The 110560-nt window shown below is 72.4% G+C and carries 117 protein-coding genes, 1 tRNA gene, 2 pseudogenes and 1 riboswitch (1 of these 121 only partly in view); of the genes and pseudogenes, 87 read left to right on the top strand and 33 right to left on the bottom strand.

Annotated features, from left to right (window positions below; all coding sequences use genetic code 11):
• Positions 1–104: 104 nt before the first annotated feature.
• The 3 genes from Q9250_RS13105 to Q9250_RS14210 form a co-directional block, all read right to left on the bottom strand.
• Complete coding sequence (locus Q9250_RS13105; RefSeq protein WP_306232309.1) at positions 105–1058, bottom strand: aldo/keto reductase; 954 nt, start codon at positions 1056–1058, stop codon at positions 105–107.
• Between the two features lie 93 nt (positions 1059–1151).
• Entirely contained in the window at positions 1152–1490 is a 339-nt protein-coding gene (locus Q9250_RS13110) for a TfoX/Sxy family protein (RefSeq protein ID WP_306232310.1), read from the bottom strand.
• Positions 1491–1567: 77 nt separating this feature from the next.
• A complete protein-coding gene (locus Q9250_RS14210; RefSeq protein WP_422665047.1) occupies positions 1568–1918 on the bottom strand; it encodes a hypothetical protein in 351 nt (116 codons plus the stop codon).
• A 128-nt stretch (positions 1919–2046) separates the two neighbouring features.
• On the opposite strand from Q9250_RS14210, the gene Q9250_RS13120 reads away from it, so the two are divergent.
• The 8 genes from Q9250_RS13120 (at position 2047) to Q9250_RS13155 (ending at position 8183) form a co-directional block, all read left to right on the top strand.
• On the top strand, positions 2047–2295 hold the full coding sequence (locus Q9250_RS13120; RefSeq protein WP_306232312.1) for a PLDc N-terminal domain-containing protein: 249 nt from the start codon (positions 2047–2049) through the stop codon (positions 2293–2295).
• 31 nt (positions 2296–2326) lie between these two features.
• A complete protein-coding gene (locus tag Q9250_RS13125; RefSeq protein WP_306232313.1) occupies positions 2327–2788 on the top strand; it encodes a P-loop nucleotide/nucleoside kinase family protein in 462 nt (153 codons plus the stop codon).
• Positions 2789–2897: 109 nt separating this feature from the next.
• Positions 2898–3248 carry a hypothetical protein gene (locus Q9250_RS13130; RefSeq protein ID WP_306232314.1) on the top strand — a complete coding sequence of 117 codons (351 nt, stop codon included), beginning with the start codon at positions 2898–2900 and terminating at the stop codon, positions 3246–3248.
• 159 nt (positions 3249–3407) lie between these two features.
• Positions 3408–4490 (top strand): extracellular solute-binding protein, encoded by a 1083-nt coding sequence (locus tag Q9250_RS13135; protein WP_306232315.1) that lies wholly within the window; start codon positions 3408–3410, stop codon positions 4488–4490.
• Positions 4491–4589: 99 nt separating this feature from the next.
• Positions 4590–5588, top strand: coding sequence for an ABC transporter ATP-binding protein (locus tag Q9250_RS13140; RefSeq protein WP_306232316.1), 999 nt, complete (start codon positions 4590–4592; stop codon positions 5586–5588).
• On the top strand, positions 5585–7309 hold the full coding sequence (locus Q9250_RS13145) for an ABC transporter permease (protein ID WP_306232317.1): 1725 nt from the start codon (positions 5585–5587) through the stop codon (positions 7307–7309). Before Q9250_RS13140 ends, Q9250_RS13145 begins: the two co-directional genes overlap by 4 nt.
• A gap of 85 nt (positions 7310–7394) precedes the next feature.
• Positions 7395–7458, top strand: a riboswitch (guanidine-III (ykkC-III) riboswitch).
• An 11-nt stretch (positions 7459–7469) separates the two neighbouring features.
• Positions 7470–7784: a DMT family transporter gene (locus Q9250_RS13150; RefSeq protein WP_306232318.1), complete on the top strand. Its 315-nt coding sequence runs from the start codon at positions 7470–7472 to the stop codon at positions 7782–7784.
• Positions 7785–8183, top strand: coding sequence for a DMT family transporter (locus Q9250_RS13155; protein WP_306232319.1), 399 nt, complete (start codon positions 7785–7787; stop codon positions 8181–8183).
• A gap of 131 nt (positions 8184–8314) precedes the next feature.
• Here the strand turns inward: Q9250_RS13155 and epsC are convergent, their stop codons facing one another.
• Both epsC and cysK read right to left on the bottom strand, forming a co-directional pair.
• Positions 8315–8869, bottom strand: a complete 555-nt coding sequence (gene epsC, locus Q9250_RS13160; RefSeq protein ID WP_306232320.1) for a serine O-acetyltransferase EpsC — start codon at positions 8867–8869, stop codon at positions 8315–8317.
• A gap of 10 nt (positions 8870–8879) precedes the next feature.
• Positions 8880–9809, bottom strand: coding sequence for a cysteine synthase A (cysK, locus tag Q9250_RS13165; RefSeq protein ID WP_306232322.1), 930 nt, complete (start codon positions 9807–9809; stop codon positions 8880–8882).
• Between the two features lie 113 nt (positions 9810–9922).
• On the opposite strand from cysK, the gene prmC reads away from it, so the two are divergent.
• The 14 genes from prmC (at position 9923) to Q9250_RS13235 (ending at position 22538) form a co-directional block, all read left to right on the top strand.
• Positions 9923–10783 (top strand): peptide chain release factor N(5)-glutamine methyltransferase, encoded by an 861-nt coding sequence (gene prmC, locus Q9250_RS13170; RefSeq protein ID WP_306232323.1) that lies wholly within the window; start codon positions 9923–9925, stop codon positions 10781–10783.
• An 89-nt stretch (positions 10784–10872) separates the two neighbouring features.
• On the top strand, positions 10873–11541 hold the full coding sequence (locus tag Q9250_RS13175; RefSeq protein WP_306232324.1) for an L-threonylcarbamoyladenylate synthase: 669 nt from the start codon (positions 10873–10875) through the stop codon (positions 11539–11541).
• A 4-nt stretch (positions 11542–11545) separates the two neighbouring features.
• Positions 11546–12739, top strand: coding sequence for an MraY family glycosyltransferase (locus Q9250_RS13180; RefSeq protein WP_306232326.1), 1194 nt, complete (start codon positions 11546–11548; stop codon positions 12737–12739).
• Complete coding sequence (locus Q9250_RS13185; protein WP_306232327.1) at positions 12736–13197, top strand: Cg1360 family ATP-synthase-associated protein; 462 nt, start codon at positions 12736–12738, stop codon at positions 13195–13197. Before Q9250_RS13180 ends, Q9250_RS13185 begins: the two co-directional genes overlap by 4 nt.
• Before the next feature lie 160 nt (positions 13198–13357).
• The gene (gene atpB, locus Q9250_RS13190) at positions 13358–14185 is read left to right on the top strand and encodes a F0F1 ATP synthase subunit A (RefSeq protein WP_422665107.1); all 828 of its coding nucleotides are present in this window, start codon (positions 13358–13360) and stop codon (positions 14183–14185) included.
• A gap of 37 nt (positions 14186–14222) precedes the next feature.
• Positions 14223–14462, top strand: a complete 240-nt coding sequence (atpE, locus tag Q9250_RS13195; RefSeq protein ID WP_123697449.1) for an ATP synthase F0 subunit C — start codon at positions 14223–14225, stop codon at positions 14460–14462.
• 7 nt (positions 14463–14469) lie between these two features.
• Entirely contained in the window at positions 14470–15021 is a 552-nt protein-coding gene (locus tag Q9250_RS13200) for a F0F1 ATP synthase subunit B (RefSeq protein ID WP_306232328.1), read from the top strand.
• Positions 15021–15806: a F0F1 ATP synthase subunit delta gene (locus tag Q9250_RS13205; protein WP_306232329.1), complete on the top strand. Its 786-nt coding sequence runs from the start codon at positions 15021–15023 to the stop codon at positions 15804–15806. Before Q9250_RS13200 ends, Q9250_RS13205 begins: the two co-directional genes overlap by 1 nt.
• 26 nt (positions 15807–15832) lie before the next feature.
• On the top strand, positions 15833–17467 hold the full coding sequence (gene atpA, locus Q9250_RS13210; RefSeq protein ID WP_306232330.1) for a F0F1 ATP synthase subunit alpha: 1635 nt from the start codon (positions 15833–15835) through the stop codon (positions 17465–17467).
• 23 nt (positions 17468–17490) lie between these two features.
• On the top strand, positions 17491–18375 hold the full coding sequence (locus Q9250_RS13215) for a F0F1 ATP synthase subunit gamma (protein WP_306232331.1): 885 nt from the start codon (positions 17491–17493) through the stop codon (positions 18373–18375).
• A 24-nt stretch (positions 18376–18399) separates the two neighbouring features.
• Positions 18400–19857, top strand: coding sequence for a F0F1 ATP synthase subunit beta (gene atpD / locus Q9250_RS13220; RefSeq protein WP_479688795.1), 1458 nt, complete (start codon positions 18400–18402; stop codon positions 19855–19857).
• Complete coding sequence (locus Q9250_RS13225) at positions 19857–20114, top strand: F0F1 ATP synthase subunit epsilon (protein ID WP_306232334.1); 258 nt, start codon at positions 19857–19859, stop codon at positions 20112–20114. The genes atpD and Q9250_RS13225 overlap by 1 nt, the downstream gene beginning before the upstream one ends.
• Complete coding sequence (locus Q9250_RS13230; protein ID WP_306232335.1) at positions 20111–20827, top strand: YaaA family protein; 717 nt, start codon at positions 20111–20113, stop codon at positions 20825–20827. Before Q9250_RS13225 ends, Q9250_RS13230 begins: the two co-directional genes overlap by 4 nt.
• 61 nt (positions 20828–20888) lie before the next feature.
• Positions 20889–22538 (top strand): RecQ family ATP-dependent DNA helicase, encoded by a 1650-nt coding sequence (locus tag Q9250_RS13235; RefSeq protein ID WP_306232336.1) that lies wholly within the window; start codon positions 20889–20891, stop codon positions 22536–22538.
• A 438-nt stretch (positions 22539–22976) separates the two neighbouring features.
• On the opposite strand, the gene pdxY is transcribed toward Q9250_RS13235, so the two are convergent.
• From pdxY to Q9250_RS13255, 4 genes are read right to left on the bottom strand one after another with little or no spacing between them, the layout of a single operon-like run.
• Positions 22977–23828: a pyridoxal kinase PdxY gene (gene pdxY / locus Q9250_RS13240; protein WP_306232337.1), complete on the bottom strand. Its 852-nt coding sequence runs from the start codon at positions 23826–23828 to the stop codon at positions 22977–22979.
• Complete coding sequence (locus Q9250_RS13245; protein ID WP_306232339.1) at positions 23825–24343, bottom strand: DUF2017 family protein; 519 nt, start codon at positions 24341–24343, stop codon at positions 23825–23827. Before Q9250_RS13245 ends, pdxY begins: the two co-directional genes overlap by 4 nt.
• A complete protein-coding gene (locus Q9250_RS13250; protein ID WP_306232341.1) occupies positions 24340–24582 on the bottom strand; it encodes an ATP-dependent Clp protease adaptor ClpS in 243 nt (80 codons plus the stop codon). Before Q9250_RS13250 ends, Q9250_RS13245 begins: the two co-directional genes overlap by 4 nt.
• The gene (locus tag Q9250_RS13255) at positions 24579–25841 is read right to left on the bottom strand and encodes an MFS transporter (RefSeq protein WP_306232342.1); all 1263 of its coding nucleotides are present in this window, start codon (positions 25839–25841) and stop codon (positions 24579–24581) included. Before Q9250_RS13255 ends, Q9250_RS13250 begins: the two co-directional genes overlap by 4 nt.
• A gap of 93 nt (positions 25842–25934) precedes the next feature.
• Here Q9250_RS13255 and Q9250_RS13260 point away from each other — a divergent pair, with 93 nt between their 5' ends.
• From Q9250_RS13260 to Q9250_RS13285, 6 genes are all read left to right on the top strand, one after another.
• Positions 25935–26732 (top strand): siderophore-interacting protein, encoded by a 798-nt coding sequence (locus Q9250_RS13260; RefSeq protein WP_306232343.1) that lies wholly within the window; start codon positions 25935–25937, stop codon positions 26730–26732.
• Between the two features lie 123 nt (positions 26733–26855).
• Positions 26856–28298 (top strand): glyceraldehyde-3-phosphate dehydrogenase, encoded by a 1443-nt coding sequence (locus Q9250_RS13265; protein ID WP_306232344.1) that lies wholly within the window; start codon positions 26856–26858, stop codon positions 28296–28298.
• A 93-nt stretch (positions 28299–28391) separates the two neighbouring features.
• Complete coding sequence (locus tag Q9250_RS13270) at positions 28392–28892, top strand: FBP domain-containing protein (protein WP_306232345.1); 501 nt, start codon at positions 28392–28394, stop codon at positions 28890–28892.
• Positions 28893–28965: 73 nt separating this feature from the next.
• A tRNA-Pro gene (locus tag Q9250_RS13275) sits at positions 28966–29039 on the top strand.
• A gap of 86 nt (positions 29040–29125) precedes the next feature.
• The gene (locus Q9250_RS13280; protein WP_306232347.1) at positions 29126–29593 is read left to right on the top strand and encodes a DoxX family protein; all 468 of its coding nucleotides are present in this window, start codon (positions 29126–29128) and stop codon (positions 29591–29593) included.
• Positions 29594–29674: 81 nt separating this feature from the next.
• Positions 29675–30382 (top strand): phosphatase PAP2 family protein, encoded by a 708-nt coding sequence (locus Q9250_RS13285; RefSeq protein ID WP_306232348.1) that lies wholly within the window; start codon positions 29675–29677, stop codon positions 30380–30382.
• Here Q9250_RS13285 and Q9250_RS13290 read toward each other — a convergent pair.
• On the bottom strand, positions 30366–31139 hold the full coding sequence (locus tag Q9250_RS13290) for a phosphatase PAP2 family protein (protein WP_422665048.1): 774 nt from the start codon (positions 31137–31139) through the stop codon (positions 30366–30368). The two genes, Q9250_RS13285 and Q9250_RS13290, sit on opposite strands and share 17 nt — an antisense overlap.
• A 155-nt stretch (positions 31140–31294) precedes the next feature.
• On the opposite strand from Q9250_RS13290, the gene Q9250_RS13295 reads away from it, so the two are divergent.
• Positions 31295–31624: a YciI family protein gene (locus tag Q9250_RS13295; protein ID WP_306232351.1), complete on the top strand. Its 330-nt coding sequence runs from the start codon at positions 31295–31297 to the stop codon at positions 31622–31624.
• A gap of 10 nt (positions 31625–31634) precedes the next feature.
• On the opposite strand, the gene Q9250_RS13300 is transcribed toward Q9250_RS13295, so the two are convergent.
• The 4 genes from Q9250_RS13300 to Q9250_RS13315 are packed head-to-tail and all read right to left on the bottom strand — an operon-like array spanning position 31635 to position 34821.
• A complete protein-coding gene (locus tag Q9250_RS13300; RefSeq protein ID WP_306232352.1) occupies positions 31635–32249 on the bottom strand; it encodes a TetR/AcrR family transcriptional regulator in 615 nt (204 codons plus the stop codon).
• A 9-nt stretch (positions 32250–32258) separates the two neighbouring features.
• Positions 32259–33443, bottom strand: coding sequence for an NAD(P)/FAD-dependent oxidoreductase (locus tag Q9250_RS13305; protein ID WP_306232353.1), 1185 nt, complete (start codon positions 33441–33443; stop codon positions 32259–32261).
• Positions 33440–33631 (bottom strand): ferredoxin, encoded by a 192-nt coding sequence (locus tag Q9250_RS13310; protein WP_306232354.1) that lies wholly within the window; start codon positions 33629–33631, stop codon positions 33440–33442. Before Q9250_RS13310 ends, Q9250_RS13305 begins: the two co-directional genes overlap by 4 nt.
• Positions 33632–33642: 11 nt before the next feature.
• Positions 33643–34821: a cytochrome P450 gene (locus Q9250_RS13315; protein WP_306232355.1), complete on the bottom strand. Its 1179-nt coding sequence runs from the start codon at positions 34819–34821 to the stop codon at positions 33643–33645.
• Between the two features lie 200 nt (positions 34822–35021).
• Here Q9250_RS13315 and Q9250_RS13320 point away from each other — a divergent pair, with 200 nt between their 5' ends.
• The 6 genes from Q9250_RS13320 (at position 35022) to Q9250_RS13345 (ending at position 41848) form a co-directional block, all read left to right on the top strand.
• A complete protein-coding gene (locus Q9250_RS13320; protein ID WP_306232357.1) occupies positions 35022–36008 on the top strand; it encodes a phosphotriesterase family protein in 987 nt (328 codons plus the stop codon).
• Between the two features lie 2 nt (positions 36009–36010).
• Positions 36011–36976, top strand: a complete 966-nt coding sequence (locus tag Q9250_RS13325; RefSeq protein ID WP_306232358.1) for a phosphotriesterase family protein — start codon at positions 36011–36013, stop codon at positions 36974–36976.
• Between the two features lie 80 nt (positions 36977–37056).
• Positions 37057–38184 carry an FAD-dependent oxidoreductase gene (locus Q9250_RS13330; protein WP_306232360.1) on the top strand — a complete coding sequence of 376 codons (1128 nt, stop codon included), beginning with the start codon at positions 37057–37059 and terminating at the stop codon, positions 38182–38184.
• Between the two features lie 21 nt (positions 38185–38205).
• The gene (locus Q9250_RS13335) at positions 38206–39162 is read left to right on the top strand and encodes an alpha/beta hydrolase (RefSeq protein WP_306232361.1); all 957 of its coding nucleotides are present in this window, start codon (positions 38206–38208) and stop codon (positions 39160–39162) included.
• Positions 39159–40103, top strand: coding sequence for an MBL fold metallo-hydrolase (locus Q9250_RS13340; RefSeq protein ID WP_306232362.1), 945 nt, complete (start codon positions 39159–39161; stop codon positions 40101–40103). The genes Q9250_RS13335 and Q9250_RS13340 overlap by 4 nt, the downstream gene beginning before the upstream one ends.
• A gap of 14 nt (positions 40104–40117) precedes the next feature.
• Complete coding sequence (locus tag Q9250_RS13345; protein ID WP_306232363.1) at positions 40118–41848, top strand: CocE/NonD family hydrolase; 1731 nt, start codon at positions 40118–40120, stop codon at positions 41846–41848.
• Between the two features lie 223 nt (positions 41849–42071).
• Here the strand turns inward: Q9250_RS13345 and Q9250_RS13350 are convergent, their stop codons facing one another.
• On the bottom strand, positions 42072–42710 hold the full coding sequence (locus Q9250_RS13350) for an HNH endonuclease signature motif containing protein (protein WP_306232365.1): 639 nt from the start codon (positions 42708–42710) through the stop codon (positions 42072–42074).
• Positions 42707–43924: a hypothetical protein gene (locus tag Q9250_RS13355; RefSeq protein WP_306232367.1), complete on the bottom strand. Its 1218-nt coding sequence runs from the start codon at positions 43922–43924 to the stop codon at positions 42707–42709. The genes Q9250_RS13350 and Q9250_RS13355 overlap by 4 nt, the downstream gene beginning before the upstream one ends.
• On the opposite strand from Q9250_RS13355, the gene Q9250_RS13360 reads away from it, so the two are divergent.
• Genes Q9250_RS13360 through Q9250_RS13370 form a run of 3 tightly spaced genes read left to right on the top strand, consistent with a single transcriptional unit; the run spans position 43883 to position 46688 of the window.
• Complete coding sequence (locus tag Q9250_RS13360) at positions 43883–44797, top strand: hypothetical protein (RefSeq protein ID WP_306232368.1); 915 nt, start codon at positions 43883–43885, stop codon at positions 44795–44797. The two genes, Q9250_RS13355 and Q9250_RS13360, sit on opposite strands and share 42 nt — an antisense overlap.
• Positions 44797–45831, top strand: a complete 1035-nt coding sequence (locus Q9250_RS13365; RefSeq protein ID WP_306232369.1) for an HAD-IIA family hydrolase — start codon at positions 44797–44799, stop codon at positions 45829–45831. Before Q9250_RS13360 ends, Q9250_RS13365 begins: the two co-directional genes overlap by 1 nt.
• 53 nt (positions 45832–45884) lie before the next feature.
• Complete coding sequence (locus Q9250_RS13370) at positions 45885–46688, top strand: MBL fold metallo-hydrolase (RefSeq protein ID WP_306232370.1); 804 nt, start codon at positions 45885–45887, stop codon at positions 46686–46688.
• On the opposite strand, the gene Q9250_RS13375 is transcribed toward Q9250_RS13370, so the two are convergent.
• The gene (locus tag Q9250_RS13375) at positions 46685–47398 is read right to left on the bottom strand and encodes an aminoglycoside 3'-phosphotransferase (RefSeq protein WP_306232371.1); all 714 of its coding nucleotides are present in this window, start codon (positions 47396–47398) and stop codon (positions 46685–46687) included. The two genes, Q9250_RS13370 and Q9250_RS13375, sit on opposite strands and share 4 nt — an antisense overlap.
• Before the next feature lie 22 nt (positions 47399–47420).
• On the opposite strand from Q9250_RS13375, the gene Q9250_RS13380 reads away from it, so the two are divergent.
• Genes Q9250_RS13380 through Q9250_RS13415 form a run of 8 tightly spaced genes read left to right on the top strand, consistent with a single transcriptional unit; the run spans position 47421 to position 55277 of the window.
• Positions 47421–48410 carry a Rossmann-fold NAD(P)-binding domain-containing protein gene (locus tag Q9250_RS13380; protein WP_306232372.1) on the top strand — a complete coding sequence of 330 codons (990 nt, stop codon included), beginning with the start codon at positions 47421–47423 and terminating at the stop codon, positions 48408–48410.
• On the top strand, positions 48407–48583 hold the full coding sequence (locus tag Q9250_RS13385; RefSeq protein ID WP_306232373.1) for a hypothetical protein: 177 nt from the start codon (positions 48407–48409) through the stop codon (positions 48581–48583). The genes Q9250_RS13380 and Q9250_RS13385 overlap by 4 nt, the downstream gene beginning before the upstream one ends.
• Before the next feature lie 5 nt (positions 48584–48588).
• On the top strand, positions 48589–49377 hold the full coding sequence (locus tag Q9250_RS13390) for a TlyA family RNA methyltransferase (protein WP_306232374.1): 789 nt from the start codon (positions 48589–48591) through the stop codon (positions 49375–49377).
• Positions 49374–50276 carry an NAD kinase gene (locus tag Q9250_RS13395; RefSeq protein ID WP_306232376.1) on the top strand — a complete coding sequence of 301 codons (903 nt, stop codon included), beginning with the start codon at positions 49374–49376 and terminating at the stop codon, positions 50274–50276. Before Q9250_RS13390 ends, Q9250_RS13395 begins: the two co-directional genes overlap by 4 nt.
• Positions 50273–51982: a DNA repair protein RecN gene (recN, locus tag Q9250_RS13400; RefSeq protein WP_306232378.1), complete on the top strand. Its 1710-nt coding sequence runs from the start codon at positions 50273–50275 to the stop codon at positions 51980–51982. The genes Q9250_RS13395 and recN overlap by 4 nt, the downstream gene beginning before the upstream one ends.
• A gap of 11 nt (positions 51983–51993) precedes the next feature.
• Complete coding sequence (locus tag Q9250_RS13405; protein WP_306232379.1) at positions 51994–53679, top strand: CTP synthase; 1686 nt, start codon at positions 51994–51996, stop codon at positions 53677–53679.
• Positions 53679–54320, top strand: a complete 642-nt coding sequence (locus tag Q9250_RS13410; RefSeq protein ID WP_306232381.1) for an NUDIX domain-containing protein — start codon at positions 53679–53681, stop codon at positions 54318–54320. Before Q9250_RS13405 ends, Q9250_RS13410 begins: the two co-directional genes overlap by 1 nt.
• 18 nt (positions 54321–54338) lie before the next feature.
• The gene (locus Q9250_RS13415) at positions 54339–55277 is read left to right on the top strand and encodes a site-specific tyrosine recombinase XerD (RefSeq protein ID WP_306232382.1); all 939 of its coding nucleotides are present in this window, start codon (positions 54339–54341) and stop codon (positions 55275–55277) included.
• 158 nt (positions 55278–55435) lie between these two features.
• Here Q9250_RS13415 and Q9250_RS13420 read toward each other — a convergent pair whose 3' ends face one another.
• Positions 55436–55906, bottom strand: coding sequence for a GNAT family N-acetyltransferase (locus Q9250_RS13420; protein ID WP_306232383.1), 471 nt, complete (start codon positions 55904–55906; stop codon positions 55436–55438).
• 126 nt (positions 55907–56032) lie between these two features.
• Between Q9250_RS13420 and Q9250_RS13425 the strand changes: the two genes are divergently transcribed.
• From Q9250_RS13425 to der, 7 genes are read left to right on the top strand one after another with little or no spacing between them, the layout of a single operon-like run.
• Positions 56033–56881, top strand: coding sequence for a ParA family protein (locus Q9250_RS13425; protein ID WP_306234001.1), 849 nt, complete (start codon positions 56033–56035; stop codon positions 56879–56881).
• Between the two features lie 23 nt (positions 56882–56904).
• The gene (locus Q9250_RS13430) at positions 56905–57720 is read left to right on the top strand and encodes a segregation and condensation protein A (RefSeq protein WP_306232385.1); all 816 of its coding nucleotides are present in this window, start codon (positions 56905–56907) and stop codon (positions 57718–57720) included.
• Complete coding sequence (gene scpB / locus Q9250_RS13435; RefSeq protein ID WP_422665049.1) at positions 57707–58357, top strand: SMC-Scp complex subunit ScpB; 651 nt, start codon at positions 57707–57709, stop codon at positions 58355–58357. The genes Q9250_RS13430 and scpB overlap by 14 nt, the downstream gene beginning before the upstream one ends.
• Positions 58354–59139 carry a pseudouridine synthase gene (locus Q9250_RS13440; protein ID WP_306232387.1) on the top strand — a complete coding sequence of 262 codons (786 nt, stop codon included), beginning with the start codon at positions 58354–58356 and terminating at the stop codon, positions 59137–59139. The genes scpB and Q9250_RS13440 overlap by 4 nt, the downstream gene beginning before the upstream one ends.
• A gap of 14 nt (positions 59140–59153) precedes the next feature.
• On the top strand, positions 59154–60233 hold the full coding sequence (locus Q9250_RS13445) for a prephenate dehydrogenase (RefSeq protein ID WP_306232388.1): 1080 nt from the start codon (positions 59154–59156) through the stop codon (positions 60231–60233).
• On the top strand, positions 60230–60907 hold the full coding sequence (gene cmk, locus Q9250_RS13450; RefSeq protein ID WP_306232389.1) for a (d)CMP kinase: 678 nt from the start codon (positions 60230–60232) through the stop codon (positions 60905–60907). The genes Q9250_RS13445 and cmk overlap by 4 nt, the downstream gene beginning before the upstream one ends.
• Entirely contained in the window at positions 60900–62426 is a 1527-nt protein-coding gene (gene der / locus Q9250_RS13455) for a ribosome biogenesis GTPase Der (RefSeq protein ID WP_306232390.1), read from the top strand. The genes cmk and der overlap by 8 nt, the downstream gene beginning before the upstream one ends.
• 843 nt (positions 62427–63269) lie before the next feature.
• Here the strand turns inward: der and Q9250_RS13460 are convergent.
• The 5 genes from Q9250_RS13460 to Q9250_RS13480 all read right to left on the bottom strand — a co-directional run bounded on the left by Q9250_RS13460 (position 63270) and on the right by Q9250_RS13480 (position 67313).
• Entirely contained in the window at positions 63270–63446 is a 177-nt protein-coding gene (locus Q9250_RS13460; protein WP_306232392.1) for a hypothetical protein, read from the bottom strand.
• 85 nt (positions 63447–63531) lie between these two features.
• The gene (locus Q9250_RS13465) at positions 63532–63912 is read right to left on the bottom strand and encodes a VOC family protein (protein WP_306232393.1); all 381 of its coding nucleotides are present in this window, start codon (positions 63910–63912) and stop codon (positions 63532–63534) included.
• Between the two features lie 163 nt (positions 63913–64075).
• Positions 64076–65731: a tripartite tricarboxylate transporter permease gene (locus tag Q9250_RS13470; protein ID WP_306232394.1), complete on the bottom strand. Its 1656-nt coding sequence runs from the start codon at positions 65729–65731 to the stop codon at positions 64076–64078.
• Positions 65731–66276, bottom strand: a complete 546-nt coding sequence (locus tag Q9250_RS13475; RefSeq protein ID WP_306232395.1) for a tripartite tricarboxylate transporter TctB family protein — start codon at positions 66274–66276, stop codon at positions 65731–65733. Before Q9250_RS13475 ends, Q9250_RS13470 begins: the two co-directional genes overlap by 1 nt.
• On the bottom strand, positions 66273–67313 hold the full coding sequence (locus Q9250_RS13480; protein ID WP_306234002.1) for a Bug family tripartite tricarboxylate transporter substrate binding protein: 1041 nt from the start codon (positions 67311–67313) through the stop codon (positions 66273–66275). The genes Q9250_RS13475 and Q9250_RS13480 overlap by 4 nt, the downstream gene beginning before the upstream one ends.
• Before the next feature lie 184 nt (positions 67314–67497).
• On the opposite strand from Q9250_RS13480, the gene Q9250_RS13485 reads away from it, so the two are divergent.
• From Q9250_RS13485 to Q9250_RS13500, 4 genes are read left to right on the top strand one after another with little or no spacing between them, the layout of a single operon-like run.
• A complete protein-coding gene (locus Q9250_RS13485) occupies positions 67498–69081 on the top strand; it encodes a sensor histidine kinase (RefSeq protein WP_306232397.1) in 1584 nt (527 codons plus the stop codon).
• Positions 69078–69752: a response regulator gene (locus tag Q9250_RS13490; protein ID WP_306232398.1), complete on the top strand. Its 675-nt coding sequence runs from the start codon at positions 69078–69080 to the stop codon at positions 69750–69752. The genes Q9250_RS13485 and Q9250_RS13490 overlap by 4 nt, the downstream gene beginning before the upstream one ends.
• Before the next feature lie 60 nt (positions 69753–69812).
• Positions 69813–70310 carry a transporter substrate-binding domain-containing protein gene (locus Q9250_RS13495; RefSeq protein ID WP_306232400.1) on the top strand — a complete coding sequence of 166 codons (498 nt, stop codon included), beginning with the start codon at positions 69813–69815 and terminating at the stop codon, positions 70308–70310.
• Complete coding sequence (locus Q9250_RS13500; RefSeq protein WP_306232401.1) at positions 70307–71290, top strand: cation diffusion facilitator family transporter; 984 nt, start codon at positions 70307–70309, stop codon at positions 71288–71290. The genes Q9250_RS13495 and Q9250_RS13500 overlap by 4 nt, the downstream gene beginning before the upstream one ends.
• 31 nt (positions 71291–71321) lie before the next feature.
• Here the strand turns inward: Q9250_RS13500 and Q9250_RS13505 are convergent, their stop codons facing one another.
• Positions 71322–72044: a VIT1/CCC1 transporter family protein gene (locus Q9250_RS13505; RefSeq protein ID WP_306232402.1), complete on the bottom strand. Its 723-nt coding sequence runs from the start codon at positions 72042–72044 to the stop codon at positions 71322–71324.
• A gap of 186 nt (positions 72045–72230) precedes the next feature.
• Here Q9250_RS13505 and sucC point away from each other — a divergent pair, with 186 nt between their 5' ends.
• The 5 genes from sucC (at position 72231) to Q9250_RS13530 (ending at position 76490) form a co-directional block, all read left to right on the top strand.
• Positions 72231–73397: an ADP-forming succinate--CoA ligase subunit beta gene (gene sucC / locus Q9250_RS13510; protein ID WP_306232403.1), complete on the top strand. Its 1167-nt coding sequence runs from the start codon at positions 72231–72233 to the stop codon at positions 73395–73397.
• Between the two features lie 11 nt (positions 73398–73408).
• Entirely contained in the window at positions 73409–74308 is a 900-nt protein-coding gene (sucD, locus tag Q9250_RS13515; protein WP_306232405.1) for a succinate--CoA ligase subunit alpha, read from the top strand.
• Between the two features lie 121 nt (positions 74309–74429).
• Positions 74430–74618 (top strand): hypothetical protein, encoded by a 189-nt coding sequence (locus tag Q9250_RS13520; protein WP_306232407.1) that lies wholly within the window; start codon positions 74430–74432, stop codon positions 74616–74618.
• A 57-nt stretch (positions 74619–74675) separates the two neighbouring features.
• Entirely contained in the window at positions 74676–75491 is an 816-nt protein-coding gene (locus Q9250_RS13525; RefSeq protein WP_306232409.1) for an MBL fold metallo-hydrolase, read from the top strand.
• Between the two features lie 159 nt (positions 75492–75650).
• Positions 75651–76490, top strand: a complete 840-nt coding sequence (locus Q9250_RS13530; RefSeq protein ID WP_306232410.1) for an endonuclease domain-containing protein — start codon at positions 75651–75653, stop codon at positions 76488–76490.
• 170 nt (positions 76491–76660) lie between these two features.
• On the opposite strand, the gene Q9250_RS13535 is transcribed toward Q9250_RS13530, so the two are convergent.
• Complete coding sequence (locus tag Q9250_RS13535; protein ID WP_306232411.1) at positions 76661–78883, bottom strand: NADP-dependent isocitrate dehydrogenase; 2223 nt, start codon at positions 78881–78883, stop codon at positions 76661–76663.
• 146 nt (positions 78884–79029) lie between these two features.
• Here Q9250_RS13535 and Q9250_RS13540 point away from each other — a divergent pair, with 146 nt between their 5' ends.
• The 19 genes and pseudogenes from Q9250_RS13540 to Q9250_RS14215 all read left to right on the top strand — a co-directional run bounded on the left by Q9250_RS13540 (position 79030) and on the right by Q9250_RS14215 (position 98200).
• Positions 79030–80673 (top strand): cell division protein PerM, encoded by a 1644-nt coding sequence (locus tag Q9250_RS13540; RefSeq protein ID WP_306232412.1) that lies wholly within the window; start codon positions 79030–79032, stop codon positions 80671–80673.
• 10 nt (positions 80674–80683) lie between these two features.
• A complete protein-coding gene (purN, locus tag Q9250_RS13545; protein ID WP_306232414.1) occupies positions 80684–81325 on the top strand; it encodes a phosphoribosylglycinamide formyltransferase in 642 nt (213 codons plus the stop codon).
• A gap of 9 nt (positions 81326–81334) precedes the next feature.
• Positions 81335–81949: pseudogene (purH, locus tag Q9250_RS13550) on the top strand (bifunctional phosphoribosylaminoimidazolecarboxamide formyltransferase/IMP cyclohydrolase); the annotation flags it as partial.
• An 18-nt stretch (positions 81950–81967) separates the two neighbouring features.
• Positions 81968–82564, top strand: a complete 597-nt coding sequence (locus Q9250_RS13555; RefSeq protein WP_422665108.1) for an HNH endonuclease signature motif containing protein — start codon at positions 81968–81970, stop codon at positions 82562–82564.
• 201 nt (positions 82565–82765) lie between these two features.
• Positions 82766–83368, top strand: a complete 603-nt coding sequence (pyrR, locus tag Q9250_RS13560; protein ID WP_306232415.1) for a bifunctional pyr operon transcriptional regulator/uracil phosphoribosyltransferase PyrR — start codon at positions 82766–82768, stop codon at positions 83366–83368.
• The gene (locus tag Q9250_RS13565) at positions 83365–84330 is read left to right on the top strand and encodes an aspartate carbamoyltransferase catalytic subunit (protein WP_306232417.1); all 966 of its coding nucleotides are present in this window, start codon (positions 83365–83367) and stop codon (positions 84328–84330) included. The genes pyrR and Q9250_RS13565 overlap by 4 nt, the downstream gene beginning before the upstream one ends.
• Positions 84327–85625, top strand: coding sequence for a dihydroorotase (locus Q9250_RS13570; RefSeq protein WP_306232419.1), 1299 nt, complete (start codon positions 84327–84329; stop codon positions 85623–85625). Before Q9250_RS13565 ends, Q9250_RS13570 begins: the two co-directional genes overlap by 4 nt.
• Positions 85622–86158, top strand: coding sequence for a PH-like domain-containing protein (locus Q9250_RS13575; protein WP_306232420.1), 537 nt, complete (start codon positions 85622–85624; stop codon positions 86156–86158). The genes Q9250_RS13570 and Q9250_RS13575 overlap by 4 nt, the downstream gene beginning before the upstream one ends.
• On the top strand, positions 86155–87330 hold the full coding sequence (carA, locus tag Q9250_RS13580) for a glutamine-hydrolyzing carbamoyl-phosphate synthase small subunit (protein WP_306232421.1): 1176 nt from the start codon (positions 86155–86157) through the stop codon (positions 87328–87330). The genes Q9250_RS13575 and carA overlap by 4 nt, the downstream gene beginning before the upstream one ends.
• Positions 87330–90602, top strand: coding sequence for a carbamoyl-phosphate synthase large subunit (carB, locus tag Q9250_RS13585; protein WP_306232423.1), 3273 nt, complete (start codon positions 87330–87332; stop codon positions 90600–90602). The genes carA and carB overlap by 1 nt, the downstream gene beginning before the upstream one ends.
• Positions 90599–91438 (top strand): orotidine-5'-phosphate decarboxylase, encoded by an 840-nt coding sequence (gene pyrF / locus Q9250_RS13590; RefSeq protein ID WP_306232424.1) that lies wholly within the window; start codon positions 90599–90601, stop codon positions 91436–91438. The genes carB and pyrF overlap by 4 nt, the downstream gene beginning before the upstream one ends.
• Before the next feature lie 79 nt (positions 91439–91517).
• Positions 91518–92459, top strand: a complete 942-nt coding sequence (gene gmk, locus Q9250_RS13595; RefSeq protein ID WP_306232425.1) for a guanylate kinase — start codon at positions 91518–91520, stop codon at positions 92457–92459.
• Positions 92460–92511: 52 nt separating this feature from the next.
• Complete coding sequence (locus tag Q9250_RS13600; protein WP_306232426.1) at positions 92512–93216, top strand: GAF and ANTAR domain-containing protein; 705 nt, start codon at positions 92512–92514, stop codon at positions 93214–93216.
• 28 nt (positions 93217–93244) lie between these two features.
• Positions 93245–93982: a GAF and ANTAR domain-containing protein gene (locus Q9250_RS13605; RefSeq protein WP_306232428.1), complete on the top strand. Its 738-nt coding sequence runs from the start codon at positions 93245–93247 to the stop codon at positions 93980–93982.
• 177 nt (positions 93983–94159) lie between these two features.
• Positions 94160–94333, top strand: coding sequence for a hypothetical protein (locus Q9250_RS13610; protein WP_306232429.1), 174 nt, complete (start codon positions 94160–94162; stop codon positions 94331–94333).
• Positions 94334–94453: 120 nt separating this feature from the next.
• Entirely contained in the window at positions 94454–94711 is a 258-nt protein-coding gene (gene rpoZ, locus Q9250_RS13615) for a DNA-directed RNA polymerase subunit omega (RefSeq protein WP_306232431.1), read from the top strand.
• A complete protein-coding gene (gene coaBC / locus Q9250_RS13620; protein WP_306232432.1) occupies positions 94711–95925 on the top strand; it encodes a bifunctional phosphopantothenoylcysteine decarboxylase/phosphopantothenate--cysteine ligase CoaBC in 1215 nt (404 codons plus the stop codon). Before rpoZ ends, coaBC begins: the two co-directional genes overlap by 1 nt.
• The gene (gene metK / locus Q9250_RS13625) at positions 95922–97109 is read left to right on the top strand and encodes a methionine adenosyltransferase (RefSeq protein WP_306232433.1); all 1188 of its coding nucleotides are present in this window, start codon (positions 95922–95924) and stop codon (positions 97107–97109) included. Before coaBC ends, metK begins: the two co-directional genes overlap by 4 nt.
• A gap of 92 nt (positions 97110–97201) precedes the next feature.
• Positions 97202–98200 carry a primosomal protein N' family DNA-binding protein gene (locus Q9250_RS14215; protein ID WP_422665109.1) on the top strand — a complete coding sequence of 333 codons (999 nt, stop codon included), beginning with the start codon at positions 97202–97204 and terminating at the stop codon, positions 98198–98200.
• Between the two features lie 275 nt (positions 98201–98475).
• Here Q9250_RS14215 and Q9250_RS14220 read toward each other — a convergent pair.
• Both Q9250_RS14220 and Q9250_RS13635 read right to left on the bottom strand, forming a co-directional pair.
• A pseudogene (locus Q9250_RS14220) lies at positions 98476–99396 on the bottom strand (DUF222 domain-containing protein); the annotation flags it as partial.
• Positions 99397–99492: 96 nt separating this feature from the next.
• Entirely contained in the window at positions 99493–100323 is an 831-nt protein-coding gene (locus Q9250_RS13635; RefSeq protein WP_306232436.1) for an isocitrate lyase/PEP mutase family protein, read from the bottom strand.
• Between the two features lie 74 nt (positions 100324–100397).
• Between Q9250_RS13635 and Q9250_RS13640 the strand changes: the two genes are divergently transcribed.
• Positions 100398–100832: a DUF3054 domain-containing protein gene (locus tag Q9250_RS13640; RefSeq protein WP_306232437.1), complete on the top strand. Its 435-nt coding sequence runs from the start codon at positions 100398–100400 to the stop codon at positions 100830–100832.
• Between the two features lie 14 nt (positions 100833–100846).
• Here Q9250_RS13640 and Q9250_RS13645 read toward each other — a convergent pair whose 3' ends face one another.
• The 6 genes from Q9250_RS13645 to Q9250_RS13670 all read right to left on the bottom strand — a co-directional run bounded on the left by Q9250_RS13645 (position 100847) and on the right by Q9250_RS13670 (position 106490).
• The gene (locus Q9250_RS13645) at positions 100847–101635 is read right to left on the bottom strand and encodes an IclR family transcriptional regulator domain-containing protein (protein WP_306232439.1); all 789 of its coding nucleotides are present in this window, start codon (positions 101633–101635) and stop codon (positions 100847–100849) included.
• A gap of 9 nt (positions 101636–101644) precedes the next feature.
• Positions 101645–102475: an ABC transporter ATP-binding protein gene (locus Q9250_RS13650; RefSeq protein WP_306232441.1), complete on the bottom strand. Its 831-nt coding sequence runs from the start codon at positions 102473–102475 to the stop codon at positions 101645–101647.
• 1 nt (position 102476) lies between these two features.
• Positions 102477–103349, bottom strand: a complete 873-nt coding sequence (locus tag Q9250_RS13655; RefSeq protein ID WP_306232442.1) for an ABC transporter permease — start codon at positions 103347–103349, stop codon at positions 102477–102479.
• Positions 103346–104152 (bottom strand): ABC transporter permease, encoded by an 807-nt coding sequence (locus tag Q9250_RS13660; protein ID WP_306232443.1) that lies wholly within the window; start codon positions 104150–104152, stop codon positions 103346–103348. The genes Q9250_RS13655 and Q9250_RS13660 overlap by 4 nt, the downstream gene beginning before the upstream one ends.
• Positions 104149–105141, bottom strand: coding sequence for an ABC transporter substrate-binding protein (locus tag Q9250_RS13665; protein ID WP_306232444.1), 993 nt, complete (start codon positions 105139–105141; stop codon positions 104149–104151). The genes Q9250_RS13660 and Q9250_RS13665 overlap by 4 nt, the downstream gene beginning before the upstream one ends.
• A gap of 161 nt (positions 105142–105302) precedes the next feature.
• A complete protein-coding gene (locus Q9250_RS13670; RefSeq protein ID WP_306232445.1) occupies positions 105303–106490 on the bottom strand; it encodes a 4-hydroxybenzoate 3-monooxygenase in 1188 nt (395 codons plus the stop codon).
• Between the two features lie 91 nt (positions 106491–106581).
• Here Q9250_RS13670 and Q9250_RS13675 point away from each other — a divergent pair, with 91 nt between their 5' ends.
• The 5 genes from Q9250_RS13675 to Q9250_RS13695 form a co-directional block, all read left to right on the top strand.
• On the top strand, positions 106582–107343 hold the full coding sequence (locus tag Q9250_RS13675; protein ID WP_306232446.1) for an IclR family transcriptional regulator: 762 nt from the start codon (positions 106582–106584) through the stop codon (positions 107341–107343).
• A gap of 94 nt (positions 107344–107437) precedes the next feature.
• Entirely contained in the window at positions 107438–108292 is an 855-nt protein-coding gene (pcaH, locus tag Q9250_RS13680) for a protocatechuate 3,4-dioxygenase subunit beta (RefSeq protein WP_306232447.1), read from the top strand.
• On the top strand, positions 108292–108885 hold the full coding sequence (gene pcaG, locus Q9250_RS13685; protein WP_306232448.1) for a protocatechuate 3,4-dioxygenase subunit alpha: 594 nt from the start codon (positions 108292–108294) through the stop codon (positions 108883–108885). Before pcaH ends, pcaG begins: the two co-directional genes overlap by 1 nt.
• Positions 108886–108959: 74 nt before the next feature.
• Entirely contained in the window at positions 108960–110369 is a 1410-nt protein-coding gene (locus Q9250_RS13690) for a lyase family protein (protein ID WP_306232449.1), read from the top strand.
• Positions 110366–110560, top strand: partial view of an alpha/beta fold hydrolase gene (locus Q9250_RS13695; RefSeq protein ID WP_306232451.1) — the start only. Its footprint extends 588 nt past the window's final position; only the first 195 of its 783 coding nucleotides appear in the window; its start codon is at positions 110366–110368; its stop codon lies beyond the right edge, outside the window. Before Q9250_RS13690 ends, Q9250_RS13695 begins: the two co-directional genes overlap by 4 nt.

Below are 110560 nucleotides of genomic sequence, written 5' to 3' on the forward strand. Positions count from 1 at the left end.
GGCACGCGCTGCCGTAGCGGCACGCGCTGCCGTAGCGGCACGCGCTGCCGTAGCGGCACGCGCCGCCGGGGGGCTCGCGCTGCCCCCGGGACCGGCGGCGCCGGTCAGGCGAAGAGGTCGGAGATCTCCTCGACCGTCGCCGCGTCGAGCTCGCCCTCGCCGGCCGCGGCGTTCTGCACGACCTGCTCGGCCTTCGTCGCCCCGGCGATGACGCTCGTCACGGCGGGCTGCGCGAGCAGCCACTGGAACGTCACCTCGAGCATCGTGCGGCCGGTGCCGGCGACGATCCGCTCGTACTGCTCCATGCGCGCCCAGTCGGTCTCTTCGAGCAGCTGCGGCTTCAGCGCCGTCAGGCGCGCGTCCGCCGGGCCCGATCCTCGCGAGTACTTGCCCGTGAGCAGGCCGTTGCCGAGCGGGAAGTAGGGCAGGAAGCCGATGCCCGTCTCGAGCACGACCGGCAGCACCTCGCGCTCGACGTCGCGCTGCACGAGCGAGTACTCGTCCTGCGCCGAGACGAAGCCGTTCGGGGTCTGGACGTGCGCGGCCTCGTCGATCTGCTCGGCCGAGAAGTTGGAGTGCCCGTAGGCGCGGATCTTGCCCTCGTCGACGAGCTCGTCGAGCGCCTCGACGGTCTGCTGGATGGGCGTCGATGGGTCGGGCGTGTGCAGCTGGTAGAGGTCGATGTGGTCGACCTGCAGGCGGCGCAGCGACGCCTCGACGGCGTTGCGGATGTAGCCGCGCGCGCCCTTCGGCCCCCACGTCTCGGTGCCCTCGATGGCGAGGCCCGAGTGGCCCCACTTCGTCGCCAGAACGACCTTGTCGCGGGCGGCGCTGCCGGCCTTCTTGAGCGCGACGCCCATGAGGGTCTCGGAGGTCGTGGCGGGGTTGCCGTAGATGTCGGCGGTGTCGAACAGCGTGATGCCGTGATCGATCGCCGCGTGGATGACGGCGTCGGTGCCGGCCTGGTCCTCCGTGCGGGTGCCCTTGCGGCCGAAGTTGTTGCATCCCAGCCCGATGGGCGAGACCTCGATGCTGCTGGTTCCGAGCGTGCGCGTCATGCCTTCAGCCTAGGACCAGCGGTGTCGGGGCCCGCCCTCGGCCCGGCGGTCTGCCCTCGTCGGGCGGCGCCGTCGCGACTCGCCCGCGGCGGCTCAGAGCCGCGTGCGCGGCTGCTTCGGCTTCAGCGGCTTGTGTGGCTGGGTGGCGGCGATCGTCTGCGCGACCTCGTGCAGCCAGTCCGTGTCGCCCAGCGCGTCGTCGTCGACGACGCCGTAGGGCTTCGATCCCGGGTAGGCCTCGCCGCGCGGCAGGTGCTCGGTGAGCTCGCTCGCCTCGGGTACGAGCTTGAGCAGCAGGGTGTCGTCGCAGACGAAGCCGAAGATGCGGTCGTCGCAGTAGATCGCCTGCTCGCCGAACATCGACTGGAGCCTGATCGGCAACGGCTCGAAGGCCTCGCGGATGCGTTGCAGCGTCTCGGGCCGGTTCGTCATGGCTCGATCGTAGATGGCGCGCGGCGACGGCGACAGCGATCGGCGCGCCGCCCCAGGCCCGGACGGCTGCCGACCTCCTAGAAGAGCGCGGAGGGCTCGTCGGGCGTGGGCTCGTGGTCGGCCCATACGGAGCCGGGCGGCGGAGGCGGTGCTGCGATGCCCGCCAACCGGTCGGCTTCGGCCTGGGCGAGTGCTTCGCGCTGCTCGCGGCGTCGTCCGCTGCGGGTGCGCTTGGGCGGTTTCGCTGGTGTGCGGGGCATGTCGGTGAAGCGTGGCCCGACCGGTGGGGGCTCGTCGACGATCACCTGCCCGATCGGGGAGGTCCAGCGCAGCACCCCGCCCGGCAGCTGCTCCACGCCCCAGCGGGTCTCGTGCTTGAGGCCGTGATCGCTGCGGCAGAGGTGCTCGAGGTTCGACAGGGTGGTCATGCCGCCGCCGGCGAAGTCCTTGGTGTGGTCCGTCGTGCGGGCGGGGCCGCGGCCGCTCCGCGCGCGCGGACCGCGGCGATGCGCGGCGGCGCGCCCCGGCGTCGAGCCGACGGCGCTACCCTCGGCGCATGCGCACCGCAGTCGTGAACCCCCTCCTGCCCGCCGGCTACGACCTCGTCTGGACGCTCGTGATCGCGACCCTGGCGGCACTCGCGGTGGTCGCGGCGCTGCAGGTGCTGCGCGCGAAGCAGCTCAGTGGGCTCGAGGTGGCCGTCTGGCTGCTGGTGATCGTGGCGCTGCCCGTGCTCGGGCCGGTCGCGTGGTTCATCACCGGCCGGCGGCTGCGCGCGTCGTCGATCGAGGCCCAGCGGCGATGATCGATGCCGCGGCGATGATCCGGCGGCGCTGATGGCGCAGGTGACGCTGCTCTGCGGCCCCTCGTGCGCCGGCAAGTCGACGCTCGCGCGCGAGCTCGAGGCCGGCGGCGCGCTCGTGCTCTCGTACGACCGCGAGGCGTGGGCGCGCGGCGTGCGCGACGGGAGGCCGTCGCGCGAGCTCATGGAGCAGATCGACCGCGAATTCCTCGAGCAGCTCGGCCGGGTGCTCCCGACCGGTCGCCGCGTCGTGCTCGACGCGTCGCTCTCGACCCGCGCCGTGCGCGATCGGTGGCGGATGCGGTTGGGCGCGATGGCCGTCGACGTCGAGCTGGTCGTGGTGCGCGCGCCGCTCGAGACGCTGCTGGAGCGCGCGCACCGGCGCGAGCCCGGGCCCGAGTCGGTGGTGCTCGACGACCAGGCGCTCGCCGACTACGTCGAGGGCTTCGAGTGGCCGGGCGAGCACGAGGCGCACCGCGTCGTCGAGACCGCCTGACGCGCACCGCGCGGCCCGCGCGACGACGACCCGCGCCCTGACCGACCGACGCGCCGCGGCGCATCCGCTCGACCGCTTTCGCCTGATCGACGCGTGCCAGGATGACCGCATGGAACCGCTCGCGCTGATGCTGATCGTCTCGGGGCTGCTGGCGCTCGGGTCGCTCGCGCTCGGCGTGGTCGTGCACCTGATCGGGCTGGGTCGCATCGCGCCGAGCGCGGTGCTGGGGCTGCCCGGCAACGGGCTCCGGGCGGATGCGTCGACGTACCGTGCGACGCACCGTGCGGCCACGCCGCTCACCTGGCTCGCCACCTCGGTCGCCGCCGTCGCCGCGATCGGCGCGCTCATCGCCGGGCTGCAGGAGGGCCTCGCCGAGTGGGCGGTGCTCGCCGTGCTCTCGGCGATCGTGCTCGTGGTCGGGCTGACGCTCGCGACCTGGCGGGCGCACACCGCGCGCTGATCGCAGCGCGCTGACATGGCCACGCGTGTTCACCCGCGCTCAGGGTGACGTTCACCGCCTATGGCTAGGTTGAGAGCGAACGCGCGACCGCAACGTTGCCGATCGCCCATCAATGTCGCGGATCCCAAAGATCCGGAACGTCCCGAGAGAGGCATACCCATGCAGATGTCGACCAGGCGCACCCTCCGTGCCGCCGCCCTGCTCGCGACGGGCACCGTGCTGCTCGCCGGCTGCGCCAGCGCGGCCCCGGCGGACGAGACCAGCGAGCCCGCGGCCAGCGGACCCGGGGCCAGCGGCGAGACGCTCATCGTCTACACGAACTCGAACTCCGACGGCCGCGGTGAGTGGATCACCGAGCAGGCCGCAGAGGCCGGCTTCGAGATCGAGATCGTGGGCCTCGGCGGCGCCGACCTGACCAACCGCATCATCGCCGAGAAGAACAACCCGGTGGGCGACGTCGTCTTCGGCCTCAACACCATGTTCTTCGAGTCGCTGAAGGCCGAGGAGGCCATCGTCGGCTACGAGCCGTCGTGGTCGGGCGAGGTGCCGCAGGAGGCCGGCGACCCGGTCGACGGCGCCTACTGGCCGCTGGTCGACCAGGCGATCGTGATGGTCTACGACGAGGCGACGGTCGACAGCGCCCCCGCCGACGTCTCCGACCTGTGGAGCGACCCGGCCTACCAGGGCACCTACGAGGTCAACACGGCGCTCGGGCAGGCCACCCCGCAGCTGGTCGTCGCCGGCATCCTCGCGCCCTACGTCGACGAGGCCGGCGAGGTCTCCGACGAGGGCTGGGCGCAGGTCGAGGCGTACTTCGCGAACGGCAGCCCGGTCGTCGAGGGCACCGACCTGTACGCGCGGTTCGACCGCGACGAGGTCGACTACGGCATCGTGCCCTCCGGCGGCATCATCGCCCGCGACGCGGAGTACGGCACCACGACGGCGATCGTGCCGGCGGCCGACGGCACGCCGTTCGTCACCGAGCAGATCGGCGTCATCGCCGGCACCGAGCAGCAGGAGCAGGCGCAGGCCTTCATCGACTGGTTCGGCTCGGCCGACGTGCAGGGCGCCTTCGCCGAGGAGTTCAACTCCATGCCCGTCAACGAGGTCGCGCAGGAGCGCGCGAACCCCGAGATCGTCGAGCTGGTGGGCTCCGTCGAGCGCGCCGACATCGACTTCGCGCTGGTGCGCGAGCACATCGGCACCTGGGTCGAGCGCATCGAGCTCGAGTACCTGCCCTGACACGGCTCCGCCCGTGATGCGACGGGGCGGGGGCGGCGCAGGCCGTCCCCGCCCCGCGCGACCCGACGCATCCACCCCCCCCATCCCCGAGGAGCCAGCATGATCCGATTCGACGGCGTCCGCGTCGAGTACGACGGCCAGGTGGCCCTCGAGGGCCTCGACCTCGAGGTGCGCGAGGGCGAGTTCTTCACGCTGCTCGGCCCCTCGGGCTGCGGCAAGAGCACCGCCCTGCGCGCGCTCGCCGGCTTCATCGAGCCGACCGCTGGCAGCCTGTGGGTCGACGGGCGCGACGTCACGCGCGTGCCGAGCGAGGGGCGCGGCGTCGGCATGGTCTTCCAGAGCTACGCGCTCTTCCCGAGCATGACCGTGCGCGAGAACATCGCGTTCGGCCTGCGCGTGCAGCGCCGCGCGGCGGGGGAGCGGCGCGAGCTCGTCGACCGGGTCGCCGAGCAGGTCGGGCTCGCCCCGGCGCAGCTCGAGCGCGGTGTCGCCGAGCTCTCCGGCGGCCAGCAGCAGCGCGTGGCGATCGCGCGGGCGCTGGTGCTCGAGCCGCGCATCCTGCTGCTCGACGAGCCGCTGTCGAACCTCGACGCCAAGCTGCGCGTGCAGCTGCGGGGCGAGCTGCAGCGGCTGCAGCGCGAGCTGGGCGTGACCACGCTCTACGTCACCCACGACCAGGACGAGGCGCTCGCCCTCAGCGACCGCATCGCCGTGCTCTCCGACGGACGGGTGGAGCAGGTGGGCACCCCCGTCGAGATCTACGAGCGCAGCGCATCCCCCTTCGTCTGCGACTTCATCGGCGAGGCCACGCGCCTGACCGGCGGGCAGCTCGAGGCGCTGGGCCTCACGGCCGGCGGCGGCGCCGACGCCGAGACCTGGGTGCGGCCCGAGCACGTGCAGCTCGCCGCCGAGGGCGCTCCCGCGGTCGTGCGCGGCCACGCCTACCGCGGCTCGTCGACGATGCTCGAGCTCGAGCTGGCCGGCGAGCGGCTGCTCGCCGAGAGCGCGAGCCGGGGCGCGCAGGCGCTCGACCTCGGCGACGAGGCGCGCGTGCGGGTCGACGACGCGGCGCTGCTGCGCTTCGGCGGGGCGTCGTGAGCAGAGCCTCGAGCGGTGCGCGCGGCATGCTGCGGTCGCCGATGGCGATCATCGTCGTGGTCGCGACGCTCTGGTTCGCCGCGGCGTTCCTGGTGCTGCCGAACGTCTCGCTGCTCGCGGCCACCTTCGCGCCAGACGGCACGCTCACCCTCACCGCCTTCGAGCGGCTGCTCTCGAGCGAGCGGGCGCTGCGCTCGCTCGGCAACAGCCTGCTGCTCGCCTGCACCCTCGCCGTCACGGTCAACGTGGTCGGCCTCTTCATCGTGCTGGTGACGCAGTGGTTCAGGATGCGCGCGCGCCGCGTGCTCTGGCTCGGCTACGCGACCACCTTCATCTACGGCGGCATCGTGCTCGCCGCCGGCTACAACTTCATCTACGGCCGCTTCGGCTTCGTCACCAACTGGCTCGCCACCTGGGTGCCCGACCTCGACCGCAACTGGTTCTCGGGCTTCTTCGCCGTCGTGCTGGTGATGACCTTCGCCACCACCACCAACCACATGCTGTTCCTGGGCGCCGCGCTCGCGAAGGTCGACCGGCACGCGGTCGAGGCAGCGCGGCTCATGGGCGCCGGCACCTGGACGATCCTCTGGCGCATCGTGCTGCCGACGCTGCGGCCGATGATCTTCGCCGTCACGGTGCTCACGTTCCTCACCGGCCTCGGCGCCCTCACCGCCCCGCTGGTGCTCGGCGGCGACGACTTCCAGACCGTCTCGCCGATGATCCTCACCTTCTCGCGCTCGCAGACCTCGCGCGACGTCGCGGCGCTGCTGGCGATCATCCTGGGCCTCGCGACCATCCTGCTGCTCGCGATCATGAACCGGGTCGAGCGCGGCGGCACCTACTTCGCGGTCGCGAAGGTCGCGGCGCCGCTCGAGCTGCAGCCGTTCCGCACCCGCTGGGGCGCAGTTCTCGCGCACGTCGCGGCCTGGGCGCTCTGGGCGGTCTACGTCTTCCCGGTCGCGTGCGTGCTGCTGTTCAGCTTCGTCGACGCCCGCGCGATCGCCTCCGGCGCGATCGGGCCGGGCGACCTCACCCTCGAGCACTGGGTGACGGTGCTGACGAGTGCGGATGCGCTGCGGCCGTTCCTCGTGTCGGTCGCGTACGCGGCGCTCGCGTCGGTCATCGCGGTGGTGGGGCTCGTGTTCGTCGCCCGCATCATCACGCGGCACCCCGGCTGGATCTCGAGCACGATCGAGTACGTGCTGCACCTGCCGTGGATCCTGCCGACGATCCTCATCGCGCTGGGGCTGGTGCTGACCTTCGACCGGCCGCAGGCGCTCATCGGCGGCCAGGTGCTCACGGGCACGGTGGTGCTGCTGCTCGTCGCCTACGTGATCATCAAGCTGCCGTTCACGCTGCGGCTGCTGAAGGCGGCGTTCGCGTCGGTGCCGCGCGACCTCGAGGACGCCGCGCGCATCCTCGGCGCGGGCCAGCTGCAGACGCTCTTCCGCGTGGTCGTGCCGATGATCGCGCCGACGGTGGCGGCGATCACGGCGCTCAACTTCAACAGCCTGCTCGACGACTACGACGCGGCCGTGTTCCTCTACCACCCGCTCGCCGAGCCGCTCGGCATCGCGATCAAGCGCTCCACCGAGGGTGAGGCCAACCTCGACGCGATGTCGATCACCTTCGTCTACACGGTGCTGCTGATGATCGTGCAGGGCGTGGTGCTCTGGCTGGTCTACGGGCGGAGCGGCCGGAAGCGGGCGCGGCGGCGCTGACGCGCGGGCCTGCGGGCTGCCGGCACGGATGAGCGGCCCTGCCAGTGCGGGCCTGCCAGAGCGGCCCCGATTTGCTACCCTGGAGGCTGGATCCGGAGCAGGATCCGCGGACGAGGGAGCCGTACCCGCAGCGCGACAAGACGGCCAGCAGGGACTCGTCATGACCTGGGTGATCCTCATCGCCTCCGGCCTGCTGGAAGCCGTCTGGGCGGCTGCGATGCAGACGTCGAAGGGCTTCCGCAAGTGGCGCCCGACCGTGCTCTTCGCCGTCGCCATGCTCGCCTCGATGGGCGGGCTCGCGTGGGCGATGCGCGAGATCCCCACCGGCACCGCCTACGCCGTCTGGGTGGGCGTCGGCGCGATCGCGACCGTCGTGCTGCAGGCGGCGCGCGGCAAGGAGCGGCTGACGCTCGTGCGCTCACTGCTGCTGGTGCTGCTCGTCGGCTGCCTCGTCGGCCTGAAGCTGGTGAGCTAGATGCGCCGCTCGACCGCGTGGATCGTGCTGCTCGTCAGCGCCGTGCTCGAGGCCGTCTGGGCGACGGCGCTGGGCGCCTCGCAGGGCTTCACGCAGCCCGTGCCGACCGTCGTGTTCGCGATCGCCGCGATCGCCAGCTTCATCGGGCTCGAGCGGGCCGTGCAGGTGCTGCCGCTCGCCACCGGCTATGCCGTCTGGACCGGCGTCGGCGGCGCGCTCACCGTGCTCTGGGCGCTCGTCACCGGCGCCCAGCCCTGGAACCCGCTCACGCTGGTCTTCCTCGCCGGCATCCTCGTCGCGGTCGCCGGCCTCGCGCTCACCGAGCGCCCGGCGGCGGAGCCCGAGCCGGCGCCGGAGTCACCGTCCGCGCCTGCCGGACCGAACGCATCCGCCCCCTGATCGGGGCCGCAGGTACAGGGCCAGTGGCCGTTCAGCGCCGCCGATAGCGGCACATGGCCCTGTATCTGCGGGCGCCGGCGGGGCCGCAGCGTCCTCTGCAGGCCGCGGCCAGTTGGCTCCGCGGCCCTGCGCTAGATCGAGTACTCGATGTGCGGCAGCTCCGCCGGCGCGGTGCTCCGCACGGCCTTGGCGGGGATGCCCACGAGCGTCGTGCCCGAGGGCGCGTCGTGCAGCACGACCGCGTTCGCGCCGACCTTCACGTCGTCGCCGAGCGCGACCGGCCCCAGGATCTTGGCGCCGGCCCCGACGAGCACGCGGTGCCCGAGCGTCGGGTGGCGCTTGACGGCGGCGTTCGCCGTGCCGCCGAGCGTGACCCCGTGGTAGAGCATCACGTCGTCGCCGGTCTCAGCGGTCTCGCCGATCACGACGCCCATGCCGTGGTCGATGAAGAAGCGCCGCCCGAGCCTGGCGCCGGGGTGGATCTCGACCCCGGTCATGAAGCGCGTCCACTGGCTGCCCGCGCGCGCCACCGAGCGCGCGCCGGCCGTCCAGAGGCGGTGCTGGATGCGGTGGGCCCAGACCGCGTGCAGGGTCGAGTACGTGAGCGCGATCGTGAGCGCGCCGCGGGCGGCCGGATCGTGCCGCTTCGCGTTCTCGATGTCCTCGCGGATGTTGAGCAGGCCCATGGAACCGACCCTAGGCGAGGTCTGCGTAGATGGGCATCGAGAGGTAGCGCTCGCCGGTGTCGCAGACGATCGCGACGATCGTCTTGCCGGCCGACTCGGGCCGCTTCGCGATCTCGAGCGCCGCCCAGACGATCGCGCCGGACGAGATGCCGGCGAAGATGCCCTCCTTCGCGGCGAGCTCTCGGCCCACGCGCACGGCGTCGTCGAGCTCGACGTCGACCACCTCGTCGTACACGTCGCGGTCGAGGATCTCGGGCACGAAGTTCGCGCCGAGGCCCTGGATCTTGTGCGGTCCGGCGGTGCCCTTGGTGAGCAGCGGCGAGTCGGCGGGCTCGACGGCCACGACGCGCACGTCGGGGTTCTGCTCCTTGAGGTAGTTGCCGGCGCCGGTGATGGTGCCGCCGGTGCCGATGCCCGAGATGAAGATGTCGACGCCGCCGTCGGTGTCGCTCCAGATCTCGGGGCCGGTGGTCTCGCGGTGCACGCGGATGTTCGCCTCGTTCTCGAACTGCCGGGCGAGGACCGCGCCGGGCGTCTCGGCGGCGATCTGGTCGGCGCGCTCGACCGCGCCGCGCATGCCGTCGGGGCCGGGCGTGAGCACGAGCTCTGCGCCGTAGGCCTTCAGGATCGCGCGCCGCTCGACCGACATCGTCTCGGGCATCGACAGGATCACGCGGTAGCCGCGGGCGGCGCCGACCATGGCGAGCGCGATGCCGGTGTTGCCGCTGGTGCCCTCGACGATCGTGCCGCCGGGCTGCAGCGCACCGGCCGCCTCGGCAGCGTCGATGATGGCCCGTCCGATGCGGTCCTTGACCGACGCTCCCGGGTTGAACGACTCGAGCTTGACGAGCACGGTCGCCTCGCTGTCGTCGATGCGCTGGAGGCGCACCAGGGGAGTGCCGCCGATGGTGGCCGTGATGTCGTCGAAGATGCGCGCCATGCGTATTCCTTTCACCCGTGGGAAGCTCGGCTTTGAGTCTAATGCGGCACAGCCTGAGCATCCGCTCGGCTTCCTGAGCCTCGCCGCCGAGGCGGCGGCACTAGCGTCTCAGTGTGACCGATCCCTCCGTGGCCGATGCCGTTCGCTCTGCGCGAGAGCGCCTGGCGTCCGCGGGCATCGATGGCCCCGACGCCGAGCTGCTCGCCGCCTGGGCCGCGGGCGCGACGCTCGCCGAGCTGCGCCTCGACATGGCGATGGGCCGCGCGTTCGGGGCGGATGCACTGACGCGGTTCACCGAGGCGGTGGCGCGCCGCGAGACCCGCGTCCCGCTCCAGCACATCACCGGCCTCGCCCCGTTCCGCCACATCGAGCTGCTGGTCGGGCCGGGCGTCTTCACGCCGCGGCCGGAGACCGAGCTGCTCGTCGAGGTGGCGCTGCATCACCTGCGGCGGGCGACCTCGCCGCTGGTGCTCGACGTCGGCACCGGCAGCGGCGCCGTCGCGATCTCGATCGCCCGGGAGTCGAGCGCTCGGGTGGTCGCCGTCGAGCAGAGCCCCGCCGCCTACTTCTGGGCGCGGCGGAACATCGCGGAGCTGGCGCCCTCGGCGGTGCTGCTCCACGCCGATGCGCGCGACGTGGCGGCGCTCGAGTCGGTGGGCGTGACGGCGGGCAGCCTGAGCGCGCTGGTGAGCAACCCGCCCTACGTGCCCCACGCATCCGTGCCCCTCGATCACGAGGTGCGCCACTTCGATCCCGGCTCGGCGCTCTACTCGGGGGCCGACGGGCTCGACTTCATCCGCGACCTCGCGCCGATCGCCGCCGACCTGGTGGAGCCGGGCGGGCTCGTGGCGTTCGAGCACGCCGAGCACCAGGGCGAGACGATCCGCGAGATGCTCGCCGATGCCGGATTCGGCCATGCCGAGACGAAGGTCGACCTCGCGGGCCGAGACCGGGTGACCACCGCCATCCGGTGACCCGGTCGCGGCCGGCCGCGGCTCGGGTCGGCCGCTGGCTCGGGCCACCCGGCTCGGGCCGACGGCGGGCCCGGGGCTACCATTGGCGGGTGCCCGCCATCTACGACTGCTCCGATCCCGCCGGCCTCCTCGACGGCATCCGGGCGGCGCGCACGGCCATCGCCGCGGGCCAGAGCATCGTCATGCCGACCGACACCGTGTACGGCATCGCGGCCGACGCGTTCTCGCACGCAGCCGTCGCCGGCCTGCTCGCGGCGAAGGGTCGCGACCGGGGGTTCCCGCCGCCCGTGCTCGTCGCCGACCGCCCGATGGCGACCGCGCTCGCCGAGCACCTGCCCGCCGAGCTCGAGCCGCTGCTGATGGCCCACTGGCCGGGCCCGCTCACCGTCATCCTCCGCGCGCAGCCCTCGCTGACCTGGGATCTGGGCGACACGGGCGGCACCGTCGCGGTGCGCGTGCCCGACCACCCCATCGCCACCGGCCTGCTGCGCGAGACCGGCCCGCTCGCGGTCTCGAGCGCCAACCTGCACGGCATGCCGGCGCCGACCGAGGCCGCCGCCGCGGCCGAGATGCTGGGCGACCGCGTCGCGCTCGTGCTCGACGCCGGCCCCGTCGGCGGCAGCGCCGCGGCCGGGGAGCAGAACGGCTCGACCATCCTCGACTGCTCGGTCGACGGCGTCGCGCGCATCGTGCGACAGGGCGTGCTGCCCCGCGAGACGATCGCCGCGGCGATCGGCTCGATGCTCGTCGCGGACTGACGCCATGGCCTTCGTGCTCATCGCCGCCGCCGCGGCGATCATCACCTTCCTGGCGAGCCGGCTCGTGCTGCGGTTCGCGCTCAAGCGCGGCATCCATCCGCCTGTGCGCGAGCGCGACGTGCACTCGCGCCCGACGCCCCGCCTCGGCGGCGTGGCGATGTGCGTCGGCGTGATCGGCGCATTCGGCATCGCGTCGCTCATCCCCGAGCTCGCCGGCATCTTCGCCGAGCCGGTGCGCATCTGGACCCTGCTCGGCGGCGCCCTCGCCATCTGCATCCTGGGCGTGCTCGACGACCTCTACGACCTCGACTGGATGCTGAAGCTGGGCGCCCAGATCCTGGTCGCGACCGGCGTCGCGCTCTTCGGCGTGCAGATCGTCAGCCTGCCGATCGCCGGCATCGTGGTGCCCTCGTCGACCATGGCGATCACGCTGACGGTGCTCATCATCGTGCTCGTGATGAACGCGGTGAACTTCATCGACGGGCTCGACGGCCTGGTCGCCGGCACGACGATCATCGGGTCGGCCGCGTTCTTCGGCTACATCTGGGTGATCAGCCAGAACCTCGGCCAGCAGAACGCCTACTTCTCGCTCGCGAGCCTCATCACCGCGATCACCATCGGCGTCTGCGTGGGCTTCCTGCCCGTCAACTGGCACCCGGCCCGCATGTTCATGGGCGACGGCGGAGCGCTGATGCTGGGCCTGCTCACCGCGGCCGGCGCGATCGCGGTGACCGGGCAGATCGACATCGCCACGATGGGCGGTCGCAGCCAGATCCTGCCCGCGTTCATCCCCGTGCTCCTGCCGCTGGCGATCCTGCTGCTGCCGCTGACCGACTTCGCCCTCGCCGTGGTGCGCCGCGTCATCAACGGCAACAGCCCGTTCGCCGCCGATCGCAAGCACCTGCACCACCGGCTGCTCGACATGGGCCACTCGCACCTCGGCGCGGTGCTCATCTTCTACGCCTGGACGGCGGTGGTCTCGGGAGGCGTGCTGCTGTTCCTCATCCCGCCGTGGGGGATGGCCGTCAGTATCATGGTTGTCGGGTTCATCGTCTGCGCGGCGCTGACGGCCGCTCCGGTGGGTCGTCGCATCTGGCACACGTTCCTGCGCGTGCTGCGCGAGCGTCGCGCGGCACGCACCGGGCTCGAGCCCAGCACCATCGACACGACGAGCGACTCCCAGGGGGACCCACGGTGACCACCACCCAGATCATGCAGCGCATCCTGCTGTGGGGCGGCGTGCTCGCGGCCGGCGTCGCCGTCGTCGGCGGCATCGTCGGCTGGCTGCTCGCCCAGGGCGCCGGCATCGCCTCGGCGCTGGTCGGCACGGCGCTCGCGATCGTCTTCTGCATGCTCACCGCCGCGAGCCTCATGTTCGCGCTCAAGGTGTCGAAGGGGCAGATGATCTCCGGCGCCTTCTTCGGCATCGTGCTGGGCGGCTGGCTGCTCAAGTTCGTGCTGTTCATCGTGCTGGTGTTCGTGATCGGCGACCAGGACTGGCTGCACCGCGGCGTCGCCTTCGGCACGCTGGTGGCCGCCGTCATCGGCTCGCTGGTCATCGACTGCGTCGTGATCGCCGGCAGCCGCCAGCCCGTCATCGACAGCGACGCCGACGACGAGACGCAGGGCCGACCGGCCTCCGGTGCGCGCGCTTGAGCGCCCCTGCGGGTGCGGCGCCGCGCGAACGCTCTGATAGTGTCGTAGACGTTCCCCCCATTGCCGCGCTCGTCACCGAGCGCGTTCGCGCGAGGGGGTGCAACGACGTCAAACCGGCGCCAGGCGCCCTGAGGTTGAGGAAGAGACGCTGAACGCCGTGTTGTCGCTGCTGGCCTCCACTGGAACTGAGCCCGAGCCGTTCCACCCACCGTCGATCGCGGACTTCTTCCCGCAGATCGTGCTGTTCGCAGATCCCGTCATGTCGTGGTTCGGCGAAGAGGAGCCGATCTTCGGCATCAACCGCATCATGCTCATCCGCATGCTCTCGGCTGCGGCCATCATCCTGATCTTCGTGCTCGGCACGCGCAAGATGAAGCTCATCCCGACGCGTGGCCAGAGCCTCGTCGAGATGGGCCTGGGCTTCGTGCGCGACGGCATCGCCTACGACCTGCTGGGCGAGAAGGACGGCAGGCGCTTCCTGCCGCTCATCACCACCATCTTCTTCATGGTGCTGTCGATGAACATCACCGGCATCGTGCCCACCCTGAACATCGCCGGCACCGGCGTGATCGGCGTGCCGCTCGTGCTGGCGCTCGTCGCCTACGGCGCCTTCATCTACGCGGGCATCAAGAAGCACCCGGGCGCCTTCTTCAAGAACGCGCTCTTCCCGCCCGGTGTGCCGTGGCCGCTGTACATCATCGTGACGCCGATCGAGTTCGTCTCGACCTTCGTGCTGCGCCCCATCACGCTCACGCTGCGACTCATGATGAACATGGTCGTCGGGCACCTGCTGCTGGTGCTCTTCTTCGCCGCCACGCAGTTCTTCTTCTTCTCCGCCGGCGGCTTCTACACGCTGTTCGGCGTGGGCACGCTCGCCTTCGGCTTCGCCTTCACGCTCTTCGAGATCCTCGTCGCCGTGCTGCAGGCCTACGTCTTCGCCCTCCTGACCACCGTCTACATCCAGCTCGCGCTGGCTGAAGAGCACTGACCTTCCGGCTTCTCCGGACCACACGAAAGGAAACACCGTGGACAACGCCACGACCATCCTCGCCGAGATCAACGGCAACATCGGCACGGTCGGCTACGGCCTCGCCGCGATCGGCCCCGCCATCGGCGTGGGCATCGTCGTCGGCAAGACGATCGAGTCGGTCGCTCGCCAGCCGGAGCTGCAGGGTCGCCTCACGGTGCTCATGTACATCGGTATCGCCTTCACCGAGGCACTGGCGTTCATCGGCATCGCCACGTACTTCTTCATGACGAACTGAGCCACTGATGCTCACCACTCCTCTCTTCCTCGCGGAGGAGTCGGGGGAGGCCACACCGAACCCCCTGCTTCCCGCGCCGTACGACATCATCTGGTCGGCGGTCATCTTCGTCGTCCTGCTGCTGATCTTCTGGAAGGTCGTCCTGCCTCGCATGCAGGCGCTGCTCGACGAGCGCGCCGCGGCGATCGAGGGCGGCATCAAGAAGGCCGAAGAGGCGCAGGCCGAAGCGGCAGCCGCACTGGAGTCGTACAACACGCAGCTCGCCGAGGCTCGCGCCGAGGCCAGCCAGATCAAGGACCGCGCCCGCACGGACGCCGCCAAGATCGAGGCCGACCTCAAGGCTCGTGCCAACGACGAGGCCGAGCGCATCACCGCCCAGGCGCACCAGCGCATCGAGGCTGAGCGCCAGGCCGCCTTCTCCTCCCTGAAGTCCGAGGTCGGCACGCTCGCCCTCGACCTGTCGGAGAAGGTCGTCGGCGAGTCGATGGACGACGCCCGCTCGGCAGCGATCGTCGACCGCTTCCTGGCCGACCTCGAGCGCGACGGAGCGAACCGCTAGTGGGCAGCGCGACCAGCCAGGCGCGAGCCGGCATCGACGAGGCCGTCCAGTCCCAGCCCCAGGCTGGGCTCGAGGACGCGCGGGATCTCTTCCGGGCTTCGCGCGCCATCGGCCGCAGCTCGCAGGTGCTCTCCTCGCTCGGCGATCCCGTCTCGTCGCCCGATGCACGTGCGGCGCTCGCGCAGCGCGTGCTGGGGCAGCTCGGTGCACCGGCGGTCTCGATCGTCGCGCACCTCGCGCGCCAGCGCTGGTCCGACGCCGACGACATCCTCGCCGCCATCGACGACGCGGGCATCCGCATCGCCGTGCGCGCCTCGGGTGACGCCGACGTGGCCGGCGAGATCGCCGCGTTCGAGCGGATCGTCGCCTCCGACGCCGACCTCGAGCTCGCGCTCGGCGGGCTCCGCGGCTCGACCGACGAGAAGGCCGCGCTCGTGCAGCGACTGCTCGCGGGCCGCGCCAGCGAGGCTGCCGCCGCGATCCTCGACCACCTGGTGCGCGCACCGCGCGGCCGCCGGATCGGTCAGGCGCTCCGCGCAGCCGCGACGCAGGTCGCCGCTGCCGCAGGTCGGTCGCTCGCGACCGTCACCACGGCGCGCGAGATCCCCGCAGCGCAGCTCGACCGGCTCCGCGTCGGCCTCGAGCGCCAGTACGGCCGCACGCTGCAGCTTCAGCAGATCGTCGACCCCGCCGTCCTCGGCGGCCTGCGGGTCTCGATCGGCGACGACGTCATCGACGGCACCGTCCGTTCAAAGTTCACCGACCTCCGCCTGCAGCTCGGCTAGGTCGAAGCACCCGAAGAGGAAGACACATGTCAGAGCTCACCATCAGCCCCGACGAGATCAAGGGCGCACTCGCCGACTTCGTCTCGTCCTACGAGGCTTCGACGTCGACGACGGCCGAGGTCGGCCGCGTCATCGACGCAGCCGACGGCATCGCCCACGTCGAGGGCCTGCCTGGCGTCATGGCCAACGAGCTCGTCCGCTTCGCGGACGGCACGCTCGGCCTCGCCCAGAACCTCGACGAGACCGAGATCGGCGTCGTCGTGCTCGGCGACTTCCAGGGCATCGAGGAGGGCATGGAGGTCACCCGCACCGGTGAGGTCCTCTCGGTCCCCGTCGGCGAGGGCTACCTCGGCCGTGTCGTCGACCCGCTCGGCAACCCGATCGACGGCCTCGGCGAGATCGCGACCAGCGGCCGCCGCGCCCTCGAGCTCCAGGCGCCCGGCGTCATGCAGCGCAAGTCGGTGCACGAGCCGCTGCAGACCGGCATCAAGGCCATCGACGCGATGATCCCCGTCGGCCGCGGCCAGCGCCAGCTGATCATCGGCGACCGCCAGACCGGCAAGACGGCGCTGGCGATCGACACGATCATCAACCAGAAGTCGAACTGGGACTCGGGCGACGTCAACAAGCAGGTGCGCTGCATCTACGTCGCCGTCGGCCAGAAGGGCTCGACCATCGCCTCGGTGAAGGGCGCCCTCGAGGACGCCGGCGCCATGGCGTACACGACGATCGTCGCCTCGCCGGCCTCCGACCCCGCAGGCTTCAAGTACCTCGCGCCGTACTCGGGCTCGGCCATCGGCCAGCAGTGGATGTACGAGGGCAAGCACGTCCTGATCATCTTCGACGACCTGTCGAAGCAGGCCGAGGCCTACCGTGCCGTGTCGCTGCTCCTGCGCCGCCCGCCGGGCCGCGAGGCATACCCCGGTGACGTCTTCTACCTGCACTCCCGTCTGCTCGAGCGCTGCGCGAAGCTCTCGGACGAGCTGGGCGCAGGCTCGATGACCGGCCTGCCGATCATCGAGACGAAGGCCAACGACGTCTCGGCGTACATCCCGACCAACGTGATCTCGATCACCGACGGCCAGATCTTCCTCCAGTCCGACCTGTTCAACGCCAACCAGCGTCCCGCGGTCGACGTCGGCATCTCGGTCTCGCGAGTCGGTGGCGACGCGCAGGTCAAGTCGATCAAGAAGGTCTCCGGCACGCTCAAGCTCGAGCTCGCCCAGTACCGCTCGCTCGAGGCCTTCGCGATGTTCGCATCCGACCTCGACGCCGCGTCGCGCCGTCAGCTCGACCGAGGCGCACGCCTCACCGAGCTGCTCAAGCAGCCGCAGTACTCGCCGTACCCCGTCGAGGAGCAGGTCGTCTCGATCTGGGCCGGCACGAACGGCAAGCTCGACACGGTGCCCGTGAACCAGGTGCTGCAGTTCGAGTCCGAGCTGCTGGAGCACCTGCGCAACAACAGCTCCGTGCTGGCGACGCTGCGCGACACCAACGTGCTCGACGACGCGACGCTCGCGTCCCTCGAGACCGAGGTCGACGCGTTCGTGAAGAACTGGCAGGGCAAGGATGCCTCGAGCATCACCGACCCCGGCACCGAGTCTGCGGCCGCGATGGTCGAGGATGTCAACCAGGAGCAGATCGTCAAGGGCCGTCGCTGACGCGAGCTCGCTGAGGAGGCGGAATGGGAGCCCAGCTCCGGGTCTACACGCAGAAGATCAAGTCTGCGCAGACGACCAAGAAGATCACCAAGGCGATGGAGCTCATCGCTGCATCGCGCATCCAGAAGTCGCTCGCCCGCGTGCAGGCGTCGAACCCGTATGCACGGGCGCTGACGCGTGCCGTGAGCGCGGTCGCCACGTTCTCGAACGAGGCGCACCCGCTCACGGTGGAGCGCCCGCAGCTCAAGCGCGCGGCGATCGTCGTGCTGACGAGCGACCGCGGCCTGGCCGGCGCGTTCAACTCGCAGATCATCCGCGAGGCGTCCGAGCTGCGCGTGAAGCTCGAGGGCGAGGGCAAGGAGGTCGACCACTACCTGGTCGGCAACAAGGCCGTCGGCTACTTCAAGTTCCGCAAGCGCGCGTACGTGAGCTCGTGGACGGGCCAGTCGGAGACGCCGTCGCCTGAGCTCGCCCGCGAGATCGCCGAGGCGGTGCTCGAGGCCTACGTCTCCGAGCAGGTCGACGAGATCCACGTCGTCTACAACCGCTTCGTCAGCATGATGACGCAGGACCCCACCACGGTGCGCCTGCTGCCGCTCGAGATCGTCGAGGCGTCCGACACCGCGACGGCCGAGCACTTCCCGCTGTACGAGTTCGAGCCCGAGCCCGCCCAGGTGCTCGACGCTCTGCTGCCGGTGTACGTCGAGAGCCGCATCTTCAACGCTCTGCTCCAGTCGGCCGCTGCCAAGCAGGCCGCCACGCAGAAGGCGATGAAGTCGGCCTCCGACAACGCCGACAAGCTCATCACCGACTACACCCGCCTGCGCAACAACGCGCGCCAGGCCGAGATCACGACGCAGATCTCCGAGATCGTGGGCGGCGCGGACGCCCTCGCCTCGGCGAAGTAGCCACGAAAGGCAAGCACCATGACCATCACTGACACCCCAGCTGCCGAGCAGAAGCAGGCCGGAGTCGGCCGCGTCGCTCGCGTCACCGGGCCCGTCGTCGACATCGAGTTCCCGCACGACGCGATCCCCTCGGTCTACAACGCGCTCAAGACGACGGTCGACTTCCAGGACGGCACCGAGCCGCAGGAGATCACGCTCGAGGTCGCGCAGCACCTCGGCGACGACCTCGTGCGCGCCATCGCCCTGAAGCCCACCGACGGCCTCGTGCGCGGACAGGAGGTTCGCGATACCGGTGACACGATCACCGTGCCCGTCGGCGACGTCACCAAGGGCAAGGTCTTCAACGTCATCGGCGAGCCGCTCAACCTCGGCGAGGGCGAGACCCTCGAGGTCTCGGAGCGCTGGTCGATCCACCGCAAGGCGCCCGCGTTCGACCAGCTCGAGTCGAAGACGCAGCTGTTCGAGACCGGCATCAAGGTCATCGACCTCCTGACGCCCTACGTGCTCGGCGGCAAGATCGGCCTCTTCGGCGGTGCCGGTGTCGGCAAGACGGTGCTCATCCAGGAGATGATCCAGCGCGTCGCGCAGGACCACGGCGGTGTCTCGGTGTTCGCCGGTGTCGGCGAGCGCACCCGTGAGGGCAACGACCTGATCCACGAGATGGAGGAGGCGGGCGTCTTCGACAAGACCGCCCTCGTCTTCGGCCAGATGGACGAGCCGCCGGGCACGCGTCTGCGCGTGGCCCTGTCGGCGCTGACGATGGCGGAGTACTTCCGCGACGTCCAGAAGCAGGACGTGCTGCTCTTCATCGACAACATCTTCCGCTTCACGCAGGCCGGCTCCGAGGTCTCGACGCTGCTGGGCCGCATGCCCAGCGCCGTCGGCTACCAGCCGAACCTCGCCGACGAGATGGGCATCCTCCAGGAGCGCATCACGTCGACCCGCGGTCACTCGATCACGTCGCTGCAGGCCATCTACGTGCCCGCTGACGACTACACCGACCCGGCCCCGGCCACGACGTTCGCGCACCTCGACGCGACGACCGAGCTGAGCCGCGCGATCGCGTCGAAGGGCCTCTACCCGGCCGTCGACCCGCTCACGTCGACCAGCCGCATCCTCGACCCCCGCTACCTGGGCGAGGACCACTACCGCGTCGCGACGACCGTCAAGCAGATCCTCCAGAAGAACAAGGAGCTGCAGGAGATCATCGCCATCCTCGGTGTCGACGAGCTCTCCGAGGAGGACAAGATCGTCGTGTCGCGTGCACGCCGCATCGAGCAGTTCCTCTCGCAGAACACCTACATGGCGAAGAAGTTCACCGGTGTCGAGGGCTCGACCGTGCCGCTCAAGGAGACCGTCGAGTCGTTCGACGCGATCGCCAAGGGCGAGTTCGACCACGTCGCCGAGCAGGCCTTCTTCAACGTCGGCGCCATCTCGGACGTCGAGGAGAAGTGGGCGAAGATCCAGAAGGAGAACGGCTGATGGCTCTCACCGTCAGCATCGTGTCGGCCGCCGCTGAGGTCTGGTCGGGTGAGGCCTCGCAGGTCATCGCCCGCACGACCGAGGGCGAGATCGGCATCCTCACGGGCCACGAGCCGATGCTCGCGGTGCTCGCCGAGGGGCAGGTGCGCGTCACCGACGCCACCGGCACGGTGCACAAGGTGGATGCTGAGGACGGCTTCCTCTCGGTCGATCACGATCGCGTCGAGATCGTCGCTCGGAACGCCAAGCTCGCGTGATCGTCCTGCTGCCGCCCAGCGAGACGAAGGCGGCAGGCGGGACGGGCGCAAGCCTCACGACGGCCGACCTGGGATTCCCCGGGTCGGCCGTCGCCCGTTCGCGGGCCCTGGCTGCGCTCGACCGTCTGGTCGCCGCCGGGCAGGACGTCTCGACCCCGGCGAAGGCCCGTGCCGCGGCTGACAACGCCGCGGTCCGCACGTCGCCGACGATGCCCGCGATCGAGCGCTACACCGGGGTGCTCTTCGACGCGCTCGACGCCGCGACCCTCGAGCCGGCCGCCCGGCGGTGGGTGGACGACCACGTCGTGATCCAGTCAGCGCTGCTCGGTCTCGTGCGCGCATCCGATCTCATCCCCGCCTACAAGGTGTCGGAGCACACGCGCCTGCCGGGGGAGCGCATGCGCGATCTCTGGTCGGATGCCGGAGCGGCGATCGCCGGCTTCGCGCTCGACCTGCGCTCGAAGGCCTACGCGTCGCTCGCGCCGGTGGCCGGCGCGGTGCCGGTCGAGATCGTGTCGCCCGAGGGCAAGGCGCTCAACCACTGGAACAAGGCCGGCAAGGGCGCGCTCGTGCGGCGGCTGGCGATGGCCGAGGTCGAGGTCGACACGGCGGATGCGCTGGTGTCGTGGGCGTCGTCGGCCGACGTGCCGCTGACCCGCACCGAGGCGGGTCTGCGGCTCGTGGTGCGCGACCCGCGGCTCGCCCGGGTCTGAGGCGCTCCTCGTGCGCTCGCGTGTCCAGCGCGGGCGGAGGCTGACTGCCTAGCATCGGGGCATGCCCGGAAAGCCCCCCGACGCCATCGATTCGGCAGCTCGCGCATACGGGTGGGAGTCGCTCCGCCCCGGCCAGCGCGAGGCGGTCGAGGCCGTGCTCGAAGGTCACGACGTGCTGGCCGTGATGCCGACGGGGCACGGCAAGTCGGCGATCTACCAGCTGGCGGCGAAGCTCATCGACGGGCTCACGGTGGTCGTCTCTCCGCTCATCGCGCTGCAGCGCGACCAGGTCGAGCAGATCGAGGAGCTCGGCGCCGATCCCGCCGTGGCGGTGAACTCGTCGCAGCGCGTGGGGGAGAACCGCGAGGCTTGGGAGGAGCTCGAGGCGGGCGAGGCCGAGTTCGTCTTCCTCGCGCCCGAGCAGCTCGCCCGTGACGAGGTGCTCGAGCGCCTGCGACAGCTCGAGCCGTCGCTGCTCGTCGTCGACGAGGCGCACTGCGTCTCGGCGTGGGGGCACGACTTCCGGCCCGAGTACCTGCGGCTCGGTCACGTCGTCGATGCGCTCGGGCACCCGACGACCGTGGCCCTCACGGCGACCGCAGCGCCGCCCGTCCGCGACGAGATCGTCGAGCGGTTGCGCATGCGCGACGCCAGGCAGGTGGTGCGCGGCTTCGACCGGCCCAACATCTTCCTCGAGGTGCAGCGGCACAGCGACGACGACGAGCGGCGGGAGGCGATCGTGGGGCGCGCAGTCGCAGAGGCGAAGCCCGGGCTCGTCTACGTGTCGACTCGCAAGGATGCGGAGCGATACGCGGGCGAGCTCTCGGCCGCCGGCGTGCGGGCGGAGTCGTATCACGCCGGCATGCCGCGCGCTGAGCGCGAGCGCGTGCACGCCGCCTTCAGCGACGGCAGCGCGGAGGTCGTCGTCGCCACCTCGGCCTTCGGCATGGGCATCGACAAGGCTGACGTGCGCTTCGTCCTGCATGCGTCCCCGCCCGAGTCGCTCGACGCGTACTACCAGGAGATCGGCCGCAGCGGCCGCGACGGCGAGCCTGCGCTCGCTGCGCTGTTCCACAGGCAGGAGGACTTCGGCCTGCACCGCTTCCGCACCGGTGGCGGCGCCGATGTCGACATGCTCTCGGCAGTGGCCTCACGCGTGCGGCGAGCCAAGACGCCCGTGCCGCCCGAGCGGCTGCGCGAGCGCCTCGACGTGGGCTCGAGCCGCCTCACCGCCGCCGTCAACCTCCTCGAGCAGGCGGGCGCGGTCGAGACGACCGGCGACGGCGACCTGGTCTGGCGTCAGGGCACGGTGCGGCCGGCCGTCGATGAGGCGGCGCGCATCGCGGACGCCCGGCGGCGCGTCGACCGATCGCGCGTCGAGATGATGCGGGGATATGCCGAGACTGGCGGGTGCCGCCGCCGCTTCCTGCTCGGCTACTTCGGGGAGGAGCTGCCGGTGCTGTGCGGTGCGTGCGACACCTGCCGCTCGGGCTCCGCGGCACGCGTCGAGGCTGCACGGGAGGCGGCCGAGGAGCCGGAGGGCGACGCCGGCGACTGGCCTGTGGGGACGCGCGTGCGGCATGAGGCGTGGGGGGAGGGCGGCGTGGTGAGCGACGACGGCGACCGCATCACGGTGCTCTTCGACGAGGAGGGCTACAAGACGCTCGCGCTGGAGGTCGTCGCGCGCACCGGAGTGCTCAGGCGGGTCTGAACGCGAGGCCCGCGCGTCTCGAGAGCACTTCGGCACCGGTTCTCCACACCCTTCGGGGCATGTCAGTGGCCCGTGGTGTGATGCCTGCATGGACGCGAACGGGCTCGATGGCGAGGAGTACATCGCCGCGATCCGTGCTGGCGGCCGGCTCCGCCGGCAGCTACTCGACGAGCGGGGTGGGGCCGACTCCGCCGGCAGCTGCTCGACGAGCGGGGTGCGGCCGGCTCCGCCGGCAGCTACTCGACGAGCGGGGTGGGGCCGACTCCGCCGGCAGCTGCTCGACGAGCGGGGTGCGGCCGGCTCCGCCGGCAGCTACTCGACGAGCGGGGTGGGGCCGACTCCGCCGGCAGCTGCTCGACGAGCGGGGTGCGGCCGGCTCCGCCGGCAGCTGCTCGACGAGCGGACATGGCCGCAGCCGCTCGACGAGCGAGGTCGGGGCTAGCGCACCTGGCGGGCGCTGAACTGCATCCGCGGGTTCGCGAACGCATCCTGCGCCTCGACGATGCGCAGCTCGCGCTCGCCCGAGTCGAGCGTCGCCTGCAGCAGATCGAACACGCTCGACGCGGTGCGCTCGAGCGCCGTCGCGGCCGAGCCGGTCTCCCGGTAGTGGGCGGTGAACAGGGCGCTGGTCACGTCGCCCGAGCCGTTCGCCTTGAACGGCAGCATCGGCGTCTGCAGCACCCAAGCGCCATCGTCGTCGACCGCGAGCATCTCGATCGTGTCGGCCTCGCGGTCGGGGCGCAGCACGCTCGTGACGAGCACGGTGCGCGGCCCGAGGTCGCGCGCGCGATCGGCCGACTCCAGCGTCGAGTCGATGGTGTCGGGGTCGGTGTCGGTCATGAACCCCAGCTCGAACTGGTTGGGCGTGATGATGTCGGCCAGCGGCAGCGCGCGCTCGCGGATCAGCGGCGGGATGGCGGGCGCGACGAAGCAGCCCGACTTGGCGTTGCCCATCACCGGGTCGCACGTGTACGTCGCGCCGGGGTTCGCAGCCTTCACGCGCGCGACCGCGTCGAGCACGACGTCGACGATCGCCTCGCCGCCCAGGTAGCCCGAGAGCACGCCGTCGACGCCGCCGAGCACGCCGCGATCCTCGATGCCCTGCACCACCGCGCGCACGTCGTCGGCCGCGATCAGCGGCCCGCCCCACGAGCCGTAGCCGGTGTGGTTCGAGAAGTTGACGGTGAGCACCGGCCACACCTCGTGCCCGATGCGCTGCAGCGGGAAGACGGCGGCGGAGTTGCCCACGTGCCCGTAGGCGACGTGCGACTGGATCGACAGGAACCTCATCCGTCGATTCTCGCATCCAGCGCCTCGAGCATCGTGCCCTGCACGAACCCGACCCATTCGGCGACGTCGCGGAACTGCTCGAGGTCCTCCTCGGTGACGTCGGGGTGCAGGTCGTCGACCGGCTGCGCGGTGCGCACGTGCAGCACCAGCCGGACGTCCGCGAGCGCGCGCAGCCACGCATCCGCCCCCTCGTCGTCGACGAGCAGCTCGACCTCGTCGCCGTCGACCTCGGTCGGCAGGGCCGACTCGAGGTCGGCGATCATCCGGATCATCGAGCGGATGCGGATGCCCGCGATGTCGACGGAGGCAAGACGGCGGAACTCGGCCGCGTCCTCCGGGTCGGCGTAGGCGGGAGGGTAGAGGCGGGCCATCGCCGGGTCGTCCTCGGCGGCGCGCCGGTCGACGACCGCGCGGTGCAGGCCCAGCACCTGGCGGCCGATGGAGGCGAGCAGGTCGGCCTCGTCGGCGAGCATCGTGCAGCGGAGGCCGTCGGCCTGCGGCGTCCACGACCTCATGGGATGCGCCGCTCGAGCGTGGCGAGGAGCCCGTCGGTGTGCAGGCCGGCGACGTGCATCTCCTGCTCCTCGCGCGGGCCGTGCGCGACGACGGCGCTGCCGTCGCGCTCCGCCCGGTGCATGACCTCGACGGCGGCCGCCCGGTCGAGGGCGAAGCGGCGCTGCAGCACATGCACGACGTAGCCCTGCAGGGTCACGGGGTCGTCCCACAGCAGCGTCGCCCAGTCGTCAGCGCTCATCGGTCGACCACCTCGATGCCCGCAGTGGTCGGGCCGAGCACCGTCGCGACGATGTGGTGCGCGGCGGTGTCGGGCTCCCGGTCGATCGCGAGGCTCCAGAGCGCGAGCAGGAAGCCGGAGCCGGCCAGGACGACGCCGATCCAGGCGGGCGCGAGGTAGCCGAGCCCGGCGGCGATGACGAGCCCGCCGAGCGATGCGCCGAGGGCGTTGCCGACGTTGAAGGCCGCGTGGTTGGTGGCGGCGCCCAGCAGCTCGGCCTCGCCCGCGATGCGCATGATGCGCGCCTGGATGGTCGGGTTCAGCACCGAGCCCGCCCCGCCGACGAGGAAGGCGAGCGCGAACAGCGCGACCGGGTGCCAGCCGAGCAGCGCGAACAGCGCGAGCGAGCCGATGAGCACCGGGAAGGTGATGAGGATGGTGCGGCGGATGCTGCGGTCGGCGGCCCAGCCGCCGATGACGTTGCCGATGGTCATGCCGACGCCGATGGTCGCCAGCAGCCAGGGGATCGCGGCCGCGGGCAGGTCGGCCTCCCGCGTGACGATCTCGGCGGCGTAGGAGTAGACCGCGAAGAAGCCGCCGAAGCCGATGCAGCCGACGGCGATCATGAGCCACAGCTTCGGATTGCGGAAGGCGGCGAGCTCGCGCTTCGCGCTGCGCGTCGGGTCGCCCGGCACGCGCGGCAGCGCGAACCAGGCGAGCACCAGTGTGACGAGGAAGATCACGGCCACGGCCACGTAGGTCCAGCGCCAGCCGGCGACCTGGCCGAGCCAGGTGCCCAGCGGCACGCCGATGATGTTCGCGATCGTCAGGCCCGACAGCGCCAGCGCGACGCCGGCGCCCTGTCGGCCCGGGCCCATGATGCGGGCGGCCAGCAGCGCCGCCACACCGAAGTAGGCGCCGTGCGGCAGGCCCGACACGAAGCGGGCGAGCACGGTGAGCTCGAAGCTCGGCATGAGCGCGCTCGCGAGGTTCGCCAGGGTGAACGCCCCCGCGAGCAGCAGCACGAGGGTGCGCTGCGACATCCGCGCGGCCCACGCCGAGACCACGGGAGCGCCGACGACGACGCCCAGGGCGTAGGCGCTGATCAGCCATCCCGCCTGGGCGATGCCTCCGGCAGGGTCGCTCCCGAACGCGGGCACGAGCTCGGCCGCGGCCAGCGGCAGGATGCCCATGGTGGCGAACTCGGTGGTGCCGATGCCGAAGCCGCCGAGGGCCAACGTGAGGAGCGCGAGGAATCGCCGCGCGGGAGAGAGCTGCATGCTGCTCCCGATCGTACGCGGATGCGGCGGACGGGCCGGATTGCTACATTGGTCAGGTAAGGCTTACCTCACCTCGACTTCCGGAGGATCGACATGGCAGGACCCGAGCGCGTCGCCGCGGTCGCACCGAAGTTCATCGAGCTCGAGGTGCTCGACAACCAGCAGGTGTCGCCGCACATCCGCCGGGTCACGCTCGGCGGTGACGAGGTGTCGGCGATGACGCCGCAGGGCTACGACCAGTGGTTCCGCTTCTTCATGCGCCGCGAGGAGCAGGACGAGCTGCGCGTGCCGACGAGCGCCTCCACCTGGTTCCCGCAGTACCTCGCGATGCGCGAGGCGCAGCGTCCCTGGATCCGCAACTACACCGTGCGCGGCTTCCGCCTCGACGCCAGCGAGCTCGACATCGACTTCGTCTGCCACGAGGACCCGGGTCCGGGTGCCGCGTGGGCGATGCGCGCCGGTCGTGGCGAGCGCGCCGTGCTGCTCGACGAGGGCCTGCTCTACAACGACGACGGCCTTGAGGGCAACGTGCTCATGGTGGGCGACGAGTCGGCGCTGCCGGCGATCGCCGGCATCTGCGAGTCGCTCGACGAGCGCAGTCGGGGCGTCGCCGTGATCGAGGTGGGGCACCGCGACGACATCCAGGCCTTCGATCGGCCCGACGGCCTCGACGTGCGCTGGGTCGAGCGCGGCACGGCGCGCGCCGGCGACGCGGCGCTCGAGGAGCTGCGAGGCCTCAGCCTCGCGACCGAGCTCGGCTACGCCTACTCCGCGGGCGAGCAGGCGCTCGCGACCGGCACGCGCCGGCACCTGGTGCGCGACCGCGGCATCGACAAGCGCCGCATCACCTTCACCGGCTACTGGAAGCTCGGCAAGTCCTACGTCTCCTGACGAGCGGATGCGTCCCGGTCGTCCCGTCGAAAGTTCCGTCGAACTTTCGCGTGCGTGAGGACGCGGGCATCCTGACCGCCTGAAGGGCCGGACCCGACGCATCCGCTTGCCTATCGTGAAGACGTGGCATCCGCATCCGTTCCCGCCGTCGACAGCGCCCATCAGGCGTGGCTCGACCGCGTCGCTCTCGCAGAATCCGCCGTGCCGATCATCGGCCGGCTCTACCGGGAGCGCGATGTCGTCACCCACGTGCACGGCAAGAAGCTGGTCAACCAGTCGCCGATCGAGATCCTGAAGGCGCACAAGTGGGCTCGCCGCGTGGGCGAGAGCGTGCTGCGGGTCAACGACACGATGACGGTGCTGCGGATCGTCGAGGAGCTCGACCTGCGCGGCATCTCGCTCGACCTCGGGCGCCTGCTGACCGATGCGCCGACCGAAGGCTTCGAGGAATGGGTGCGCGAGCACCTCGCCGACCTGCCCTCCTGGTCGCAGGACCAGCCGACCGACGTGGTGCTCTACGGCTTCGGCCGCATCGGCCGCCTGCTCGCGCGCATCCTGATCGGCCACGCCGGCAGCGGCCTGGGCCTGCGCCTGCGCGCCATCGTCGTGCGCCGGGCCGGCGACGACGACCTCGAGAAGCGCGCGAGCCTGCTGCGTCGCGACTCGGTGCACGGCGCGTTCCAGGGCACGATCGACATCGACCGCGAGGCGAACACGATCCTCGCCAACGGCACGCTGATCCAGGTCATCTACTCCGACGACCCGACCACCGTCGACTACACCGAGCACGGCATCGACCGGGCGATCGTCGTCGACAACACCGGCCGCTGGCGCGACGAGGCGGGGCTCGCCCAGCACCTCGAGTGCCCGGGCGTCGAGCGCGTCGTGCTCACCGCCCCCGGCAAGAGCCCGCTCAAGAACATCGTCTTCGGCGTCAACCACGAGGCCATCGCCGAGACCGACCGCATCGTGACGGCAGCGTCGTGCACGACCAACGCGATCACCCCCGTGCTGCAGGTCATCAACGACGCGTACGGCATCGAGCACGGCCACGTCGAGACCGTGCACTCGTACACGAACGACCAGAACCTGATCGACAACTTCCACAAGGGCGCCCGCCGCGGCCGCTCGGCGGCGCTCAACATGGTGCTGACCGAGACCGGTGCCGCGAAGGCCGTCGCGAAGGCGCTGCCCGAGCTCGAGGGCAAGCTGACCGGCAACGCGATCCGCGTGCCGACGCCCGACGTGTCGATGGCGATCCTCAACCTCTCGCTCGAGCAGCCCGTCGACCGCGACGCGGTCAACGAGCTGCTGCGGCAGACGTCGCTCACCGGTGCGCTGCGCGCCCAGATCGACTTCACCGACTCGGCGGAGGTCGTCTCGACCGACTTCGTCGGCAACAACCGCGCGGGCATCGTCGACGGCCTCGCGACCATCGCGACCGGTCGACACCTGGTGCTCTACGTCTGGTACGACAACGAGTACGGCTACTCGTCGCAGGTCGTGCGCGTGATCGAGCACATGGCCGACCAGCTCGCCAAGGCGCGGCAGCTCACGCCGGCCTGACACAGACTTGCCGCCGTCGGGACTCTCCTGGGTGGAAGCCCGACGGCGGCAAACCCCTCTCGCGCACCACGCGCATCCGATAGCGTCTTCCGCATGCGCGAGGTGACGGCGGACGAGCTGCTGGGCAGCTTCGTCAACGCGACGCGGCGGGAGCTCGAGCAGCTGCCGCTGCCAGGGCTGCACGAGACCATCTGGTCGGAGCGCGAGTACCTGGGCTGGCGCGATCAGCGCTCGAGCCGGGTCGGCTACATCGTCCATTGGCGAGAGGATGCGCTGATCGGCGTGGTCGTGCGGGGCGCGCCGGGGGGTCTCCGGCCCGGCGTCGCGGCGATGTGCTCGCTCTGCCACTCGACGCAGCCGGCGACGCAGGTGCGCATGTTCACGGCGCGGCTCGCGACGCTCGACGGCGACACCGGTTCGTCGATCGGCACCTACATCTGCGACGACCTGGCGTGCTCGCACATCATCCGCAGCGGGCCGCCGCACCTGACCTCGCCCGCGAGGGTCGCAGCGCGCGGCGCCGCGATGCTCGAGCGGCTCACGCGGTTCTCGGCAAGGGTGGAGCAGGCGTCGCGCGAGGCGCGCGGGGGCTGAGCCGAGTCGTCACGGCGGTGTCGGATGCGCTAGTCTGTTGCAGTTGCCTTCGGGCGATCCGCCATGAGATCGGCGGGCTGTGGCGCAGCTTGGTAGCGCACCTGACTGGGGGTCAGGGGGTCGCAGGTTCAAATCCTGTCAGCCCGACTGAAGCTCCCTCTCCACTCGCCTGGAGGGGGAGCTTTCTTCATGCCGAGACTCTTCATGCTCCGGGAGATGGCAGGATTCGGCCCATGGCCGAGTCGACCGCGCAGCCAGCACCTCGCCGCTCGCCCGCGCGCACCGTCGTGCGCCTGCTGCTGGGCGCGTTCCTGCTCTTCGCCGGCACCGGCCACCTGACGTTCGCGCGCACCGAGTTCCAGGCGCAGGTTCCCGCATTCCTGCCGTTCGACCCGGATGTGACGGTCGTCGCCTCGGGCGTCGTCGAGATCGTGCTCGGGCTCGCGCTGCTGCTCGCCCGCCGACGCCGAGCGTGGGTGGGGCTGGCGACGGCGGCGTTCTTCATCGCGGTCTTCCCCGGCAACGTCGCGCAGTGGCTGGAGGCCCGCGACGGCTTCGGCCTCGACAGCGACGCGGCGCGATTCGGCAGGCTGTTCTTCCAACCCGTGCTCGTCGTCGCGGCGCTGTGGGCGACCGGCGCGTGGACCTGGCTCGTCGCTCGGCTCCGCGGTCGATCCGCAGCCTCGGGTCGCGACGCGTGACGCGCTGCCGTCCCCCCGATGCCTCGCTTCGCAGGCGAGGCGTGGATGATGGCCCACATCGAATCCGGTGAGGAGAGCATCATGACGGATCAGCCGACCACCGAGCGGGCGGCGCTGCAGCGGCCGACGCGCCGCTGGATCACGCGGCCGGTGCTCAGCGCGGTCATCGCGTCGAGCTTCGCCGTCGCGCTGCTGCTCGCCATCGTCTACCGCGAGAGCTTCAAGCCGTTCGGGTTCGAGGCCGAGTGGATGGACGGGCTGGTCGCGCTCCGGTCGCCGTTCTGGGATGTGCCCGCCTTCGTCTTCGACCTGCTGGGCGGCGGCATCATCGCCACCTTCGTGCTGCCGGTCGTCGTCGCGGGAGCGCTGCTGCTGTGGCGGCGCCGCTGGGCCGCCGTCTACTTCCTGGTCGCGTCGATCCTCACCGGCATCGTCGTGCAGCTCATCAAGCACGCGGTGGGCCGTGAGCGGCCGCTCGACATCCTCGTCGCGGCCGACTTCGGATCGTTCCCCTCGGGCCACTCCGCCAACGCTGCGCTGCTCGCGGTGACGATGGGTCTCATCCTGCGGCGCTGGTGGGTGTGGCTCGCCGGCGCCGCCTACACCGTGGCGATGATGGTGAGCCGCACCTATCTCGGCGCGCACTGGATCTCGGACACGATCGGCGGCGTGCTCGTGGCCGCCGGAGTCTCGATCGCCCTCTGGGAGCTGCTCTACGGCCGTCTGGAGGCAGAGCGCAAGGCCCAGCATCCGCCGGTGTGGTCGACCCCGGTCAGTCCTCGGGGATGATCGGCTCGGACTCGACCTCTTCGCCGGGGATCTTCGCCGTGCGCCAGGTGTCGATGGCGATGACGCAGCCGACGATCGCCATCGAGAGTGCGAACGACGCCGCAACGTCGCTCAGGTAGTGGTAGCCGAGGTAGATGCGCCCCGCTCCCTGCACCACGACCACGACGATCGCGATCGTCACCGCGATCGCGGTGAACCGCTTCTTCTGGATCCGGCTCGCCAGCAGGAACGCGAGGATCAGGAAGAAGTCGGATGTGCCCAGCACGTGCCCGGAGGGGAACGAGAACGTGTCGTCGGGTCCGAACAGCATGTCGTCGACGGGCGGCCGAGGGTGCTGCACGATCGGTGCGATGGTGAGCGCGAGGACGACGCCGGTCAGCATGCCGCCGGCCAGCAGCAGCGGGCGCCAGAGGTGCTTCGCGGTGATCGCCCAGATCACGACGACCGCGAGCACGATGATGGGCAGCGCGATCGGCCCGAAGACGACCGCCATCACGATGTGGAAGGCGGTCGCGTCGGGCGAGCGGAAGGAGTCGAACCAGGCGTCGACCGGCTCGTCGAGCCGCGCGAAGCCGGTCTGCGTCAGCACGCCGAGCAGCAGCACGGCGAACGCGATGAGCCCCACGACCACCAGCACGGCCGCGGTGATGTAGAGGCGCCGTCGTGCGGCGGGCTCGACGAGTCGCTCCTCGACGATGAAGCGCTCGTTCCACTCGCGGAGCCGCTGCCGTCGCGTGCTGGTCGATCCGGTCACCATGCGTCCCTCCGCTGCCCGAGCTCCTGCGCGGGCAGTGCTCGATCATGGCACGGGAGTGCGCGTGGACGCGCCATTGTCGCGCCCGCACCGCAGGGCTACGGTGAGCGTGAGCCCCGCCGGGGCCGTCGTGCAGAGTCGCAGGAAGGGAAGCCCGGATGCCGAAGTACCTCGTGCTCTATCACGCCGATGTCAGCGCGGAGCAGCAGATGCAGCAGTCGCCCGAGGAGGGCCAGGCCGAGATGCAGGAGTGGATGGCGTGGGCCGAGAGCGCCGGTCAGGCGATCGTCGACCTCGGCACGCCGCTCGGCAACGGGCGCACCGTCGGGGGGTCCGGAGCCGGTGCTTCGTCGTCGTCGACCGTGGCCGGCTACTCGATGCTCGACGCTGCCGACGCCGACGCGGCCGCAGCGCTCATGCAGAGCCACCCGCACCTGAAGACGGGCACCATCGAAGTGCTGGAGGCGCTCGAGATCCCCGGGATGTGAGGCGGCGAGGCTACGCGTCGTCGCCCAGCAGCTTCGCCCAGGCCTCGACGAGCACGTCCATCGCCGGGTCGTCGTCGATGCTCCAGCCGTGGCGGATCCAGTGCTGGTTGGCGCGGTCGAGCATCTCGAACGCCAGCACGCCGCGGAAGTGCCGTGACTCGCGCGGGAAGCGGTCGGCGGCGTCGAGACCCTCGCAGATGTCGCCGACGACCTCCTCCGACCACGTGTCGACCAGCTCGCGGATCTCGGGCTCGACGGCCGCAGCGACGTTGGCCGAGACGATGTAGGGGCGGATGACGGGCCAGCGGGCTGCCTGCTCGCGCAGCCAGGCGTCGATCGCCACAGGCGAGCCGTCGCGCACGACGTCGATGAGTGCTGCCGCGGTGCTGTGGCGCGCGGCGGACTCATGCCGCTCGAGGATGACGTTCAGCCGGTCGATGAGGGCGGCCATGATCGCGCGGCGCGACGGGAAGTGCGCGTAGAACGTCACGCGCGTGGTGCCTGCCGCTGCGGCGATGTCGTCGATCGTCGTGGCGGCGTAGCCCTTGGCCTCGAACTGCTCGAGGGCGGTGTCGAGCAGCCGCTGACGGGTCTGCTCCTTCTGCTCGACGCGGAGGTTGGCCATTGCTCGAGCCTAGCGATCGACGGTGCCGCAGCACTGGCAGTCGGCGGCTGCCGGAGCGTCGCCCAGCCGCCGAAGGCGGGGGATGGGGATGCGGAAGTTCACCGAGACCGCGGTGCCGGTGCCGCCGGGGTGGCGCCAGCGCAGCAGCGCGGGCGCGTCGGCCGCTCCGCCTTCGAGCACCTCGGGCTCGCCGATCAGCGGGGTCGGGCCCGCGACCCGGATGTTCAGGCCGAACTGCTCGGTCCAGAAGTACGGCTGCGCGCGCAGCTCGGCAGCCTCGTCGCCGTGCAGCAGCGCCGCCGCGCCGATGCGCGCCTGCTCGATCGCGCTGTTCCAGAGGGGGCTGCGGGCGTGCCCGATCGGGGTCGGCACCGCGGCCACATCGCCGGCGGCGACGATCTCGTCGCGCAGCCTGCCGCGCGAGTCGACCGCGAGGGCATGGCCCAGCATCGGCAGGCCGCTGCCCAAGAGCCAGTCGGTGCTCGGGATGTCGCCGACGGCCGAGACGACCAGGTCGCCGTCGACGGCGCTGCCGTCGGCGAGCTCGACCACCGAGCGGCCGCCTCGCTCGACGACGCGCGCCGCGCCGGTCAGCACGACCTTCAGGGCGTGCGCGAGGGCCGCGCGCAGGATGCGCTCGCCCAGGTGCGCGCCGAGGTGCCGCGCCATCGGGGGAGCGTTGGTGACCAGCGTCACGCGGCAGCCCGCCTCGAGCGCGCCCGAGGCGACCTCCATGCCGAGCGGGCCGCCGCCGACGATCACGAGGTCGGGGCGGTCGACGAGGCGGGCGCGCAGCAGGTGCGCGTCGTCCAGCGTGCGCAGCACCAGCTCGTCGTCGAGGCTGCCCAGCCGTCGCGCTCGCGAGCCGCTCGCGATGACCAGCCCGTCGTACTCCAGCGCCGAGCCGTCGTCGAGCGACAGTCGTCGGCGCTCCACGTCGAGCCCCGCCGCGGCGACGCCGAGCAGCTCGGTGGCACCGTGATCGGGTGCGGGCAGCAGATGCGCGTCGAGGTCGGCGTCGGAGCGCAGCAGCGCCTTCGACAGCGCCGGTCGGCTGTACGCGGCGCGCGCCTCGGCGCCGATGATCGTCAGCTCGCCGTCGAAGCCGCCGGCGCGGAGCGAGTCTGCTGCCGTGAGCCCGGCCACGCCGTTGCCGACGACGACGATGCGGCGCAGCGCGGGGGCGGCCGTCATCCTGCGAGGCGCAGCGCGGCGACCGGGCAGATGCGCACGGCGGCGCGCGCGCGTTCGAGCGCCTCGTCGCCGAGCTCCTCCACGTCGAAGACGACCTCGCCGTCGTCGTCGAGGTGCAGCAGGTCGGGCGCGGCCTCCTCGCAGAGGCCGTGGCCCTCGCACCGGGGACGGTCGATCTCGAGCTTCATGCTGGTTCCTCTCATGCCGGCACGACGTCGAGCACGTCGAGGTGCTCGATCGAGCGGGTGATGTTGCTGGGCTCGCGCTTCTCGTCGCCGAGGCGGTACGAGGCGACGTGCTGCGCGAGCGCGGTGATGACCGCGTGCCCCTCCATGCGGGCGAGGCCCTGGCCGGCGCAGCCGTGCGGGCCGTAGCCGAACGACAGGTGGTCGACGGGGTTGCGCGTGACATCGAAGGCGTCGGCGTCGGCGTAGTGCCGCTCGTCGTGGTTGCCGGAGCCGAGCAGGATCGCGACGTGGGCGCCCGCCGGGATCACGGCACCGTCGATCTCGACCTCGCGGGTGGTGCGCCGGCCCCAGGCGTGGATCGGCACCCAGTAGCGCAGCACCTCCGCGAAGGCGGCGGGCACGAGCGACGGGTCGTCGCGCACCAGCGCGAACTGCTCGGGGTGGCGCCCGAAGAGGGCGACGATGTTGCCGATCGCGGCGACCGTGGTGTCGACGCCGGCACCGAGGTACTGGTGGATGATGTGGCCGGCCGAGCCCTCGGGGATCTCGCCGCGCGCCTCGGCGTCGAAGATGCCGCGGCCGATCGAGCCCTCGGCGAGTTGGTCGGCGGTCACCTGGCTGCACCAGCCGTAGAGCTCTCCCGCGATCGGGAAGCTCTCCATGGTGCGCTGGTTCATCGGGCCGATCACCTGCATGGCCGCCTGGCCCCAGCGCAGCATGTTGGCCTTGACCTCGCCGGTGAAGCCGATCAGATCGGCGACGACCTCGAGCGGCAGCTCGCGGGCGAGCGCGTCGATGGCCTCGAAGTCGCCTCCGGCAGCCAGCTTCGCGACGAGCGCGTCGGCCTTCTCGGCGACCTGGCTCTGCATGCCGCGCAGCGCGCGGGGCGTGAGGTTGGCCGACAGGGCTGCGCGCAGCTGCGTGTGCATCGGCGGGTCGGAGGCGAGCGACGTGCCCTGCAGCGCGTCGTTGACGCCGTCGTTGAAGCCGATCGCCTTGACCGACGAGAAGGTCTCCGGGTCGCCGAGCGCCTCTCGGATCGCGTCGTACCGGGTGAGGGCGTACACGTCGTTGACGGGCAGGTGCACGACGGCGCCGAGCTCGCGCAGGGCTGCGTACGTGGGGTAGGGATCGGTCAGGATCTCGTCGGCGAACAGGTCGATGTCCGACGTGGCGGGTGCAGTGCCCATGGCTCCTCCTCGGCCGCTGTCTCCGTCGACAGTTCGGCTTACACTCAGTAAAGCGAACGCCGACGCGATGCGCAAGTGGCGGCCTCCACGGCCCGGATGCGCCGCGCCGATCTCGCTTGACAGGCTGTAAACCAAATGTCAGGATGGCGGCGATCGCACCGGAGCATCCGGCGATCGGCACTCAACGGAGAGGCTTCTCAGTGACAGGCACCGTCCACACCGTCCTCGGACCAGTCCCCGCCGACCAGCTCGGCGTCGCATCGGTGCACGAGTCGCTGCTCTCGGTCTTCCCGGGCGCGCAGTACGCGCACGACGTGACCATCGATCGCGCCGAGATCTTCGCGACGCTCGCCGCGAAGCTGCGCGACTTCCGCGAGGCGGGCGGCGGCACGGTCGTCGACAGCACCGGCATGTTCCACGGCCGCGACCTCACCCTCTACGAGGCGCTCTCGCGCTCGACGGGCGTGCACATCGTCGTCTCGACCGGCCAGGGCCCCGAGGCCATGCTGGGCGGCTACTTCCTCACCCCCCAGACCAACCCGCCCACCCCGTGGCCGGCCGAGCGCTTCGCCGAGCTGTTCTCGCTCGAGGTCACCGAAGGCGCCGTCGTGCCGCGCCTCGAGCGCCGCGCCCCGGCCGGGCTCGTCGCGACCGCAGCCACCCGCACGGGCGCCACCGCGACCGACGGCAGCCTGCTGCGCGGCGCTGCCCGCACCGCGATCGCCACCGGCGTGCCCGTCTCGCTGCGCTACGGCGCCGACGCGCTCGGCGAGCTCGAGGTCGTGCTCGCCGAGGGCCTGCCCGCCGACCGGGTGGTCGTCGCGGGCCTCGATCGGGCGGATGCGGTGGGTGCGGCCGCGCACCTCGCCGTCGCCGAGCGGGGCGCGTACGTCGGCATCGACAGCGTGGGCCTCGAGGACGACGAGCGCATCGCCGACGCAGACCGCGTGCGGCTGGTCGCGGAGCTGGTGGAGGCCGGCCACGCCGACCGCATCCTGCTCTCGACCGGCGCCATCGGCGTCGCCAAGGGCCACGACGCCGCCGAGGCGGCGGCGGCCGAGGCGATCAGCCTCAGCCGGATCCTCACCGACTTCGTGCCCCTGCTCGCGGCCGCCGGCATCGACGCCGACGTGACCCGACGCATCCTGACCGCCAACCCGAGCGCGCTGCTCGCCGTGAGGAGCTGACCATGTCGCGAGTGAACACCGTGCTGGGCGCGATCGACGCCTCGGAGCTCGGCTTCGTCGCCGTGCACGAGCACATCGGCTACGGCATGCCCGGCTCCGAGCTCGACGCGAAGTGGTGGAAGACGCCCGAGCAGCGCTACGACGAGACCGTGCCGAAGCTGCGCGAGTTCCGCGAGCTCGGTGGCGGCACGTTCGTCGACGCCACCGGCATCTGCAACGGCCGCGACGTCGACTACTACCGGTCGCTCTCGGCGAAGACGGGCGTGCACATCGTCGCCTGCACGGGCTTCGTCGGCGGTGACACGGCGCTGCCGTTCTTCGAGCAGGCGAGCGTCGAGTACCTCACCGAGCAGTTCGTGCACGAGATCAGCGTCGGCATCGGCGGCACCGGCGCGAAGGCGGGCGTCATCAAGGTGGGTGTCAGTCGGGGCGGCCGCATGACCGACCTCGACAAGCGCATCTACCGCGCCGCCGCTCGCGCGTCGCTGCGCGCCGGCGCGCCGCTGCTCACGCACCTGGCGATCGACGCCGAGAACGCGATCGCGATCTTCGCGGAGGAGGGGCTGCCGCTCGACCGAGTGCTCTTCGGCCACGTCGACGACGGCGTCAACTTCGACAAGACCCGCGACACGTGGATCGCCGAGCAGGGCGGCCGCATCGGCTTCGACACGTTCGGCTACGAGACCGAGCTGCCCGACCCGCCCTTCTGGGCGCGGCCCCGGCAGGATCGGCTCGACCACTTCCTGCGCTTCATCGGCCACACCGCCGAGCAGGGATTCCTCGGGCAGGCGCTCGCCTCGGCCGACGCGAACTGCAGCCCGCTCGGCTGGCCGGGCGTCAAGGGGCACACGGTGAACTACCTGTTCCACCAGCTGCTGCCCGACCTGCGCGCCGCCGGCGTCGACGAGGCGACCATCGAGCGCGTCTTCGTCACCAACCCGGCCGAGTTCCTCACTCTCTCGGTCTGACCGACCGCACCCACCACATCCCACACAGAACCCATCCCCACCCAGAACCTGCGCGCGAGCGCCACAGGAGAGAAGCAACGATGCAGCCCTCGGACCTCAAGAACCTCACCGTCGCGATCGTCGGCGCCGGCTACGGCGGCGCGGCCGCCGCGAAGGCGCTCAGCCTGCTCGGCGTGAACGTCACCGTCTACGAGCAGGCGCGGGAGATCCGCGAGGTGGGCGCCGGCATCGGCCTGCGCCCCGCCACCGTCGACCGATTCCGCCGCTGGGGCATGTTCGACCAGATCGCCGCCGTCACCTCGGCGAGCGACGCGTTCGAGATCCTCACCGGCGACGGCCACCCGATCATGAAGGAGGAGTGGCCGGGCATCGGCGACTTCGACGTGCCCACGAAGACGCACCTCGTGCACCGCGGCGACTTCATCGAGACGCTCGTCGCGGCCCTGCCCGACGGCGTGCTGCAGGTGGGTCGGAAGGTCGCGAGCATCGAGGATCAGGGCGACCGCGCGACGCTCACGTTCACCGACGGCGACACCGTCACCGCCGACCTGGTGATCGCCGCGGACGGCATCAGGTCGACGATCCGCGAGCAGCTGTTCACCGACGCGCAGCCGGTGTTCGCCGGCGAGCACGCCTACCGCGTGGTCATCGACGCCGACGCCGCGCACGGCCTGGTCGTCGACGACAACCTGCGCATGTACATCGGCCACGGCACGAAGGTCTACTTCCTGCCGCTGCGCCACCGCGGCCAGGTGTCGTTCGACATCACGACGCTGCACCACGACGGCGCCTGGGCGCCCGAGATCACGCGCGAGCAGCTCGTCGACACCGTGCAGGGCTTCGACGAGCGCATCGTGCGCATCACCGAGGAGCTCGACCTCGACGCGCTCGTCAACCGCGCCTGCTACGACATCGACGCCGTCGATCAGTGGCACACGGATGCGGTGGTGCTGCTGGGCGATGCGGCCCACGCGATGCTCCACCACCAGGGGCAGGGCGCCAACTCGGCGATCATGGACGCCGGCGCGATCGCCGACGCGCTGCAGGAGGCCGGCTCGGTCAAGGAGGCGCTCGCGCTCTACCAGTCGCGCCGCAAGCCCGAGACCGACAAGCTGCAGGCGGTCTCGCGGCAGGGCTGGTCGGAGGACGAGCTGAGCGAGGTCTTCCCGGGCCAGCGCCCGGAATCCCAGCAGGCAGCGGCGCGCTGACGCGCGGAGGAGACGGACACCATGGCACTGCACCCCAAGATCGCCGAGATCCTCGCCGGCTTCCCGGCGCCCGAGCCCGGACCGCTCGACCCTGCCGCGATGCGCGCGGGGGAGGAGTCCCAGGTGCCGCCGGAAGCCTCCCGCATCCCGGTCGCCGAGGTGCGCGACGCGGTGGTGCCGGGCAGCGACGCCGACGGCGTGCCGGTGCGCATCTACCGCGACGCGACCGACGCCGAGGGCTCCGGCGTCATCGTCTACGTGCACGGCGGCGCGTTCTTCCTCGGCAGCCTCGACACGCACGACCACGTCGCGCGCTCGCTGGCGGTCGAGACGGGGCTGACGGTCGTCTCGGTCGGCTACCGCCGTGCGCCCGAGGCGGCGTTCCCCGCCGGCCTCGACGACGTGCTCGCCGCGGTCCGCTGGGCGGCCGAGCACGGCGACGAGCTCGGCCAGCAGCCCGGCCGGCAGCACGGCCAGGGCGGCACGCTCGCCCTCGTCGGCGACTCCTCCGGGGGCACGTTCGTCGCCGCGGCGGTCGCGCTGCTGCACGACGAGGGCTTCGAACGCGTCACCCACCAGGTGCTCTACTACCCGTCGCTCGACCTCGACTTCGACGAGTCGCGCTACCCGTCGCTCGTCGAGAACGCGGTCGGCTTCGGCATGGAGACCGCGGGCCTCGCGCCCTTCAACGCGTTCTACCTCGACAGCGGCGCCGACCCGGCCGACCCGCGCGTCTCGCCCATCAAGCGCGACGACCTGACGGGCCTGCCGGCCGCGCTCATCCTCACCGCCGAGCACGATCCGCTCCGCGACGAGGGCGAGCGCTACGGCGAGCGCCTGCGCGAGGCGGGCGTGCCCGTGCGCGTGACCCGCTACGAGGGCGCCGGGCACGGCTTCGTGCAGCACTTCGGCTGGCTGCCCGAGTACCACCGCGCCTACGTCGAGACCGCCGAGTTCCTGCGGGGCGCACCAGCATGACCGTCGCCGTCCATCCGCTCGCGAGCCCCTGGGGCCGCTTCCACCTCTACAGCTTCCTGATCGACGCGCCCGAGCTCGCGATCGTCGACACCGGCATCGCCTCCTCGCCCGCCGAGGGGCTCGCCCCGGCGCTCGCGGCGCTCGGGCGCCGCGTCGAGGACGTGCGCTGGATCCTGCTCACGCACGGCCACATCGACCACGTCGGCGGCGCGCACGCGCTCTGGGAGCTGACCGGCCGACAGGCGCAGATCGTGATCCACGAGGCGGATGCGTCGATGCTGCGATCGAGGCGGGCGCACGTCGAGGAGTACCTCGGTGCGCGCGGCCGCTACCTCGGCGACCCCGAGGGCGAGGCGAAGCAGACGGCCGCGGCGGCGGCGGTGATCTCGGGCGAGCTCGAGCCGACCGTGCTGGTGCGCGGCGGTGAGGAGCTGCAGCTCGGCGGCGGCGTCACGGTGCGCGTGCATGCGATCCCCGGCCACACGCCGGGCTCGGTCGCCTACGAGATCGTCGGCCAGGGCGACGTCTTCGTCGGCGACGCCGTGCAGATCCACGGCGCGGCGAACGGGTTCCCCGGCTTCTCCGACCCGAGCGCGTACCGCGCCAGCCTCACGAGGCTGCGGGACGACATCCGCCCCGAGCGACTCCACCTCGGGCACCCCTACCGCTCGGCGCCCAATCAAGCGGGGGCGGGGGAATCGCACGGCGTCGTGCTCGACCGCGAGCAGGCGCACGCCGCGCTGCAGGAGAGCCTCGACATCGAGCGCCGGGTCGGCGCCGCAGCGCACGACTGCCTCGCGCACGGGCTGACCGAGACCGATTCGGCCTACTCGCCGTTCGAGCCGGTCGCCGACGCGCTCGGCTACTCGGGCGACCCGACGCTCGAGCCCTCACCCTTCTTCACCTCGATGCACGGCTACCGCCTGCAGCAGAACGCCTGACCAGGAGCATCCCCATGGCCGAGACCCAGACCATCCAGGCGGGCGCGCAGACGATCCTCGTGCGCAAGGACCTGCGCGTGCCGATGCGCGACGGCGTCGAGCTCGCAGCCGACGCCTACCAGGGCGTCGACGACAAGCCGCGCCCCGCGCTCGTCGCGCTCAGCCCCTACGGCAAGGAGCTGCAGGCGCTCGCGCTCACCACGCCGCCGCAGCGCCGGCCGAGCCCCATGTGGGACGGCTGCATCGAGGCCGGCGACATCGCCCGCGTGGTCGAGGAGGACTACGTGCACGTCATCGGCGACCTGCGCGGCTCCGGTGCCTCCGAGGGCGAGCACGTCGGCAACTACAACGCCGGCGGCGTCTCGCTCGGCCAGGACGCCTACGACTTCATCGAGTGGGTCGCGGCGCAGCCGTGGTGCGACGGCAACGTCGGCATGATCGGCATCTCGTACTTCGGCTCGATGCAGCTGCTCGCGGCCGCCGAGCGGCCCCCGTCGCTGAAGGCGATCTTCGTCTCCGGTGGCCACTACGACTTCTACGAGACCACCTATCACGGCGGCGTGATGTGGTTCATGCCGCGCGCCGCACGCGAAGGCCGCGGCGGCGACTCGGGCTGGGCCTTCACCGACCGGGTGAAGTCGCGGATGCTCGAGACGCACTCGCCGGAGGAGCTGCGCGAGAAGGTGGCTGCACGCCTGGCCGACCCCGACATCGCCGCCTGGCCGAACCTCGTGCACGTGCTGCACTACCCGACGAACCACGAGGCGTGGTTCGACATCGTCATGAACGAGCTCGACGGCGAGTGGTACGAGGAGCGGAACCCCGTCAACCTCGCGTCGCAGATCGACATCCCCGTCTGGCTGCAGCTCGACCAGGGCCGCGGCTGGACCCTCGACGGCACCATCGAGGTCTTCGACCGGCTGCAAGGGCCGAAGAAGCTCGACATCGGCCCGTACCCGCCCATGCAGTCGCGCCCCTTCATCGAGGAGCACGACAAGATGTTCCGCTGGTACGACCGCTGGCTGAAGGGCATCGACAACGGGGTGGAGGACGAGCCCGCGGTGACCGTGTTCGTCGAGGGCACGCGCGAGACGGTGACGGCCGACCAGTGGCCGCCGAAGGCCGTCGAGCACCGCGACCTGTTCCTGCGGCCCCGCCGGGCGCTCTCGCCGGAGCCCGAGCGGATGGGCGGCGAGCACGTGCCGCCGGACGGCTTCTACCAGGCGCCCCTCAGCGTGACCGACACGGTCGAGATCATCGACTGGCGCACGGCCCCCTTCACCGAGCCGGTCGAGATGATCGGCACCGGCGCTGCGCACCTGTTCGTCGAGATCGACCAGCCCGACACGAACCTCATCATGCGCATCTGGGACGAGGCGCCCGGCGGCAAGCGGCAGCTCATCACCACGGGCTACCTCAAGGCCTCGCACCGCGAGCTCGACGAGGAACGGAGCGCGCACGGCAGCCCGGTGCACCCGCACACCCGCGCGGTGCCGGTCGAGCCCGGCGTCGTCGAGGAGTACGTGCTGCGGCTGTATCCGTTCGCGGCCACGTTCCTGCCCGGCCACCGGCTCGTCGCCGAGCTCTCGAACGCCGAGCCTCTCGCCGACGATCACAACGCGCTGCTCCCGCCCGACGCCTTCCACCTGCCGGTGGGACGCGCCGTCACCCACAAGATCCACCGCGACGCGACGCATCCGTCTCGCCTCGTGCTGCCGTACACGACGCTTCCGGCGGACGGGTAGGTCGGGCAGCGCCACCTGCTGCTGGCGGTCGGGCACGTCACGTCGTGCAGCGGCTCAGCGCGCCGACGCCTGAGTGCGCTAGCGCCGGAGCCGGCTGGCGCCTGAGTGCGCTGGCGCCGGAGCCGGCTGGCGCCTGAGCGGGCTGGCGCGTCAGCCGGCTGGCGCGTCAGCCCGCGGTGGCATTACGCAGCTGGTGCTGCACGATGGCGCGGACGCCTTGGGATCAGAACGGAGCAGGTGGATCCTCAGGCTCGGGCTCGCGGGCACCCCATGCGGAGCCGGGCGGCGGAGGTGGTAGTTCCACGCCCGCCGAGCCGTCGGCTTCGAACTGCGCGATGGCTTCGCGCTGGTCTCGTCGCCGGTCGGCGGCGCTGCGCTTGGGCGGTTTCGGCTTGCTGCGGGGCATGTCGGTGAAGCGTGGCCCGACCGGTGGCGGTTCGTCGATGATCACCTGCCCGATCGGGGACGTCCAGCGCAGCACCCCGCCGGGCAGCTGCTCGACGCCCCAGCGGGTCTCGTGCTTGAGGCCGTGGTCGCTGCGGCAGAGGTGCTCGAGGTTGCCGAGGGTGGTCAGGCCGCCGCCGGCGAAGTCCTTGGTGTGGTCGACGTCGGCGCGCAGCACCGACTTGTCGCAGCCCGGCCCGCGGCAGCGGCCGTCGCGGCCCTGCAGCCACCGCCGCTGCGCCGCCGACGCCCGGTGCGTGTCGACGGTCACCGCGACCCCGGTGACGGGGTGGGTGAACAGCCGCTCCCAGGTGGCCGTGTCGCCAGCGATGCGGCGGGCGGTGTCGCGGTCGACCAGCACCTTCCCGTCCAGCGCGGCCGGGAACCGCAGCTCCAGCAGGTAGGGGCCCCAGATCATTCTGGGGCCCCTTTTTCTTTTCCCCGCGCGAATGAGAGCATGGTCCCGTGAACGACAAGCCAGACCGGAATGACGACCGTGGTCGCGGAGACCGGGACCGTCGCCCGCAGCGCGACGGACAGCGCAGCTTCGGCGGGCGTGACTCGCGGCCACCACGTGATGGGGATCGACGTCCGCCGCAGCGCGACACCGATCGCAAGCCGCTGCGCCCCGGCGACCGCGGCTATCAGCCCGGTGGTGAGCGCCGACCTGAGCGCGACGGCGAGCGTCGCGGCTTCGGCAGCTCGGACTCGCGTCCGCCGCGCGACGGCGACCGTCGGCCGCAGCGCGACGGCGAGCGGCGTTCCTTCGGCGACCGCGACGCGCGTCCGCAGCGCGACGGCGACCGTCGACCGCCGCGTGATGGCGAGCGCCGTCCCTATGGCGACCGCGACGCGCGTCCGCAGCGCGACGGTGAGCGTCGTCCGCCGCGTGATGGTGAGCGTCGTTCGTTCGGCGACCGTGACTCGCGTCCGCCGCGTGATGGTGAGCGTCGTCCGCCGCGTGACGGTGAGCGTCGTTCGTTCGGCGACCGTGACTCGCGTCCGCAGCGTGACGGTGACCGTCGCCCGCCGCGTGATGGCGAGCGTCGTTCCTATGGCGACCGCCCCTCGCGCCCCCAGGGCGACAGTCCCGCGCGCGCCTACGGCGACCGGCCGGCGCGTCCCCAGGGCGACCGTCCGCAGCGGGATGGGGAGCGCCGCTCGTTCGGAGACCGGGATTCGCGTCCCGCTCGTGACGGCGACCGCCGGCCTCCTCGCGATGGTGAGCGCCGTCCCTACGGCGACCGGCCGTCGCGCCCCCAGGGCGATCGGCCGTCGCGTCCGCAGGGCGACCGCGATCGACGTCCGCAGCGTGACGGCGAGCAGCGGTTCGGCCGCGATGACCAGCGCCGTCGCGACGACCAGCGCACCCGCAACCAGGGCCCGCAGCGCGATGCTGCTCGCCCGGGTCGCGACTTCGAGCACCGCGGAGACGGGACTGGCGAGAGCTTCAAGCAGGTTCGCGACGACGACTTCGTCCCGCCGTACCTGCCCGAGGAGATCGTCGCAGAGGATCTCGACATCGGCGCCCGCGCGCAGCTGAAGACGCTGTCGAAGGACAACGCCGAGGTCGTGGCCAAGCACATGGCCATGGCCGGCCGTCTCATCGACGAAGACCCCGAGCTCGCGCACCAGCACGCGCTCGCCGCCGCGAGACGCGCTGGCCGCATCGGTGTCGTGCGCGAGACGCTCGCGATCACGGCCTATCAGCTGGGTGACTTCTCGCTCGCGCTCCGTGAGCTGCGCACCTATCGTCGGATCACCGGGCGCGACGACCAGCTGCCGCTGATGGCCGACTGCGAGCGCGGTCTCGGCCGCCCCGAGAAGGCGCTCGAGCTCGCGCGCTCTGTGGACGCATCCACCCTCGACACCGAGGTGCGCGTCGAGCTCGCGATCGTCAAGTCGGGCGCGCGCCTCGACCTCGGCCAGCCTGACGCTGCGCTCGAGGAGCTGCGGATCCCCGAGCTGCGCAAGGACAAGGCGTTCGACTACAGCCCGGCGCTGTTCGCCAGCTTCGCCGGCGTGCTCGAGGAGCTCGGTCGCGACGAGGAGGCTGCCGAGTGGTTCGCGCTCGCCGATCGCGCCATCGATGCGCTGGAGGATGCGCTGAAGCCCGGCGAGCTCGAAGCCGTCTCGATCATCTCGGAGCGCATCGAGGTCGAGGCTGACGAGGTCGAGGCTGACGAGGTCGAGGCTGACGAGGCAGAGGCGGTCCAGGCTGATGAGGCTGAGGCCGAAGAGGTCGACGAGGCTCCGGCTGACGGCCCCGAGATCGACGCACCTGCCGTCGATGCTGACGCGCCGGTCGTCGACGCGACGCTCGACGAGCAGGAAGTCGACGAGCCGACCTCCGCCGACGACGGCGATGCGCTGTTCGGCGATGCGCTGTTCGGCGACGACCTGATCGACCAGCCGGGCGACCAGTCGGGCGACCAGTCGAGCGACCAGCAGAGCGAGCAGCCGGGCGACCGCCAGGAGTCGGAGCGCGGCGGAGACGCCCGCTGATGGGGCTGTTCCGCAAGCCGGCTGCAGCGCCGACCCCGATCGACGGCGCCGACTGCCTGTATCTCGACCTCGACGGGGTCGTCTACAAGGGACCGGACGCCATCCCGCACGCGGTCGAGAGCATCCAGGCGACGGGGCTGCCCGCCGTCTACCTGACGAACAACGCGTCGCGCACCGATGCAGAGGTCGCCGAGCACCTCAGCTCGTTCGGCCTCGACGTGCAGGCGCGCGATGTCGTGACGAGCCCGCAGGCAGCCATGCTGCTGCTCGCGAAGCACCTGCAGCCGGGCGACCCGGTGATGGTCGTCGGCGGCGCCGGCATCGTCGTCGAGGTCGAGGCCCGCGGCTGGCGCGTGGTGCGCTCGGCTGCCGAGCAGCCGAAGGCGGTCGTGCAGGGCTTCCACCCGTCGCTCGGCTGGAAGGACCTCGCCGAGGCCTCGTTCGCCCTCGCGAAGAAGCCCGAGCACGGCGGCATCCCGTGGATCGCCACGAACGGCGACTGGACGATCCCCGTCGCCGGCGGCATCGCCCCCGGCAACGGCACGCTGGTCTCGGCGGTGCACACCGCGGTCGGCCGGCTCGCGGAGTTCGCGGGCAAGCCCGAGACCCCGATGTTCGACGTCGCCGCCGAGCGCTTCGGCGCCCAGGCGCCGATCATGATCGGCGACCGTCTCGACACCGACATCCTCGGCGCCAGCCGTGCGGGCATCCGCTCGATCCTGGTGCTCACCGGCATCGATCGCGGTGCGAGCCTCCTGGGCGCCGACAAGACCATGCGCCCCGACCACGTCATCGAGGACCTGCGCGATCTGCAGGAGCCCATCGCCCCGCTGCGGGAGACGATCGAGCGCTCCACCGGCGACGTCTACTTCGAGGTCGGCACCGCCGCCGTGCGCCGCTCGGGCATCGACATCACGCTCGTGCGGGCGGGGGAGCGCCCGGTCGACACGATCCGCGCCGCCTGCGCGGCGGTCTGGACCGCCGACCGGCCCGTGCTGGGGCTGCGCATCGCCGACGAGCTGCTCGCGCTCTGAACCTGGGCGTGAGCGGGATGCACCGCTGCCGCAAGCGCGGTGTGATGGAGCGCATGACGCACACGCCCACCCTCGGCAAGCAACGCCGCGGCCTTGTCGTCCAGCGCCGGCAGGCACTGCTCGAGCGCGACGTCGCGCCCGGCGTGCACCGGCTGCAGCACGCTTCCACGAACGCCTACCTCATCGAGGAGGGCGGCGCGGTGACGCTCGTCGACGCGCTCTTCCCGGCCAGCCGCGTGCATCTCGACGCGGCGCTCGCGGCGATGGGCCGCACGATCGGCGATGTGCGGGGCCTGGTGCTGACCCACGCGCACTTCGACCACCTCGGCATGGCCGCGTCGCTGCACGACGCCGGGATGCCGATCTGGGTGCACGACGGCGACCGGTACATCGCGGCCCATCCGTACCGCTACCGGAGCGCCCGCTCGAGGCTCTGGTATCCGCTGCGCTACCCGGGCTCGGTGCCGCTCTTCGCAGCGATGGTCTCAGTGGGGGCGCTCTCGGTTCGCGGGGTGGAGGACGCCGCGGCTCTCGAGCCCGACGGAGTGCTCGACCTTCCCGGGCGCCCGCGCGTGGTGCCGACCCCGGGGCACACCGACGGCCACGTCGCGCTGCACATGGCCGATCGCGATGCGGTCATCAGCGGCGACGCGCTCGTCACCCTCGACCCGTACACGACGCGCACCGGGCCCAGGGTCGTCGCCGGGGCGGCGACCGTGCGCCCCGAACAGGCGCTCGCCTCGCTCGACGCGCTCGAGGCGACCGGCGCGAGCGCCGTGCTGCCCGGCCACGGGGACGTGTGGCGCGACGGCGTCGTCGCGGCGGTGCGCGAGGCCCGCGCAGCGGGAGTCGACTAGGAGCGCTCCGGCGCCGGCGGATCCCAGCGCGCTCGCCACCCCGCGATGCGCACGGGGTCGGGCGCCATGCCGTAGGCCCGCCAGAAGGCCGGCTCAGCGTCGGCCAGGCCGTTCCACTCGAGCGACCACGAGGCGACGGCGAGATCCGACCAGCGATCGCCGACGCCGACCCGACCGAGGTCGACCAGCGCCGCGAAGGCGCCGCCCGCGATGAGCGTGTTCGGGGCGCACGGATCGCCATGGCAGACGACCGCGTCGTCGATGGGGGCGGATGCGGTCCAGTCGGGGGCGGGGAACGGGCACGCGGCGGGGTCGAGGGCGTGCAGGCGACGCAGGCCCTCGCCGAGCGCGGCCGCCGCGGCATCCGGGTCGTGCAGGCCGGCCGCCGAGACGATGGACGCTGCGGGGATGGCGGTGGTCACCAGCAGGTCGCCGGCTGCGTCGCGGTGCAGGCCGAGCACCTCGGGGACGGGGACCGACCCGGTGGCCGCGAGCCAGCGCATCCGCTCTGCCTCGTCGACGAGCGACTCGGTGCTGCCGGGCGGGTTCCACTTCGCGAAGACCGCACCCTGCGGGCGGTCGATGCGGGCCGTGATGCCGCCGAGCTCGTTGCGCCACACCAGCTCGACCGGGTGGTGCTCGGCGAGCCGCGCGATCGGCGCGGGCACCGGGGTTCCGGCGGGCGGTGGCGCGGCGAGATCCGAGAGCACCGGATGACGCTACCGTGGCGGGATGGCAGACATGCAGCGGCGCGTGCTCGTGCTCGGGGGCACCCGGTGGTTGGGGCGCGCCATCGCGGAGGGACACGTCGAGCGAGGCGCCGAGGTCACGTGCCTGGCGCGGGGTGCGAGCGGCCCGGTGCCCGAGGGCGCCCGGCTGGTGGTCGGCGACCGCGACGCCGACGACGCCTACCGCGGGCTCGACGGCGACTGGGATGAGATCGTCGACGTCACGCGGCTGCCGGCGCACGCGCGCAGCGCGCTCGACGCGCTGGGAGACCGCGCACGGCACTGGACCTTCGTCTCGTCGGTGTCGGCGCAGCGGCTGGAGGGCGCGCCCGTCGGTGCCGACGAGGATGACGAGCTCGTGCCCGAGGACGAGACGGGCGAGGACTACGGCGGCGCGAAGGCGTGGATCGAGCGCACGGCGCGCGAGCGGCTGGGGGAGCGGCTCGCGATCGTGCGGCCCGGGCTGATCGGCGGTCCCGGCGACGAGAGCGACCGCTTCGGCTACTGGGTGTCGCGGCTCGCGCTCGCCGGCGACGGGCCCGTGCTCGTGCCCGCGCGCGACATGCCCACGCAGACGATCGACGTGCGCGACCTGACGGCGTTCCTGGTGGATGTGGCACCGATGCGCCGCGACGTGGTGAACGCCGTGGGCGCCGACGACGCGCTCCACGCGCTGATCGCGGCCGCGCGCGAGGTGGCCGGGCACACCGGCGAGCTGGTGGAGGCGGGCGACGACGACCTGGAGCGGCTCGAGATCGGCTCCTGGGCGGGGCCGCGGGCGCTGCCGCTCGTGCTGCCGGCGGGCGTCGCGTCGCACGCGCAGCGATCGAGCGCCCGCTACCGCGCGGCGGGCGGCGAGCACCGGCCGCGCCGCGCGATGCTCGAGGACGTGCTCGCCGACGAGCGCGCTCGGGGCCTCGACCGGCCCAGCGCCCACAGGCTCTCGCGCGCCGACGAGCTGGCCGCGATCGATTCGCTAGCCTCGAAGGCATGACCGAAGCGCACGGGACCGATCCGGACACCGCTCCGGGCGGCGAGCTGCACGGCACCGACGGCCTCGTCGACGAGCTCGACCTGCTCGAGCAGCAGCCGCTCGAGGCGCGTGCCGAGCAGCTCGCCCGCATCCACGACCGGCTCCAGGCCGAGCTCGGGGCAGTCCGTGGTTGACCCGCGTGCCTGACGCGCTGCGCCTCGACCAGGCGCTCGTCGAGCGGGGGCTCGCCCGCAGCCGCAGCCAGGCGCAGCAGCGCATCGCCGACGGCCTCGTGACGGTCGACGGCCGCACCGTGCTGAAGGCGAGCCTGAAGGTCGACGACGCCGCCGAGCTCGCCATCGCGGGCGACGACGCCTGGGTCTCGCGCGCCGCGCACAAGCTGCTCGCGGCGCTCGACGCGTTCGGGGTGGATGCGTCGGGTCGCGTCGCGCTGGACGCCGGGGCTTCGACGGGCGGCTTCACGCAGGTGCTGCTGGCGCGCGGCGCCGCGCACGTGACCGCGCTCGACGTGGGGCACGGGCAGTTCCAGCTCGACGCCGACGCGCTGCCGATCACGCTGCTCGAGGGCCGCAACGTGCGCGACCTGCAGCCGGGCTCGCTTGACCCGGCCCCGAGCCTCGTCACCGCCGACCTCTCGTTCATCTCGCTCGCGCTCGCGATCGGGCCGCTGCTCGGGGTCGCGGCTCCCGGCGCCGACTTCATCGTGCTGATCAAGCCGCAGTTCGAGGTCGGCAGGGGAGGCGTGCGCGAGGGCATCGTCACCGACGACGGGCTGCGCGCGCAGGCGATCGAGCAGGTGCTGTGGGCGGCGTGGGACGCCGGGCTCGGCACGGCCGGACTCATCGGCAGCCCGATCGTCGGCACCCGCGGCAACCTCGAGTTCCTGGCGCACCTGTCGGCGACGCGCGGCACGAATCCGACAGAATGGCTCGACGAGTCCGCACGGCTGGCGAAGGAGGCGCGATGACCGATCGCCGGTTCCTGCTGGTGTTCCACCCGGGCCGCGAGGAGGCGGTCGAGACGGCCGCCACCATCGCCGCACGGCTGATCGTCGAGGGGGTCGTGCCCGTCGTGCTGCCGGAGGACCGCGCCACGCTGCTCGACAGCCGGGACGGGCTGGACGCGGTCGAGGCCTACGACCCGGCTGTCGCGCCCGAGGTCGAGCTGATCATGACGCTCGGCGGCGACGGCACGATCCTGCGCACCGCCGAGCTGCAGCGCAGCATCGACGCGCCGCTGCTGGGCATCAACCTGGGCCACGTCGGCTTCCTCGCCGAGGCCGAGGTCGCCGAGGTCGCCGACGTCGTCGAGCGCGCGCTGCGCCGCGACTACGAGGTCGAGCAGCGGCTGGTGCTCTGCGTGCGCGTGTTCCGCGGCGACGAGCTGCTGCATCAGACCTGGGCGATCAACGAGGCGGCCGTCGAGAAGTCGGGCTCGGGCCGCATGATCTCGACCCTGCTCGAGATCGACGGCCGGCCCATCTCGTCGTTCGGCACCGATGCGGTGCTGCTGGCCACGCCGACCGGCTCGACGGCCTACTCGTTCTCGGCGGGCGGCCCGATCGTCTGGCCCACCGCCGAGGTGCTGCTGCTCGTGCCGCTCGGCGCGCACGCGCTGTTCACGCGCCCGCTGGTGGTCGCCCCCACCTCGACGATGTCGGTGACGATCGCCCTCGACTCCACCGACCACGGCATGCTGTGGTGCGACTCGCGCCGCTCGTTCGAGCTGCCGCAGGGCACGCGCGTCGAGGCGACCCGCGACGAGCGACCGCTGCGGCTCGCCCGCCTGTCGCGCGCGCCGTTCGCCGACCGGCTGGTGGCGAAGTTCCACCTGCCGGTCGAGGGCTTCCGGCGGCCGCGGCCGTGACCCGGCTCGACGAGCTGACGATCCGCTCGCTGGGCGTGATCGACGAGGCGAGGGTGCCCTTCGGTGCCGGCTTCACCGCGATCACCGGCGAGACCGGCGCCGGCAAGACGATGGTCGTGCAGGCGCTGGCGCTGCTGCGCGGCGAGCGCGCCGACGCCGGCGTGATCCGCTCGGGCGAGGACCGCGCGGCGGTGCAGGGCGTCTGGCTCGTCGATGATGCGGATGCGGTGGCGCAGGTCGAGGACGCCGGCGGCGTCGTCGACGACGGCGAGCTGATCCTGGGCCGCGCGCTCAGCCGCGGGCCCGACGGCGCCGCGCGATCGCGTGCGCAGGCAGGCGGTGCCGCGGTGCCGGCGGGCGTGCTGCGCGGCCTCGCCGACCGGCTCGTCGCTGTGCACGGCCAGGCCGACCAGCAGCGGCTGCGGTCGGCCGACGCCCAGGCGGCGGCGCTCGACCGAGCCGCCGGGGAGCCGCTCCGCGAGCTGCTGCTCGAGTACCGGGCCGAGCACGCGGCCTGGACCGACGCGCGCGAGACGGCGCAGCGCATCCGCTCTGCCCATGACGCGCGAGCGGCGGAGGCCGATGCCCTGCGCAACGAGCTCGAGGAGCTCGAGGCGTTCGACCCGCAGCCGGGGGAGCAGGACGCGCTCGCGACGCTCGCGCACCGCCTCGAGCACGCCGAGGGGCTGCGGATGCAGCTCGCCGAGGCGCACGCGGCGCTCGCGAGCGATGACGACGCGCCCGACGCCGTGACGCTCGCGGGCCACGCGCGCAAGCTCGTCGAGCGCGCCTCCAGCGACGACGCCTCGCTCGGCGAGGCGCACGAGATGCTCGTGCAGGCCGACGCGCTGCTGCAGGAGGCGTCTGCCTCGATCGTGCGGGCGCTCGACGACCTCGACCGGCCCGAGCGCAGCCTCGACGAGGTGCAGCAGCGGCGCGCCGACCTCAGCGGCCTGGAGCGGAGGCTCGGCCGCCCGCTCGACGAGGCGCTCGAGGCGGCGCCGCTGGCCGCGCTGCGGCTCGCCGAGCTGGCCGGCGACGATGACGAGCTCGCGCGGCTCGACGCCGAGGAGGCGAGCCGGCTCGAGGCCGCGACCGCGATCGCCGACCGGCTGAGCGTCGTGCGCCAGGCCGCGGCACGCTCGCTCGAGCAGGCCGTCGCCACCGAGCTCGCCGCGCTCGCGATGCCGAACGCGCGACTCCATGTCGAGGTCGCGATGACCGAGCATCTCACTGCCGACGGTCACGATCGCGTGACGATGCTGCTCGCGCCGCACCCCGGCGCCGAGCCGAGGCCCGTGCAGAAGGGCGCCTCGGGCGGCGAGCTGAGCCGCATCATGCTGGCGATCGAGGTGGCGCTCTCGGCGGGCGAGCTGGCCGACCAGAGCGTGCCGACGATGGTGTTCGACGAGGTCGACGCCGGCGTCGGCGGCGCTGCCGCGATCGAGATCGGTCGGCGCCTCGCGCAGCTGGCGCAGCACTGCCAGGTGATCGTCGTCACCCACCTCGCGCAGGTCGCCGCGTTCGCCGAGAGCCACGTGCGGGTCGAGAAGGGCAGCGACGGCCGCATCACCGCCTCGTCGGTGTCGGAGGTCACGGGCGACGACCGCCTGGCCGAGCTGGCCCGCATGCTCTCGGGCACCGCATCCGACACCGCGCTCGCGCACGCCCGCGAGTTGCTCGAAGATGCGCGAGCGGTGGGATAGGCTCGAAGCCCGTGAACCTCAGTGCGCGCGGCCCGGCCAAAGTGACCAAGCAGATCTTCGTCACGGGGGGTGTCGTCTCCTCGCTCGGCAAGGGCCTGACCGCCGCCTCGCTCGGCAATCTGCTCACCGCGCGAGGGTTGCACGTGGTCATGCAGAAGCTGGATCCGTACCTCAACGTCGATCCCGGCACGATGAACCCGTTCCAGCACGGCGAGGTCTTCGTCACCGATGACGGCGCCGAGACCGACCTCGACATCGGCCACTACGAGCGGTTCCTCGACGTGAGCCTGTCGCAGGCGGCGAACGTCACGACCGGCCAGATCTACTCGAAGGTGATCGAGCGCGAGCGGCGCGGCGAGTACCTCGGCGACACGGTGCAGGTCATCCCGCACATCACCGACGAGATCAAGCGCCGCATGCGCCTGCAGTCCGAGCAGGATCCGCAGCCCGACGTGATCATCACCGAGATCGGCGGCACGGTCGGCGACATCGAGTCGCAGCCGTTCATCGAGTCGGCGCGGCAGCTGCGCCACGAGCTCGGGCGCGCCAACGTCTTCTTCGTGCACGTCTCGCTCGTGCCCTTCCTCGGCGCCTCCGGCGAGCAGAAGACCAAGCCCACGCAGCACTCCGTCGCGACGCTGCGCTCGATCGGCATCCAGCCCGACGCGCTCGTGCTGCGCAGCGACCGGCCGGTCTCCGACTCGAACCGCAAGAAGATCGCCCTCATGTGCGACGTCGAGGAGGAGGCGGTCATCAACACGATCGACCTGCCCTCGATCTACGACATCCCCTCGACGCTGTTCGAGCAGGGCCTCGACGCCTACATCATCGGCCAGCTGAGCCTCAGCGCCGGCGAGGTCGACTGGACGAACTGGCAGCAGGTGCTCGACGCAGTGCACCAGCCCAAGCACGAGGTGACGATCGGCCTGGTCGGCAAGTACATCGACCTGCCGGATGCGTACCTGTCGGTGACCGAGGCGGTCAAGGCCGGCGGGTTCGCGAACCAGACGAAGGTCAACCTGCGCTGGATCCGCTCCGACGACTGCGAGACCCCGGAGGGCGCAGCCGCGCAGCTGGGCGAGCTCGACGGCATCGTCGTGCCCGGCGGCTTCGGCATCCGCGGCATCGAGGGCAAGCTCGGGGCGCTGCGGTTCACCCGCGAGAACGACATCCCGACGCTCGGCATCTGCCTCGGCCTGCAGTGCATGGTCATCGAGGCGGCCCGCAACCTCGCCGGCATCGAGGGCGCGTCGTCGACCGAGTTCGACGAGGCGACGCCAGCGCCGGTGATCGCGACGATGGCCGAGCAGGAGCAGCACATCCACGGCGGCGACCTCGGCGGCACCATGCGCCTGGGCCTCTACGAGGCGAAGCTCGACGAGGGGTCGCTGGCGGCGCGGCTCTACGGCGACACCGTCTCGTTCGAGCGCCACCGCCACCGCTACGAGGTCAACAACGCCTACCGCGACGAGATCGCGGCCGCGGGGCTCTCGTTCAGCGGCCTGTCGCCCGACGGCAAGCTGGTCGAGTACGTCGAGATGCCCGGCCACCCGTTCTACATCGCGACCCAGGCGCACCCCGAGCTGCGCAGCCGGCCGAACCGCGCGCATCCGCTCTTCCGCGGCCTCGTCGCCGCCAGCCTCGACCGCCAGCGCGCGTCGAAGCTGTTCGACGAGACCGACGACGAGACGGCCTGATGCTCGCCGACGCGCTCGGTCGACGGCCCTTGCTGGCGCGTGAGCGGCTGTTCGACGGGCGCATCTGGGATGTCGAGCGGCAGGAGTTCGAGCTCGGCGGCGACCGCATCGGCCGCGAGGTGATCGTGCACCCCGGGGCGGTCGCCGTGGTCGCGCTGAACGACGCCGACGAGATCATGCTGGTGCACCAGTACCGGCACCCCGCCGGGGGCACGCTCTGGGAGCTGCCTGCTGGCCTGCTCGACGTGCACGGCGAGGATCCGCTCGCGGCGGCGAAGCGCGAGCTCGCCGAGGAGGTCGACCTCGAGGCCGGTTGCTGGCAGACGCTGCTCGACATCTCGACGACGGGCGGCGGCTCGACCGAGATCATCCGCGTCTACCTCGCCACCGACCTGCGCGACCTGCCCGACGCCTTCGCGCGCGAGCACGAGGAGGCCGAGATGGAGGCCCGCTGGGTGCCGCTCGACGAGGTCGTCGAGGCGGCGCTCGCGATGCGCATCCACAACGCGACGCTGCTGGCGGCGCTGCTCGCGGTCACGCAGCTGCGGGCGCGGGGTGCCTCGGCCCAGCGTCAGGCGCAGCGTCTGCGGGCCCACCCGGCCGACGTGCCCTTCGACTGGCACGACGCGCACCGGGCATGAGCCGGGCATGAGCAGCGCATGACTCCGGCGCAGGCGGTCGAGCGGCTGCTGCGCCAGCTCGCGATCGAGCGGGGGCTCTCGAAGCACACCGTCGCCGCCTACCGCCGCGACCTGACCGGCTATCTCGCGGTGCTCGAGCAGCGGAAGGTGACGGATGCCGCCGCCATCTCGGGCGAGGACGTCGCGGCCTTCCGGTCGGCGCTGGCCGAGCGCGGGCTCGCCGCCTCATCGGTGGCGCGGCACCTCTCCGCGGTGAAGGCACTGCACCGCTGGCTGGTCGACGAGCGTGTGGCGGTCGACGACGTCGCGAAGGATCAGCGCCCGCCGAAGCTGCCCTCGCGGCTGCCCACGGCGATCTCGGTCTCGCAGATGCAGCGGCTGCTCGAGACCGCCGCGGGCGACGAGGCGGCCGCCGCAGACCCGGCAGCGCTGCGCGACCGGGCGCTGCTCGAGCTGCTCTACGCCACCGGCGCCCGCATCTCGGAGCTCATCGCGCTCGACGTCGACGACCTCCCGGCGCCCGACGACCCGCACGGCCTCGTGCGGGTGACCGGCAAGGGCGCGAAGCAGCGGCTGGTGCCGATCGGCTCCTTCGCGCGCGCGGCGGTCGAGGCGTGGCTGGTGCGGGGGCGGCCGGCGCTCGCGACGAGGGGCCGCGGCACGCCCGCGCTGCTGCTGGGCGCCCGCGGCGGGCGCCTCAGCCGCCAGGCGGCGTGGGAGGTCATCCAGCGCGTCGCCGAGGAGGCGGGCGTCGCGCACGTCTCGCCGCACACGTTCCGGCACTCGTTCGCGACCCACCTGCTCGAGGGCGGCGCCGACGTGCGCGTGGTGCAGGAGCTGCTGGGCCACGCCTCCGTCGCGACCACGCAGATCTACACGCACGTCACCGCCGACACGCTGCGCGACATGTACACGACCGCGCACCCGCGGGCGCTGAGCGCGATGCCCCCGCTGTAGCCGCTCCGTGCGCCGCTCCCTCCGATGGTTGAGCCGTGCCGCCGCCGGAGGCGGCTGCACGAGTCGAAACCCCGCCGTCCGCCGAAGCCCCGCCCGATCTCCGGTACCCGGTTACCGATCGAGTCGACCACAGGCGACAACCGGGTACCGGAAGCGGGTCAGCGCTCCGGGACCGCGCCCTCCGCCCAGAGCGCTCGCGGGTTCGTGCGGAAGCCCGCGCGCTCGTAGACCCGGATCGAGCGCGGGCTGGCGTGCACCGTGACGTGCTCGAGGCCGAGCTCGCGCGCCCGGGTGAGCACCGCATCCGCCAGCCTCGTGCCGAGACCGCGGCCGCGCGCCTCCGGCACGACGTAGCAGCTCTGCAGGTCGCCCGAGCGCCGATCGAGCGCGCGCGGCGTGGGCACGCGCGCCTGCACGGCGAGCCATGCCATGCCGACGATCTCGTCGTCGACGAGCGCGACGAAGGGCACGTGCGAGTCGCGGTGCCCGCGCGCCCAGGCGGCTGCCGCCGTCACGTACGCGTCGTGCTCGGGGAGCGCCTCGTCGGCGGTCTCGCGCACCCAGCGCCAGCGCAGCGCCGCCAGCGCCTCGAGCTCGTGGTCCTCCGCCTCGCGCACCGCGTCGTCCATGGGCCAAACCTAGGCGGTTGAGGCTCAACCAGAGGTTGAGATACACGCCGTCGCGACCTCCCGGCGATGTCGCCGGAGGTTCTTAGACTCGGAGCCGTGAGCACGCGCAACGAGACCCTGGACGGCATGGAGGCACCTTCGGTCGGGCCCACGGGCCGACCCGAGCGCGACTTCCCGAGCCCTGCGCCGCTGAAGAGCCACGGCCCCGCCCGCATCGTCACGATGTGCAACCAGAAGGGCGGCGTCGGCAAGACGACGACGACCATCAACCTGGGCGCCACCGTCGCCGAGTACGGCCGCCGCGTGCTGGCGGTCGACTTCGACCCGCAGGGCGCGCTGAGCGCCGGGCTGGGCGTCGACAACCACGAGGCGCTCACGATCTACGACCTGCTGCTGAACCCGCGCCTCGATCCGAAGGAGGCGATCCAGCAGACGACCGTCGAGGGCCTCGACGTGATCGCCGCCAACATCGACCTCTCGGCCGCCGAGGTGCACCTCGTCAACGAGGTCGCGCGCGAGCAGATCCTGGCGCGCGTGCTGCGCAAGGTCGCCGACGACTACGACCTGATCCTCATCGACTGCCAGCCCTCGCTCGGCCTGCTCACCGTGAACGCGCTCACCGCCGCGCACGGCGTGCTGATCCCGCTCGAGAGCGAGTACTTCGCGCTCCGCGGCGTCGCGCTGCTGAAGGAGACCATCGAGAAGGTGCAGGACCGCCTGAACCCGGCGCTCGAGCTCGACGGCATCCTCGTCACCATGTTCGACGCCCGCACCCTGCACGCCCGCGAGGTCATGGAGCGCGTCGTCGACACCTTCGGCGACACGGTGCTCGAGACCGTCGTGCGCCGCACGGTGAAGTTCCCGGACGCATCCGTCGCGGGCATCCCCGTGACGCAGTTCGCACCCGAGCACGCAGCTTCCGAGACGTACCGCAAGCTCGCCCGCGAGCTGATCTCCCGCGGCGCGATCGCCTGACGGCGGCGTGCTCCACCGACACCGTGCCGTCGCCTGACGCGGAGGTCGCCGAGCCCGGCGGCTTCCGGCTCGCGCTCGACAACTTCGACGGGCCCTTCGACCTGCTGCTGACCCTCATCGGCAACCGTTCGATGGACGTCACCGAGATCCTGCTCGGACGGGTGACGGATGAGTTCATCGCCTATGTGCGCACGCTCGACACCCATGAGGAGCTCGAGCAGGCGAGCGAGTTCATCGTCGTCGCCGCCACGCTGCTCGACCTGAAGATCGCGTCGCTGCTGCCCGCCGGCGACGTCGTCGACAGCGAGGACGTCGCGCTGCTCGAGGCTCGCGACCTGCTCTTCGCACGGCTGCTGCAGTACCGCGCGTTCAAGCAGGCGGCGGCGTGGGTCGATGAGCGCATCGGCGTCGAGTCGAGCAGGCACGCGCGCTCGGTGCGGCTCGAGGACCGGTTCCGGCAGCGCACGCCGGAGCTGAGGTGGACGCTGTCGGCCGACGACTTCGCCGCGCTCGCGCTGCTCGCGCTCACGCCCCGCGAGCTGCCGACCGTGGGCCTGGCGCACCTGCACGCGCCGCTCGTCTCGATCCGCGAGCAGGCCGCGCACATCGTCTCGATGCTGCGGCAGCGGGGCACGACCACGTTCCGCGCGCTGATCGCCGGCGAGGCGACGCGCGGCGTCATCGTCGCGCGGTTCCTCGCCGTGCTCGAGCTCTACCGCCACGCCGCCATCAGCTTCGAGCAGCTCGAGCCGCTCGGCGAGCTGTCGATCAGCTGGACCGGCCACGACTTCCGCGACGAGGACCTCGTCGCGCTGGGGGCAGACTATGACCATGCCTGACACCGCCGAGCAGACCGCCGACTCGCGCGCCGGGCGCGACGCGCCGGCGGCCGAGCCGGCCACCTCGGCGGCGTCCGCGCGCCCGCTCGAGCGCCGCATCGAGGCGATCCTGATGGTCGCCGACGAGCCGCAGGGCGCCGTGCACCTCGCGACCGCGCTGCAGGCTCCGGTGAAGCAGGTGAAGGCCGCCATCGAGGCGCTCCGCCGCGACTACGACGGCGAGCCGGTCGGCGACCGCCCGGCCGGCCCGGAGCGGGGCTTCGAGCTGCGCGAGGTCGGTGGCGGCTGGCGCATCTACGTGCGCGCCGCCTACGACGACGACGCCGCCGACTTCGTGCTCACGCAGACGCCCTCGAAGCTGTCGCAGGCGGCGCTCGAGACGCTCGCGGTGATCGCCTACAAGCAGCCCATCACGCGCGGCGCGGTCGCGGCCATCCGCGCCGTCAACGTCGACTCGGTGGTGCGCACGCTGCTGGGCCGCGGGCTGATCCGCGAGGCCTTCGCCGACAGCGAGACCGGCGCCATCCACTACGAGACGACCGAGCTGCTGCTGACGCAGCTGGGCCTCAACTCGCTCGACGAGCTCCCGCCGATCTCGCCGCTGCTGCCCGACGGCGAAGAGGAGCTGACGCTGTGAACGACGCACGCACCCGGGGCGAGAGCCTTGACGGCGAGAGCCTTCCCTCCGCAGAGGGAGAGCGCCTGCAGAAGGTCCTCGCCGCAGCAGGCGTCGCGAGCCGCCGCGTCGTCGAGGACATGATCGTCGCCGGCCGCATCACGGTCGACGGCCACGTCGTGACCGAGCTGGGCTCACGCATCCGCCCCGATGCGCGCGTGACGGTCGACGGCACCGCCGTGCAGCTCGACGTCTCGAAGCGCTACCTGATGCTCAACAAGCCCACCGGCGTGGTCTCGACCATGGCCGACGAGCAGGGCCGGCCCGACCTGCGCGAGTTCACCGACCAGATCGAGGAGCGCGTCTACAACGTCGGCCGCCTCGACGCCGAGACCAGCGGCCTGCTGCTGCTCACGAACGACGGCGAGGTGGCGCACGTGCTCGCCCACCCCTCGTTCGGGGTCGAGAAGACCTACGTGGCCAAGGTGCGCGGCGAGGTCGACCAGCGCGTGATCCGGCAGCTGCTGCAGGGCTTCGAGCTCGAGGACGGCGAGATCCACGCCGACGCGGCGCGCATCGTCGGCAGCCCCTCGCGCGGCTTCTCGATGGTCGAGCTGACGCTCCACTCGGGCCGCAACCGCATCGTGCGCCGCATGCTCGACCACGTCGGGCACCCGGTCGTCGACCTGGTGCGGCGCTCCTTCGGCCCGCTGCACCTGGGCACCCTGCGGTCGGGGCACGTGCGCGAACTCACTACCATGGAACGCGGCGCCATCCTCACTCTCGCGAGGTCGGCGCCGTAACCAAGGAGCCTTTCGTGACCCACCGACTGCGCGGCCCTGTGCGCATCGTCGGCACCGGCCTGCTCGGCACCTCCATCGGCCTCGGGCTCGCCGCCCGCGGCGTCGAGGTGCAGCTGAGCGACGCCTCGCCGACCGCCATGGCGCTCGCCGCCGACTACGGCGCGGGGCGGGCGGCCGCCGAGGGCGATGCCCCGGAGCTGATCGTCGTCGCCGTGCCGCCCGACGTCACGGCGCAGGTCGTGGCCGCAGAGCTCGCGGCGTTCCCGGATGCGGTGGTCACCGACGTCGCGTCGGTCAAGGCCGTGCCGCTCGCGCAGCTGCGGCAGCTCGGCGCCGACATCAGCCGCTACCTCGGCTCGCACCCGATGGCCGGCAGGGAGCGCTCCGGGGCGCTCGCAGGATCCGGCGACCTCTTCGTCGGACGCCCCTGGGTGATCGCCGGCCACGACGCGATCTCCTACGAGCGCGGCAGCCTCGTCGACGACCTCATCCTCGACCTGGGTGCCGTGCCGATCGAGTCGACGCCCGAAGAGCACGACCGTGCGGTCGCGATCGTCAGCCACCTGCCGCAGCTCGTCTCGTCGCTGATGGCGGCTCGCCTCGTCGACGCGCCCGACGAGGCGCTGCGCCTCGCCGGCGGCGGCGTGCGCGACGTCACCCGCATCGCCGCCTCCGATCCCGCGCTCTGGATCCAGATCCTGGGCGCCAACGCCCCGGCCGTGGTCGAGCAGCTGCGCGCCCTCCAGGCCGATCTCGCGACGCTCGTCGGCGCGCTCGACGACGTGGACGCATCCGGGAGCCGGAAGACGGTGGCGGATGCGCTGCGTGCCGGCAACGAGGGCGTCGCACGGCTGCCGGGCAAGCACGGCACGCACACGCGCTTCACGCGTGTGCAGGTGCGGGTCGACGACCGGCCCGGACAGCTCGCCCGCCTGCTGGTCGACATCGGCGACGCGGGCGTGAACCTCGAGGACGTGCGGCTCGACCACGCCGAGGGCGCCCAGTTCGGCGTCGCCGAGATCACCGTGCTCCCCGAGTCGGTGGTGCACCTGCACGACGCGCTCGAGGCGCTCGGCTGGCAGGTGGTGGCATGAGCGGCATGGCGTCGGCCACCGTCATCGCCATCGACGGCCCCGCGGGCAGCGGCAAGTCGTCGGTGGCTCGTGCCGTCGCGCGCGCGCTCGGCTTCCAGTTCCTCGACACCGGCGCCGCCTACCGGGCGCTGACGTGGCTGATCCTCGAGCGCGGCGGCGACACCGACGACGAGCAGACGGTCGTCGGCAGCCTCGGCGCGCTCGACTCGCTCGAGCTGACCGTCGACGCCGCCGGGCAGCGCGTCGTCATCGAGGGCCACGACGTGACCGAGGCGATCCGCACCGAGCGCATCTCGGGCGCCGTCTCGGGGGTCGCCCGCACGATCGCCGCGCGCGAAGCCGTCAACGTGCGCTTCCGCGACATCATCGCCCATGCCGCCCCCGGCATCGTCGCGGAGGGCCGCGACATCACGACCGTCGTCGCGCCCGACGCCGACGTGCGCGTGCTGCTGACCGCCGACGAGGCGGTCCGCATCCGCCGCCGCTTCGGCGACGTCGGCGGCGACCAGCACCAGGTGGGTGCGAGCCTCGCAGCTCGCGACGCCTCCGATTCCCGAGTGGTCGACTTCCTGAACGCCGCAGACGGCGTCAGCGTCGTCGACTCCACCCATCTGACCTTCGACGAGACGGTCGACGCGATCGTCCGCCTCGCGACCGAGGAGAGCCATGACTGACCAGAACCCGAACGAGACGTTCGACGACGACTTCGACCCGGATGCCGCGGTGCCGGTCGACGCCGAGAGCGACGGCTTCGAGACCGACGAGGCGCGCGTCACGGCGCTGCGCGCCGGGCTCTCCGACTACGAGCTCGACGAGGAGGACGCGGCCCTGCTCGAGCTCGCCGCGGCGGGCCCCGATGGCATCCAGATCCTGCCGGCGCTGCCGGTGCTGGCGATCGTCGGCCGCCCGAACGTCGGCAAGTCGGCGCTCGTGAACCGCATCCTGGGCCGCCGCGAAGCGGTCGTCGAGGACACGCCGGGCGTCACGCGCGACCGCGTCTCCTACAAGGCCGAGTGGAACGGGCGCCGGTTCACGGTCGTCGACACCGGCGGCTGGGAGCCCGATGCGCGCGGCATCGACCGCTCGGTGGCGCTGCAGGCCGAGGTGGCGGTGGATCTGGCGGATGCGGTGCTGTTCGTCGTCGACGTCAACGTCGGCCCGACCTCGACCGACGAGCACGTCGTGCGGATGCTGCGGTCGTCGAACCGCCCGGTGATCCTGGTCGCGAACAAGTCCGACGACTCGCGCCGCGACATGGAGGCCGCGTCGCTCTGGAGCCTCGGGCTCGGCGAGCCGCTGCCCGTCTCGGCCGTGCACGGCCGAGGCGTCGCCGACATGCTCGACGTCGCCATGAAGGCGCTGCCCGAGATCTCCGCGGTCGCGAAGGAGGAGCTCGGCGGACCCCGCCGCGTCGCCCTGCTGGGCCGCCCGAACGTCGGCAAGTCGAGCCTGCTGAACAAGGCGGCGGGGGAGGAGCGGGTCGTCGTCAACGAGATGGCCGGCACGACCCGCGACCCGGTCGACGAGCAGATCGAGCTCGGCGGGCGCGTCTGGCGGTTCGTCGACACCGCCGGCATCCGCCGCCGTGTGCACCTGCAGCAGGGCGCCGACTTCTACGCGACGCTGCGCACGCAGGCGGCGCTCGAGAAGGCCGAGGTCGCGGTCGTGCTCATCGACGTCACCGAGCCGGTCTCGGAGCAGGACGTGCGCATCATCGACCTCGTGCTCGAGTCGGGCCGCGCGCTCGTGCTGGCGTTCAACAAGTGGGATCAGCTCGACGACGAGCGCCGCCGCTACCTCGAGCGGGAGATCGAGAAGGATCTCGCGCACGTCGCCTGGGCGCCGCGAGTCAACATCTCGGCGCGCACCGGCCGCCACCTCGAGAAGCTCGTGCCGGCGCTCGAGCTCGCGCTCGACTCGTGGGACACGCGCGTGCCGACCGGCAAGCTGAACGCGTTCATCGCCGAGATCGTCGCCGCCCACCCGCACCCACTGCGGGGCGGCAAGCAGCCGCGCATCCTGTTCGCGACCCAGGCGACGACGCGTCCGCCGACCTTCGTGCTGTTCACGACCGGGTTCCTCGACCCGGGCTACCGACGCTTCATCGAGCGTCGTCTGCGCGAGGACTACGGCTTCGAGGGCTCGCCCATCCAGGTCAACATGCGAGTGCGCGAAAAGAGAGAGCGCCGATAGGCGCTCTCGCGAAGGTCCTTTCGGACCTTCGCCGCGCACTCGCCGAGGCCGTCTCGGCCGAGGAGAGGGAAAAGAGGGAGCGCCGGTAGGCGCTCTCGCGAAGACCCTTCCGAGGCCGTCTCGGCCGACGGCGGGAAGAGGGAGCGCCGGTAGGCGCTGGCCGGGCAGCAACTTCGTCTACTAGGAAAGTCTCGTGAGCCTATGCGGCCACGGGGGTCCTTCACCTTCGGGCCAGCGTCGCCCGCCATGTCGATGACGCGCTGCATGTGGGCGGCCAGCAGCGCACGGCGTTCGCCCTCCATGCGCGCCGACTGCGTCTCGATCGCCCGCAGGCGCGCCACGAACTCGGTGTCCTGGCGCAGCCGCTCCTCGAGCTCCGACTCCGGCACCCGCGGCAGCGGCGGCAGCTGCGCACCCGCCGCGACCTCCTCGTCGGTCATCGCCAGGATCCGACGGGTCAGCTCGGCATCGAAGTCGTCGAGCGAGGCCTGCAGCTCATCGGCCGACTGCCCGAACGGATCGACCGNACCCGCCGCGACCTCCTCGTCGGTCATCGCCAGGATCCGACGGGTCAGCTCGGCATCGAAGTCGTCGAGCGAGGCCTGCAGCTCATCGGCCGACTGCCCGAACGGATCGACCGCGCCAGCACGGATCGCGGCGATGTACTCCTCGCCATCGAGCCCGAAACCGTCCATGCAGGCATCACATCATGGGCCACTGACATGGAAAGAAGGCTGTGGAGAACCGGTGCGGCAGGGGCCTCGATACGCGCGCGCCAGAGGCGCGAGCTACTCGACCAGCGGGGGAGGCTCCGCGACCAACGGACTGTCCTCGGCGGTGCCGCTAGAACGTCTGCGTCACCAGCAGCACCATGGCGACGAGCGTCAGCGCCGCGCCGCCGACGATCAGCGGCCGGAACCGGCGCGCCATCGTGCGCGGCGGCCGGTCGTCGTCGAAGCGCTCGAAGTACGGGTCCAGCTCGGCCGGAATGCGGTCCTGCTCGTCGCGCTGCTCCTGCATGGAGCCAGTGTCTCACCTCGCGCAGCGACGCTCTTGGGACCGCAGCTTCGCGACTGCCGACTCGACTGGCGGCTCCGACTGGGGCTCAGGCGCTCGCGCCGTAGTCGGGCAGCTCCTGCAGCGTCCAGCGGTTGCCGTCGGGATCGGCGAAGCCCACGAACCTGCCCCAGGCCTGCTCGTCGACCTCGCTCGCCTCGATGCCCGCCGCCAGCAGCGCGGCACGCGTCGCGTCGGCGTCGTCGATGACCACCTGCACGTTGCGCATGCTGCCGGGCTCGTCCTCCGAGATGCCCTCGCCGAAGGCGATCGAGCAGGCGGAGCCGGGAGGCGTGATCTGCACGAAGCGCAGCCCCGGCTGCACCGTGGTGTCGTGGTCGACGTGCCAGCCCAGCCGCTGCTCGTAGAACGCCTTCGCCCGGTCGGTGTCGGTCACCGGCACGAAGATCAGCTCGATGCGGTAGTCCACGGGTTCCCTCCGATCGCATGGTGCGGTCATCGTCGCCCGCGCCATGCGTGACGCTACGCCGGGCCGCCCACAGGGGGAAGAGACGACGGATGCCGTCCCGGGCAGTCCGGGACGGCATCCGTCATGTGACGTGCTCCCGAGGCGGCCCTCCGGACCTGCTCGATCAGCGGGGCGTTGGCGGATCGTCCTCGTCGCGCCGGATCTTCGGAAGCGTCGTGGTCGACAGCCGGCCGCGGTCGACCTCGGGGTGCGGCTCGTGCTGCTCGATCTCCTCGTCGATCGCGGCGATCGTCGTCGTCTCGACCGCAGGCAGCGATGCCTCGTAGCGCGCGCGCCGACGCTTCAGCCACAGCGCGGCAGCGATGATCAGCGCCATCGCGACGTACGCGACGATCGCGAAGGGGCTGTGCACCAGGTAGGCAGGGTCGCCCTGGCCGATCTGCATCGCCTTGCGTAGCTGCTCCTCGGCCATCGGTCCGAGGATGGCGCCGACCACCAGCGGTGCGATCGGGAATCCCAGCCGGCGCATGAAGAAGCCGATCAGCCCGAGCACCAGCAGCACGCCCACGTCGAACACCGTGAAGTTCGCCGCGTACGCGCCGAGACCGGCGAAGACGAGGATGCCGGCATACAGGTAGGGGCGCGGGATCTGCAGGAGCTTCACCCAGATGCCCACGAGCGGCAGGTTGAGCACCAGCAGCAGCACGTTGCCGATGTAGAGGCTCGCGATGAGCGCCCACACCAGCTGCGGCTGCGACTCGAACAGCCGCGGGCCGGGCTGGATGCCGTAGCCCTGGAAGGCGTACAGCATGATCGCGGCCGTCGCCGTGGTCGGGATGCCGAGCGTCAGCAGCGGCACGAGCACGCCGGCGGCGGCGGCGTTGTTGGCCGATTCGGGGCCGGCGACCCCCTCGATGGCGCCCTTGCCGAACTGCTTGCGGTACTCGGGCTTGGCGAGGCTGCGCTCGGTCGCGTACGACAGGAAGGTCGCGACGTCGGCGCCGCCCGCAGGGATCGAGCCGATCGGGAACCCGATGAACGAGCCGCGCAGCCAGGGCTTCCACGAACGTGCCCAGTCGGAGCGGCGCATCCAGGTGCGCCAGCCGCGGGTGATGGGGATGATCGGCAGCTCGCCGCCGCGCAGGCGCGAGCCGACGTAGAGCGCCTCGCCGAGCGCGAAGAGGCCGACGGCGACCAGCACCACGTCGATGCCGTCGCCCAGCTGCGGGATGCCGAGCGTGAAGCGCGACTGGCCGGTCAGCGTGTCGACGCCGATGAGCCCGACGAACAGTCCGAGCGAGAGCGAGACCATGCCGCGCCACATGCTGTCGCCCAGCAGCGCGCCGACCGTCAGGAAGGCGATCACCATGAGGGCGAAGTAGTCGGATGGGCCGAGGCTCACGGCGAAGCGGGCGACGGTGGGTGCCAGGAGCGTGAGCAGGACCGTGGCGATCGTGCCGGCGACGAACGAGCCGATGGCCGCGGTCGCGAGCGCGGCGGCGCCGCGGCCGGCGCGCGCCATCTTGTTGCCCTCGAGGGCGGTGACGATCGACGCTGACTCGCCGGGCGTGTTGAGCAGGATCGACGTCGTCGAGCCGCCGTACATGCCGCCGTAGTAGATGCCGGCGAAGACGATGAACGCCGCGGTCGGCTCGAGCACGTAGGTGATCGGCAGCAGCAGCGCGACCGTCATCGCCGGGCCGATGCCCGGCAGCACGCCCACGGCGGTGCCGAGCAGCACGCCGAGCAGGGCGTAGAGCAGGTAGACGGGCTGCAGGGCGGTCGCGAAGCCCTCGAGCAGCAGGGACCAGGTGTCCATCAGAGGCCGATCCAGGAGGTGAGGGTGCCGGTCGCCGGCAGCGACAGGCCGAGCAGGGTGCCGAAGACGAGCTGCGTGATGACGCCCATCGCGAGCGCGATGAGCACGGCCGCCCACCAGCGCTTCGCGCCGAGGGCGAGGGAGGCGCCGGTGAAGAGCACCGCGACGCCGAGCGGCCAGCCGAGGAAGGGGATCGTGACCATTAGCGAGAGGAAGCTCACGGCGAGGATGCCGACGGCGACCCAGGAGGTGCCGTGCTCGAGGTCGATGTCCTCGCCCGCCTCGGCGTGGCCGAAGCGGCCGCGCAGCTGCCCGATGAGCACGACGACGGCGCTGAGCAGCATGAGCCCGCCGACGGCGTACGGCACGACGCGCGCGCCGAGCGTGTTGGTCGAGCCGGGAGGCTCGCGGATGGTGGTCGTCGCGATCAGCACGGCGATCGAGAGCACGATGATGAGTCCGACGAAGACCATCGCCTCGATGCGGGTGGATCGCGACGCCGCCGGCGCACCCTGCGGGGCGCCGGCGGACGTCGCCGCAGTCATTCGATCAGGCCGATGGTGCGCAGCGTCTCCGTCGTGAGGGTGATCTCCTCGGCGAGGAACGCGTCGAAGTCGTCGCCGGGCACGAACGCATCCGTCCATCCCTTCGCCGCGAGCGCCTCGGCCCAGGCCTCGGTGCCCTGCAGCTCGGTCACCAGGTCGATGAGCGCCTGTCGCTCGCCGTCGGAGATGCCGCCGGGAGCGATGACCCCGCGCCAGTTGGTGAGCTCGATGTCGATGCCCTCGTCCTGGATCGTCGGCACGTCGGGCAGCGCCTCAGCGGGCTCGGCGCCCGAGACGGCGAGCGCGCGCAGGTCGCCCGACAGCACCGACTCCGAGAACTCGCCGACGCCGGAGATGCCCGCCTGCACGGTGTTGCCGAGCAGGAGCGTGAGCGCCTCGCCGCCGCCGGAGTTGGCGATGTAGTTGAGCGTGCCGGGCACCTCGTCCGGCGTCACGCCGGCCTCGGTGAGCAGCAGGCCGGCGAGGATGTGGTCGATGCCACCTGCCGAGCCGCCGGTGACGGCGACGCCCTGACCCTCGGCCACGATCGCGTCGACGAGATCCTGCAGGGTCTCGTAGGGGGAATCGGCGGGAACGACGATGACGAGCGGCTCCTCGGTGAGCTTCGCGATCGGGGTCATCTCCTCGATGCGCACGTCAGAGGCGTTCGTCTCGACCGCGCCGACCATGACCGAGCCCATGACCATGAGGGTGTTCGCGTCGGTCTCGGTCGCGAGGTTCGCGAGGCCGACGGTGCCGCCGGCTCCGCCGATGTTCGACACGGGCGCCGAGCTGACGATGCTGTCCTCGGTGAGCACGCGGCCGATCTCGCGCGCCGTCTGGTCCCATCCGCCGCCCGGGTCGGCCGGGGCGATGACCTTGACGGCGGTGATGGCGGCCGCCTCGCCCTCGGGGGCGGCTGAGCCGCTCGGCGTGCCCGTCGACGAGCACGCCGCGAGCGCGAGCGCTGCGGCTCCCGCCAGGCCGACACGGATGCTGCTGCTGATGCGCTTGCTGCGCGCGGTGCTGGGGTGCATGGATCGCACGTCTCCTCCTTGAGCGCTCGGCGCCGTGCCGAGTCGCGATCTGGTGCCGACGGTATTGGGGGCGGATGCGCGGGGTCGGGTTGTGGTCGAAAGGGAGCCTTTCGGTCGTTTCGGTCTTCGTGGGCAGGCGCCGCCCGTGCGATCCCGGCCTACGATGGCCGCTGTGAGACGGGCGATGACGCTGCGCACCCAGCTGGTGCTGCTGCAGAGCGCCATCATGCTGGTGGTGATCGTCGGATCGGGGATCGCGGCCGCCTGGCTGCAGGAGCGATCCCTGCGCGACGCCTACCTCGACCGCATGATCGGTGTCGCCTACTCCGTCGCGCAGCTGCCGACGGTGGTCGCCGCGTTCGAGGATCCGGACCCCGCCGCGGTCATCCAGCCGATCGCCGAGACGGTGAGGGAGGCATCCGACGTCACCTATGTGGTGGTGACGGATGTCGCAGGGATCCGCTTCTCGCACCCGAACCCCGAGCGCATCGGCGAGCTCGCCTCGACCGAGCCCGACGCGGCGGTGACGGGTGAGCTGTTCGTCGGCACGCAGACCGGCACGCTGGGCATCTCCTGGCGGGCGAAGGTGCCGGTGTTCGGCGCCGACGGCGAGATCCTCGGCCAGGTGTCGGTGGGCATCCTCGAGTCGGAGCTGCACGAGGACTGGCTGGAGGGCATCTGGATCCTCGGGCTCTGCCTCGCGGTCGCGGCGGTCGTGGGCGTCGTGCTCGCGAGCTGGGCGGCCGCGCACGTGCGGCGGCGCATCTACGGGCTCGAGCCCGAGGAGATCAAGTCGATGCTCGAGACGCGCAACGCCACCCTGCACGGCATCGGCGAGGGGCTCGTGGTGCTCGACGAGCGCGGCGCCATCGTGCTCTGCAACGACGCCGGCCTGCGGCTGCTCGGCCGGGAGCGCGGTGTCGACCTCACCGGCGTGCCCATCGGCGACGTGCTCGACGCCGACCTCGCGCCGCTGCTCGAGGACGCCGGAGAGCAGCAGCTCGTGCTCGCCGGGGAGCGGGTGCTCGTCGCTCGCGCCGACACCGTCGTGGTCGACGGGCGCAGCGTCGGCACCGTGCTGATCCTGCGCGACCGCACCGAGCTCGACGCCGCGCTGCGCGATCTCGCGGGCGCCCAGGGCATGACCGAGACGCTCCGTGCGCAGCAGCACGAGTTCGCCAACACCCTGCACACCCTCGGCGGGCTGCTCGAGCTGGGCGAGCGAGACGCCGCGATGGCGGTGATCGAGCGGGCCGGGGCGGGCGGGGCGCTGTCGTCGCTCGAGCCGACGCGCGGGGTGCTCGACCTGGAGGTGTCGGCGCTGCTGCTCGCGAAGCGGGCGCAGGCGCGGGAGGCGGGCGTCGAGCTGGTCGTGCGCCCTGAGTCGACGCTCGGCGTCGCCGATCCGGAGGTCGGCGCTGGCGACTGGGTGACGGTGCTCGGCAACCTGATCGACAATGCGCTGGATGCCTCCACGGGCGGCCGCGTCGAAGTCGCGATCGACGACGCGGTCACCTCGGAGGGCCGGGTCGTCACGATCGTCGTCGACGACGACGGGCCGGGTGTGCCGCCGGAGCGCCGCGGCGCGATCTTCGATGCGGAGGTGTCGACCAAGGCGCACCCCGCCGGGCTCGCGCGCGGCTACGGGCTGACGCTCGTGCGCCGCGTCGCGGAGCGGCTGGGCGGCACGGCGTCGGTCGAGGCGTCGCCGCTGGGCGGCGCGCGCTTCGTCGCGCGGCTGCCGGCGGCATCCGAGGTGCTGGCATGAGGCCGCTGCGGGCGCTGATCGTCGAGGACGACAAGGCTGTCGCTCTGGTGACGCGAGCCTTCGTCGAGCGGCACGGCGCCTTCGTGGTCGCGGGCGAGGCCGCCACCGGCAGGGCCGCGCTCGAGGCGCTCGACCTGATCCGCCCCGACCTGGTGCTGCTCGACGTGCACCTGCCCGACGCCTCCGGCATCGAGGTGCTGCGCATCGCGCGGGCGCGCGGCTTCGCGGGCGAGGTGGTGGCGGTCACCGCCGCGCGCGACCTCGAGACGGTGCGTGCAGCCCGGGCGTTCGGCGTGCGCCACTACCTGGTGAAGCCGTTCGGCATGGAGGCGATGCGCGAACGGCTCGAGGCGATCCGCGCCGAGATCGTGAGCGCGACGTCGCTGGCGACGCAGCCGCTCGACCAGCGCGCCGTCGACGCCATGCTGCGGCCGGGCGACGCCCAGCGCGCGACCTCGCAGGGCTCGCCGCTCACGCTCGACCGCGTCGCCGCGCTGCTCGACGGGGTCGAGGAGACCTGCAGCGCCACCGAGGTGGCGGAGGCGCTGGGCATGTCGCGCGTGAGCGCCCGCCGCTACCTCGAGCGGCTCGTGATCGAGGGCCGCGCAGCCGTGGCGCCCCGCTACGGCGGCACGGGCAGGCCGGAGCTGCGCTACAGCGCCCGCCGCTGACGGCTCCGCACGCAGCGGGCGCTCGGCACTCCGGGGGACGCTCGGTCTACGATGCGGCTCATGTGGGCATCACGGTCGGCGAGCGGCAGGGCGGTGCGCCTCGGGGCGCTCGCGATGTCTGCGTCGCTGCTGGCGGGCTGCGCGCTGATCGAGGCGATCCCCGCCGATCCCGACGGCACCCTCGAGACCGTCTCGGGCAGCGTGCTCGAGGTGGGCGTCTCGCCGAACCCGCCCTTCACCGACGTCAGCGGCGATGCGCCCGAGGGCACCGAGGTGACGCTGGTCGAGTCGTTCGCCGCCTCGATCGACGCAGAGATCTCCTGGACGGTCGCCGGCGAGGAGGAGCTGGTGCAGCAGCTCACGAACGGCGAGCTCGACCTGGTGATCGGCGGCATCACCGACCAGACGCCCTGGGTCACGCACGCGGCTCCGACGCGCGCCTATGCCGACACGGAGGAGGCCGACGGCTCGACCACGAAGCTCGTCATGCTCACGCCCATGGGCGAGAACGCCTTCCTCGCGGCGCTCGAGCGGCACCTCGACGAGGTGTCGCCGTGAGCCGCACCCTCGGCCGCATCGGCCGCACCGAGCTGCCGCCCGAGCAGGCCCACGCGCTGCGCAAGGCCAAGCGCGTGGAGTGGCTGAGCCTCGGCTACGCGGCGATCGCGATCACCCTCGTCGGCCTCGTGATGGGCGGCTCGCAGGCGATGCGCACCGCCTGGATCGAGGACATGCTCTCGACCGTCCCGCAGTTCGCGTTCCTCATCGCCCTCACGGTGATCCGCCGCCCGCCGGACCCGAAGCATCCGTACGGGTATCACCGCGCCATGGGCGTGGGGCACCTGGTCGCCGGCGTGGCGCTGCTCGCGGTCGGCGGCACGCTGGCCTTCGACGCGGTCGCCGGGCTGATCGCCGTGGAGCACCCCTCGATCGGCACGGTGCAGCTGTTCGGCACGACGATCTGGCTCGGCTGGCTGATGGTCGGCACGATCGTGCTGATCTCGGCGCCGCCCGTGATCCTCGGCATCGTGAAGATGCGGCTCGCGAAGCAGCTGCACAGCAAGCTGCTCTACGCCGACGCCGACATGATGCGCGCCGACTGGACGACCCACATCGGCTCGATCGTCGGCGTGCTCGGCGTGGGCATCGGCATCTGGTGGCTCGACAGCGCCGCGGCGCTCTTCATCTCGGTCGGCATCCTCTGGGACGGCGTGAAGAACACGCGCGCATCGGTGCTCGACCTCATGGACATGCGCGCCACGACGGTCGACCAGTCGGAACGCGAGCCGCTCATCCGCCGGATCGACGAGACGCTGCAGCGGCTGCCCTGGGTGGCGGATGCGGCCAGTCGCGTGCGCGACGAGGGTCACGTCTTCCACGTGGAGGCGTACGTGGTGCCGAAGCGGTCGAAGGTGCGGGTGACCGACGTCGATGCCGCGGTCGAGGAGGTGGTCGCCCTCGACTGGAGGGTGCAGGACGTCTCGGTCGCCGTGCTCAGCGAGCTGCCGACGCCGGAGCGGGAGATCCCGCCGCGCTGATGCGCCGCGCAGATCCGTGCCGCGTCGCCCGTCAGTGCACCGGCGAGTTGAACAGCGTGCCGATGAAGTAGGTCGCGGCGAGCGCGATCACGCCGCCGATCAGCACCCGGAACATGCCCTTGCGCTTGCCGGAGCCGCCGATGCGTGCGGAGAGGAGCCCGGTGAGCACCAGCGCGACGACGGTCGCGACGACGATCGGCCACGGCATCCAGCCCGCAGGCGAGAAGAGGGCGGCCAGCAGCGGCACGAGCGAGCCGAGCGTGAAGGCGAGGGCGGAGGCGAGCGCCGCCGACCACGGATTGTTGAGGTCCTCCGGGTCGAGCTTGTACTCGACGTCGAGGTGCGCGCGCAGCGGGTCGGCCGCGGTCAGCTCGACGGCCACCTGGTGCGCGGTGTCGGGGGCGAGGCCGCGCAGCTCGTACATGTGGGCGAGCTGGTCGACCTGCTCGTCGGGCTGCGCGACCAGCAGGGCCTGCTCGCGGCGGATCGCCGCTCGCTCGCTGTCGCGCTGCGACGAGACCGAGACGTACTCGCCGACGCCCATCGAGAAGGCACCGGCGACCAGCGCCGCCACGCCCGCCGTGAGGATGCCCGCGAACGAGGTGCCCGCACCGGCGACGCCGACCATGAGCGCCGAGGTCGAGACGATGCCGTCGTTGGCCCCGAGCACACCGGCGCGCAGCCAGTTGAGCTTCGAGGTCATCGACTCGACCGGCGGCGGCAGGTCGGGACGGCGTTGCAGAGCGGGATCCATCGGGCTTCCTCCTGCCACCATCGTCGACCGTCCCGGAGGGCGCCGCAAGCAAGGCGAGGCTGTCGCGAAAGCGGCAAGAAAGCCGAATCTTCGGCGTTCGGGCGGCCGAAATCGAGAGGACGGCCATGCGCGTCGGACTAGGCTTGGCGAGGCGAATCCCCCACCAACACACGGATTGGATCACGCGTGGATCTTTACGAGTACCAGGCAAGGGACCTGTTCGAGCAGCACGGCGTTCCCGTGCTGCGAGGCATCACCGCTGACACCCCCGAGCAGGCCGAGGCAGCAGCCACGGAGCTCGGCGGCGGTGTCGTCGTGGTGAAGGCACAGGTCAAGACCGGCGGACGAGGCAAGGCGGGCGGCGTGAAGCTCGCCAAGAGCCCCGCCGAGACGAAGGACGCGGCAGCGGCCATCCTCGGCCTCGACATCAAGGGGCACACCGTGCACCGCGTGATGGTCGCCGAGGGCGCAGCGATCAAGGAGGAGTACTACTTCTCGGTGCTGCTCGACCGCGCGAACCGCTCCTACCTGGCCATGTGCTCGTACGAGGGCGGCATGGAGATCGAGCAGCTGGCGGAGGAGCGCCCCGAAGCGCTCGCCAGGGTCGAGGTCGACCCGGCAGTCGGCATCGACGCCGCCAAGGCCGAGGAGATCGTGCGCGCCGCGAGCTTCCCCGACGAGCTCGTCGCGAAGATCGCCCCCGTGCTCGTGAAGCTCTACGACGTCTTCGTCAAGGAGGACGCCACCCTCGTCGAGGTGAACCCGCTCGTGCTCACCGAGGCCGGCGAGATCATCGCGCTCGACGGCAAGATCACCCTCGACGAGAACGCCGAGTTCCGCCAGGAGGGCCACGCGGCACTCGAGGACAAGGCGGCCGCCGACCCGCTCGAGGCGAAGGCCAAGGAGTCCGACCTCAACTACGTCAAGCTCGACGGCCAGGTGGGCATCATCGGCAACGGCGCTGGCCTCGTCATGTCGACGCTCGACGTCGTCGCCTACGCGGGCGAGCGCCACGGTGGTGTGAAGCCCGCGAACTTCCTCGACATCGGTGGCGGCGCATCCGCTCAGGTCATGGCCGCAGGCCTCGACGTCATCCTCAACGACACCGACGTCAAGAGCGTGTTCGTCAACGTCTTCGGCGGCATCACCGCCTGCGACGAGGTCGCCAACGGCATCGTCAAGGCGCTCGAGATCCTCGGTGACGAGGCCTCGAAGCCGCTGGTCGTGCGCCTCGACGGCAACAACGTCGAGGAGGGTCGCAAGATCCTCGCCGACGCCGCGCACCCGCTGGTGACGGTCGTGGACACGATGGACGAGGCTGCCGACAAGGCCGCCGAGCTGGCTGCGGCGTAAGGGAGCAAGACATGTCGATCTACCTCAACAAGGACACCAAGGTCATCGTCCAGGGCATCACCGGCGGCGAGGGCTCGAAGCACACCGCCCGCATGCTCGCGGCCGGCACCCAGGTCGTCGGCGGCGTGAACGCGCGCAAGGCCGGCACCACCGTCTCGCACGTCGCGCAGGACGGCTCGCAGGTCGAGCTGCCCGTCTTCGCCTCGGTCGCCGAGGCCATGGCCGAGACCGGCGCCGACGCGTCGATCGTCTTCGTGCCGCCGGCCTTCGCCAAGGACGCCGTCGTCGAGGCCGTCGATGCCGGCATCGAGCTGCTCGTGGTCATCACCGAGGGCATCCCCGTGCAGGACTCTGCCGAGTTCTGGGCGCACGCCAAGGCCAAGGGCACGACCCGCATCATCGGCCCGAACTGCCCCGGCATCATCACGCCGGGCGAGTCGCTCGTCGGCATCACGCCCGCGAACATCACCGGCAAGGGCCCCATCGGCCTCGTCTCGAAGTCGGGCACGCTGACCTACCAGATGATGTTCGAGCTGCGCGACATCGGCTTCTCGACCGCCATCGGCATCGGCGGCGACCCGATCATCGGCACCACGCACATCGACGCCCTCGAGGCGTTCGAGGCCGACCCCGAGACCAAGGCGATCGTCATGATCGGCGAGATCGGCGGCGACGCCGAGGAGCGCGCTGCCGACTACATCAAGGCGCACGTGACGAAGCCGGTCGTCGGCTACGTCGCCGGCTTCACGGCGCCCGAGGGCAAGACGATGGGCCACGCCGGCGCGATCGTCTCCGGCTCGTCGGGCACCGCCGAGGCCAAGAAGGTCGCCCTCGAGGCGGCCGGCGTCAAGGTCGGCAAGACGCCGTCCGAGACGGCCCGCCTCATGCGAGAGGTCATCGAGTCGCTCTGAGCTGACCGCACGTGACGCAGGGCCCCGGCTTCGGTCGGGGCCCTGCGTCGTCTCGCGACCATCTCGGGGCGTGCAGGCGCGAGGGCTAGGGTGGGCCCACCTGACGCGAGCGGAGGACGACATGAGCCATCACGACGACCACCAGCACGACCACGACGCCGGCGACGACGGCACGAAGAAGCCCGGCGGCCTCGGTGACGACGGCACCATCCCGAACGAGCCCGACGGGCTGGGCGCCACCACCACCGACGAGGAGTCGACCTTCGAGCCCGAGGAGGACGAGCAGGCCGACCCCGACCTGCCCTCCTGACGCACCCCGGGGCACGAGGCCTCGCGCGAGTGCCCGGTGCGGGTGCAGAGTGAGCGCATGACGATCCTCTGCGCGACCTGCGGCGTCGAGACCGCCGAGCCGCTGCCTGCCGAGACGTGTCGCATCTGCGAGGACGAGCGGCAGTGGGTGCCGCTGCACGGGCAGGTGTGGACGAGCGTCGAGGAGCAGGTCGCCGGCGGGATGCACATCGACATCGTCGAGCTCGAGCCGGACAGCTGGGCGCTCACCTCGGATCCCGCGGCCGGCATCGGGCAGCGCTCGATCCTCGTGCAGACCGAGCGCGGCAACCTGCTGTGGGATCCGCTCGGCACCATCACCGACGACGCCGTCGAGCAGGTGCGCGAGCTCGGCGGGCTGGCCTTCGTGGCCGCCTCGCATCCGCACATGTTCGGCGTGCAGTGCGCGTGGGCGGACGCGCTCGACGCGACCGTGCTCGTCAACCGGCGGGACGCATCCTGGGTCGTCCGACCCCACGACCGCATCAGGCTGTGGGACGGCGAGGTCGACCTGCTGCCGGGGGTGCGGCTGATCCGCTTCGGCGGGCACTTCCCGGGCGCGGCGGTGGCGCTGTGGGAGCGGGGGAGCGACGGCGAGGGCTCGCTGCTCGCCGGCGACACGATGCAGCCGAAGCCCGACCGCGAGAGCGTCGGCTTCATGCGCTCGTACCCCAACAACATCCCGCTGTCGGCGGGCGTGGTGCAGCGGCTGGCGAAGCAGGCCGCCGGGCTGCGGTTCCGGCGCGTGTACGGCAACATCGGCGGCCAGGTGATCGAGGACGGCCCGGCCGCGATCGCGCACAGCGCCCAGCGCCACATCGACTGGGTGACGGGCGTGCACGACGCGTTGACGTAGTCGGCGCTCGCTGGGGTGCCGCCCGGAGCATCTCGGTGGCACAGCAGCTCGGGCTGGATGCTGCAGCCGGGGTGGCGGAGCGAGCGAGAAGCTCCGGTCGTCCACAGGGGCAGCGCCGCCGCCGACGGCGGGCGCGGCCGACCTGGCACGGTGCGCGGCATGACCGCAGCCTTCGTCTCCGACGTGCGCACCACCGAGCAGCTGACCTGCGACGGCTGGAGCAAGTGGCAGATCGAGCGCGCCTTGCGCGACGGCTCCTTGGTGAGGGTGCGCCCGGGGTGGTTCGCGGAGCCCGGCGGAGCCGACGAGGCGGTCGTCGCCGCCGTGACGGCGGGCGGATGCGTCTCGTGCTTCAGCGCGCTGCGCATCCACGGCGTGTGGGTGCCCGAGCACAAGGAGCGGCATGTGCGGCTGGCGCCGCACCGGCGCACGCGGAAGGACCCGGGATGCCGCCCGTTCGGGAAGCGGGTCGCCGTGCTCGGCGCGGTCGACGGTCTCGAGGTGGCGTTCCGCTGCGTGCTTCGCTGCGGGAGCAGTGAGGAGATCGTCGTCGTGATCGACTCCATCCTGCAGCGCCGACTGGCGACCCCCGCGCAGGTCGAGAGCTGGATGCGCAGCGCTCCGGCTCGCATCCGTTCGCTGTTGGCGGTCGCCGACGCGAAGTCGGAGTCGGGCTCGGAGTCGATGGTGCGCTTCCGGCTGCGGTCGCTGCAGATCGCCACCCGCATCCAGGTGCGCGTGATGCAGGGCACCCGCGTCGACCTGCTCATCGGCGACCGGCTCATCATCGAGTGCGACAGCCGGGAGCACCACACCGATGAGCAGGCCTACGAGAGCGATCGCCGCAGGGACCGCAGACTCGTGGCACGCGGCTACATCGTGCTGCGGCTCTCGTATCGGCAGATCCACGACGAATGGCCCGACATCGAGCGCGACATCCTCGCCGTCATCCGCCGCGGTGGCCATCGCTGGCCGCGCCGCCGGAAGATGTCGGTCTGAGCACGGCTCGGCCGGGACTATCCCACCCGAGTGGCTCTGCCGTCGAGATCCTCCGGGGTGCTCGACGAAAGGCGCCGGACGGCGACGGCTGAGCACCCGGGATCCGCCGGCGGGAGCCGCTCCGGGAACGACGAAGGCCCGGCCGGAGCCGGGCCTTCGAGGCGCTGCGTCTACGGGCGCAGGTGCGCCAGGATCGCGTTCAGCGACGCGCTCGGGCGCATCGCGGCATCCGCCAGCTCGTTGTCGATGCGGTAGTAGCCGCCCAGCTCGACCGGGCTGCCCTGCACGTCGAGCAGCTCGCGCTCGATCGTCTCGGTCTGCGCGACCAGCTGCTCGGCGACGGGCCCGAAGGTCTGCGCCAGGTCGGCGTCGTCGGTCTGCGCCGCGAGCTCCTCGGCCCAGTAGCGGGCGAGCCAGAAGTGGCTGCCGCGGTTGTCGATCTCGCCGACCTTGCGCGACGGCGACTTGTTCTCGTTCAGGAACGAGCCCGTCGCGGCGTCGAGCGTCTCGGCCAGCACGCCGGCGCGGGCGTTGCCGGTCGACTCCGACAGGTGGCGGAACGACTCGGCCAGCGCCATGAACTCGCCGAGCGAGTCCCAGCGCAGGTGGTTCTCCTCGACGAGCTGCTGCACATGCTTCGGGGCAGAGCCGCCGGCGCCCGTCTCGAACAGGCCGCCGCCGTTCAGCAGCGGCACCACCGACAGCATCTTGGCCGAGGTGCCCAGCTCGAGGATCGGGAACAGGTCGGTGTTGTAGTCGCGCAGCACGTTGCCGGTCACCGAGATGGTGTCCTCACCGCGGCGGATGCGCTCGATCGACAGCTTCGTCGCCTCGACGGGGCTGAGGATCGTGATCTGCAGGCCCTCGGTGTCGTGCCCCGCGAGCTCCTCCTCCACCTTCTTGATGAGCTCCGCGTCGTGGGCGCGCGCCTTGTCGAGCCAGAAGACCGCGGGGGTCGACGAGGCGCGGGCGCGCGTGACCGCGAGCTTCACCCAGTCGCGCACCGGCACGTCCTTCGTCTGGCAGGCGCGCCAGATGTCGCCGACCTCGACGTCGTGCGCCATGAGCACGTCGCCGGCGCCGTTCAGCACCTCGACGCGGCCGGCGCGCTCGATGCGGAACGTCTTGTCGTGCGAGCCGTACTCCTCGGCCTTCTGCGCCATCAGGCCGACGTTCGGCACCGAGCCCATGGTGGTCGGGTCGAAGGCGCCGTTGGCCTGGCAGTCCTCGATGACGACCTGGTAGATGCCGGCGTACGAGGAGTCGGGGATGACCGCGAGCGTGTCGGCCTCCTCGCCGTCGGGGCCCCACATGTGGCCCGACTGGCGGATCATCGCGGGCATGGATGCGTCGACGATGACGTCGGAGGGCACGTGCAGGTTCGTGATCCCGCGGTCGGAGTTGACCATGGCGAGTCGCGGGCCGTCGGCGATGCCGTCCTCGATCGCCTTGCGCACGCCGGCCGCGGTCGACTCGTCGAGCTCGGAGAGGCCGGAGAGGATCGAGGCGAGCCCGTTCTCGGGGGAGAGGCCGGCCTCGTCGAGCTGGGCGCCGTACTGCTCGAACACGGCGGGCAGGAACGCGCGCACGACGTGACCGAAGATGATCGGGTCGGAGACCTTCATCATCGTCGCCTTGAGGTGGGCGGAGAAGAGCACGTGCTCGTCGCGGGCGCGCTTGACCTGCTCGAGCAGGAACGCGTCGAGCGCCTTCGCCGACATGTAGGTGGCGTCGACGATCTCGCCGGCGAGCACCTTCAGGCCGTCCTTGAGCACGGTGGTCTCGCCGTCGGCGCCGACCAGGCGGATCTGCAGCACGTCGTCGGCGGGCAGCGTGACCGACTGCTCGTTGGCGCGGAAGTCGCCGGCGCTCATCGTCGCGACCGCGGTCTTCGAGTCGGCGGTCCAGGCGCCCATCGAGTGCGGGTGCTTGCGGGCGTACTCCTTCACCGAGCGCGGCGCGCGGCGGTCGGAGTTGCCCTCGCGGAGCACCGGGTTGACGGCGGATCCCTTGATGGCGTCGTAGCGGGCGCGCACCTCGCGGTCGTCATCGCTCTCGACCTCGTCGGGGTAGTCGGGCAGCGCGATGCCCTTGGCCTGCAGCTCCTCGACGGCCGCCTTCAGCTGCGGCACCGATGCCGAGATGTTCGGCAGCTTGATGATGTTGGCCTCGGGCGTCTTGGCGAGGTCGCCGAGCTCTGCCAGGGCGTCGGCCTCCTGCTGGTCGGCGGGCAGCCGGTCGGCGAAGGCGGCGACGATGCGGCCGGCCAGCGAGATGTCGCGGCGCTCGACCTCGACGTCGGCGGCGGCGGCGAACGCCTCGACGATCGGCAGGAGCGAATGCGTCGCGAGCATCGGCGCCTCGTCGGTGTACGTGTAGATGATCTTGGCCATGCGGCTCGAACCCCTCGCGGTCTCGGATGGACGGCGGCCGCGAGTGCGTGCGCGAACCGCGCCGTGCCTGCCTAACCTACCGCGAGCCCGCGCGTGCGCCGCGCGCCGGGGAGGTCGAGGGCGGATGCGTCGATAGGGTTCCAGCCGTGCGTCGCGTGTGGGCCGGGTTCGGCCAGGCAGTGGAGTCCGCCGCCATCGCGGTGGTCGGGCTCGTGCTGTGCGCCCTCGTGCTGCTGGCCGTCTGGGGCATCGACCAGGACTTCGCCGGCGACCCGCTGCTGCAGTGGCGGGTGGCGGTCGACGCCTGGATGCTCGGGCACGGCGTCGACCTGCGCGTCGAGCTGGGCAGCGATGCCGTGATCGCGCTCGGCCTCGAGGCCGCCAGCCGTCCCTTCGTGATCACGCTCGGGGCCTGGGGCATCGGCCTGCTCACCTTCTGGCTGCACTGGCGCTCCGGCAGCCGCGTCGCCGAGCTGCCCACGATCGACGCCGCCGTCGCGACGGTCTGCGGCGCCGTCGCCACCGGGCTCGTCGGCCTGCTGGCGGCCGTCAGCGCGCAGCACCCGAACGCATCCCCCGATCTCGTGCAGGCGTTCGCGCTCCCCGCGCTCGTCGCCCTGCTGGGCATGACGTCGGCGATCCTGCGCGTGCACGGCCACGCGTGGCTGCACCTGGCGGCGCGCGCGCTGACGGTCGAGTCGCGCTGGCTGCGCCCGATCCGCGCGGCGCTGCGCACCGGCCTCGGCGGCGCGGTCGCCGTGCTGGGCGTCGGCGGCCTGATCGTCGGGCTCGGCCTGCTCGTGCGCTTCACCGACGGGCTGCTGCTCATGGAGTCGCTCGAGGTCACGCACCTGGGCGTCGTCGTGCTGTTCCTGCTGCAGCTCGCGCTCGCGCCCGTCGCGGTCGTCTGGGCGGCGTCGTGGGCGATCGGCCCCGGCTTCATGCTCGGCGCCGGCTCGAGCGTCTCGCCGCTCGGCACCGACCTCGGGCCAGTGCCGGCGCTGCCGCTGCTCGCCGCCATCGACCCCGCCGCGGCGCCGTGGATGCTGATCGTCGTGGCGCTGCCGGTGCTCGCCGCGGTGGTCGTCGGCGCCTTCGCGCGGCAGACGATCCTGGCCGGCACGACCGACGAGCCCGTGCACTGGTGGGAGCTCGCGATCGCGGGCGTCGGCGGCGGCGTGCTGGCCGGTGCGCTGCTGGGCGTCGCCGCGATGCTGGCCTCCGGCGCCATGGGGCCCGGCCGCCTCGACGAGGCCGGCCCCGACGCGGTGCTGGTGGCCGCCTGGGGCGCGCTCGAGGTGGCCGTGGGCCTCGTGATCGGGCTCACGGCCGGCGGTCGCGGCGCCGGAGAGCTCGCCGGGGTCGCGTCGCCGCTGGCTGCCGAGGGCGAGGGGTCGTCGATGCGCGACTTCTTCGGGCTGGGCGCGAGCCGCGAGGCAGGCGCTGACGCGGACGACGAGGGGGCGGATGCGTCGGGTCGCGTCCTCGACGCCGACCACCCGACCGAGGCGGTGGCGCCGCTGCCGGGCGAGCAGCCGACCGAGGCGGTGGCGCCGCTGCCGGGCGAGCAGCCGACCGAGGCGGTCGACCCGCTGCCGGGCGGGACGGCACCGGTCGTGACGGTCTCGGCGGAGGATCGCACCATCACGCAGGCTGTCGACCCGCTGCCGGCCGCGGCCGGCGATGCGGCTGCCGGCGACCCCGACGCGAGCGACGACCAGGCCGAGCCGGCGAGCGTGGGCGAGCCGACGCATCCGACCCCGGACGACCCGGAACGCACGCAGAAGTAGGATGGACGGCGTGCTGCGCCTCGTCGTCCTCGTCTCCGGCAGCGGCACCAACTTCGCCGATCTGCTCCAGCGCACGACGGCGGGGCTCGTGCCTGCCGAGATCGTCGCCGTCGGCGCCGACCGCGACTGCGGCGGCATCGACACGGCGGCGGCCGCCGGCATCCACACCTTCGTCGAGCCCTTCGCGGCGCCCCGCGAGGCCTGGTCGGAGCGCATCGCCGACCGCATCGCCGAGCACCGGCCCGACCTCGTCGTGCTCTCGGGCTTCATGCGGCTGCTCTCCGCCGGCGCCGTTGCGCGCTTCGAGCCCGCGATCCTCAACACGCACCCGGCCTACCTGCCGGAGTTCCCCGGCGCCCACGGGGTGCGCGACGCCATCGCCGGCGGCGCGACCCAGACGGGCGCGAGCGTCATCATCGTCGACAGCGGCGTCGACACCGGGCCGATCCTCGCGCAGCGGCGCGTGCCGATCCTGCACGACGACACCGAGGCGACCCTCCACGACCGCATCAAGGTCGTCGAGCGCGAGCTGCTGGCGAGCGTCATCACGCGCATCGCCGACGGCAGCCTCGACCTCGCAGACCCGGGCCGCCCGCCCGTGCCCCAGCGCCCGGCGATCGCCGATGCAGCCCCGACCGACCCGACAGCGTAAGGAACCCCAGTGAGCGGACCCCAGCACGACCCGAGCCTCTACCGCGACCGCGACCAGGTGTCCTTCAGGCGCGCGCTGCTCTCGGTGAGCGACAAGTCGGGCATCGTCGAGCTCGGCCGGGCGCTCGCGGCCGCCGGCGTCGAGCTCGTGTCGACCGGCTCGACCGCGAAGATGCTGGCGGATGCGGGCCTGGCGGTCACCGAGGTCGCCTCCGTCACGGGGTTCCAGGAGGCGCTCGACGGCCGCGTGAAGACGCTGCACCCGGCGATCCACGCGGGCCTGCTGGCCGATCTGCGGCTCGAGCACCACGAGGCGCAGCTGGCCGAGCTCGGCATCGCGCCCTTCGAGCTCGTGGTCGTCAACCTCTACCCGTTCGTCGAGACGGTGCGCTCCGGCGCCGCCGACGCCGACGTGGTCGAGCAGATCGACATCGGCGGCCCCGCGATGGTGCGCGCCTCGGCGAAGAACCACGCGAACGTGGCCATCGTCACCGACCCGCGCATCTACCCGCTGATCGCGAAGGCCGCGGGCTCGGGGCTGACGCTCATGCAGCGCCGGGCGCTCGCGCGCGACGCGTTCGCGCACACCGCCGCCTACGACCGCGCCGTCGCGCGCTGGTTCGCGGGCGAGCCGGTCGACGAGGTGCCGGTCGCGGCGCCCGCTGCCGCGCCGGTGCGCGCGCAGGCTGCGGCGCAGCCTGCAGCGCACTCCAGCGCACAGCCCGCCACGGTCGTCTGGGAGCGGCTGTTCCTCCACCCGGTCACCGGCCTGCCGATCACGGTCGACACCTACCAGCCCAACCGCGCGCAACGCCGTCTGCTGCGCGCCCGCGACGGCCACTGCCGCTGGCCCGGCTGCGCCAACCCCGTCTCCCGCGCCGACGTCGACCACACGAAGGACTTCGCGAAGGGCGGCATGACCACCCTGTCGAATCTCGCGCACCTGTGCCGACGCCACCACACGATGAAGCACGCCACCCGCTGGACCGTCCGGCAGCTGCCCGACGGGGTACTCGAATGGACCAGCCCGCTCGGCGACATCCACCGCGACGAACCCGAACCGCAGGGCCCACGCTTCGCCGACACGCCCGCCTGGGACCCGCGGGAGAGCTCCTGGGAGATCCCGATCGGCATCGTCGCCCCACCCGGCCCCGACGAACCACCCTGGGTCTACGGCAAGACCTGGGCAGCCTGGGCACCACCGGACGCGCCGCCGGAAGGACCAGCACCAGCCGCGTGAAGGGCCGGACGGCAGGGGGTCGATCGCCACGCAGCCCCCGCAACGTCCCCGGACATCCATCGAGCGTGCGGCGCCGCCAGCATCGGTCGCGGCGCACGGCTGGTCGACGCATGCACTCCGCCGGTCACGCCACAGGGGAGTAGACTGGAGCCAATCAGACAACCTTGAAGCCCGTCCCGTGAGGCGGAGAAGGGAGTCCTCTTGACTCAGCCCGGAACCGGTGTGGGCGGCACGACCGCGCGCACCGTGCTCGGCGCCGACGAGATCGCCAGGGCCCTCACGCGCATCGCGCACGAGATCCTCGAGGCCAATCAGGGGCCCGACGACCTCGTCCTGCTCGGCATCCCGACGCGGGGCGTGCACCTCGCGCAGCGCCTCGCCGATCGCCTCGGCGACATCGCCGGCATCGACTTCGGCCCGCGCGTCGGCGCCCTCGACGTCACCATGCACCGCGACGACCTCCGCGGCCGGCCCACGCGCGCATCGCAGCCCACGCGCATCCCCGCCGACGGCGTCGACGGCAAGACCGTCGTGCTCGTCGACGACGTGCTCTACTCCGGCCGCACCATCCGCGCCGCCCTGGATGCGCTCGCCGACCTCGGCCGCCCGCGGGCAGTGCGGCTGGCGGTGCTCGTCGACCGCGGTCACCGCGAGCTGCCGATCCGCGCGGACTCGGTGGGCAAGAACCTGCCCAGCGCCCGCAGCGAGCACGTCTCGATCCTGCTCGACGAGGTCGACGGCCGCGACGCAGTCACCATCGAGGATCGCGCCCAGGGCACCCCGGCCGAGGGCGGCACCGCATGAAGCACCTGCTGACCGCGGCCATGCCCCGCGACGAGGCGATCGCCCTGCTCGACCTCGCCGAGGACATGCACCAGATCCAGGACCGCGAGGTGAAGAAGCTGCCCGCTCTGCGCGGCCGCACCGTCGTCAACCTGTTCTTCGAGGACTCCACGCGCACCCGCTCGTCGTTCGAGATCGCCGGCAAGTGGCTCTCGGCCGACGTCATCAACGTCTCGGGCAAGGGCTCGAGCGTGTCCAAGGGCGAGTCGCTGCGCGACACCGGCCTCACGATCGCCGCGATGGGCGTCGACGGCGTCGTGGTGCGCTCCGGTGCTTCCGGCGCCCCGGCGCTGCTCGCCGATTGGATCGGCCGACCGGTCGTCAACGCCGGCGACGGCACCCACGAGCACCCCACGCAGGCGCTCCTCGACGCCTTCGCGCTCCGCCGTCGGATCCACGGCGACGCCGCGCGCGGCAAGGGCCTCGACGGCGTGCGCATCGCGATCGTCGGCGACATCGCCCACTCGCGCGTCGCCCGCTCGAACGCGCTGCTGCTGCCGGCGCTCGGCGCCGAGGTCACGCTCGTTGGCCCCGCCGCGTTCCTGCCGGTCGCGGCCGCCGACGGCACACGGCTCGGCGTGCGCGCCGAGACCGACCTCGACCTGGTGCTCGACGAGCAGCCGGATGCGCTGATGCTGCTGCGCGTGCAGCTCGAGCGGCAGGGCGGTCACGTCGCGCCCAGCCCCGCCGAGTACATCACCGGCTGGTCGCTCACCGACGAGCGCCTCGCCCGCGTGCCGGAGGCGACCCTGCTGCACCCGGGGCCCATGAACCGCGGCCTCGAGATCTCGAGCCGCGCGGCCGACTCCGACCGCTCCACCATCCTCGAGCAGGTCACCGCCGGCGTCTCCGTGCGCATGGCGGTGCTCTACTCGCTCCTCGCATCCGACCACCCATCGTCCGACAACGGAGGCGCCCGATGACGACGCTGCTCACCGGCGCCGCCGTCCTCGGCGGCGCGCCCCGCGACCTCGCGATCGACGGCGGGGTGCTCGTCGACCCCGCCACGATCGACCCCGCGACCACCGACCGCGACGGCGTCGAGGTCGTGGACGCATCCGGCCTCATCGCCCTGCCGGGGCTCGTCGACCTGCACACGCACCTGCGGCAGCCCGGTGGCGAGCAGGCAGAGACGATCGCCAGCGGCGTGCGCGCCGCGGCAGTCGGCGGCTACACGTGCGTGTTCGCGATGGCCAACACGAACCCCGTCGCCGACACGCCCGCCGTCGTCGAGCAGGTGCACCGGCTCGGGCTCGACGCCGGCCTCGCCACCGTGCGGCCGATCGGCGCCGTCACAGTGGGCCTCGCGGGGGAGCGGCTCGCCGACATGACCATGCTGGCCCGCAGCGCCGCCCGCGTCACCGTCTTCAGCGACGACGGCAAGTGCGTCGCCGACGCCGAGCTCATGCGCCGAGCCCTCGAGCACGCCGCCTCGCTCGGCGCGGTCGTCGCGCAGCACGCGCAGGACCCGGCGCTCACCCGCGGCTCGGTCATGCACGAGAGCCCGCTCGCCGCCGAGCTCGGCCTCACCGGCTGGCCCTCGGTCGCCGAGGCGTCGATCGTCGCCCGCGACGCGATGCTCGCCGAGGCCACCGGCGCCCGGCTGCACGTCTGCCACGTGTCGACCCGCGAGACCGTCGAGGTGGTGCGCGCCGCGAAGGCTCGCGGCATCGCGATCACGGCCGAGGTGACGCCCCACCACCTGCTGCTCACCGAGGAGCTCGTGCGCTCCTACGACGGCCGCTTCAAGGTCAACCCGCCGCTGCGCGCCGAGCGCGACGTGCAGGCGCTGCGCGAGGCCCTCGCCGACGGCACGATCGACATCGTCGCCACCGACCACGCCCCGCACGCCCCCGAGGCGAAGCAGACGGCGTTCGCGGATGCGGCGTTCGGCATGGTCGGGCTGGAGACGGCGCTCGGGGTGGTGCAGCAGGCGATGGTCGAGACCGGGCTGCTCGACTGGGCCGGCGTCGCGCGCGTCATGTCGACCGCTCCCGCCGCGATCGGCCGGGAGCCCGGCTACGACGCGCCGCTCGAGATCGGCTCGCCCGCGCACGTCGTGCTGATCGACCCGGCGGCGCGCGCCGTGGTCGAGACGGGGCACCTCAAGGGGCGCTCGGCGAACTCGCCGTTCCTGGGCGTCGAGCTGCCCGGCCGCGTGCTGCACGTCTGGCACGGCGGCCGCCGCACCGTCGCCGCAGGAGAGGTGGTCGCATGACCAAGGAGCTGTTCGCGCTGCTGAGCGCCGGGTTCGTCGCGCTGCTCGCGCTGGCCGCGGTGCTCGGCATCCTCGCCAAGCGACGACGCCAGCGCGACATCGAGGCGCCGCTGCCCTGGATCGACGCGGCGCTGATCGATGCCGTGCCGACGCTCGTGGTCGACGCGCTCTACGTCGCCACCAGCCGCGCCGGCGACCCCTACCAGCGCATCTTCGCGCACGGCCTCGGCTTCCGTGGCCGCACGCAGCTCGCGATCGACGCGACCGGCGTGCAGCTGGTCGCCGACCGTCGCGAGATGCGCATCCCCGCAGACCGCATCCGCGGCGTCTCGCGGGCCACCTGGACGATCGATCGCGTCGTCGAGCCCGGCGGGATCATCGTGATCGCGCACACCCTCGGCGCCGACGTCGACACGTACCTCCGCATCATCGGCGACGACACCGCCGCATTCGAGGCGCTCAGCGCGCTCGCCCCCGCTGCCCCTGCCGACCCGCAGGGCACCGACGGGCACAAGGAAGGAGCCACATCATGACCGCAGCAGCACCCGCCGCCCTCGTGCTCGAGGACGGCACGATCTACCGAGGCAGCGCCTACGGCGCCGCAGGCGTCGCGCTCGGCGAAGCCGTCTTCGCCACCGGCATGACCGGCTACCAGGAGACGCTCACCGACCCCTCGTACGCCGGCCAGATCGTCGTGCAGACCGCGCCGCACATCGGCAACACCGGCGTGAACGCCGAGGACGCCGAGTCGCGCCGCGCCTGGCCCAGCGGCTACGTCGTGCGCGCCGCCAGCCGCGTCGTCTCCAACTGGCGCGCCGACGAGAGCCTCGAGGCGCAGCTCGAGCGCGACGGCATCGTCGGCATCGCCGGCGTCGACACCCGCGCCATCACGCGCCGCCTCCGCAGCGTGGGCTCCATGCGCGCCGGCGTCTTCTCCGGCGACGCGCTCGTCGACGACGATGCGATGCTCGCCTCCGTGCGCGAGAGCCCCCAGATGGCCGGCCGCAGCCTCGCCGAGACCGTCACCACGCCCGAGGCCTACACGCTGCCCGCGCTGCCTGCTCCTGGCGCCGACGAGGCCGACCCGATCGGCACGCTCGCCGTCCTCGACCTCGGTGTGAAGGCATCCACCCTCCGGTATCTGCGCGAGCAGGGCTTCGACCTGGTCGTGCTGCCGCAGAGCGCCACCCTCGACGAGGTGCTGGCGCACGAGCCCGTCGCCGCGTTCTACTCGAACGGCCCCGGCGACCCCGCCGCGAGCGAGAGCCAGGTCGTGCTGCTGCAGGGCCTGCTGCGCCGCGACCTGCCGTTCTTCGGCATCTGCTTCGGCAACCAGCTGCTCGGCCGCGCGCTCGGCTTCGGCACGTACAAGCTGCCCTTCGGCCACCGCGGCATCAACCAGCCGGTGCTCGACAGGACCACGGGCCGCGTCGAGATCACCAGCCAGAACCACGGCTTCGCCGTCGACGCCGCGATCGACCAGGAGCTGGTCAGCCCGGCAGGCTTCGGCCGCGTCGAGGTGAGCCACTTCTCGCTCAACGACGACGTGGTCGAGGGCCTCCGCGCGCTCGACATCCCGGCGTTCAGCGTGCAGTACCACCCCGAGTCCGCCGCGGGCCCGAACGACGCCCGCCACCTCTTCTCCCGCTTCCGCGAGCTCGTGCTCGAGCACCGCGCGGGCACCTCGACCAAGGAGGCCAACTGATGCCCAAGCGCGACGACATCCGCTCCGTCCTCGTCATCGGCTCCGGACCGATCGTCATCGGCCAGGCAGCCGAGTTCGACTACTCGGGCACCCAGGCCTGCCGCGTGCTGCGCGAGGAGGGCGTGCGCGTCATCCTCGTCAACTCGAACCCGGCGACGATCATGACCGACCCCGACTTCGCCGACGCGACGTACATCGAGCCGATCACGCCCGAGGTGATCGAGACGATCATCATCAAGGAGCGCCCCGACGCGATCCTGCCCACCCTCGGCGGCCAGACCGCGCTGAACGCCGCGATCGCGCTGCACGAGCAGGGCATCCTCGCCCGCCACGGCGTCGAGCTCATCGGCGCCAAGGTCGAGGCGATCCAGCGCGGCGAGGACCGCCAGCTGTTCAAGCAGCTGGTGCTCGACGCCGGCGCCGACGTGGCCTCGAGCACCATCGCCCGCAACGTCGACGAGGCGCTCGCCTTCGCCGAGGAGTACGGCTACCCGGTGGTCGTGCGCCCCTCGTTCACCATGGGCGGCCTCGGCTCCGGCTTCGCGCACGACGAGCGGGAGCTGCGCCGCTTCGTGGGCGACGGCATCCACTCGTCGACCATCGGCGAGGTGCTGCTCGAGGAGTCGATCCTCGGGTGGAAGGAGTACGAGCTCGAGCTCATGCGCGACACCGCCGACAACACGGTGGTCGTCTGCTCGATCGAGAACGTCGACGCCGTCGGCGTGCACACCGGCGACTCGATCACGGTCGCGCCGGCCCTCACCCTCACCGACCGCGAGTACCAGCGGCTGCGCGACATCGGCATCGACATCATCCGGCGCGTCGGTGTCGACACGGGCGGCTGCAACATCCAGTTCGCGGTCGACCCGTCGAACGGACGCATCATCGTCATCGAGATGAACCCGCGCGTGTCGCGCTCGAGCGCGCTCGCCTCGAAGGCGACCGGCTTCCCGATCGCCAAGATCGCCGCGAAGCTCGCGCTCGGCTACCGCCTCGACGAGATCCCCAACGACATCACGAAGGTCACGCCGGCGTCGTTCGAGCCCGCGCTCGACTACGTCGTGGTGAAGGTGCCGCGCTTTAACTTCGAGAAGTTCCCGGCGGCGGATGCGACCCTCACGACGACCATGAAGTCGGTCGGTGAGGCGATGGCCATCGGCCGCACCTACACGCAGGCCCTGCAGAAGGCGCTGCGCTCGCTCGAGAAGCGGGGCTCCTCCTTCCACTGGGAGGGCGAGCCCGGCGACGCCGCGGCGCTCCTCGAGGTCGCGAGCGTGCCCACCGACGGCCGCATCGTGACGCTGCAGCAGGCGCTGCGGGCCGGTGCCACGGTCGCCCAGGCGCACGAGGCGACGGGCATCGACCCGTGGTTCCTCGACCAGATGGTGCTCATCAACGAGGTGGCCGAGACGATCCGCGGCGGCGACCTCGATGAGGAGCTGCTGCGGCTCGCCAAGGAGCACGGCTTCTCGGACTCGCAGATCGCGCAGCTGCGCGGCCTCGAGGAGCAGGCGGTGCGCGAGGCGCGCTGGGCCGCCGGCGTGCGCCCCGTCTACAAGACCGTCGACACCTGCGCGGGGGAGTTCCCCGCCGAGACGCCCTACCACTACTCGAGCTATGACCTCGAGACCGAGGTGGCACCCTCCGATCGTCGCAAGGTGATCATCCTCGGCTCCGGCCCGAACCGCATCGGCCAGGGCATCGAGTTCGACTACTCGTGCGTGCACGCCTCGTTCGCGCTCTCCGACGCGGGCTTCGAGACGGTCATGGTCAACTGCAACCCGGAGACCGTCTCGACCGACTACGACACCAGCGACCGGCTCTACTTCGAGCCGCTCACGCTCGAGGACGTGCTCGAGATCGTGCACGTCGAGCAGGCGTCCGGCGAGCTCGTGGGCGTGATCGTGCAGCTCGGCGGCCAGACGCCGCTCGGCCTCGCGCGCGGCCTCGAGGCCGCCGGCGTGCCGATCCTCGGCACCACGCCCGACGCGATCGACGCGGCCGAGGAGCGCGGACTCTTCCAGCGCATCCTCGACGACGCCGGCCTCGTCGCCCCCCGCAACGGCATCGCGACGACCGAGGAGCAGTCGATCGAGATCGCCGAGCGCATCGGCTACCCGGTGCTCGTGCGCCCCTCGTTCGTGCTCGGCGGCCGCGGCATGGAGATCGTCTACGACACGGCGGGCCTGCGCGGCTACTTCGACCGCATCGCCGGCCACGGCATCGTGAGCGCGAGCGCCCCGCTGCTCGTCGACCACTTCCTCGACGACGCGATCGAGATCGACGTCGACGCCATCTACGACGGCGAGGAGCTCTACGTGGGCGGCATCCTCGAGCACATCGAGGAGGCCGGCATCCACTCGGGCGACTCGTCGTGCACCCTGCCGCCGGTCGGCCTCGGCCGCGCGCAGCTGCTCGAGATCCGCGACGCGACGCTCCGCATCGCCGAGGGCCTCGACGTGCGCGGACCCATCAACGTGCAGTTCGCCTACAGCGCCGGCGTGCTCCACGTGATCGAGGCGAACCCGCGCGCGAGCCGCACGGTGCCGTTCGTGGCGAAGGCGCTCGGCACCCCGATCGCCAAGGCCAACGCCCGGGTGCTCGCCGGTGCGACGATCGCCGAGCTGCGCGCCGAGGGCATGCTGCCCGAGGTGGATGGCACGATCCTGCCGATCGACTCGCCGGTCGCGGTGAAGGAGGCCGTGCTGCCCTTCCGCCGCTTCCGCACCGCCGACGGGCAGATGGTCGACTCGCTGCTCGGCCCCGAGATGCGCTCGACGGGCGAGGTGATGGGCATCGACCGCGACTTCCCGACCGCGTTCGCGAAGAGCCAGGCCGCGGCCTACGGCGGCCTGCCCACCTCGGGCACGGTGTTCGTCTCGCTCTCCGACCGCGACAAGCGCCAGGCCGTGCTGCCCGTGCACCGCCTGCAGCAGCTCGGCTACCGCATCGTCGCGACCATCGGCACCGCCGAGGTGCTTGCGCGCAACGGCATCCGGGTCGAGACGGTGCGCAAGCACTCCGAGACCGGTGACGGCCCGTCGATCGTCGACCTCATCGATGCCGGCGAGATCGACATCATCATCAACACGCCCACCGGCGGCATGGCTCGCGCCGACGGCTACGAGATCCGCGCCGCGACGGTCGCCGCCGACAAGGCGCTGTTCACGACGGTGTCGCAGCTGGGCGCCGCGGTCGCGGCCGTCGAGGCGGCTCGCGAGCCCTTCGAGGTGACGAGCCTGCAGGAGTACCACGCGCGGCGGACGGCGTGACCTTTCTCGAGCGCCTGCACGCAGCCGTCGCCGAGCGCGGCGCGCTGTGCGTGGGCATCGACCCGCACCCGGCGCTGCTCGCGGGGTGGGGCGCCGGCTACGAGATCGAGGGGGCGGATGCGTCCGGTGCGGCCGTGCAGGCGCTCGAGCGCTTCGGCCGCACGGTCGTCGAGGCCGCCGCGGGCCGCGTCGCGGTGGTCAAGCCGCAGGTGGCGCTGTTCGAGGCGCACGGGTCGGCGGGCATGCTGGCCCTCGAGCGGGTGCTGGCCGAGGCGCGGGGCGCCGGCCTGCTGGTGATCGCCGACGCGAAGCGCGGTGACATCGGCTCGACGAACGCCGGCTACGCCGATGCGTGGCTGCGCGCGGGCTCGCCGCTCGAGGCCGACGCGCTGACCGTCAGCCCGTACCTCGGCGTCGGTGCCCTCGACGGACTGCTCGCGACTGCGGAGGCGGCCGGCAAGGCCGTGTTCGTGCTCGCGGCGACCTCGAACCCGGAGGCGGCCGAGCTGCAGCTGGCCCGGCTGCCCGACGGCCGCACCGTCGCGGCGGCGGTCGCCGACGCCGTGGCCGAGCGCAACGCGCGCACCGGCGCCGGGCACGGGCTGGTCATCGGCGCGACGCTCGACCGCACCGCCTACGGGCTGGAGCCCACGGCATCCACCCCCGTGCTCGCGCCCGGCTTCGGCGCGCAGGGCGCGAGCCTGGCGGCGCTGCACGAGCTCTTCCCGGCCGACGCGCTCGTGCTCGCGAGCGCGAGCCGCAGCATCCTGCAGGCCGGGCCGCAGCGGCTGGCCGACGCGATCGATGCGGCGCGAGCCGAGCTGCCGACCCGATGACGCGGGCCGACGACGCCAAGCCGACGACGCCAAGCCGACGAGGCCAAGCCGATGAGGCCGAGCCGATGAGGCCGGGCCGATGACGCCGGGCACCCTCGACCTGCCGCCGGTGCCCGACCCGAGCGTCGCCGGGCGCGCCGCCGTCGATGCGCGCCGTGCCCGAGCCGCGGTGAAGCGGGCGCTCAGCGCGGGCCAGCGCGGCCCGCGCGATGTGGCCGAGCGCGCCTGGCAGGAGCCCGGCAGCCCCGAGGCGCGGCTGCGCGTGAGCGAGTTCCTGGGCGCGCGGCGCGGCATGGGTCCGAAGCGCGTCGAGTCGCTCATGCGCGAGCTGGGCATCGCGCCGGCGAAGCGGCTCGGCGGGCTCGGCGGTTTGCAGCGCGAGCGGGTTCGCGGTTGGCTGGACTCCGTGGATCCCTCTCGTCGCCCCCGCCTCATCGTGCTCGCCGGCCCCACCGCGGTCGGCAAGGGCACCGTCGCGCAGTACGTGCGCGAGCACTTCCCGCAGATCCGCCAGTCGGTGAGCGCCACCACCCGGGCCGCCCGGCCCGGGGAGATCGACGGCGTGCACTACGCCTTCGTCTCGGACGCCGACTTCGACCGGCTCGTCGACGAGGGGGAGTTCCTCGAGTGGGCGACGGTGCACAACAAGTCCCGCTACGGCACGCCACGCTCGAGCGTGCAGGCGGCGCTCGACGAGGGCTCGTCGGTGCTGCTCGAGATCGACCTGCAGGGCGCCCGGCAGGTGCGCGAGTCGTTCCCGGATGCGGTGCTGCTGTTCCTCGCGCCGCCGTCGTGGGAGGAGCTGGTGCGCCGGCTCGTCGGCCGAGGCACCGAGACCGAGGAGGAGCGCGAGCGCAGGCTCGCCTCGGCCCGCGTCGAGCTGGCGAGCCAGTCGGAGTTCGACGCGACGATCGTCAACGCCGATGTGGCGGAGGCCGCGCGCGAGGTGGTCGAGCACATCCTCGCGGCCGAGGCCGATGCGGGCGCCCCGCCTGCCGCGGAGCGCTCCGCGCGCGTATGATCGGAGTCGGCGGCAGGCGCTGACGGCCTGAGGAAGCTCGTTGAGGAACCGGATGGACGACGAAGGCGCCGGCCGAGGCGCTGTGGGCTCGGGTGGCATGGCGCTCGACGACGCGGCCCGCGAGCTGCTGGCGCCGTTCGTCGAGCTGCTCTCGGTGAACGGCGCGTCGATCTCGGTGGTCACCGGCCCCGGCCACTCCACCGTCGGCGCGAGCGATGCGGTGGCTGCTCGCCTCGAGCAGCTGCAGTTCTCGCTCGGCGAGGGCCCGCATTGGGAGGCGCTGCGCACCGGGCAGTCGGTGCTCGTGCCCGACGTGCACGAGGCGCCGGCCGTCTGGCCGGTCTTCGGCGCGGCCGCCACCGAGCTGCCGGTGCGGGCGCTGTTCGCCTTCCCGCTCACGCTCGGCTCCGCCAGCGTCGGCGTCGTCGACCTGTACCGGACGACCACGGGCAGCCTCAGCCGCAGCGAGATCGCGAAGGCGCGCTCGCTCGCGGCGGTCGCCGCGCGCGCGGCGCTGCGGCTCGCGGCCGCGGTCGCCGTCGACGATCAGACCCCGCGCGGGGCACGGGCGCCCGAGCTGCGACGCGTCGTGCACCAGGCGACGGGCATGCTGCTCGTGCAGCTCGATCTGACTGCCTCCGAGGCGCTCTCGCGTCTCAGAGCGCATGCGTTCGCGACCGGTGCGTCGCTAGAATCGGTGGCACAGGAAGTCGTGGCGCGACGCCTGAAGCTCGATGATCCAGGCGCGGGCCAGTGACCGGATTCGACGGAAGGACGTGGGCTCGATGATCGATGCATCGAGGCAGGGCCGGGTCGACGCCGCCTTCATGACGCTGGCCGAGACGCTGACCTCCGAGTACGACGTGGTCGAGCTGCTCCACGTGCTCATGGACGAGTGCCTGAAGCTGCTCGATGTGCAGGCCGCGGGCCTGCTGCTCTCCTCCGGCCACGGCGACCTCGAGCTCGTGGCGTCCACCAGCGAGGGCGCGGCGTTCGTCGAGATCATGCAACTGAACGCGGGCGAGGGGCCGTGCGTGGAGTGCTTCGAGACGGGCGAGGCGGTGAGCGTCGCCGACGTCGCCACGATGAAGGCGGAGTGGGCCGAGTTCCGCGACGCGGCGCTGCGCGAGGGGTACCACTCCTCCTACGGGCTGCCGCTGCGGGTGCGCTCCCAGTCGATCGGGGCGCTCGGCCTGTTCCGCACGAGCCCGGGCGAGCTCGATCCGGCCGAGGCGCAGATCGCCCGCGGCCTCGCCAACATCGCCTCGATCGGCATCCTGCACGAGCGCGTGCTGCGCGAGAGCTCCGCGGTCAACGAGCAGCTCCGGCACGCGCTCGACAGCCGGGTCGTGATCGAGCAGGCGAAGGGCGTGCTGGCGGCCTCGGCGCACGTCGACGTCGAGCGGGCCTTCGACATGCTGCGCGCCCACGCCAGGCACCACAATCTGAGCCTGCACGACGTCGCCCGGGCGGTCGTCGAGCGCACGATGACCATCACGCAGACGCCGCGCGGCACCCGCTAGCACGGGCAACGCGCCCGCTTGACGGGCGGGTGGGGTACACGCCATGCTGGGAGCAGCAAGCAGTACCAGCACGCCGTGCTCTCCAGACGTCGGAGCACGCATCACCGGCTCATCGCCGGTCCGATGCGGAACGAGGAACGATGGAGACCAGACCGCTCACTCACGAGGAGCGCTGACGTGCCCGCCGTCGACAGCGGCAGCGGCCTCGCGGCCATGCCCGTCGAATTGCAGTTCCTCGCGGTCTTCCTCGGTGCGATGGTGCTGATCCAGATCGGGCTCGTCGCCGCCTGGCTGCTCGCGAAGAGCCTTGTGCGGATCGTCGAGGAGCGGCGGGGGAGGGCCACCGAGTAGCTCGCACGCCCCGACGCGCGCTCTGCCTCCGCGCGCGGTAGGATGGTCGCTTGCGCCCGTACGGCGCACGAGCTTCGCGGGGTCAGCCCCGCTCGCCACATCCAACTGCAGGAGGCACGCATGGCCAAGGGCATCATCAACCCCCCGATCGACGAGCTGCTCGACAAGGTCGACTCGAAGTACCAGCTGGTCATCTACGCGTCGAAGCGCGCGCGCCAGATCAACGACTACTACACCGACATCCACGAGGGCTCGATGTTCGACAACGTCGGCCCGCTGGTCGACGCCACGATCGAGGACAAGCCGCTCTCCGTCGCGCTGCACGAGATCCACGCCGACAAGCTCGTGCTCACCAAGGACGAGACCGCCGAGGCCTGATGCGCGTCGTCGTCGGGATCTCCGGCGGGATCGCCGCGTACAAGGCAGCACTCGCCATCCGCGAGCTCGTGCTGGCGGGGCATGACGTGCACGTCGTGCCGACCGCAGCGGCGCTGCGCTTCATCGGCAGGCCGACGCTCGAGGCGCTCAGCCGCAATCCCGTCTCCGACGAGGTCTTCGACGACGTCGCCGCCGTGCGCCACGTGGCGCTCGGCCAGTCGGCCGACCTGATCGTCGTGCTGCCGGCGACCGCGAACACCATCGCGAAGATCGCCGCCGGCCTCGCCGATGACCTGCTCGGCACCACCATCCTCGCCTCCCGGGCGCCGCTGGTCATCGCACCCGCGATGCACACCGAGATGTGGGAGCAGGCGGCGACGCAGGCCAACATCCGCACGCTCGCCGAGCGCGGCATCACGATCGTCGGTCCCGTCGCCGGCCAGCTGACCGGCGACGACTCCGGCGTCGGCCGCATGGCCGAGCCCACCGACGTGGTGGCGGCGGCCCTCTCCGCCGTCAGCGACGCATCCGCCCCCCGACCGCTGGCGAGCACGACCGTCGTGGTGAGCGCGGGCGGCACCCGCGAGCCGATCGACCCCGTGCGGTTCCTCGGCAACCGGTCGAGCGGCGCCATGGGCGTCGCCCTCGCCGCCGCCGCGCGCGACGCGGGAGCCGCCGTCACCCTCGTGGGCGCCAACCTGCACGTGCCCGCGCCCGCCGGCGTCGAGCTCGTCGAGGTCGAGACCACCGCGCAGCTGCGCGACGCCATGCTCGCCCGCGCCGGCGCCGACGTGATCGTGATGGCCGCAGCCGTCGCCGACTACCGCGTCGACGGCGTCGCCGACGAGAAGCGCACGAAGGAGGCGTGGGGCGAGGCGCCGACGCTGACGCTCGCCCTCAACCCCGACATCCTGCACGAGCTCGCCCAGCAGCCGCGCGCCAGCGTGGTCGTCGGCTTCGGCGCCGAGACCGAGCCCGACGACGCGGCGCTGCTGCAGCGCGGCCGCGACAAGCTCGCCCGCAAGGGCGCCGACCTGCTGGTCGTCAACCGCGTCGGCCACGACGCCGGCTTCGGCGCCGTCGACACCCGGGTGCAGGTGCTCGACGCCGACGGCGTGGTGGCGGATGCGTCGGGCTCGAAGACGTCAGTGGCCCGGGCCATCATCGACACCGTCGCGCTCCGCCTGGCAGCGCAGCAGAAGGAGCAGCCGTGAGCCTGAGGCTCTTCACCTCGGAGTCGGTCACCGAGGGCCACCCCGACAAGATCTCCGACCAGATCTCCGACGCCGTGCTCGACGCGATGCTGACGCAGGACGCCGAGGCGCGCGTCGCGGTCGAGACGCTCGTCACCACCGGCCTCGTGCACGTCGCCGGCGAGGTGCGCACCTCGGGCTACGTCGACATCGCCTCGGTCGCCCGCAAGGTGATCGTCGACATCGGCTACGACTCGAGCGAGGTGTCGTTCGACGGCCACTCGTGCGGCGTCACCGTCTCGATCGGCGAGCAGTCGCACGAGATCGCGACCGGCGTCGACACGGCGGTCGAGGCCCGCGACGGCTCGGTCGACCCGCTCGACCGCGACGGCGCCGGCGACCAGGGCATCATGTTCGGCTTCGCCACCGACGAGACGCCGTCGTTCATGCCGGCCACGGCCTGGGCCGCGCACCGGCTCGCCGAGCGACTCGCCGCCGTGCGCCGCTCGGGCGAGATCCCGTTCCTCCGCCCCGACGGCAAGACGCAGGTGACGATCGGCTACGACGGCTTCCGCCCCGTCTCGGTCGACACCGTGCTCGTCTCGACCCAGCACGCGCCGGGGGTCACGAACGACGAGATCCGCGATGCCGTCATCTCGCACGTCATCGACCCGGTCGTCGCCGACCTCGGCCTCGACGCCAGCGCCATGCGCGCGATCGTCAACCCCTCGGGGTCGTTCCTCACCGGCGGCCCCAAGGGCGACGCCGGCCTCACCGGCCGCAAGATCATCGTCGACACCTACGGCGGCGCCGCCCGCCACGGCGGCGGCGCGTTCAGCGGCAAGGACCCGTCGAAGGTCGACCGCTCGGCCGCGTACGCGCTGCGCTGGGTGGCGAAGAACGCGGTCGCCGCGGGCCTCGCGAAGCGCCTCGAGGTGCAGGCCGCGTACGCGATCGGCATGGCGCAGCCCGTCGGGGTCTACGTCGAGTCGTTCGGCACCGGCGTGATCGACGACGAGGCCATCGGCGCGGCGATCAGCGCCGTGTTCGACCTGCGCCCCGGCGCGATCGTGCGCGACCTCGACCTGCGCAAGCCCAAGTACCGCCAGACGGCGGCGTACGGCCACTTCGGCCGCGAGCTGCCCGGCTTCACCTGGGAGCAGCTCGACCGCGTCGACGACCTGCGCGCCGCCGCGGGGCTCTGACCGAGGTGGCGGCCGAGGCCGCGGCGGGCGGCTTCGCCCGCGTCGTCGTCGACTCGCGGCTGCCGCAGCTCGACCGGCTCTTCGAGTACCGGGTGCCGCCGTCGCTGACCGGCGTCGCGCCGGGCGTGCGCGTGCGGGTGCCCCTGCGCGGCGACCGGATGGCGACCGGCTTCGTCGTCGAGGTGACGGATGCGCGCGCCTGGGAGGGCGAGGTCGCCGACGTCGGGCAGGTCATCTCGTCGGTGCCGGTGCTGCAGCCGGAGGTGTGGGCGCTGGCCCGAGCCGTCGCCGACCGGGCGGCCGGCAGCGCCGCCGACGTGCTGCGCGTCGCGATCCCCGGCCGCCAGGCGCGCGTCGAGAAGGCCTGGCTCGCGGCGCGCGCCGACGGCGCGCCCGAGCCGCCCCCGCTGCCTCCGCTGCCCGACCTGCTCGACGACGGCGACGCATCCGCCCCGCTGCCGGGGCTCGTCGAGGCCCGGCGCCGCGTCGCGCTCGAGTGCGCGGGCGGGGTGGCCGCGGTGCCCGACGCCGACGCGCCCGCAGGGAAGGACGAGGCGTGGATCGGCCGNACCTGCTCGACGACGGCGACGCATCCGCCCCGCTGCCGGGGCTCGTCGAGGCCCGGCGCCGCGTCGCGCTCGAGTGCGCGGGCGGGGTGGCCGCGGTGCCCGACGCCGACGCGCCCGCAGGGAAGGACGAGGCGTGGATCGGCCGGTGGGCGATCGCGCTCGCGTCGCTCGCGCGGCAGGCCATCGCGCGCGGCGAGCAGGCGATCATCGTCGTGCCCGACCACCGCGAGCAGCGGCAGCTGCGGCTCGCCCTCAGCGCGGCCGTCGGTGCCGAGCGCGTGGTCGAGCTCGACGCGCGGCAGAAGGGGCCCGATCGCTATCGCGGGTTCCTGCGATGCATCGATGGCGATCCGGTCGCGATCATCGGGCCGCGATCCGCCGTCTACGCGCCCGCGGGCCGCCTCGGGCTGCTGGCGATCTGGGACGACGGGGAGCCGCTGCTCGCCGAGCCCCTCTCGCCCTGGGTGCACGCGCGCGACGCGGCGCTGGTGCGGCAGGCGCAGTCGGGCTGCGCGCTCGTGATCGCCGGCCACGCCCGCTCGACCGACGCCGAGCGGCTGGTCGAGGTCGGCTACCTCGAGCACGAGCGGCTCGGCGCGCACCGCGTGCGGGTGCTGCCCGCCGCCCTCGCCGACGACGGACGGCGCGTGCCTGCCGCGGCCTTCGCCGCCGCCCGCGAGGCGCTGCAGGCGAAGCCGGTGCTCGTGCAGGTCGGCCGGCCCGGCCACGCCCCGGGCCTGCTCCTCGTCGTGCAGCAGCTCGGTCGCGGGGATCGTGATCGCGACGTGCGCCTTGATGGGCGAGATGCCGTGCAGGTCCTCCGGCACGACGCCGGCGAGCATCAGCTCGAGCAGCGCGTCGGTGCGGAACTGGTCGAAGGTGCGCGGATCGTCCTTCGGCTTCCGCCGGGCGGCTTGCGTGAGTCGGTCCATGCAGGCGGTGAGCTCCAGGATCGGGCCGTGCACCACCAGGTCGCCCATGCCGTCGCCGCCGGGGAACAGCGACACCTGCCGCCGCTCTCGCGCCGCGTCGTGCCGCACCTGCAATGGCACGGTGAGCACGTCGTTGACGATCCGCTTCGCGCGGGACCGCAGCCGGCTCGTGCTCGTCGACTCTGCGACCGCGACCAGCTCGTCGACCACCCGCGCCTGCTCGGCGGGGACGACCTCGGTGTCGAGGCGCAGCGGACGGGTCTCCGCCTCGATGATGCGCAGGTGCGCGGTGGTGATGCGGCCCGCCGTGGCGGCGTCGTGGGCGGCGGGCAGCTCGGTGACGATGGTCCACGCCTCTGTGATCCGCTGCACCATCCCGCCAGCGGTCAGCCCCAGCTCCACCGCGGCCATCATCGCCAGCTCCTTCACCTTCGGGCCGGCATCGCCCGCCATCGCGATGACGCGTTGCATGTGGGCGGCCAGCAGCGCCCGCCGCTCGCCCTCCATCCGCGCCGACTGCGTCTCGATCGCCCGCAGGCGCGCGACGAACTCGGTGTCCTGGCGCAGCCGCTCCTGCAGCGGCGACTCCGGCTCGGACGGCAGCAGCGGGACCTGCGCGCCGGCGGCGACCTCCTCGTCGGTCATCGCCAGGATGCGCCGGCGCAGCTCCACATCGAAGTCATCGAGCGACGCCTGCAGCTCATCGGCGGACTGCCCGTACGGGTCGACCGCGCCAGCACGGATCGCGGCGATGTACTCCTCGCCATCGAGCCCGAAACCGTCCATGCAGGCATTGCATCACGGGCCACTGACATGGCAAGAAGGCTGTGGAGAACCGGTGCGGCACGGGCCCTGCGATCGAGGGGCCGGGCGACGCGAGCGCTATGGCGACTGCCGCATCAGCCCCTCAACGTCCGGCAGCCCGGCGAACCCTGAGAAGGTGCCCTGCTCGGCGATCTCCCGCGCGATGTCGAGCCAACCGCCCCAGGCGGCGCGGGCGAGGGTGCCGCCTACACTGATGCGGCGCACGCCGAGCTCGGCGGCCTCGGCGACGGTGATGAACGGCGCATTGATGAGCAGGTTCACCGGCTTCGGTGCGACCGCGGCGACGATGGCGGCGACCTCCTCGACGCTTCCAAGCCGAGGCGCATAGAGGCAGTCGGCGCCCCCGTCGGCGTAGGCGCGCAGGCGCGCGATCGTCTCGTCGAGGTCTGGCCGGCCGACGACGTAGCCCTCCGACCGGGCGGTGAGCACCACCCCCGTGCCGCTCTCGTCGATCGCGCCGCGCGAGGCGAGGATGCGTTCGACCGCGAGCGAGCGGTCGTGCAGCGGATGCTCAGCGTCGCCCGTGGAGTCCTCGATCGACAGGCCCGCGATCCCGGTGGCCGTCGCGGCCAGCACTGTCTCGCGAAGCCGCTCGGGCTCGACGGCGAAGCCGCCCTCGAAGTCGGCATTGACCGGCACCGAGACCGCCTCGGTCAGCGAGCGCAGGTGCGCGAGCATCGCGTCGAGCGGCACGCCGTTGTCGGCCCGACCCATGCTCCAGGCGGCGCCGGCGCTGGTCGACGCGAGCGCCGGGAACCCCAGTCGCTCGAGCGTCACGGCGCTGCCCACGTCCCAGGGATTCGGCATCACGAACGTGCCCTGCTCGTGCAGGCGCCGGAACGCCGCCACCCGCTCGTCCATGTCGCTCCCCGCTCGGTCGCCCGGCATCCCGGTCGCACCGTACGCTCGGCGTCGATCGAGCACAAGGCGCGCGCCCCAGCCGTGCTCGATAGCGTCGAGGCATGCGCACGACCCGGCCCGATGCATCCGCCCGCCTGTCCCGTGCCCGCGTGGGCGGGGCGATCGCCGTCGACGCGGTCGCGGTCATCGCCTTCGCCGCGATCGGGCGCGCCACGCACGACGGCGACGTGCTCGGCTCATGGGGCCTGGGGCTGGCGACGACGGCATGGCCGTTCCTCGTCGCGCTGGCGATCGGGTGGCTCGCGTGCCGAGGCTGGCGGGCGCCGCTCGCGCCATTGCGCACGGGTGTGTCGATCTGGCTGGTGACCGTCGTGGGTGGGATGCTGCTGCGCGTGCTGAGCGGGCAGGGCACGGCCGCGCCGTTCGTCATCGTGGCGACGCTGACGCTGCTGCTGCTGCTCGTCGGCTGGCGCCTCGTCGCGAGGCTCGTCGTGCGCCGAGCGAGCACGCGGGTCAGCCGGCCGACCCGCTCCTGACGGGCGCGGTCGCGTCAGGCGACGCCGGTCTGCGCGAGATCGCGCTCGATGCCGGCCGCGGCCTCCAGCAGCGGTTCGAGCGGCTCTGATCTGCCGGGCGCGGCATCCCGTCTGGCCGGCGCGGCCACGTTGACCGCCGCCACCACCTGTCCCGACGCGTCGCGCACGGGGACGGCGATCGAGCGCAGCCCCTCCTCGAGCTCCTGATCGACGAGCGCCCAGCCCTGCTCGCGCACGCGCTCGAGCTCGGCGCGCAGCGCGTCGCGGTCGGTGATCGTGTACGGCGTCAGCGCCGGCAGGTCGACGCGCTCCAGGAAGCGCTCGCGCACCTCCTCGGGCGAGAACGCGATGAGCACACGGCCCATCGAGGTCGCGAAGGTGGGCAGGCGCGTGCCCACGCCGATCGCGGCCGACATGATGCGCGACACCGCGACGCGGGCGACGTAGACGATCTCGAGGTCGTCGAGCACCGCGAGCGACGACGACTGGCCCGTCGCCTCGGAGAGGATGCGCAGGTGCGGACGCGCGACCTCTGGCAGCCCGAGGGTCGACAGGTAGGCGTACCCGAGCTCGAGCAGCCGGGGGCGCAGGTGGAAGGTGCCGCCCTCGTTGCCGACGTAGCCGAGCTCGACGAGCGTGTGCAGGAAGCGCCGGGCCGACGCCCGGCTGAGCCCCGTCTCGCGGGCCACGTCGCTGAGCGTCAGCCGCGGCTTCTCGGGACCGAAGGCGCGGATGACGGCGAGCCCGCGATCGAGGGACTGGACGAACTCGCCGCTGTGCTCGGCGACGCCGGTGGTCGACACGACGGCGACCTAGTGCGAGAGCTGGGCGTCGCTCAGCGAGCGCGCGCCCTTCTTCGCCGCCTGCACGAGCTCGTAGACGTGCGTGCGCAGCCGGGCGAACTCGGGCGCCGCCCGGGTCTCGAGCTGATCGCGCACGTCGCCGAGGTCGATCGAGACGTCCTCCAGCAGGATCGTCGGGCGTCCCGAGAGCACGATCACGCGCTGCGCGAGGTAGATCGACTCGTCGATGTCGTGGGTGACGAACACCACGGTGACGCCGAGCCGCTGCCACAGCGCGCGGACCAGGTCCTCGAGCTCGAACCGCGTCTGGGCGTCGACGGCCGCGAAGGGCTCGTCCATCAGCAGCACCTTGGGCTCGTAGGCGACCGCACGGGCGATCGCGACGCGCTGCTGCATGCCGCCCGAGAGCTGCCAGGGGTACTTGTCGCCGTCGCCGCCCAGGCTGACGGCGGTCAGCGCGTCGGCGACGAGCTGCTTGCGGCGCTCGGCCGGGACGCGCTTCTCCTTCAGCGGCTGCTCGACGTTCTGCGCCACCGTCATCCAGGGGAAGAGCGAGCGGCCGTACTCCTGCAGCACCACCGCCATGCCCTCCGGCGGCGACGACACGACGGCGCCGTCGAGGCGCACCTCGCCCTTGGTGGGCGAGAGCAGGCCGGCGAGGATCCGCAGCAGCGTCGTCTTTCCGGCGCCAGAGGGGCCGACGACGCAGACGAACTCGCCGGCGCCGATCGAGAACTGCAGGTCGGCGATGGCCTCGACCGGCTCGCCCCGGCCGGTGTAGGTCTTGCCGACGTGGTCGACCTCGAGCATCGCGTGCGCGACGGGAGTGGGATCGGACATTTCAGGAACCTCCACGCTGGGTCTGCAGGTACCCGAAGTACCACTTGAGCATCGCGCCGGTGATGACGCGGAAGATGAGTGCGAGCAGCACGCCGAGCACGCCGAGCAGGATGATGCCGCCCCACATCTGCGGGATGGCGAAGCTGCGCTGGAACTGCACGATCGAGAAGCCGAGGCCCTCGCTCGCGGCGAACATCTCGCTGATCACCATCAGGATGATGCCGATCGAGAGCGCCTGGCGTGCGCCCGTGACGATCTGGGGGCTGGCGCCGGGCAGCGTCAGCCGGAAGAGCCGGCCGAGGCGGGTGTAGCGGTAGGAGTGCGCCGTGTCCTTCAGCACCGGGTCGATGCCGCGCACGCCCTCGACGGTGTTCAGCAGGATCGGCCACAGGCAGCCGATGGCGATGACCACGACCTTCATCTGGTCGCCGATGCCGAGGAACAGCATGAAGATCGGCACCAGCACGGGCGGCGGCACCGCGCGGAAGAACTCGAGGGCCGGCTCGAGCGCGTCGCGCAGCGGGCGGAAGGAGCCGATCAGGATGCCGAGCACGACGCCGAAGACGACCGCGATGAGGAAGCCGATCAGGATGCGGCCGAGGCTCGGCAGCACATCCTGCACGAACCGCGAGTCGCCGAACGTCTCGCCGCCGAACCAGGTCGGCCAGAACTGGTCGATGATGGTCGCCAGCGGCGGGTTCAGGAAGTTCGTGCTGCCAGCGGAGGCGAACCACCACGCGGCGACGAGGATCACCGGCAGGCCCAGCAGCATGACGATGCGGCGGAGGACGGCGAGCGCACGGCCGGCGCCGGAGCTCCTGGGCTGCTGGTCGCGGTCGCGGCGCGAGACGACGCGCAGTGCCATGGTGCTCATGAGAGCGCCTCTCCCCGGATGGACGGGTGCCAGAACAGCAGGCGCCGCTCGGCGAATCGGGCCAGCACGTTGACGAGCAGGCCGAGGATGCCGGTCACGATGACGTAGGCGTACATGACGGGCACGTTGCCCGACTGGCGCGCGGTCTCGAACAGGCCGCCGATGCCGTCGAAGCTGATCAGCAGCTCGCCGGTGACGGTCAGGATGAGGGCGACGGATGCCGCCAGCCGCAGGCCGGTCATCGCGTAGGGCAGCGTGGTGGGCCAGACGACGGTGCGCACCTCGGTCACGCGCCGGAAGCGGTAGGAGCGAGCGGTGTCGCTCGCGACGGGGTCGACGTCCTGCACGCCGGCCAGCACCTGGATGAGCACCTGCCAGAAGCTCGCGTAGACGACGAGCAGCAGGGTCGAGGCCATGCCGGTGCCGAGCAGCAGCACGGCCACCGGGATGAGCGCCACCGAGGGCACGGGGCGCAGGAACTCGATGGTCGAGGCGGTGAACTCGCGCAGGAAGGCGGAGGAGCCGATGACGACGCCGAGCACGACGCCGGCGACGAGGGCGATCGCGAGGCCGATGCTCCACGTGAGCACCGTCTCCCCGACAGCGATCCAGAAGGCCCCGGTGCCGAGCGCGCTGACGAGGGCGGCGAGCATCTCGGAGACCGGCGGCAGGTAGCGGGCGTCGACCAAGCCGACGCGCGGCACCACCTCGAGGAGGAGGAAGAGGATGGCGACCCCGCCCGCGCCGAGCACCCAGCTGGGGATGCTCGGCGCGGAACGGGTGCCGGCGGCGAGTGACGTCACGGCACCAGCGCGCTGAAGTCGATCTCCTGATCGACCATGCCGTACTCGAGGGCGAGGTCGGCCAGCAGCTGCACCGTGTCGGTCGAGAACTCGGAGCTGAAGCGCGGCATGGTCATGGCCTCTGCCACCGCAGGGTCGATCTGGGTGTACTCGCCCAGGATCGCGCGCGTCGCGTCGGGGTTCTCCTCCGCGAAGTCGAGCGAGCGGTTCAGCGCCTGCGTGAAGGCCTCGACGACCTCGGGGCTCTGGGCCGCGAACGGCTGGCTCGTGAAGTAGGCGGAGATCATCAGATCGGGATCGGTCTCCGCGAAGTTCCACGAGACCACGCGCGCACCGGCCTGCAGGGCGCGGGTCAGGTGCGGCTCGAGGATCCAGGCCGCCTCGACCTGCCCGCCCGAGATCGCGGCCGGCATGTCGGGGAAGCCCATCTCGACGAACTGGATGCCCGAGGAGTCGCCGCCCGCCTCGTCGACGACGTTGCGCACGGTCGAGTCGCCGATGTTGTTGAGCGTGTTGACGGCGACGCTGCGGCCGCCCAGGTCGGCCGCGCTCTGGATGTCGGAGTCGGCGGGCACGACGACGGCGCCGATGTCCGGGTCCTGGCCCGTCGTGAAGTTGCCGGCACCGACGGCCTGCAGCGGCACGCCGTTGTTGGTCGCGAGCAGCAGCGAGGTCACGTTGCTGAAGCCGAACTGGTACTCGTTCGAGACCACGGCGGGCACGATGGCGGCGCCGCCCTGCGCGAGCTCGAGCGTGACGTCGAGCCCCTCCTCCTCGAAGAAGCCCTCCTCGACGCCCAGGTAGATCGCGGCGACGTCGACGATCGGGATCACGCCCACCGAGATGGGCGTGAGCTCGCCGGAGGCGTTGCCGCCGTCGGTCGCTCCCGGCGCGGGCTCGGTGGCCGAGGGCGTGCCGCCGCCCGAGCAGCCGGCGAGGGTGAGTGCGCCGGCGGCGACGAGGGCCGCGAGAGCGAGGGGTCTGCGCATGAGCTGTTCTCCTTTGAACACCGCCGAGGGACACGGCGATCGGACGCGACACTCGCGGAACTGACCGCTGTGCGAACGAGTGTGCTTAGTGAGAACACTAGGAGCGCGAATCGACGGGTGTCAACCTGGAGCGCGCGCCGTGACCCGATCGTGATGCGACGTCACGCATCCGTCGGCATCGGCCAGCCCGTGTACGCCTCGGCGAGGTACGTGCGGCCGGCCTCCGACTCCACCACCGAGCGCAGCTCGCCGAGCTGGCGCTGCCGATCGAACGCCGAGGCGTCGGGCGAGACGTGGAGCATGCTCGTCATCCACCACGAGAAGTGCTGCGCCTTCCAGATCCGCGCCAGCGCCGTCTGGGCGTAGGCGTCGAGCAGCCGCTCGTCGCGGCTCAGCAGCAGCGCCCGGAGCGCCCGCGAGAGCACCACCACATCGGCGACCGCGAGGTTCAGCCCCTTCGCCCCGGTCGGCGGCACGGTGTGCGCGGCGTCGCCGACCAGCGCCACGCGGCCGCGCCGCAGCTCGTGCGCGACGAAGCTGCGGAACCGCAGGATGTCGCGCTGGAAGATCGGGCCGCGCTGCAGCGGCGTGCCGAGCACCCTCGCCTGCAGGCGCTCCCACAGCTGCTCCTCGGTCGCCGCGGCCGGATCCTCGGCGGGGTCGCACTGCAGGTACATGCGCTGCACCGTCTCGCTGCGCTGACTGATGAGCGCGAAGCCGTCTGGCGAGTTGCTGTAGATCAGCTCCGACGCGCTCGGCGGCGCCTCGCACAGGATGCCGAACCACGCGAAGGGGTACTCGCGGAAGTAGTCGTCGGCACGCGATGCCGACACCGCCTGGCGGGCGACCGAGCGCGAGCCGTCGGCACCGACCACGAAGTCGGCCTCGATGTGCAGGGCCGCGCCGTCCGCATCCTCCGCGACGACGCGCGGCGATCCGGTGTCGGCGTGCTCGACCCGCATCGCGGTGACGCCGAACCGCAGGTCCTGGCCCTCGCCGAGACGAGCGGCGATGAGGTCGGCGAGCACCTCGTGCTGCGGGTAGAGCCAGACGCTCCGGCCCACGAGCGCCGGGAAGTCGATGCGGTGGCCCTCGCCGGCGAACCGCAGCTCGATCCCGTCGTGACGGTGGCCGTCGGTCCGCACCCGGGTCGAGCCGCCCGACTGCTCGAGCAGCTCGACCGTGCCCTGCTCGAGGATCCCGGCGCGGATGGTGCTCTCGATCTCCTCACGGCTGCGCCGGTCGAGCACGATCGACTCGATGCCGTCCTTGGCCAGCAGGTGCGACAGGAGCAGGCCCGCGGGCCCGGCTCCGATGATCGCGACTCGGGTGCGTACGGTGGTCGCCATGGCGTCTCCCTCGCTCGTCTCGCGGGCAGCGCCCGCTTCGTCGCCGCCAGTCTGCCGCGCCGGCACCGGCCGCGCGGCATAGGGTGCGGAGGTGACCGACGGGCTCCTCGACCGAGCGCTGCGCGTGCTCGCCGCGTTCCACGAGGACGCGGCCGAGCTCTCGGCGGCGCAGCTCGCCCAGCGCACGGGCATCGCGCTCTCCAGCCTGCACCGGCTGCTGGCGACGCTGGTGGCGCAGGGCCTGCTCATGCGGGTGCCCGGGCACCGCTACGCGATCGGAGCCCGGCTGTGGGAGCTCGGCGAGCTGTCGCCCCTGTCGCTGCGGCTGCGCGAGACGGCGCTGCCGCACATGATGCGCCTCTACGACGCGACGGGCGAGAACGTGCACCTCGCGGTGCTCGACGGTTCGACGCCCGCGACGAGCGACGCGCTCTTCGTCGGCCGGGTCACCGGTCGCGCCTCGATCGCGACCATCAGCCGCATGGGCAGCCGCGAGCCGCTGCACACCACCGGCGTCGGGAAGGCGCTGCTGGCGACCCGCGACGAGCCGTGGCTGCGGCAGTACTTCGAGCGCGCTCTGCTGCCCCAGACGACGCGATCGCTCGTGACGGAGCTGGCGTTGCGGGAGGATCTCGACCGCACCCGGGCGCGCGGCTACGCGGTCACGCGCGAGGAGATGACGCTCGGCAACATGTCGTTCGCCGCCGCGCTCGGCCGGGTCGACGGGCTGCCGCCCGTGGCGATCGGCGTCGTCGTGCACCTCGAGCGCGCCGAGGGCCGCCGGCTCGCCCCGCTCGTCGTGCAGGCCGCGCGCGAGCTGCGTGCGGCGCTCGAGGCATCGCAGTCTCACTGAGCGGGAATCGAGGCGAGTCGAGCGCCGCCGGGGTGTGACGCTGGACTCGTCCGCCGGATGCCCCGAGCCCGGCGCTCGCACGCAAGGAGGCCCCATGCCCATCGAGCCCGACGACGAGGCGTTCTCGTCACCCGTGGCCCTCGAGCCCGTCGCCGCTGCGCCCGAGTCGCTGCTGGCGTCGGCCGACATGCCGTCGCAGCAGCAGATCACCCGCGAGATCGGCGAGCTGCACGCCGACGCCGAGCGACGGGTCGCCGAGGGCGAGGAGCTGCCCGCCACGCTGTACGACTTCGCGCCCTATCGCTCGAGCATCCTGCGACACCCCACGAAGGACCCGCGACTGGTCGACCCCGAGACCATCGAGCTGTGGTCCCCCGCCTACGGCCAGCGCGACGTCGCGAAGGTCGAGTCGGATCTCACGCTGCAGCACTCGGGCGAGCCGCTCGGCGAGCGGATCACCGTGCAGGGCCGGCTGCTCGACAGCTGGGGCCGGCCGCTGCGCAACCAGCTGCTCGAGATCTGGCAGGCCAACGCGGCGGGCCGCTACATCCACCAGCGCGACCAGCATCCCGCGCCGCTCGACCCGAACTTCACCGGCGCCGGCCGCATCGTCACGAACGACGACGGCGAGTATGCGTTCACGACGATCAAGCCCGGCCCCTACCCCTGGAAGAACCACGTCAACGCGTGGCGGCCGGCGCACATCCACTTCTCGGTCTTCGGCACCGGCTTCACGCAGCGGATCATCACCCAGATGTACTTCCCCAGCGACCCGCTGTTCGCCCTCGACCCGATCTACAACTCGATCCGCTCGCAGCGCGATCGCGACCGGCTGATCGCCGCGTACGACCACGACCTGACGGTGCCCGAGCTCTCGATGGGCTACCGCTGGGACATCGTCGTCGACGGCCCCGACGCCACCTGGTTCGAGCCGGAGGACGAGCACTGATGCCCGCAGAGACCAGCGCGAGCAGCGCGCGCGACCGACGCGGCACGGCGCCGCTCGAGCCCACCGCCGGCCAGACCATCGGGCCGTTCTTCGCGTTCGGGCTGCAGTACCCCAAGATGCACGAGCTCGCGTTCCCGCACAGCCCGGGCGCGATCGTGCTCGGCGGCACCGTGCTCGACGGCGCGGGTGCACCCATCCCCGACTCCTGCGTCGAGATCTGGCAGGCCGACGAGCACGGCGCGATCCCCCGGGCTCGCGGGAGCCTCCGGCGCGACGACCACACCTTCACCGGCTTCGGCCGCGCGTTCACGACCGACGAGGGGCACTTCGAGTTCTGGACCCGCGACCCGGGGCCGGTCGACGGCGCGGCGCCCTTCTTCGCCACGATCGTCTACGCCCGCGGGCTGCCGCACAAGCTGCACACCCGCATCTACCTGCCGGAGGATCGCGAGCGCCTCGACGCCGACCCGCTGCTGGCCTCGCTCACGCCGGTCGAGCGCGAGACGCTCATCGCCACGCGCCTGCCGGACGGCTCCCTGCGCCACGACATCCGGCTGCAGGGCGAGCGCGAGACCGTCTTCATCCGCTTCTGACGAACGACCGCTCCGATACGCTCGGCGCCGAGGCGGCCCGGGCGCAGCACCCCCCCCCGGCCGCGAGGAGGAACGTGACCGCCATCGATGACGGCCTGCTGTCGCCGCTCACGGTCGGCACCGACGCGTCCGTCGCCGACGCCTCGGTGCTCGACGCGCTCGTGGCCGCCGAGGTGGCGCTCGTGCGAGCGCTCGGCACCGCGGGGCTCGCGCCCGCGCACGCGGTCGATGCGGTGTCGGATGCGCTCGGCTGGCAGGGCGCGGGGCTCCCGTGCCTGCTCCACGGGATCGCCCTCCAGCCCCTGGCGGCCGCAGCCGTCGCGGGCGGCAACCCGGTCATCCCGCTCGTCCCGGCGCTGCGCGCCGCGGTGCCCGACGCCGCGCGCGCCTGGGTGCACCGCGGAGCAACCAGCCAGGACATCCTCGACACCGCACTCATGCTCACCGCGCGAGCGGCGGCCGACCAGGCGCTGCACTCCCTGGCCGCGACCGAGCGGGCGCTCTCAGCACTCGCGGTCGAGCACCGCGACGCGGTCGCGGCCGCTCGCACGTTGACGCAGCACGCCGTGCCGACCACGGTGGGGCTGCGGGCCGCCACCTGGCTGCGGGGCGTGCGCCGCGCCGCCGAGCGCCTCGCGGCTGCCCGCGCGGCGCTGCCGGCCCAGCTCGGCGGCGCGGGCGGCACGCTCGCCTCGTTCGTCGAGCTCGCCCGCGATGCGGTGGAGCCGAGCGGCACCGTCCGCACGATCGTCGAGGCGTTCGCGGCCGAGACCGGCCTGGCGGTGCCGGACGCCCCCTGGCACGTCACCCGCTGGCCGGTCACCGAGCTCGGCGACGCGCTCGTGCAGGCGATCGACGCCGTCGGCCGGATCGCCACCGATGTCGCCACGCTCAGCCGCACCGAGATCGGCGAGCTCGCCGAGGGCTCCGGCGGCGGCTCGTCGGCGATGCCGCAGAAGCAGAACCCCGCGGCGGCCGTGCTGATCCGCTCGGCGGCACTGCGCGCGCCGCAGCTCGGCGCCACGCTCCACCTCGCGTCGGCGCTCGCCGGCGATGAGCGGCCCGATGGCGCCTGGCACGCGGAGTGGCCGACGCTGCGCGAGCTGCTGCGCCTGGCCCTCGGCGCGACCGCGCACGCGGCAAGCATGACCGCGGGCCTCCGCGTCGACCTCGACGCGGTGGCGCGCAACCTCGGCGCCACGCGCGGGCTCCTCGTCGCCGAGCGGCTCTCGCTCGCGCTCGGTCCCATCATCGGGGCGGATGCGGTGCGTGCGATCGTCGGGTCGGTGGCCGCGGGCGGCGACCTCGCCCACGCTGTCCGCGCGGCGCTCGCCGAGGCCGGCGCGGCGGACGTCGACGTCGAGCGCCTCATCGACCCGCAGGAGTACACCGGGCTCGCCGGAGGGCTCGTCGACGAGGCCGTGAGCGGCACCCGCCCCGCCACGCCCAGCACTCGCCACGATCGGCAGCAGGAGGCCGAATGACCGTCCCGACGCTCACCCTCACCCCGCTGGGCGGCATCGACGACGGTGCGCCGCTCGTGCTCGGCCCGTCGCTCGGCACCTCCAGCATCCTCTGGGAGCGCACGGTCGCCGCGCTCGGGCAGGAGCACCGGCTGCTCGCCTGGGATCTGCCCGGCCACGGCGCCTCGCCGCGCACCGAAGACCCGTTCACC

The sequence above is a fragment of the Agrococcus beijingensis genome, assembly GCF_030758955.1.
Lineage (GTDB): Bacteria > Actinomycetota > Actinomycetes > Actinomycetales > Microbacteriaceae > Agrococcus > Agrococcus beijingensis.

Coding starts and splice junctions, on each gene's coding strand:
- Q9250_RS13460 (WP_306232392.1), bottom strand. CDS start 63,446: ATGCAGGAGCAGCGCGACGAGCAGGACCGCATTCCGGCCGAGCTGGAC.
- Q9250_RS13110 (WP_306232310.1), bottom strand. CDS start 1,490: ATGACGAACCGGCCCGAGACGCTGCAACGCATCCGCGAGGCCTTCGAG.
- Q9250_RS13480 (WP_306234002.1), bottom strand. CDS start 67,313: ATGCACCCCAGCACCGCGCGCAGCAAGCGCATCAGCAGCAGCATCCGT.
- pdxY (WP_306232337.1), bottom strand. CDS start 23,828: ATGAGGTTCCTGTCGATCCAGTCGCACGTCGCCTACGGGCACGTGGGC.
- Q9250_RS13280 (WP_306232347.1), top strand. CDS start 29,126: ATGGCCGAGTCGACCGCGCAGCCAGCACCTCGCCGCTCGCCCGCGCGC.
- Q9250_RS13475 (WP_306232395.1), bottom strand. CDS start 66,276: ATGACTGCGGCGACGTCCGCCGGCGCCCCGCAGGGTGCGCCGGCGGCG.
- Q9250_RS13315 (WP_306232355.1), bottom strand. CDS start 34,821: ATGGGCACTGCACCCGCCACGTCGGACATCGACCTGTTCGCCGACGAG.
- Q9250_RS13655 (WP_306232442.1), bottom strand. CDS start 103,349: ATGAGCACCATGGCACTGCGCGTCGTCTCGCGCCGCGACCGCGACCAG.
- Q9250_RS13155 (WP_306232319.1), top strand. CDS start 7,785: ATGCGCCGCTCGACCGCGTGGATCGTGCTGCTCGTCAGCGCCGTGCTC.
- Q9250_RS13120 (WP_306232312.1), top strand. CDS start 2,047: ATGCGCACCGCAGTCGTGAACCCCCTCCTGCCCGCCGGCTACGACCTC.
- Q9250_RS13255 (WP_306232342.1), bottom strand. CDS start 25,841: ATGCAGCTCTCTCCCGCGCGGCGATTCCTCGCGCTCCTCACGTTGGCC.
- Q9250_RS13490 (WP_306232398.1), top strand. CDS start 69,078: ATGAGGCCGCTGCGGGCGCTGATCGTCGAGGACGACAAGGCTGTCGCT.
- Q9250_RS13250 (WP_306232341.1), bottom strand. CDS start 24,582: ATGAGCGCTGACGACTGGGCGACGCTGCTGTGGGACGACCCCGTGACC.
- Q9250_RS13350 (WP_306232365.1), bottom strand. CDS start 42,710: ATGATCTGGGGCCCCTACCTGCTGGAGCTGCGGTTCCCGGCCGCGCTG.
- Q9250_RS13215 (WP_306232331.1), top strand. CDS start 17,491: ATGGGAGCCCAGCTCCGGGTCTACACGCAGAAGATCAAGTCTGCGCAG.
- Q9250_RS13300 (WP_306232352.1), bottom strand. CDS start 32,249: ATGGCCAACCTCCGCGTCGAGCAGAAGGAGCAGACCCGTCAGCGGCTG.
- Q9250_RS13410 (WP_306232381.1), top strand. CDS start 53,679: ATGCTCGCCGACGCGCTCGGTCGACGGCCCTTGCTGGCGCGTGAGCGG.
- rpoZ (WP_306232431.1), top strand. CDS start 94,454: ATGGCCAAGGGCATCATCAACCCCCCGATCGACGAGCTGCTCGACAAG.
- Q9250_RS13125 (WP_306232313.1), top strand. CDS start 2,327: ATGGCGCAGGTGACGCTGCTCTGCGGCCCCTCGTGCGCCGGCAAGTCG.
- Q9250_RS13535 (WP_306232411.1), bottom strand. CDS start 78,883: ATGGCCAAGATCATCTACACGTACACCGACGAGGCGCCGATGCTCGCG.
- Q9250_RS13470 (WP_306232394.1), bottom strand. CDS start 65,731: ATGGACACCTGGTCCCTGCTGCTCGAGGGCTTCGCGACCGCCCTGCAG.
- Q9250_RS13295 (WP_306232351.1), top strand. CDS start 31,295: ATGCCGAAGTACCTCGTGCTCTATCACGCCGATGTCAGCGCGGAGCAG.
- scpB (WP_422665049.1), top strand. CDS start 57,707: ATGACCATGCCTGACACCGCCGAGCAGACCGCCGACTCGCGCGCCGGG.
- epsC (WP_306232320.1), bottom strand. CDS start 8,869: ATGGGCCTGCTCAACATCCGCGAGGACATCGAGAACGCGAAGCGGCAC.
- Q9250_RS13665 (WP_306232444.1), bottom strand. CDS start 105,141: ATGCGCAGACCCCTCGCTCTCGCGGCCCTCGTCGCCGCCGGCGCACTC.
- Q9250_RS13365 (WP_306232369.1), top strand. CDS start 44,797: ATGGGGCTGTTCCGCAAGCCGGCTGCAGCGCCGACCCCGATCGACGGC.
- pcaG (WP_306232448.1), top strand. CDS start 108,292: ATGCCCGCAGAGACCAGCGCGAGCAGCGCGCGCGACCGACGCGGCACG.
- Q9250_RS13335 (WP_306232361.1), top strand. CDS start 38,206: ATGGCACTGCACCCCAAGATCGCCGAGATCCTCGCCGGCTTCCCGGCG.
- Q9250_RS13635 (WP_306232436.1), bottom strand. CDS start 100,323: ATGCCGGGCGACCGAGCGGGGAGCGACATGGACGAGCGGGTGGCGGCG.
- Q9250_RS14210 (WP_422665047.1), bottom strand. CDS start 1,918: ATGACCACCCTGTCGAACCTCGAGCACCTCTGCCGCAGCGATCACGGC.
- Q9250_RS13395 (WP_306232376.1), top strand. CDS start 49,374: ATGACCGATCGCCGGTTCCTGCTGGTGTTCCACCCGGGCCGCGAGGAG.
- Q9250_RS13330 (WP_306232360.1), top strand. CDS start 37,057: ATGCAGCCCTCGGACCTCAAGAACCTCACCGTCGCGATCGTCGGCGCC.
- Q9250_RS13670 (WP_306232445.1), bottom strand. CDS start 106,490: ATGGCGACCACCGTACGCACCCGAGTCGCGATCATCGGAGCCGGGCCC.
- Q9250_RS13285 (WP_306232348.1), top strand. CDS start 29,675: ATGACGGATCAGCCGACCACCGAGCGGGCGGCGCTGCAGCGGCCGACG.
- Q9250_RS13105 (WP_306232309.1), bottom strand. CDS start 1,058: ATGACGCGCACGCTCGGAACCAGCAGCATCGAGGTCTCGCCCATCGGG.
- Q9250_RS13270 (WP_306232345.1), top strand. CDS start 28,392: ATGCGCGAGGTGACGGCGGACGAGCTGCTGGGCAGCTTCGTCAACGCG.
- Q9250_RS13370 (WP_306232370.1), top strand. CDS start 45,885: ATGACGCACACGCCCACCCTCGGCAAGCAACGCCGCGGCCTTGTCGTC.
- Q9250_RS13650 (WP_306232441.1), bottom strand. CDS start 102,475: ATGTCCGATCCCACTCCCGTCGCGCACGCGATGCTCGAGGTCGACCAC.
- Q9250_RS13380 (WP_306232372.1), top strand. CDS start 47,421: ATGGCAGACATGCAGCGGCGCGTGCTCGTGCTCGGGGGCACCCGGTGG.
- Q9250_RS13225 (WP_306232334.1), top strand. CDS start 19,857: ATGGCTCTCACCGTCAGCATCGTGTCGGCCGCCGCTGAGGTCTGGTCG.
- Q9250_RS13505 (WP_306232402.1), bottom strand. CDS start 72,044: ATGGATCCCGCTCTGCAACGCCGTCCCGACCTGCCGCCGCCGGTCGAG.
- pcaH (WP_306232447.1), top strand. CDS start 107,438: ATGCCCATCGAGCCCGACGACGAGGCGTTCTCGTCACCCGTGGCCCTC.
- Q9250_RS13495 (WP_306232400.1), top strand. CDS start 69,813: ATGTGGGCATCACGGTCGGCGAGCGGCAGGGCGGTGCGCCTCGGGGCG.
- cysK (WP_306232322.1), bottom strand. CDS start 9,809: ATGGCGCGCATCTTCGACGACATCACGGCCACCATCGGCGGCACTCCC.
- Q9250_RS13150 (WP_306232318.1), top strand. CDS start 7,470: ATGACCTGGGTGATCCTCATCGCCTCCGGCCTGCTGGAAGCCGTCTGG.
- der (WP_306232390.1), top strand. CDS start 60,900: ATGACTGACCAGAACCCGAACGAGACGTTCGACGACGACTTCGACCCG.
- Q9250_RS13305 (WP_306232353.1), bottom strand. CDS start 33,443: ATGACGGCCGCCCCCGCGCTGCGCCGCATCGTCGTCGTCGGCAACGGC.
- Q9250_RS13260 (WP_306232343.1), top strand. CDS start 25,935: ATGGCAGGACCCGAGCGCGTCGCCGCGGTCGCACCGAAGTTCATCGAG.
- Q9250_RS13345 (WP_306232363.1), top strand. CDS start 40,118: ATGGCCGAGACCCAGACCATCCAGGCGGGCGCGCAGACGATCCTCGTG.
- Q9250_RS13640 (WP_306232437.1), top strand. CDS start 100,398: ATGCGCACGACCCGGCCCGATGCATCCGCCCGCCTGTCCCGTGCCCGC.
- coaBC (WP_306232432.1), top strand. CDS start 94,711: ATGCGCGTCGTCGTCGGGATCTCCGGCGGGATCGCCGCGTACAAGGCA.
- Q9250_RS13200 (WP_306232328.1), top strand. CDS start 14,470: ATGCTCACCACTCCTCTCTTCCTCGCGGAGGAGTCGGGGGAGGCCACA.
- Q9250_RS13520 (WP_306232407.1), top strand. CDS start 74,430: ATGAGCCATCACGACGACCACCAGCACGACCACGACGCCGGCGACGAC.
- Q9250_RS13605 (WP_306232428.1), top strand. CDS start 93,245: ATGATCGATGCATCGAGGCAGGGCCGGGTCGACGCCGCCTTCATGACG.
- Q9250_RS13570 (WP_306232419.1), top strand. CDS start 84,327: ATGACGACGCTGCTCACCGGCGCCGCCGTCCTCGGCGGCGCGCCCCGC.
- Q9250_RS13135 (WP_306232315.1), top strand. CDS start 3,408: ATGCAGATGTCGACCAGGCGCACCCTCCGTGCCGCCGCCCTGCTCGCG.
- Q9250_RS13130 (WP_306232314.1), top strand. CDS start 2,898: ATGGAACCGCTCGCGCTGATGCTGATCGTCTCGGGGCTGCTGGCGCTC.
- sucD (WP_306232405.1), top strand. CDS start 73,409: ATGTCGATCTACCTCAACAAGGACACCAAGGTCATCGTCCAGGGCATC.
- Q9250_RS13360 (WP_306232368.1), top strand. CDS start 43,883: ATGGCCGGCCGTCTCATCGACGAAGACCCCGAGCTCGCGCACCAGCAC.
- Q9250_RS13600 (WP_306232426.1), top strand. CDS start 92,512: ATGGACGACGAAGGCGCCGGCCGAGGCGCTGTGGGCTCGGGTGGCATG.
- Q9250_RS13245 (WP_306232339.1), bottom strand. CDS start 24,343: ATGAGGTCGTGGACGCCGCAGGCCGACGGCCTCCGCTGCACGATGCTC.
- Q9250_RS13340 (WP_306232362.1), top strand. CDS start 39,159: ATGACCGTCGCCGTCCATCCGCTCGCGAGCCCCTGGGGCCGCTTCCAC.
- gmk (WP_306232425.1), top strand. CDS start 91,518: ATGACGCCGGGCACCCTCGACCTGCCGCCGGTGCCCGACCCGAGCGTC.
- cmk (WP_306232389.1), top strand. CDS start 60,230: ATGAGCGGCATGGCGTCGGCCACCGTCATCGCCATCGACGGCCCCGCG.
- Q9250_RS13290 (WP_422665048.1), bottom strand. CDS start 31,139: ATGGTGACCGGATCGACCAGCACGCGACGGCAGCGGCTCCGCGAGTGG.
- Q9250_RS13525 (WP_306232409.1), top strand. CDS start 74,676: ATGACGATCCTCTGCGCGACCTGCGGCGTCGAGACCGCCGAGCCGCTG.
- Q9250_RS13575 (WP_306232420.1), top strand. CDS start 85,622: ATGACCAAGGAGCTGTTCGCGCTGCTGAGCGCCGGGTTCGTCGCGCTG.
- carB (WP_306232423.1), top strand. CDS start 87,330: ATGCCCAAGCGCGACGACATCCGCTCCGTCCTCGTCATCGGCTCCGGA.
- carA (WP_306232421.1), top strand. CDS start 86,155: ATGACCGCAGCAGCACCCGCCGCCCTCGTGCTCGAGGACGGCACGATC.
- Q9250_RS13385 (WP_306232373.1), top strand. CDS start 48,407: ATGACCGAAGCGCACGGGACCGATCCGGACACCGCTCCGGGCGGCGAG.
- Q9250_RS13420 (WP_306232383.1), bottom strand. CDS start 55,906: ATGGACGACGCGGTGCGCGAGGCGGAGGACCACGAGCTCGAGGCGCTG.
- Q9250_RS13180 (WP_306232326.1), top strand. CDS start 11,546: ATGGCCTTCGTGCTCATCGCCGCCGCCGCGGCGATCATCACCTTCCTG.
- Q9250_RS13565 (WP_306232417.1), top strand. CDS start 83,365: ATGAAGCACCTGCTGACCGCGGCCATGCCCCGCGACGAGGCGATCGCC.
- atpA (WP_306232330.1), top strand. CDS start 15,833: ATGTCAGAGCTCACCATCAGCCCCGACGAGATCAAGGGCGCACTCGCC.
- Q9250_RS13425 (WP_306234001.1), top strand. CDS start 56,033: ATGGAGGCACCTTCGGTCGGGCCCACGGGCCGACCCGAGCGCGACTTC.
- Q9250_RS13415 (WP_306232382.1), top strand. CDS start 54,339: ATGACTCCGGCGCAGGCGGTCGAGCGGCTGCTGCGCCAGCTCGCGATC.
- Q9250_RS13530 (WP_306232410.1), top strand. CDS start 75,651: ATGACCGCAGCCTTCGTCTCCGACGTGCGCACCACCGAGCAGCTGACC.
- Q9250_RS13140 (WP_306232316.1), top strand. CDS start 4,590: ATGATCCGATTCGACGGCGTCCGCGTCGAGTACGACGGCCAGGTGGCC.
- Q9250_RS13485 (WP_306232397.1), top strand. CDS start 67,498: ATGACGCTGCGCACCCAGCTGGTGCTGCTGCAGAGCGCCATCATGCTG.
- Q9250_RS13325 (WP_306232358.1), top strand. CDS start 36,011: ATGTCGCGAGTGAACACCGTGCTGGGCGCGATCGACGCCTCGGAGCTC.
- Q9250_RS13235 (WP_306232336.1), top strand. CDS start 20,889: ATGCCCGGAAAGCCCCCCGACGCCATCGATTCGGCAGCTCGCGCATAC.
- Q9250_RS13310 (WP_306232354.1), bottom strand. CDS start 33,631: ATGAAGCTCGAGATCGACCGTCCCCGGTGCGAGGGCCACGGCCTCTGC.